Annotated in this window: 99 protein-coding genes, 1 pseudogene and 3 riboswitches (1 of these 103 only partly in view); of the genes and pseudogenes, 32 read left to right on the top strand and 68 right to left on the bottom strand. The window is 63.5% G+C overall.

Translation table 11 applies throughout. The annotated features are described in order from the left end of the window. From ACNFCJ_RS02865 to ACNFCJ_RS02855, 3 genes are all read left to right on the top strand, one after another. Nucleotides 1-1,277 carry the 3' portion of a DUF294 nucleotidyltransferase-like domain-containing protein gene (locus ACNFCJ_RS02865; protein WP_416769714.1) on the top strand. The gene continues 643 nt to the left of window position 1, outside the view, so only the last 1,277 of its 1,920 coding nucleotides appear in the window; the start codon falls outside the window, past its left edge; the stop codon is at nt 1,275-1,277. Then, nucleotides 1,274-1,981, top strand: a complete 708-nt coding sequence (locus ACNFCJ_RS02860; RefSeq protein ID WP_416769712.1) for a 3'-5' exonuclease — start codon at nt 1,274-1,276, stop codon at nt 1,979-1,981. The genes ACNFCJ_RS02865 and ACNFCJ_RS02860 overlap by 4 nt, the downstream gene beginning before the upstream one ends. Before the next feature lie 61 nt (nt 1,982-2,042). Next, nucleotides 2,043-2,204 (top strand): DUF2986 domain-containing protein, encoded by a 162-nt coding sequence (locus ACNFCJ_RS02855; RefSeq protein ID WP_003464802.1) that lies wholly within the window; start codon nt 2,043-2,045, stop codon nt 2,202-2,204. Between the two features lie 91 nt (nt 2,205-2,295). On the opposite strand, the gene ACNFCJ_RS02850 is transcribed toward ACNFCJ_RS02855, so the two are convergent. Then, nucleotides 2,296-3,198, bottom strand: coding sequence for a LysR family transcriptional regulator (locus tag ACNFCJ_RS02850; protein WP_099525121.1), 903 nt, complete (start codon nt 3,196-3,198; stop codon nt 2,296-2,298). A 183-nt stretch (nt 3,199-3,381) separates the two neighbouring features. Between ACNFCJ_RS02850 and ACNFCJ_RS02845 the strand changes: the two genes are divergently transcribed. Then, the gene (locus ACNFCJ_RS02845; RefSeq protein WP_416769710.1) at nt 3,382-4,770 is read left to right on the top strand and encodes an L-serine ammonia-lyase; all 1,389 of its coding nucleotides are present in this window, start codon (nt 3,382-3,384) and stop codon (nt 4,768-4,770) included. A gap of 257 nt (nt 4,771-5,027) precedes the next feature. On the opposite strand, the gene ACNFCJ_RS02840 is transcribed toward ACNFCJ_RS02845, so the two are convergent. After that, nucleotides 5,028-6,695, bottom strand: a complete 1,668-nt coding sequence (locus ACNFCJ_RS02840; RefSeq protein WP_416769708.1) for a BCCT family transporter — start codon at nt 6,693-6,695, stop codon at nt 5,028-5,030. A 282-nt stretch (nt 6,696-6,977) separates the two neighbouring features. Between ACNFCJ_RS02840 and cls the strand changes: the two genes are divergently transcribed. Together cls and ACNFCJ_RS02830 are read left to right on the top strand one after the other, a co-directional pair. Further along, a complete protein-coding gene (gene cls / locus ACNFCJ_RS02835; protein ID WP_416769707.1) occupies nt 6,978-8,423 on the top strand; it encodes a cardiolipin synthase in 1,446 nt (481 codons plus the stop codon). 58 nt (nt 8,424-8,481) lie between these two features. Continuing rightward, entirely contained in the window at nt 8,482-9,207 is a 726-nt protein-coding gene (locus ACNFCJ_RS02830) for a substrate-binding periplasmic protein (RefSeq protein WP_416769706.1), read from the top strand. Between the two features lie 3 nt (nt 9,208-9,210). On the opposite strand, the gene ACNFCJ_RS02825 is transcribed toward ACNFCJ_RS02830, so the two are convergent. The 14 genes from ACNFCJ_RS02825 to cbiE form a co-directional block, all read right to left on the bottom strand. After that, nucleotides 9,211-9,723 (bottom strand): DUF3617 domain-containing protein, encoded by a 513-nt coding sequence (locus ACNFCJ_RS02825; RefSeq protein ID WP_416769705.1) that lies wholly within the window; start codon nt 9,721-9,723, stop codon nt 9,211-9,213. 138 nt (nt 9,724-9,861) lie between these two features. Beyond that, nucleotides 9,862-10,269: a DUF1850 domain-containing protein gene (locus tag ACNFCJ_RS02820; RefSeq protein ID WP_416769704.1), complete on the bottom strand. Its 408-nt coding sequence runs from the start codon at nt 10,267-10,269 to the stop codon at nt 9,862-9,864. Continuing rightward, nucleotides 10,266-12,293 (bottom strand): TRAP transporter permease, encoded by a 2,028-nt coding sequence (locus tag ACNFCJ_RS02815; RefSeq protein ID WP_416769703.1) that lies wholly within the window; start codon nt 12,291-12,293, stop codon nt 10,266-10,268. Before ACNFCJ_RS02815 ends, ACNFCJ_RS02820 begins: the two co-directional genes overlap by 4 nt. Before the next feature lie 134 nt (nt 12,294-12,427). Then, complete coding sequence (locus ACNFCJ_RS02810) at nt 12,428-13,381, bottom strand: TAXI family TRAP transporter solute-binding subunit (RefSeq protein ID WP_416769702.1); 954 nt, start codon at nt 13,379-13,381, stop codon at nt 12,428-12,430. Nucleotides 13,382-13,855: 474 nt separating this feature from the next. After that, on the bottom strand, nt 13,856-15,196 hold the full coding sequence (locus ACNFCJ_RS02805; RefSeq protein WP_416769701.1) for a sigma-54-dependent transcriptional regulator: 1,341 nt from the start codon (nt 15,194-15,196) through the stop codon (nt 13,856-13,858). Between the two features lie 214 nt (nt 15,197-15,410). Then, on the bottom strand, nt 15,411-17,162 hold the full coding sequence (locus ACNFCJ_RS02800) for a sensor histidine kinase (protein WP_416769700.1): 1,752 nt from the start codon (nt 17,160-17,162) through the stop codon (nt 15,411-15,413). A gap of 40 nt (nt 17,163-17,202) precedes the next feature. Continuing rightward, the gene (gene cfaB / locus ACNFCJ_RS02795) at nt 17,203-18,387 is read right to left on the bottom strand and encodes a C17 cyclopropane fatty acid synthase CfaB (RefSeq protein WP_416769698.1); all 1,185 of its coding nucleotides are present in this window, start codon (nt 18,385-18,387) and stop codon (nt 17,203-17,205) included. A gap of 75 nt (nt 18,388-18,462) precedes the next feature. After that, a complete protein-coding gene (locus ACNFCJ_RS02790) occupies nt 18,463-19,470 on the bottom strand; it encodes a FecCD family ABC transporter permease (RefSeq protein WP_416769696.1) in 1,008 nt (335 codons plus the stop codon). Further along, a complete protein-coding gene (locus ACNFCJ_RS02785; protein ID WP_416769695.1) occupies nt 19,467-20,438 on the bottom strand; it encodes an ABC transporter substrate-binding protein in 972 nt (323 codons plus the stop codon). Before ACNFCJ_RS02785 ends, ACNFCJ_RS02790 begins: the two co-directional genes overlap by 4 nt. Continuing rightward, nucleotides 20,438-21,208, bottom strand: coding sequence for an ABC transporter ATP-binding protein (locus ACNFCJ_RS02780; protein ID WP_416769694.1), 771 nt, complete (start codon nt 21,206-21,208; stop codon nt 20,438-20,440). Before ACNFCJ_RS02780 ends, ACNFCJ_RS02785 begins: the two co-directional genes overlap by 1 nt. Continuing rightward, nucleotides 21,208-23,319 (bottom strand): TonB-dependent receptor, encoded by a 2,112-nt coding sequence (locus ACNFCJ_RS02775; protein WP_416769693.1) that lies wholly within the window; start codon nt 23,317-23,319, stop codon nt 21,208-21,210. The genes ACNFCJ_RS02780 and ACNFCJ_RS02775 overlap by 1 nt, the downstream gene beginning before the upstream one ends. A 109-nt stretch (nt 23,320-23,428) precedes the next feature. Continuing rightward, nucleotides 23,429-23,623, bottom strand: a riboswitch (cobalamin riboswitch). Between the two features lie 118 nt (nt 23,624-23,741). Then, nucleotides 23,742-24,434, bottom strand: coding sequence for a (2Fe-2S) ferredoxin domain-containing protein (locus tag ACNFCJ_RS02770; RefSeq protein ID WP_416769692.1), 693 nt, complete (start codon nt 24,432-24,434; stop codon nt 23,742-23,744). Between the two features lie 183 nt (nt 24,435-24,617). Next, nucleotides 24,618-25,337 (bottom strand): cobalt-precorrin-6A reductase, encoded by a 720-nt coding sequence (locus ACNFCJ_RS02765; RefSeq protein ID WP_416769691.1) that lies wholly within the window; start codon nt 25,335-25,337, stop codon nt 24,618-24,620. Further along, nucleotides 25,334-26,536 carry a precorrin-6y C5,15-methyltransferase (decarboxylating) subunit CbiE gene (gene cbiE, locus ACNFCJ_RS02760; protein ID WP_416769689.1) on the bottom strand — a complete coding sequence of 401 codons (1,203 nt, stop codon included), beginning with the start codon at nt 26,534-26,536 and terminating at the stop codon, nt 25,334-25,336. Before cbiE ends, ACNFCJ_RS02765 begins: the two co-directional genes overlap by 4 nt. A gap of 181 nt (nt 26,537-26,717) precedes the next feature. After that, nucleotides 26,718-27,043, top strand: a riboswitch (cobalamin riboswitch). Nucleotides 27,044-27,139: 96 nt separating this feature from the next. Between cbiE and cobG the strand changes: the two genes are divergently transcribed. The 4 genes from cobG to cobJ all read left to right on the top strand — a co-directional run bounded on the left by cobG (nt 27,140) and on the right by cobJ (nt 31,695). Continuing rightward, nucleotides 27,140-28,453 (top strand): precorrin-3B synthase, encoded by a 1,314-nt coding sequence (gene cobG / locus ACNFCJ_RS02755; protein WP_416769688.1) that lies wholly within the window; start codon nt 27,140-27,142, stop codon nt 28,451-28,453. Then, nucleotides 28,446-29,072 carry a precorrin-8X methylmutase gene (locus ACNFCJ_RS02750; protein ID WP_147810033.1) on the top strand — a complete coding sequence of 209 codons (627 nt, stop codon included), beginning with the start codon at nt 28,446-28,448 and terminating at the stop codon, nt 29,070-29,072. Before cobG ends, ACNFCJ_RS02750 begins: the two co-directional genes overlap by 8 nt. Next, nucleotides 29,069-29,812, top strand: a complete 744-nt coding sequence (locus tag ACNFCJ_RS02745; RefSeq protein WP_416769686.1) for a precorrin-2 C(20)-methyltransferase — start codon at nt 29,069-29,071, stop codon at nt 29,810-29,812. Before ACNFCJ_RS02750 ends, ACNFCJ_RS02745 begins: the two co-directional genes overlap by 4 nt. A gap of 227 nt (nt 29,813-30,039) precedes the next feature. Next, the gene (cobJ, locus tag ACNFCJ_RS02740; protein ID WP_416769685.1) at nt 30,040-31,695 is read left to right on the top strand and encodes a precorrin-3B C(17)-methyltransferase; all 1,656 of its coding nucleotides are present in this window, start codon (nt 30,040-30,042) and stop codon (nt 31,693-31,695) included. Nucleotides 31,696-31,793: 98 nt separating this feature from the next. On the opposite strand, the gene ACNFCJ_RS02735 is transcribed toward cobJ, so the two are convergent. Then, nucleotides 31,794-32,774, bottom strand: a complete 981-nt coding sequence (locus ACNFCJ_RS02735; RefSeq protein WP_416769683.1) for a GlxA family transcriptional regulator — start codon at nt 32,772-32,774, stop codon at nt 31,794-31,796. Nucleotides 32,775-32,867: 93 nt separating this feature from the next. Here ACNFCJ_RS02735 and ACNFCJ_RS02730 point away from each other — a divergent pair, with 93 nt between their 5' ends. Next, nucleotides 32,868-33,479, top strand: a complete 612-nt coding sequence (locus ACNFCJ_RS02730; protein ID WP_416769681.1) for a LysE family translocator — start codon at nt 32,868-32,870, stop codon at nt 33,477-33,479. A 12-nt stretch (nt 33,480-33,491) separates the two neighbouring features. Here ACNFCJ_RS02730 and ACNFCJ_RS02725 read toward each other — a convergent pair whose 3' ends face one another. Together ACNFCJ_RS02725 and ACNFCJ_RS02720 are read right to left on the bottom strand one after the other, a co-directional pair. Beyond that, nucleotides 33,492-34,061: a flavin reductase family protein gene (locus ACNFCJ_RS02725; protein WP_116620472.1), complete on the bottom strand. Its 570-nt coding sequence runs from the start codon at nt 34,059-34,061 to the stop codon at nt 33,492-33,494. Between the two features lie 83 nt (nt 34,062-34,144). Then, nucleotides 34,145-34,888, bottom strand: a complete 744-nt coding sequence (locus tag ACNFCJ_RS02720) for an SDR family oxidoreductase (protein ID WP_416769679.1) — start codon at nt 34,886-34,888, stop codon at nt 34,145-34,147. A 140-nt stretch (nt 34,889-35,028) separates the two neighbouring features. Here ACNFCJ_RS02720 and ACNFCJ_RS02715 point away from each other — a divergent pair, with 140 nt between their 5' ends. Then, a complete protein-coding gene (locus tag ACNFCJ_RS02715; protein WP_416769677.1) occupies nt 35,029-35,940 on the top strand; it encodes a LysR family transcriptional regulator in 912 nt (303 codons plus the stop codon). 101 nt (nt 35,941-36,041) lie between these two features. Further along, nucleotides 36,042-37,346: an MFS transporter gene (locus ACNFCJ_RS02710; RefSeq protein WP_416769676.1), complete on the top strand. Its 1,305-nt coding sequence runs from the start codon at nt 36,042-36,044 to the stop codon at nt 37,344-37,346. A gap of 4 nt (nt 37,347-37,350) precedes the next feature. Here the strand turns inward: ACNFCJ_RS02710 and ACNFCJ_RS02705 are convergent, their stop codons facing one another. The 3 genes from ACNFCJ_RS02705 to ACNFCJ_RS02695 are packed head-to-tail and all read right to left on the bottom strand — an operon-like array spanning nt 37,351 to nt 41,237. Then, on the bottom strand, nt 37,351-39,612 hold the full coding sequence (locus ACNFCJ_RS02705) for a TonB-dependent receptor (protein WP_177429662.1): 2,262 nt from the start codon (nt 39,610-39,612) through the stop codon (nt 37,351-37,353). Between the two features lie 22 nt (nt 39,613-39,634). Beyond that, nucleotides 39,635-40,864, bottom strand: a complete 1,230-nt coding sequence (locus tag ACNFCJ_RS02700) for an MFS transporter (protein ID WP_416769674.1) — start codon at nt 40,862-40,864, stop codon at nt 39,635-39,637. Beyond that, a complete protein-coding gene (locus tag ACNFCJ_RS02695) occupies nt 40,848-41,237 on the bottom strand; it encodes a hypothetical protein (protein WP_416769672.1) in 390 nt (129 codons plus the stop codon). The genes ACNFCJ_RS02700 and ACNFCJ_RS02695 overlap by 17 nt, the downstream gene beginning before the upstream one ends. A gap of 146 nt (nt 41,238-41,383) precedes the next feature. On the opposite strand from ACNFCJ_RS02695, the gene ACNFCJ_RS02690 reads away from it, so the two are divergent. From ACNFCJ_RS02690 to ACNFCJ_RS02680, 3 genes are all read left to right on the top strand, one after another. Next, entirely contained in the window at nt 41,384-42,337 is a 954-nt protein-coding gene (locus tag ACNFCJ_RS02690) for a helix-turn-helix transcriptional regulator (protein ID WP_416769670.1), read from the top strand. Between the two features lie 118 nt (nt 42,338-42,455). Further along, entirely contained in the window at nt 42,456-42,944 is a 489-nt protein-coding gene (locus ACNFCJ_RS02685) for a carboxymuconolactone decarboxylase family protein (RefSeq protein ID WP_416769669.1), read from the top strand. Nucleotides 42,945-43,123: 179 nt separating this feature from the next. Next, entirely contained in the window at nt 43,124-45,265 is a 2,142-nt protein-coding gene (locus tag ACNFCJ_RS02680) for a TonB-dependent receptor family protein (protein WP_416769668.1), read from the top strand. Nucleotides 45,266-45,312: 47 nt separating this feature from the next. Here ACNFCJ_RS02680 and ACNFCJ_RS02675 read toward each other — a convergent pair whose 3' ends face one another. The 3 genes from ACNFCJ_RS02675 to ACNFCJ_RS02665 form a co-directional block, all read right to left on the bottom strand. Further along, nucleotides 45,313-46,077 (bottom strand): sulfite exporter TauE/SafE family protein, encoded by a 765-nt coding sequence (locus ACNFCJ_RS02675; protein ID WP_416769667.1) that lies wholly within the window; start codon nt 46,075-46,077, stop codon nt 45,313-45,315. 199 nt (nt 46,078-46,276) lie between these two features. Next, nucleotides 46,277-47,140, bottom strand: coding sequence for an AraC family transcriptional regulator (locus ACNFCJ_RS02670; protein ID WP_416769666.1), 864 nt, complete (start codon nt 47,138-47,140; stop codon nt 46,277-46,279). Between the two features lie 129 nt (nt 47,141-47,269). Then, nucleotides 47,270-48,235: an XdhC family protein gene (locus ACNFCJ_RS02665; RefSeq protein WP_416769665.1), complete on the bottom strand. Its 966-nt coding sequence runs from the start codon at nt 48,233-48,235 to the stop codon at nt 47,270-47,272. Between the two features lie 76 nt (nt 48,236-48,311). Between ACNFCJ_RS02665 and ACNFCJ_RS02660 the strand changes: the two genes are divergently transcribed. Then, entirely contained in the window at nt 48,312-49,088 is a 777-nt protein-coding gene (locus ACNFCJ_RS02660) for an alpha/beta fold hydrolase (RefSeq protein WP_416769664.1), read from the top strand. 41 nt (nt 49,089-49,129) lie between these two features. On the opposite strand, the gene ACNFCJ_RS02655 is transcribed toward ACNFCJ_RS02660, so the two are convergent. From ACNFCJ_RS02655 to ACNFCJ_RS02640, 4 genes are all read right to left on the bottom strand, one after another. Next, on the bottom strand, nt 49,130-49,762 hold the full coding sequence (locus ACNFCJ_RS02655) for a UbiX family flavin prenyltransferase (protein ID WP_416769662.1): 633 nt from the start codon (nt 49,760-49,762) through the stop codon (nt 49,130-49,132). After that, nucleotides 49,749-50,699 carry a LysR family transcriptional regulator gene (locus ACNFCJ_RS02650; RefSeq protein ID WP_416769660.1) on the bottom strand — a complete coding sequence of 317 codons (951 nt, stop codon included), beginning with the start codon at nt 50,697-50,699 and terminating at the stop codon, nt 49,749-49,751. The genes ACNFCJ_RS02655 and ACNFCJ_RS02650 overlap by 14 nt, the downstream gene beginning before the upstream one ends. Nucleotides 50,700-50,719: 20 nt before the next feature. Next, entirely contained in the window at nt 50,720-52,162 is a 1,443-nt protein-coding gene (locus tag ACNFCJ_RS02645) for an aldehyde dehydrogenase family protein (RefSeq protein ID WP_312300983.1), read from the bottom strand. 234 nt (nt 52,163-52,396) lie between these two features. Continuing rightward, nucleotides 52,397-53,833: a UbiD family decarboxylase gene (locus ACNFCJ_RS02640; protein ID WP_416769659.1), complete on the bottom strand. Its 1,437-nt coding sequence runs from the start codon at nt 53,831-53,833 to the stop codon at nt 52,397-52,399. Between the two features lie 610 nt (nt 53,834-54,443). Between ACNFCJ_RS02640 and ACNFCJ_RS02635 the strand changes: the two genes are divergently transcribed. From ACNFCJ_RS02635 to ACNFCJ_RS02620, 4 genes are all read left to right on the top strand, one after another. Then, a complete protein-coding gene (locus tag ACNFCJ_RS02635; RefSeq protein ID WP_416769657.1) occupies nt 54,444-55,427 on the top strand; it encodes a TRAP transporter substrate-binding protein in 984 nt (327 codons plus the stop codon). Between the two features lie 63 nt (nt 55,428-55,490). Further along, the gene (locus ACNFCJ_RS02630) at nt 55,491-56,063 is read left to right on the top strand and encodes a TRAP transporter small permease (protein WP_416769655.1); all 573 of its coding nucleotides are present in this window, start codon (nt 55,491-55,493) and stop codon (nt 56,061-56,063) included. A gap of 4 nt (nt 56,064-56,067) precedes the next feature. Beyond that, nucleotides 56,068-57,330, top strand: coding sequence for a TRAP transporter large permease (locus ACNFCJ_RS02625; RefSeq protein WP_416769654.1), 1,263 nt, complete (start codon nt 56,068-56,070; stop codon nt 57,328-57,330). A gap of 62 nt (nt 57,331-57,392) precedes the next feature. Then, complete coding sequence (locus ACNFCJ_RS02620) at nt 57,393-58,151, top strand: SDR family NAD(P)-dependent oxidoreductase (protein ID WP_416769652.1); 759 nt, start codon at nt 57,393-57,395, stop codon at nt 58,149-58,151. Nucleotides 58,152-58,364: 213 nt separating this feature from the next. Here the strand turns inward: ACNFCJ_RS02620 and ACNFCJ_RS02615 are convergent, their stop codons facing one another. From ACNFCJ_RS02615 to cobW, 14 genes are all read right to left on the bottom strand, one after another. Next, on the bottom strand, nt 58,365-60,002 hold the full coding sequence (locus ACNFCJ_RS02615) for a thiamine pyrophosphate-binding protein (RefSeq protein WP_416769651.1): 1,638 nt from the start codon (nt 60,000-60,002) through the stop codon (nt 58,365-58,367). A 63-nt stretch (nt 60,003-60,065) separates the two neighbouring features. Beyond that, nucleotides 60,066-61,058: a TAXI family TRAP transporter solute-binding subunit gene (locus ACNFCJ_RS02610; RefSeq protein WP_416769650.1), complete on the bottom strand. Its 993-nt coding sequence runs from the start codon at nt 61,056-61,058 to the stop codon at nt 60,066-60,068. Between the two features lie 38 nt (nt 61,059-61,096). Next, nucleotides 61,097-63,055 (bottom strand): TRAP transporter fused permease subunit, encoded by a 1,959-nt coding sequence (locus ACNFCJ_RS02605; RefSeq protein ID WP_181563330.1) that lies wholly within the window; start codon nt 63,053-63,055, stop codon nt 61,097-61,099. Between the two features lie 365 nt (nt 63,056-63,420). Then, a complete protein-coding gene (locus ACNFCJ_RS02600; RefSeq protein ID WP_416769649.1) occupies nt 63,421-64,647 on the bottom strand; it encodes a benzoate/H(+) symporter BenE family transporter in 1,227 nt (408 codons plus the stop codon). A 102-nt stretch (nt 64,648-64,749) separates the two neighbouring features. Next, nucleotides 64,750-65,553 carry an enoyl-CoA hydratase/isomerase family protein gene (locus tag ACNFCJ_RS02595; protein ID WP_416769647.1) on the bottom strand — a complete coding sequence of 268 codons (804 nt, stop codon included), beginning with the start codon at nt 65,551-65,553 and terminating at the stop codon, nt 64,750-64,752. 24 nt (nt 65,554-65,577) lie between these two features. Further along, nucleotides 65,578-67,107, bottom strand: coding sequence for an AMP-binding protein (locus ACNFCJ_RS02590; protein WP_125834171.1), 1,530 nt, complete (start codon nt 67,105-67,107; stop codon nt 65,578-65,580). Further along, on the bottom strand, nt 67,100-67,624 hold the full coding sequence (locus ACNFCJ_RS02585) for a (2Fe-2S)-binding protein (RefSeq protein WP_296235658.1): 525 nt from the start codon (nt 67,622-67,624) through the stop codon (nt 67,100-67,102). Before ACNFCJ_RS02585 ends, ACNFCJ_RS02590 begins: the two co-directional genes overlap by 8 nt. After that, nucleotides 67,608-68,435 carry an FAD binding domain-containing protein gene (locus tag ACNFCJ_RS02580; protein ID WP_416769644.1) on the bottom strand — a complete coding sequence of 276 codons (828 nt, stop codon included), beginning with the start codon at nt 68,433-68,435 and terminating at the stop codon, nt 67,608-67,610. Before ACNFCJ_RS02580 ends, ACNFCJ_RS02585 begins: the two co-directional genes overlap by 17 nt. After that, nucleotides 68,432-71,407: a xanthine dehydrogenase family protein molybdopterin-binding subunit gene (locus tag ACNFCJ_RS02575; protein WP_416769643.1), complete on the bottom strand. Its 2,976-nt coding sequence runs from the start codon at nt 71,405-71,407 to the stop codon at nt 68,432-68,434. Before ACNFCJ_RS02575 ends, ACNFCJ_RS02580 begins: the two co-directional genes overlap by 4 nt. Before the next feature lie 221 nt (nt 71,408-71,628). Beyond that, complete coding sequence (gene cobF, locus ACNFCJ_RS02570) at nt 71,629-72,396, bottom strand: precorrin-6A synthase (deacetylating) (protein ID WP_416769641.1); 768 nt, start codon at nt 72,394-72,396, stop codon at nt 71,629-71,631. Further along, entirely contained in the window at nt 72,393-73,103 is a 711-nt protein-coding gene (locus tag ACNFCJ_RS02565) for a vWA domain-containing protein (RefSeq protein WP_416769823.1), read from the bottom strand. Before ACNFCJ_RS02565 ends, cobF begins: the two co-directional genes overlap by 4 nt. Beyond that, nucleotides 73,085-74,086, bottom strand: coding sequence for an ATP-binding protein (locus tag ACNFCJ_RS02560; RefSeq protein ID WP_416769640.1), 1,002 nt, complete (start codon nt 74,084-74,086; stop codon nt 73,085-73,087). The genes ACNFCJ_RS02565 and ACNFCJ_RS02560 overlap by 19 nt, the downstream gene beginning before the upstream one ends. A 283-nt stretch (nt 74,087-74,369) precedes the next feature. Further along, a complete protein-coding gene (gene cobN, locus ACNFCJ_RS02555) occupies nt 74,370-78,116 on the bottom strand; it encodes a cobaltochelatase subunit CobN (protein ID WP_416769639.1) in 3,747 nt (1,248 codons plus the stop codon). A gap of 144 nt (nt 78,117-78,260) precedes the next feature. Then, on the bottom strand, nt 78,261-79,310 hold the full coding sequence (cobW, locus tag ACNFCJ_RS02550) for a cobalamin biosynthesis protein CobW (RefSeq protein ID WP_416769637.1): 1,050 nt from the start codon (nt 79,308-79,310) through the stop codon (nt 78,261-78,263). 94 nt (nt 79,311-79,404) lie between these two features. Next, a riboswitch (cobalamin riboswitch) is annotated at nt 79,405-79,600 on the bottom strand. A gap of 86 nt (nt 79,601-79,686) precedes the next feature. Between cobW and ACNFCJ_RS02545 the strand changes: the two genes are divergently transcribed. Together ACNFCJ_RS02545 and cobM are read left to right on the top strand one after the other, a co-directional pair. Further along, nucleotides 79,687-80,124 (top strand): cobalamin biosynthesis protein, encoded by a 438-nt coding sequence (locus tag ACNFCJ_RS02545; RefSeq protein ID WP_416769636.1) that lies wholly within the window; start codon nt 79,687-79,689, stop codon nt 80,122-80,124. After that, nucleotides 80,121-80,876 (top strand): precorrin-4 C(11)-methyltransferase, encoded by a 756-nt coding sequence (gene cobM, locus ACNFCJ_RS02540; RefSeq protein WP_416769634.1) that lies wholly within the window; start codon nt 80,121-80,123, stop codon nt 80,874-80,876. Before ACNFCJ_RS02545 ends, cobM begins: the two co-directional genes overlap by 4 nt. A 222-nt stretch (nt 80,877-81,098) precedes the next feature. Here cobM and ACNFCJ_RS02535 read toward each other — a convergent pair whose 3' ends face one another. From ACNFCJ_RS02535 to rpmH, 23 genes are all read right to left on the bottom strand, one after another. Further along, on the bottom strand, nt 81,099-81,329 hold the full coding sequence (locus ACNFCJ_RS02535) for a hypothetical protein (RefSeq protein WP_104729428.1): 231 nt from the start codon (nt 81,327-81,329) through the stop codon (nt 81,099-81,101). Next, nucleotides 81,326-83,176: a glutamine--fructose-6-phosphate transaminase (isomerizing) gene (gene glmS, locus ACNFCJ_RS02530; RefSeq protein ID WP_416769632.1), complete on the bottom strand. Its 1,851-nt coding sequence runs from the start codon at nt 83,174-83,176 to the stop codon at nt 81,326-81,328. The genes ACNFCJ_RS02535 and glmS overlap by 4 nt, the downstream gene beginning before the upstream one ends. A 10-nt stretch (nt 83,177-83,186) precedes the next feature. Then, nucleotides 83,187-83,957 (bottom strand): DeoR/GlpR family DNA-binding transcription regulator, encoded by a 771-nt coding sequence (locus ACNFCJ_RS02525; RefSeq protein ID WP_416769630.1) that lies wholly within the window; start codon nt 83,955-83,957, stop codon nt 83,187-83,189. Between the two features lie 73 nt (nt 83,958-84,030). After that, nucleotides 84,031-84,642 (bottom strand): LysE family transporter, encoded by a 612-nt coding sequence (locus tag ACNFCJ_RS02520; protein ID WP_179574972.1) that lies wholly within the window; start codon nt 84,640-84,642, stop codon nt 84,031-84,033. Nucleotides 84,643-84,698: 56 nt separating this feature from the next. Beyond that, nucleotides 84,699-86,057 (bottom strand): bifunctional UDP-N-acetylglucosamine diphosphorylase/glucosamine-1-phosphate N-acetyltransferase GlmU, encoded by a 1,359-nt coding sequence (glmU, locus tag ACNFCJ_RS02515; RefSeq protein ID WP_416769628.1) that lies wholly within the window; start codon nt 86,055-86,057, stop codon nt 84,699-84,701. A 125-nt stretch (nt 86,058-86,182) separates the two neighbouring features. Continuing rightward, nucleotides 86,183-86,617: a F0F1 ATP synthase subunit epsilon gene (locus ACNFCJ_RS02510; protein WP_017676260.1), complete on the bottom strand. Its 435-nt coding sequence runs from the start codon at nt 86,615-86,617 to the stop codon at nt 86,183-86,185. Nucleotides 86,618-86,696: 79 nt separating this feature from the next. Next, the gene (gene atpD, locus ACNFCJ_RS02505) at nt 86,697-88,073 is read right to left on the bottom strand and encodes a F0F1 ATP synthase subunit beta (RefSeq protein WP_064493638.1); all 1,377 of its coding nucleotides are present in this window, start codon (nt 88,071-88,073) and stop codon (nt 86,697-86,699) included. 30 nt (nt 88,074-88,103) lie between these two features. Then, the gene (atpG, locus tag ACNFCJ_RS02500; RefSeq protein WP_072425164.1) at nt 88,104-88,967 is read right to left on the bottom strand and encodes a F0F1 ATP synthase subunit gamma; all 864 of its coding nucleotides are present in this window, start codon (nt 88,965-88,967) and stop codon (nt 88,104-88,106) included. A 48-nt stretch (nt 88,968-89,015) separates the two neighbouring features. Further along, nucleotides 89,016-90,560, bottom strand: coding sequence for a F0F1 ATP synthase subunit alpha (gene atpA, locus ACNFCJ_RS02495; protein WP_021487437.1), 1,545 nt, complete (start codon nt 90,558-90,560; stop codon nt 89,016-89,018). A gap of 15 nt (nt 90,561-90,575) precedes the next feature. After that, nucleotides 90,576-91,112 (bottom strand): F0F1 ATP synthase subunit delta, encoded by a 537-nt coding sequence (locus ACNFCJ_RS02490; RefSeq protein WP_099525061.1) that lies wholly within the window; start codon nt 91,110-91,112, stop codon nt 90,576-90,578. Between the two features lie 12 nt (nt 91,113-91,124). Continuing rightward, the gene (locus tag ACNFCJ_RS02485; protein ID WP_021487439.1) at nt 91,125-91,595 is read right to left on the bottom strand and encodes a F0F1 ATP synthase subunit B; all 471 of its coding nucleotides are present in this window, start codon (nt 91,593-91,595) and stop codon (nt 91,125-91,127) included. An 85-nt stretch (nt 91,596-91,680) separates the two neighbouring features. Continuing rightward, the gene (gene atpE, locus ACNFCJ_RS02480; RefSeq protein ID WP_003241387.1) at nt 91,681-91,908 is read right to left on the bottom strand and encodes a F0F1 ATP synthase subunit C; all 228 of its coding nucleotides are present in this window, start codon (nt 91,906-91,908) and stop codon (nt 91,681-91,683) included. A 66-nt stretch (nt 91,909-91,974) separates the two neighbouring features. Then, nucleotides 91,975-92,793, bottom strand: a complete 819-nt coding sequence (gene atpB, locus ACNFCJ_RS02475) for a F0F1 ATP synthase subunit A (RefSeq protein WP_179574975.1) — start codon at nt 92,791-92,793, stop codon at nt 91,975-91,977. A gap of 24 nt (nt 92,794-92,817) precedes the next feature. Further along, nucleotides 92,818-93,207 carry a F0F1 ATP synthase subunit I gene (locus ACNFCJ_RS02470; RefSeq protein WP_084341357.1) on the bottom strand — a complete coding sequence of 130 codons (390 nt, stop codon included), beginning with the start codon at nt 93,205-93,207 and terminating at the stop codon, nt 92,818-92,820. Nucleotides 93,208-93,337: 130 nt separating this feature from the next. Beyond that, nucleotides 93,338-94,207 (bottom strand): ParB/RepB/Spo0J family partition protein, encoded by an 870-nt coding sequence (locus ACNFCJ_RS02465; RefSeq protein ID WP_143505832.1) that lies wholly within the window; start codon nt 94,205-94,207, stop codon nt 93,338-93,340. 11 nt (nt 94,208-94,218) lie between these two features. Beyond that, nucleotides 94,219-95,007 carry a ParA family protein gene (locus ACNFCJ_RS02460; protein WP_108235089.1) on the bottom strand — a complete coding sequence of 263 codons (789 nt, stop codon included), beginning with the start codon at nt 95,005-95,007 and terminating at the stop codon, nt 94,219-94,221. A gap of 11 nt (nt 95,008-95,018) precedes the next feature. Continuing rightward, a complete protein-coding gene (rsmG, locus tag ACNFCJ_RS02455; RefSeq protein WP_256834277.1) occupies nt 95,019-95,666 on the bottom strand; it encodes a 16S rRNA (guanine(527)-N(7))-methyltransferase RsmG in 648 nt (215 codons plus the stop codon). Continuing rightward, nucleotides 95,663-97,555, bottom strand: coding sequence for a tRNA uridine-5-carboxymethylaminomethyl(34) synthesis enzyme MnmG (mnmG, locus tag ACNFCJ_RS02450; RefSeq protein ID WP_416769620.1), 1,893 nt, complete (start codon nt 97,553-97,555; stop codon nt 95,663-95,665). The genes rsmG and mnmG overlap by 4 nt, the downstream gene beginning before the upstream one ends. A 716-nt stretch (nt 97,556-98,271) precedes the next feature. Further along, nucleotides 98,272-99,639 (bottom strand): tRNA uridine-5-carboxymethylaminomethyl(34) synthesis GTPase MnmE, encoded by a 1,368-nt coding sequence (gene mnmE, locus ACNFCJ_RS02445; protein ID WP_416769618.1) that lies wholly within the window; start codon nt 99,637-99,639, stop codon nt 98,272-98,274. Nucleotides 99,640-99,796: 157 nt separating this feature from the next. Continuing rightward, entirely contained in the window at nt 99,797-101,542 is a 1,746-nt protein-coding gene (gene yidC, locus ACNFCJ_RS02440) for a membrane protein insertase YidC (protein ID WP_416769616.1), read from the bottom strand. A 2-nt stretch (nt 101,543-101,544) separates the two neighbouring features. Then, on the bottom strand, nt 101,545-101,790 hold the full coding sequence (gene yidD, locus ACNFCJ_RS02435) for a membrane protein insertion efficiency factor YidD (RefSeq protein ID WP_061238809.1): 246 nt from the start codon (nt 101,788-101,790) through the stop codon (nt 101,545-101,547). Then, complete coding sequence (gene rnpA / locus ACNFCJ_RS02430) at nt 101,783-102,187, bottom strand: ribonuclease P protein component (RefSeq protein ID WP_416769614.1); 405 nt, start codon at nt 102,185-102,187, stop codon at nt 101,783-101,785. The genes yidD and rnpA overlap by 8 nt, the downstream gene beginning before the upstream one ends. A 13-nt stretch (nt 102,188-102,200) precedes the next feature. Further along, nucleotides 102,201-102,335: a 50S ribosomal protein L34 gene (rpmH, locus tag ACNFCJ_RS02425; protein ID WP_002551315.1), complete on the bottom strand. Its 135-nt coding sequence runs from the start codon at nt 102,333-102,335 to the stop codon at nt 102,201-102,203. Between the two features lie 519 nt (nt 102,336-102,854). On the opposite strand from rpmH, the gene dnaA reads away from it, so the two are divergent. Genes dnaA through gyrB form a run of 4 tightly spaced genes read left to right on the top strand, consistent with a single transcriptional unit; the run spans nt 102,855 to nt 109,015 of the window. Beyond that, on the top strand, nt 102,855-104,345 hold the full coding sequence (gene dnaA / locus ACNFCJ_RS02420; protein ID WP_143505835.1) for a chromosomal replication initiator protein DnaA: 1,491 nt from the start codon (nt 102,855-102,857) through the stop codon (nt 104,343-104,345). Between the two features lie 38 nt (nt 104,346-104,383). Then, complete coding sequence (gene dnaN, locus ACNFCJ_RS02415) at nt 104,384-105,487, top strand: DNA polymerase III subunit beta (RefSeq protein WP_416769611.1); 1,104 nt, start codon at nt 104,384-104,386, stop codon at nt 105,485-105,487. Beyond that, entirely contained in the window at nt 105,487-106,590 is a 1,104-nt protein-coding gene (gene recF, locus ACNFCJ_RS02410) for a DNA replication/repair protein RecF (RefSeq protein WP_416769609.1), read from the top strand. Before dnaN ends, recF begins: the two co-directional genes overlap by 1 nt. A gap of 4 nt (nt 106,591-106,594) precedes the next feature. Then, on the top strand, nt 106,595-109,015 hold the full coding sequence (gene gyrB / locus ACNFCJ_RS02405) for a DNA topoisomerase (ATP-hydrolyzing) subunit B (RefSeq protein WP_416769607.1): 2,421 nt from the start codon (nt 106,595-106,597) through the stop codon (nt 109,013-109,015). Between the two features lie 122 nt (nt 109,016-109,137). On the opposite strand, the gene ACNFCJ_RS02400 is transcribed toward gyrB, so the two are convergent. Together ACNFCJ_RS02400 and ACNFCJ_RS02395 are read right to left on the bottom strand one after the other, a co-directional pair. Then, nucleotides 109,138-109,620: a hypothetical protein gene (locus ACNFCJ_RS02400; protein ID WP_416769605.1), complete on the bottom strand. Its 483-nt coding sequence runs from the start codon at nt 109,618-109,620 to the stop codon at nt 109,138-109,140. Then, entirely contained in the window at nt 109,581-110,210 is a 630-nt protein-coding gene (locus ACNFCJ_RS02395; protein ID WP_416769603.1) for a protein kinase domain-containing protein, read from the bottom strand. The genes ACNFCJ_RS02400 and ACNFCJ_RS02395 overlap by 40 nt, the downstream gene beginning before the upstream one ends. Nucleotides 110,211-110,391: 181 nt before the next feature. On the opposite strand from ACNFCJ_RS02395, the gene ACNFCJ_RS02390 reads away from it, so the two are divergent. The 5 genes and pseudogenes from ACNFCJ_RS02390 to tnpC all read left to right on the top strand — a co-directional run. Continuing rightward, entirely contained in the window at nt 110,392-110,631 is a 240-nt protein-coding gene (locus tag ACNFCJ_RS02390; protein ID WP_416769601.1) for a type II toxin-antitoxin system RelB/DinJ family antitoxin, read from the top strand. Next, on the top strand, nt 110,621-110,908 hold the full coding sequence (locus tag ACNFCJ_RS02385; RefSeq protein ID WP_003284885.1) for a type II toxin-antitoxin system RelE family toxin: 288 nt from the start codon (nt 110,621-110,623) through the stop codon (nt 110,906-110,908). Before ACNFCJ_RS02390 ends, ACNFCJ_RS02385 begins: the two co-directional genes overlap by 11 nt. Nucleotides 110,909-110,957: 49 nt before the next feature. Beyond that, nucleotides 110,958-112,853 (top strand): annotated as a pseudogene (locus ACNFCJ_RS02380) (TOTE conflict system archaeo-eukaryotic primase domain-containing protein); the annotation flags it as partial. Between the two features lie 82 nt (nt 112,854-112,935). After that, nucleotides 112,936-113,295, top strand: coding sequence for an IS66 family insertion sequence element accessory protein TnpB (tnpB, locus tag ACNFCJ_RS02375; protein ID WP_416769599.1), 360 nt, complete (start codon nt 112,936-112,938; stop codon nt 113,293-113,295). Nucleotides 113,296-113,314: 19 nt separating this feature from the next. Then, on the top strand, nt 113,315-114,222 hold a 908-nt coding region (gene tnpC / locus ACNFCJ_RS02370), incomplete at its 3' end, for an IS66 family transposase (protein WP_416769597.1).

Below are 114,222 nucleotides of genomic sequence, written 5' to 3'. Positions count from 1 at the left end.
CCGACCGCGACCTGCGCACCCGCGTGGTCGCCGCCGGCCTAGCCAGCGATACGCCGGTCAGCCAGATCATGACGCCCAACCCGATCACCCTGCAGGCCGACGACTCGGTGTTCGAGGCCATGCTGTGCATGCTGCGCAACAACATCCACCACCTGCCGGTGCTGCATCGCCGCCGCCCGGTGGGCGTGGTGGCGTTGGCCGACATCATCCGCTACGAGTCGCGCAGCAGCCTGTATCTGGTCAACGGCATCTTCAACAAGACCTCGGTGGAGGGGCTCAAGAGCCTGCTGCCGGACCTGCACGCCACCTTCGTACGGATGGTCGCCGACGACGCCAGCGCACACATGGTCGGCAGCGCCATGAGCGGCATCGGCCGCGCCTTCAGCCAGCGCCTGCTGGAGTTGGCCGAACAGAAGCTCGGCCCGCCGCCAGTGCCCTACTGCTTCATGGTCGCAGGCTCCATGGCCCGCGACGAGCAACTGCTGCTCACCGACCAGGACAACGCCCTGGTGCTCGACGATAGCTTCGATGCCGACGAACACGACGCCTACTTCGCCGAACTAGCGCAGTTCGTCAGCGACGGCCTGGCCGCCTGCGGCTACAGCTACTGCAAGGGCGGCATCATGGCCACCAACCCCAAGTGGCGGCAGCCACTGAAGGTCTGGCGGCAGTACTTCAGCGAATGGATCGAGCGGCCCAACCCGGAAACCCTGCTCAACGCCAGCATCTTCTTTGACCTCGACGGCCTCTACGGCGAAACCGAACTGGTGGAGAACCTCAAGGATCTGCTGGCACAGAAGGCCAGCGCCAGTCCCGCCTTCCTCGCCGCGCTGGCGCGTAACGCGCTCAACCGCACACCGCCGCTGGGCTTCTTCCGCACCTTCGTGATGGAAACCGACGGCCGCCACCGCAACATCATCAACCTCAAGGGCCGCGGCACCGCGCCACTCACCGACCTGATCCGCGTGCACGCCCTGGCCTGTGGCTCCAAGGCGCAGAACTCGCTGGATCGCCTCGATGCCCTCGCCGCCACCAAGCTGCTGCCCAAGGAAGCGCTGGAGCACCTGCGCTACGCCTTCGAGTTCCTCAGCCTGGTGCGTGTACGCCACCAGGCCCGCGAAGTCGAGGCCGGCAACGCGCCGAGCAACTACATCGAGCCGGAGCAGTTCAGCGCCAGCGAACGCCAGCACCTCAAGGAAGCCTTCCAGGTGATCAGCAACGCGCAGAAATTCCTGCGCTTTCGCTACCCGGCACAGCCAGCGAGCCGCCCGCGATGAGCGAGCGCGCAGCCCAGGACTGGCCGCAACTGTTCGCCAGCCTCGCCGAAAGCAGCCGCGACCCGCGCCTGCGCGCCTTCTACGGCGCCGGCTGCGTCGCGGCTGATACGCCGCTGGAGGATGTCCCGCTGGTGGCGCTGGACGTGGAAACCACCGGCCTCGACCAGCGTAAGCACGCCATCGTCAGCCTTGGCCTGGTGCCACTGAGCCTGCAACGCATCCGCTGCGCAGAAGCCCGTTATTGGGTGGTCAAACCCACCAGCGAGTTGAGTGCCGAATCAGTCACCTTCCACCACATCACCCACAGCGACATCCGCCACGCCCCACGCCTGGCCAGCGTGCTCGACGAACTGCTCGAAGCCCTGGCCGGCAAGGTGGTGGTGGCGCACTACCGCAATATCGAGCGCAGCTTCCTCGACCAGGCCGTGCGCCAGCACCTGGGCGAAGGGCTGATCTTCCCCATCATCGACACCATGGAACTGGAAGCGCGCCTGCACCCCAAGCGCACCGTAAGCTGGTGGGACCGCCTGCGCGGCCGCGAACCCGTTTCCATCCGCCTGGCCGACAGCCGCCTGCGCTACGGCCTGCCGCTGTACTCGGCGCACCATGCGCTGACCGATGCGTTGGCCTGTGGCGAGCTGCTACAGGCGCAGGTGGCGACGCACTATCCGGGGCGTACACTGATCAGCGCTCTATGGAGCTGAACCCCGGCTACCCGCACAACGCGTGGGTACTCTCGAATCAGAACAACACAAGCACAGGCCCATGAACCGCCGCAAAAAGATCAAACAACTGCTCGAAGCTCACGCCAAGAAGGCCAATGCCAAGCTCGCGCCTAAAAGCAATAAACCCAAGTACATCAGCAAAGCTGACAGGGCGAAGTTGGAGGCTGAAGCTGCTCAAGAGCTCGTCACGCCCGCTGAGTAAAAGTCGGATAAACGGATGATGCCCACGATGTGCGTCGGCCCCATCGAAAAGCCAAGAGCATCGCGGCTAAAGCCCCTCCCACACGAACGGGCTAACCCAGCACCTTGTCCGCCGTATAAACCGCCTCGTCGAGAAACACGTTAACCGCCGGGTGATCGCGCTCACCCTTGCGGTAGGCGAGGAACACACCGCGCTGGATAGCCGGCAGCAGCGGCACGGCGGTGACGCCGGGTAGCGTTCGCACCAGGCGCAGGCCGGAGACGATGGAGATGGAGTTGCCCGAGGCGACCATGGCCGCGACCATCTCGAAGCCGGCGCAGTGGGCATTGATGCGCGGCGCGTAGCCCGAGCGGCGACACAGGTTGGTGATGAATTCGCCGAACGAGCTGCCGGTGGAGTCCAGCGCCCAGGCTTCGTCGCGCAGCTCGGCGATGGTCAGGCTGTCGCGCCTGGCCAGGGCATGGTCGATGGGCAGCAGCACGTGCAGCTGGTCCTGGGTCAGAGGAATCAGCGCGTAGTTCTCGCGGTTCTCGTCGGGCTGCACGGCCAGGTCGTCGATCACCGCCACGTCGATCTGCCAGGCGCCGAGGGCGCTGAGGCTTTCCTGCGGTTCCAGCTCCAATACCACCACGTTCAGCCGAGGGTAGGCGCTGCGCAACGCGCGCACGGTTTCGGCGATCACCGCCACGGCAATCGAGGGGAAAGCCGCCACCCGTAGCTCACCGGCGATTTCGCCGCGCAGCAGCGCCAGCTCCGAGCGCGCTTCGTCGAGCACCATGAGAATGCGTTCGGCATGCGCCACCAGGCGCTCGCCGGCCGGGGTCAGCACCACGCCGCGCCCGCGCCGTTCGATCAGCGCCATGTCCGCTTCGCGTTCGAGCTGGGACACCTGCTGCGAAACCGCCGAAGGTGTCAGGTGCAGCGACTCGGCAGCGGCGGCCATGGTGCGGCAACGGGCCAGTTCACGCAGGGTGCGCAGGCGGGTGATGTCCATGACGCGATCTCAATAGTTAAGGGTCGCTAACGAATAGGTTAAAAATAAATCAGTATACATAATGATATGGCCGGCCTTAGATAGAGATATCCACACGCGCTGAACCGGGCGCGTGGTTCACCCACATGATGGCATCGCTGAAAACCGGGTTTTCAGACGTGCCCACAGAAGAAGAATCTCGCCATGGCTATCAGCGTTTTCGACCTGTTCAAAGTCGGTATCGGCCCCTCCAGCTCCCACACCGTCGGCCCGATGCGGGCGGCCGCGCTGTTCACTCACGCGCTGGAAAACCACGATCACATGCCGCAGGTGACCCGCGTCGCCGCCGAGCTGTACGGCTCGCTGGGCGCCACCGGCAAGGGCCACGGCAGTGACAAGGCGGTACTGCTCGGCCTCAGCGGTTACGAGCCGGATACCGTCGACGTGGACCAGGTGCCGGGCTACATCGAGACCATCCGCCGCGACAAGCGCATCGTCCTGGCCGGCAAGCACGCCGTCGCCTTCGACGAGAAGGCCGACCTGAAGATGTTCCGCAAGGCCCTGCCGCTGCATGCCAACGGCCTGCGCTTCGCCGCCTTCGATGCCGCCGGCATTCAGGTGCACGAGGCCACCTATTACTCGGTGGGTGGTGGCTTCGTGGTCAGCGAGGCGATCCTCGCCGACGGCTCCAAGCACAAGGTCATCGCCCCGGATGCCACCAGCCTGCCGCTGCCGTTCACCAGTGGTGCCGACCTGCTGCGCCTGGCGCGCGAGAACGGCATCGGCATTGCCGAGGTGATGCGCCGCAACGAACGTCACTGGCGCAGCGACGAAGAGACCGATGCCGGCCTGCTGGAAATCTGGAAGGTGATGCAGGCCTGCGTCGACCGTGGTTGCCGCACCGAGGGCATTCTGCCGGGCGGCTTCAAGGTACGTCGCCGTGCCGCGATCCTGGCGCGCAAGCTGGGCGGCTTCCAGCGCAGCTACCTGGAAGACCCGCTGCGCATGCTCGACTGGGTCAACCTCTGGGCCCTGGCGGTGAACGAGGAGAATGCCGCCGGTGGCCGCGTGGTGACAGCTCCAACCAACGGCGCCGCCGGCATCATCCCGGCCGTGCTGCACTACTACGCCAACGCCATTTCCGGCGCCAGCGAGCGCGGCATCATCGATTTCCTGCTGACCGCAGGCGCCATCGGCATCCTGTACAAGGAAAACGCCTCGATCAGCGGCGCCGAAGTCGGTTGCCAGGGTGAAGTCGGCGTGGCCTGTTCGATGGCGGCCGGTGCGCTGTGTGCTGTTCTGGGCGGCACCCCGGAGCAGGTCGAGAACGCGGCGGAAATCGGCATGGAGCACCACCTGGGCCTGACCTGCGACCCGGTCGGCGGCCTGGTGCAGATCCCCTGCATCGAGCGCAACGCCATCGCCTCGGTGAAGGCCATCAACGCCGCGCGCATGGCGCTGTACGGCGACGGCTCGCACTACGTGAGCCTGGACAAGGTGATCAAGACCATGCGCGAGACCGGCGCAGACATGCTGACCAAGTACAAGGAAACCGCCCGTGGCGGCCTGGCGGTAAATATCATCGAGTGCTGATACACGACCGCCAGATACGAAAACGCCGCGGACCCTGACAGATTCGCGGCGTTTTTGTTTGTGGCCGTGGGCGATGATGCGGCGTTGAAAGCGCCCTCTCGCCCAGCCCCTCTCCCATCAATCAATGGGAGAGGGGAACGAGCTGCGTAAACACTGAAAAAGCCGTCATGCCCGCGCAGGCGGGCATCCAGAACCTACGAATCATCTGGGCTCCCGCCTGCGCGGGAGTGACGATAAATAGCTTTTTCAGAACATCCCTAACGCGGCTCGCTCATCAAGCCTTTGACGATGGAAATACAGCCCACCAGCAGCACGATGGTGAACGGCAGGCCCGTCGACACAGCCATGGCCTGCAGCGCCACCAGACCGCCGCCGAGCAGCAGGGCGATGGCGATCACGCCTTCGATGCTGGCCCAGAACACGCGCTGCGGTACCGGTGCGTTAACCTTGCCGCCAGCGGTGATGGTGTCGATCACCAGGGAGCCCGAGTCCGACGAGGTGATGAAGAACACCACCACCAGCACGATGCCGATGAACGAGGTGATACCGGTCAGCGGCATTTCACCGAGCATGCTGAACAGCTTCAGTTCCAGGCCGGCTTCCTGCGCACCGGTGAAACCATCGACCAGCAGCTGGTTGATGGCGGTACCACCGAAGGCAGTCATCCACAGTACCGACACCAGCGACGGCACCAGCAGCACGGCGACGAGGAACTCACGCACGCTGCGACCACGGCTGACCCGTGCGATGAACATACCGACGAACGGCGACCAGCTGATCCACCAGGCCCAGTAGAAGGCGGTCCAGCCCTGGCTGAAGTTGACGTCCTCACGGCCGATCGGGTTGGCCAGCGCCGGCAGGTACTGCAGGTAGGCGCCGAGGTTCTTGAAGAAGTCGCTGAAGATCACCAGGGTCGGCCCAGCGATGATGATGAACAACAACAGGGCCATGGCCAGGCCCATGTTGATCTCCGACAAGCGCTTGACCCCCTTGTCGAGGCCGGCGACCACCGAAGCCAGCGCGATCAGGGTGATGGCGACGATCAGCAGCACCTTGGTGGTGTCCGTCGCCGGGATACCGAACAGGTACTCCACACCCGCAGCCGCCTGCTCCGCACCCAGCCCCAGCGAGGTGACCAGGCCGAACAGGGTGGCGAACACCGCGAGAATGTCGACGATATGCCCCGGCCAACCCCAGACGCGCTCACCGAGAATCGGGTAGAAGATCGAGCGGATCGACAGCGGCAGGCCCTTGTTGAACGAGAACAGCGCCAGCGCCAGGGCGACGATGGCGTAGATCGCCCAGGGGTGCAGACCCCAGTGGAAGATGGTCGCAGCCATGCCCAGACGCACGGCTTCTTCTGCGTTGCCGGCAGCGCCGCCAAGCGGAGCCCAGTCGGTACGCACGCCATCCTCACCGACGGTGATACCACCCATCGCCGCGCTGTAGTGCGACATGGGCTCGGACACGCCGTAGAACATCAGGCCGATGCCCATACCGGCGGCGAACAGCATGGAGAACCAGCCCATGTAGGTGTAGTCGGGCGTCGCGTCCTTGCCTCCGATGCGCACCTTGCCCAGCGGCGAGAGGATCAGGCCGAGACAGAGCAGGACGAAGACATTCGCGGCACCGATGAAGAACCAGGCCATGTGATGGGTGAGCCAGTCGCGCACACCGCTGAACAGCGGTTCGATCTGGTTCTGCAGAGCCAGGGCGAGGATCACGAAGATCACCGCGACCAGCGCGGAGATGGTGAAGACCTTGCCGTGGATGTCGAGGGCGAAGACGAACTGCCCTTTGATGTTGTCCTGACCGATGACGTAATCGGTGTCGATCAGATTGGCCTCACCGGACGGTGCCGGGATGCCTTCGTGGGTTTCCGCTGCGGATGGCGGGGTCGTGTCATGCGAAGGGACGTTTCCCATACGTGGCGTGCTCCTTGATGCGTTTGACTCGCTAGACGAGCGTGAACAGGACGGATGCCCTCCTCCAATTAAAGACGACCCACAGACGGGTCGAACCAGAAAGAGTAACACATGAATTCCGCTCACTCAGACTCACAGACACATGAGAGTCCCGAATAATTCCCTTGAAGGTGGCAATTTGCCCGGCACTGCCACACCAGGAAACAGCGTGGCAGGATGTACGCAGAACGCCCTGCAACCGCCGTAGTCAGTTACACACAGCCTGTGAAAGGAAGAGCCTGCATGCCTGCCGATTTCGGCATTCCCCATCTGTTCGCCTACCTGATCGCCACCATTCACGCCCTCGGCGTACTGGCCGCGATCCACGCCGTGCTCACCGTGCGCACCGCCCAGGGTGCGCTGGCCTGGGGGCTGTCGCTGTTCTTCATGCCCTACCTGACGCTGCTGCCGTACCTGGTGTTCGGCCGCAGCCGCTTCGATGCCTACGTCAAGGCGCGGCGTCAGGCCGACAAGGAAATGCACCACGCCATGGGCGAACAGGACTGGCGCCCCTGGGTCGAGGAAGCCAAGGCCGCGCACCTGTCGCCCGCCTACGACCGCCTGCGCGCGCTGCCACGCCTGTCGCATCTGCCTGGCCTGACCGGCAACCGCGTCGACTTGCTGATCAATGGCGAGGCCACCTTCACGGCGATCTTCAATGCCCTGGCCGGCGCCCAGCAGGTGATCCTGCTGCAGTTCTTCATCATTCGCGACGACCGCCTCGGCCGGCGCCTGCAAGACGTACTGCTGGAACGCGCCGCCGCTGGCGTACAGGTGCATGTACTGTATGACGGCGTCGGCAGCCATTCGTTATCCGCCGCCTTCATTGACCGCCTGCGCCGTGGTGGTGTGCAGATACACGCCTTCCCCACGCGCTCCGGGCTGCTCAATCGCTTTCAGCTGAATTTTCGCAACCACCGCAAGATCGTCGTGGTCGACGGTGAGATCGGCTATCTCGGCGGGCTCAACGTCGGCATCGAATACCTCGGGCAGAAGCCGCCGCTGGCGCCCTGGCGCGACACCCATATCGAGGTGCGCGGCCCGGTGGTGGCCAGCCTGCAGGAAGCTTTCGCCGAAGACTGGTACTGGGCCTGCAAACGCTTGCCACCGCTGCTGATGCCGAGCAAGCAGGATGAGCCCGGCCTGCTCTGCCAGGTGGTCGCCAGCGGCCCGGCCGACCCGCAGGAGACCTGCTCGCTGCTGTTCGTCGAGGCGATTCATGCGGCGCGCGAGCGGATCTGGCTGAGCAGCCCGTACTTCGTACCCGACGAGTCCCTTTTCGCCGCCCTGCGCCTGGCAGTGATGCGCGGCGTCGACGTGCGTCTGCTGCTGCCGTCACGCCCCGATCACCGCATTGTCTATGCCGCCTCCAGCCTCTACGCCTTCGAGGCGCTATGCGCCGGCGTGCGCATCTTCCGTTACCAACCGGGCTTCCTGCACCAGAAAGCTTTGCTGATCGATCACGATGTCAGCATGCTGGGCAGCGCCAACCTGGATAACCGCTCCTTCCGCCTGAATTTCGAGGTCAGCCTGCTCACCTTCGACGAGGGCTTCAATGCTCAGGTAGCGGCCATGCTGGAGGACGACTTCAGCCGCTCGCGCGAGCTGGTCAACGCCGACCGGCGCAACCTGCACCGCCTGCAACAGCTGGGCATGCGCGTAGCAAGGCTGATCTCGCCGATTCTCTAAGGCGCAGCTATGGTTAGGGTGCCAGCCGCTGTTAGCTGTCAGCGAGACCCTGCCTGCCATGACCAAGTGCTTTGCCCTGCTGCTCTGCCTTATCGCCCTGCCCGTCGCCGCGCAGGAGGACATTCGCGTCGGCGTCGAACTGCAGCCCTATCAACCGTATTCCGACGTGGAGAACGGTAAGTACCGCGGCTACGCCCGCGACCTGCTGGACGCCTTCGCCGCCGAGTATGGCTATCGCTTCGTCTACACGCCGCTGCCGGTCCGACGGCTACTCGGCGATTTCCTGTCCGGCCGGGTCGACCTCAAGTTCCCCGATCACCCGCAATGGAATGCCGACCAGAAAGCCGGCCACGACATCCACTACAGCCACCCGGCAGCGCCTTATGTCGACGGCATGCTGGTCAAGCCGCGTTACCTCGGTCAGGGCCAGCAACGCATCGAACTGCTCGGCACACAAAACGGCTTTACGCCCTGGCCCTACCTGGCGGACATTCGCGCCGGAAAAATCCGCCTGATCCAGGCCAACCAGATCGACTCGTTGCTGCGCATGGCCGCCAATGACCGCGTTGACGCGGTCTACCTCAACCCCAAGGTCGTGGCTCACCAACTCCGGCAGATGCGCATGGCGCCCGACAGCCTGGTGCTCGACCCGGAGCTGCCGCATGTGGAGGATCACTACTACCTGTCGAGCATCAACCATCCCGAGCTGATCGAGGCGTTCAACCGATTTCTCGAAGAACGGGCCGAGTTGGTGGGAGAAATCCGCCGGCGCCACGGGCTTTGAGCATTAGCGCTTAAGCGCCCCACAATCCGCCCCGATCCAGCGGGCTTGGCTCTCCATACTGCTCGGCTGGCCGTTGTAAGTGCCTTTGACCTGGGTGGTGAACTCCTTGTCGCTGACGAAGCGGGTTTCCCCCTCGCCTTGCGCATCCGGGCAGGTGAAGCGGAATTTCCACAGGTTGCCGCTGCGCTCGGTGATCTGCTGGTTACAACCAGAGTTGGGATCCTGCAGGGGAATGTCCTGCGACTTGATCTGCTCTTCGGTCAGGCAGATTTGCACCCCACCGGCCCCGAGTTTCACACCGCGCTCGGCCATCATGCCTTCCATCATCTGGCGCTGCGCCGGCGGCAGGTTCTGCATCTGCGCAAGGATCTGATCCATGCCCGGCATGGCCTGACCGCCGACTTGCATGTTGTGCGCGCTGACCTCCCAGACACCGGGCTGCAGCTCTACGGCGCTAGCCAGTACTGGGGCCAGAGCAAAGGTGAGAAACAAGGCGCAACGAGTGTGACGACGCATGGTGGTGCTCCAGTGCAATGGTCTGAAAAAGCTTAGACAGCATAAAGAACAAAACCCCCACAGGCTCACACCATGTGGGGGTTCTCTTCCTTTTCAGCCAACGCTTATGGCATCGGGAGCATGGGTCGAATAATCGACCTAACCCGCGTCAGCCGCGGGGGAGCTCAGCTCGCAGCTCCAGAGTTCCAACGCCGGCTGGCTCGCTTGTGGCGGGCCGAGCCAGTCGCTCATCGGGCGACAACGCTGGTCAATACACAGTTGGTAATCCCCGGCTTCGGGCGTACGCCCGACTCGCAGGGGTTGCAAAGGCGGTAGCTGACGCTGGTAGTGCCAGCTGCCATTGCGCAGTTCGGCGCCGTCGGGAATCTCCATGCCGGCACCGGAACCCTTGACCCGCGCCTCACCGAGCAGCAGCCCCTCGGCGGTGACACGGTAATCCTCTTCCCAGCGCACCTTCTCGATGGTGTGGGTCCAGGCCAGGGTGAAGGACGACGTGGGCAACTCTGCCCATACCGCGCCGGCCAACCCCAGGCAGAGGCCGATCACGCCGTCGCCGCCTCGGCACGACGAGCGCGCCACAGGTGCTGAGCGATGAAGATGGCACTGAGGGCAAAGCCGATTTCGTCACTGATCGGGGTGGCGAGAATCAGGCTGGCACCAGCGGCCAGGCCCAGGATGCGCTCCCACCAGGTCAGCTTGGCCTGCAGGAAGCCGGTGAACACCACACCCCAGATACCGATGGCCAGTGCCGCCTTGAACAGCACGTAGAAAGTCGCCAGCAGGCTGTCGCCCTGCAACATCAGCGCTGGCGAGTAGACCGCCATGAACGGCACGACGAAGCCAGCGATGGCGATACGCACTGCCCAGAAGCTGATCTTCAGACCACGCTCCTTGGCAATCGGCGCGGCGGCGAAGCAGGCCAGCGCCACCGGCGGCGTGAGGTCGGCCATGATGCCGAAGTAGAAGACGAACATGTGCGAGACGATCAGCGGCACGCCCAGTTCCAGCAGGGCCGGCGCGGCAATCGAGCTGGTGATGATGTAGTTGGGGATGGTCGGGATACCCATGCCCAGCACCAGGCAGGTGAGCATGGTCAGCACCAGCGACAGGAACAGGTTGTCCTGGCCGATGGCGAGGATGTAGCCGGCGAAGGTGGACGCCACCCCGGTCAGCGACACCACACCGATGATCACGCCGACCAGGGCACAGGCGATACCCACCGGTACGGCATGGCGCGCACCTTCGACCAGCGCGTGCAGGCACAGGGTCAGGGTTTCACGACCGCCCTTGACGAACCAGCAGACTGCCACCAGCGCGGCGATAACGCCAAACACCACGCCGATACCAAGCTGGAAGAAGCCGGCGCAGAGCACGCCCAGGGCGATCCAGAAGGCGAAGCGCATGGCCTTCGACGAGACCCGCAGAATGATCGCCGAGCCGAGGATGACCATGGCGGTCAGCGCCAGGCCGACGGTACCGGAGAACAGTGGGGTACGGCCGGAGAACAGCAGGTAGATGAGGATGAACAGCGGGATCAGCAGGAACCAGCGTTCGCGCACGGCCTTCCACGGGTTCGGGCATTCATCCTTGGGCAGGCCGCGTAGATTGGCGCGCTTGGCCTCCAGGTGGACCATCCAGAACACCGAGCCGAAGTACAGCAGCGCCGGGATCAGCGCGGCCTTGGCCACCTCGAAGAAGGGTACGTTGATGGTCTCGGCCATGATGAAGGCCACGGCGCCCATGATCGGCGGCATGATCTGGCTGCCCATCGACGATGTCGCCTCGACACCACCGGCGAAGGCCGGACGGTAACCGAAGCGCTTCATCAGCGGGATGGTGAACTGGCCGGTGGTGACCACGTTGGCCACGCCGGAACCGGTGATGGTGCCCATCAGTGCCGAGGACACGACCGATACCTTGGCCGGGCCGCCGACCTTGTGGCCGAACAGGCCCATGGCGAAGTCGGTGAACAGCTTGATCATCCCGGCCTGCTCGAGGAAAGCGCCGAACAGGATGAACAGGAAGATGTAGGTGGCCGAGACGTAGGTCGGCGTGCCGTACAGGCCTTCGGTGCCGAACGACAGCTGGTTGACGATCTGGTCGAGGCCGTAGCCGCGATGCATCAGATCACCCGGCAGGTACTGGCCGAGCAAACCATAGGCAAGGAAGCAGGCACAGATGACCGGCAGGGCGATGCCCATGACCCGCCGCGCGGCCTCGAACACCAGCACGATCAGGGTCAGGCCGACGATCATGTCGCTGGTGGTCATATCACCGGAGCGCTGGATCAGGTCCGCCTCGAAGTACCACTGGTAGATGGCCGTGGCCATGCCGGCCAGGCCCAGCAGCCAAGCCAGCGGCTGCCAGGGGCGCTTGGCGCCGAAAGCCGGGATGCTGATGAACACCAGCAGCAGCAGGAAGCCGACGTGCACCGCTCGCAGCACCTGGGTAGATACCGGATGGAAGGCCGCGGTGACGATCTGAAAGATGGAAAACAGCAGCGCGACGGCGAACAGCGCCTTCGGCCAGTCGGACGGGCTGGCGCCCATGCCCTGATTCTGCTCACTCATGGAGTGCAAACCTCATGACTACTTCGATTGCGGTGACAGAGTCGCCAACAAAACCTACCGTCCATGAACGCCGGTTTTATTCGCGATTCTGTGAAGAGCGGACCGCGGCGCAGGCGCCACGGTCCGGGCCGTCATTACAGTGCGCCGGCTTCCTTGTAGAAGCGTTCGGCACCCGGGTGCAGCGGGATCGGCAGGTTCTTGGTGGCGCTTTCCAGCTTGATGTCCTGAGCGGCGGAGTGGGCGGTGCCCAGACGGCCGAGGTTGTCGAACATCAGCTTGGTCATCTGATAGGCCACTTCGTCGGAAACGCCTTCGTGGGTGACCAGGATGTTGGTGATGGCGACGGTGGGTACGTCGGCGTCCTGGCCGTCGTAAGTGCCGGCCGGGATGGTGGCGGCCTCATAGGCGGCGTTGTCGATCTTCGCGGTCACTTCAGCCGGGATGGCGACGAAGCTGATCTTCATGGTCGAAGCCAGGTCACGAATGGCGGCCATACCCAGACCGGAGGACTGCAGAGTGGCGTCCAGCTGACGGTTCTTGATCAGCTCGACCGACTCGGCGTACGGCAGGAACTCGACCTTGCCCATGTCCTTGTAGGTCAGGCCAGCGGCTTCGAAGATGGCGCGGGCGTTGAGCTCGGTGCCGGACTTCGGTGCGCCGACGGAGATGCGCTTGCCCTTGAGGTCTTCCAGAGTCTTGATGCCGGATTCGGCGTTGGCAACGATCTGGATGTAGTTCGGGTAGGTACCGGCGATGGCGCGGATCTTCTTCAGAGGTGCCTTGAAGCCGGCGTCTTCAACGCCATTCCAGGCATCGGCGACCGAGTCACCGAGGGCGAAGGCCAGCTCACCGCGACCGGCCTGCAGCAGGTTGAGGTTTTCCACCGACGCCTTGGTCGCCTGCACCGAGGTCTTGGAGCCTTCGATGCCATTGCTGTACAGCTGCGAAAGAGCCACGCCAATCGGGTAGTACACACCGCTGGTACCGCCGGTGAGCACGTTGATGAAGGTCGGGGCAGCGAGCACTGCGGTGCTGGCAGTGATGGCCGCGGCAGCGGCGAACAGGCTGATTTTCTTGGTCAGTCGCATGGAAGTATCTCCGTCGTTGTTATGGCTTTATGCAGAGTTTCACTCTAGACGACGCCACCGAGGCGGCATCGGCGGTGCGCGATCAGCAGCGCAGGGTGCAACGTTGGACAAGAGCCGCGGCGAGCGCGGTAGGAAGACGGCCCATGCAAAGCAGCGAGTGCGGCATGGCGCGAGGGGCATGACAGTTCATGGGGCTGACCTCTTGTCGTTGTTATGGTCGCCGCGTCGGCAAGAAGCTGCGCGGCTACAACGGACATAGCAGATGCCGTGCCAGAGGCTGAAAAGCCCGATCTAGAGAGGTTTTATCCTGAGACCAGAGGGTCACTAAGCGGGAAACCGCTCACGCCCGCGCAGGCATAAGCAAGAATCCGCCTATCCGTAGCGCGGATGCAATCCGGGGAACGCAGGGGAAACCAGCCCGGGATTGCACCCGCGCTACGCCTGGCTTGGGCGCACCTTGGATGCCTACGCTGCCTACTCCGTCCCGCCCGGTAGGTAATCACCACGCGCCAGGCCGTGGCGCTGCATTTTCTCGTTGAGCGTACGGCGCGGCAGCTCGAGCATTTCCATCACCGCGGCGATATTGCCCTGGCATTGCAGCAGGGCGTTGTGCAGGCATTGCGCCTCGAAAGCTTCCATCTGCTGCGCCAGCGCCTGACCGGCGAAGCGCTCGGCCGGCGGCGGGCTGGACAACCCCAGGGCATGACGCTCGGCGGCGTTGATCAGCTCGCGAACGTTGCCCGGCCAGTCGTGGCCGAGCAGGCGCGCCAGCTCGCTGGGCGCCAGCGGTGGCGCCTCGCGGCCATGACGTTGCGCCGCTTCGTGGGCGAAATGCTCGAACAGCAGCGGAATGTCCTCGCGGCGCTCGCGCAGCGGCGGAATGTGCAGGGTGGCGACGTTCAGGCGGTACACCAGGTCCTCGCGGAAACGCCCGGCCTTGACCTCGTCGAGCAGGTCCGGCTTGGCCGCGCTGATCACCCGCAGATCGACCTGGATGCTCTTGTTCGAACCCAGGCGCTCCAGGGTCTTCTCCTGCAGCACGCGCAACAGTTTGACCTGCTGCGCCAGCGGCAGGCTCTCCACCTCGTCGAGAAACAGGGTGCCGCCGTCGGCATGCTCGATGCGGCCGATACGCCGCGCCTGGGCACCGGTAAAGGCGCCGCTCTCGTGGCCGAACAGCTCGCTTTCGAAAATGGTCTCGGGAATCGCCGCACAGTTCAGCGCGGCGAAGGCCTTGCTCGCGCGCGGGCTGAAGTCGTGCAGGCAGCGCGCCACGCGCTCCTTGCCGCTACCGGTCTCGCCGCGGATCAGTACGTTGACCGAGGTGCCGGCCAGTTCGAGGATCTGCCGGCGCAGGTTTTCCATCGGCCGGGAAATACCGATTAACTGGCTCTCGATACGCCCCTTGTCGGCCACTTGCTGGCGTAGCTGGCGGTTCTCACAGACCAAACGGCGCTTATCCAGGGCACGGCGCACGCTGTCGAGCAGACGCTCGGGGGTGAAGGGTTTCTCGATAAAGTCATAGGCGCCCTGACGCAGGGCCTGCACCGCCATGGGCACGTCGCCGTGGCCGGTGACCAGGATCACCGGCAGATCGCTGTCGATCTGCAGCAACTTGTCGAGCAGTTGCAGGCCATCGCTGCCGGGCATGCGCACATCGCTGACGATGATGCCGGGGAAGTCGCGGTCCACCACCGCCAGGGCTTCGGCCGCGCTGGCGCAGGCACGCACCTCGAAACCGGACAGCTCCAGCCACTGCTGCACCGCTTCGCGAATCGCCGCTTCGTCGTCGACCACTATGACCTGAGCGCTCATGGCACCTCCTCTTCAGAACGGCCGCAGTGTAGGGTGGGTTAGCGCCGCGAACCAACTATCTTCAACACACCCCTCCAGTGCTGCGGCGCGTAACCCACCGGGCGATCTTCCCGCGAGACGCCAATGGCGGGTTACGGCGCGGCATAAATTGCGGATTCATCGGTATGCGTGAAGTGCGCCTAACCCACTCTACGCAACCGACACTAACAGGCTGCTACGGCGCGGCCGGCAGCCTCATGGTGAATACCGCACCCAGTTCACCGTGGTGCGCCTCCAGGCTACCGCCGAGATCGCGCACGATACCGTAGGACACCGCCAGGCCAAGCCCCAGACCCTGCCCCACCGGCTTGGTGGTGAAAAAGGGTTCGAACACGCGGCCGAGGGTTTCTTCGGCGATGCCGCCACCGCTGTCCTCGACGCTGAGCAGGCAGCTGTCGTCTTCACGGGCGATGCGTACTAGGAGGATGCGCGTCTCGCTCTCGGCCATGGCATCGAGGGCGTTGTGCAGCAGATTGAGGATCACCTGTTCGATGCGGATGGCATCGCCAAGCACTTCGGCCTCGTCGTCTATCTGCGTGCGCAGCTCCACCTGCTCGCTGCGCATACGCGGCGCCAACAGCTGCAGGGCCTGCTCCAGCACATCACCGAGGCACAGGCGCTCGCTGAGGCCGGCCGGGGTCTTGCGGGCAAAGGTCTTGAGGTGGCCAGTCAGCGCCGCCATGCGCTGCAGCAGGCCATCGATACGCTGCAAACCGTCGCGCACCGCTTCCGGCCGACCACTGTCGAGCAGCAGGCGCAGGCTGCCGAGCTGCATCTGCAAGGCGGTCAGCGGCTGGTTGATCTCGTGCGCCAGGGCCGCCGACATCTGTCCCAGCGCGGCCATCTTGGCGGCATGCACCAGGCCATCCTGGGCTTCACGCAGTTCGGCAGTGCGCAGCGCCACCTCACGCTCCAGGCGTTCGCGGATGCCGGCCTGTAAGCGCTGGTTCTTGCGCCGCTGGAAGAGAAACAGCAACAGAAAGGCGAAGGTCATCCACACCCCGGCAGCCGCCAGACGGTAACTGCGCATACTGTCGGCCAGGCCCAGCGGCTCGCTGAGCAGGTGCAGGGTCCAGCCCTCCTCGGGCAGATGCAGGCGCTGCCAGAGATAATCCGCTGTACCGTCAGGGCCCTCGAAACCGGCCCAGTCGGCATCATCATCGACATGCCGGTGTACCTGATGCGCCAGCGGCTGCAGCGCCTGCTCGGCATAGCGGCGCACCTCCACCAGCTCGTCCCGCGCCTGCTCGTCGAGCGGCTGCAGGACGCGGAAACGCCAGGCCGGCTTGTTGCTGAGAATCACCACCTGATAGCTGTCGGCGACCAGCAGCACACCGGGTTGATCGACCCATTGGCGCTGCAGCTCTTCCAGCTCCAGCTTGACCACCAGCACGCCGAGCAGCTCGCCCTTGTCATCGCACACCACATGGGAAAGGAAGTAGCCGGGAATACCAGTGGTCACACCCACCGCGAAGTAGCGCGCACCGCCATCACGCACGGCGTTCTGGAAGTACGGGCGAAAGGCGTAGTTGTTGCCGACGAAGCTGCTCCAGTCACGCCAGTTGCTGGCCACCAGGGTTTCACCCTGGGCATCGAGCAGGTACAGCACGGTGGAGCCGGCCGCGGCGTTGAGGCGCTCCAGGCGTTGGTTGAGGGCCAGACGCAGCTGGCGATCATGCGGCGCACGCAACAGGCTGCGGATGTCGCTGTCCAGCGCCAGCACCTCGGGCACCGAGCTGAAGCGCTCGACCAGGGTACGGATGGATTGGGCATAGAGCTGCAGTTGCCCGCGCGCCTCGATGCTGCGCTCGTCCCAGGCGCGCTGCTCGGCATAGCGTCCACCCAGCCACAGGCTCAGCAGCAGGCCGGCAAGAATCGCCAGAACGGTGAACAGTACGCGGTAACGATGCTGTTGCGGCAAGGGCATGGGCGGCTCGCGGGATCAATACGAGCCGCATGTTACTCCATCACGAATACAGGTCAGCACGGGTCCACGGCAGATCATGACCACCGTCATCGCGCGGCTTCACCGCCAGGATCTGATGCAGGTTCATCCAGCCATGCTGGAAGCCGTACGCGCAGCCGGCCAGGTACAGGCGCCAGATACGCAGGGACTTTTCCGGCACCCACTGCGCCGCTTTCTGCAGTCGTCGCTCCAGGCCCTGGCTCCACAGATGCAGGGTGCGCGCGTAGTGCAGGCGCAGGCTCTCCACATCGACGATCTCCAACCCGGCCTCGCTAATCGCCTTGGTCATGGTCGCCAGGTGTGGCAACTCGCCCTGCGGGAACACGTAGCGGTCGATGAACTCACCCGCGCCACGGCCGACCGGACGACCATCGGTGAAACGCGAGGTGATGCCGTGATTCATCACCAGGCCGCCGGCCCTGACCGCAGCGAACAGCCGCTGACAATACAGCGGCAGGTTGGCGTGGCCGACATGCTCGAACATGCCGACGCTGACCACCTTGTCGAAGCGGCCGTCCTGCGGCAGGTCACGGTAATCCAGCAGCTCCAGAGTCACGCGATCCTCCAGCCCCTCCTCGGCCACCCGCTGCCGGCCCAACTCCAACTGCGCCTGACTGAGGGTGATGCCGTACACCTCGGCCTCGAATTCGCGCGCGGCGAAACGCGCCAGGCCGCCCCAGCCGCAGCCGACATCGAGCAGCCTGTCACCCGGCTGCAGACGCAGCTTGCGGCACAGGTGGCGCAGCTTGGCCTGCTGAGCCTGGTCGAGGCTCTCCTGACCGGTTTCGAAATAGGCGCAGGAGTAGACCATGTCGCGGTCCAGCCACAGACGGTAGAACTCGTTGGACAGGTCGTAGTGGTAGCTGATGGCCTCGGCATCGCTGCGCTTGTCGTGCGCGGCGTAAGGCTCGACAGGTGCGGATTCGTCACCGAGCAGAGCACTGCTCAGCGCATCGCCCACTTCGATGGCCTCTTCGATGGGGCCTTCCAGATCCACCCGGCCTTCGACGTAGGCAGCGCCCAGTGCGTCCAGGCTGGGATGGGCCAACTGGGTGACCAGGCTGGGGTCCTTGACCACCAGCGTCACCCGCGGCTTGGGCCCCAGATCGATCTGCTTGCCGTCCCACAGTTTAAGGCGCAGCGGTAGTCGTAGATCACGAAGTGCGGTGGGCAGTTGCGCGAGCATGGTCATTCCTCCGGCCAGGTGAATGAAGCCTAGAGCAGATGACCTGAGCGGCGCGGCCGGGTTCGATCCGGACGACTAGCGGCGCCTGAGCAGCGCGACGAAGAACACCCCGCCGATGGCGGCGGTGACGATGCCGATGGGCAGATCCTGCGGCGCTAGCCAGGTGCGCGCGGCGACATCGACCCAGACCAGGAACAGCGCCCCCAGCAGCGCCGCCACCGGTAGCAGGCGGCGATGCTCGGCGCCGACCAGAAAGCGCGCCACATGCGGCAGCATCAGGCCGACGAAGCCGATAGCGCCGGACAGCGACACCAGTACGCCGGTGAGCAACGAGGCCACCACGAATACCAGCAGGCGCACCCGGCGCGGGTCCAGCCCCAGGCTTACCGCACTCTGCTCACCGGCCATCAATGCGTTCAGCGCGCGGCCCAGGCCGAGCAGCACGACCATTGCCAGCGCCAGGCACAGCGCCGGTAGCCAGAGCAGTTCCCAGCGCGCCAGGCCCAGGCCGCCGAGCATCCAGAACAGCACCGAGCTGGCCGCATGCGGGTTGCCCAGATACAGCAGCAGGTTGCTTGCCGCCATCATCACGAACGACACCGCCACCCCGGCCAGCAGCAGGCGGTCGCTCTCCAGGCGCCCGCCGCGGCTGGCGATGGCCAGTACCAGCAGCATGCTCGCCAGGGCGCCGACGAAGGCTGCCAGCGGCAGGCTGAGCAGGCCGGCGAACTCGCCCAGGTAGAGCACCACGATCACCGCACCGAAGGCCGCACCGGAGCTGACGCCGAGCAGGTGCGGGTCGGCCAGCGGGTTGCGCGTCACCGCCTGCAGCACCGTGCCGACCAGCGCCAGCCCGGCGCCCACCAGCGCGCCAAGCAACACCCGTGGTGCGCGCAGTTGCCAGACGATGCTGTCCTGGCCGCTGTTGACCGGCACCTGCGGCGCGATGCCGAACAGGTGCTGGCCAAGGATCGCCCACACGCGCTCGAGCGGCACCTGCGCCGCGCCAAAGGCCAGCGACCAGGCACAGGACAGCGCCAGCAGCACGACCAACCCGAGCAGCAGCAGGCGATAACGACTCACTGGGCGAAGGCCTCGGGGTGCAGCGCAGCGGCCAGGGTTTCGATGGCGGCGGCGTTATCCAGGCTTGGCGTCACCGCCAGATAGGGCAGCACCACGAAGCGTTGTTCATGGATCGCCGTGACACCCTGCAGCGCCGGGTGCTGCAAGAGAAAGTCGCGCTTCTGCGCCGCTGATCGCTCGCCGTAGTCGACGATCAGGATGACTTCGGGATCTTCCTCGACCACCGACTCCCAGCCCACCTTGATCCAGCTGCCGGCCACGCCGTCCATCACGTTGCGCCCGCCGGCCGCCTCGATCAGCGGCTGCGGCATGCCCTGGCGCCCGGCGCTGAAAGGCAGGTCTTCGCCGCTGTCGTAGACGAACACCCGTGGCCGCGTCGGCTGCTCGCCCAGGCGCGCCTGCACTGCCGCCACCCGTGCCTGCATGCCCTGCACCAGCTTCTCGGCGCGCGCCTCGACGGCGAAGATGCGGCCGAGGTTGCGCAGGTCGGCGTAGACATCCTCGAGGCTGGCGACGCGGCCGGGCAGCACATGCGCGCAGGACTCGCTCAGCTCGTAAACCGGGATGCCGAAGCGCGCCAGGCTGGCCGGGGTGACCTCGCCGCCGATGCGCATGCCGTAGTTCCAGCCGGCGAAGACGAAATCGGTGCCGGCGCCGAGCAGGTTTTCCAGCGACGGGTAGCGCGCCGCCAGTTCCGGCAGGCCGTCGAGCTGCTCGCGCATGCTCGGATCGAGGGTCTTCCAGCCGCTGATGCCGGTATAGCCGGCCATGCGTTCCTTCAGGCCCAGGGCCAGGAGCATGGCGGTCATGTTGACGTCATGGCTCACGGCCCGCTGCGGTGGCTGGTCGATGGTCACCTGACGGTCGCAACTGGTCACGGTCACGGCCCAGGCGGGGCTGGCCAGCAGCAGCGTCGAGAGCACAAGCGTGGGTAGGAGCGGCTTCAGCCGCGAATGGCAAAGACTCATCAAACAATCCAGGTAATACGCGGATGCCCCGCCAGTGGATGGGTATCGACCAGCGCCCGCACGCCGAACACCTGCTGCAACAGCTCGGCGGTCAGCACCTCGGCGGGCGTGCCGACGGCCACCAGGCGGCCCTGCTCAATCACGCAGAGGCGGTCGCAGAAGGCCGCCGCCAGATTCAGATCATGGAAGCTGGCCAGGGTCGCCAGGCCCAGCGATTTGATCTGCCGCAGCAGTTCGAGCTGGTAGCGCGGGTCGAGGTGGTTGGTCGGCTCGTCGAGGATCAGCAGTTGCGGCTGCTGCACCAGGGCGCGGGCGAGCAGCACGCGCTGCTTCTCGCCACCCGAAAGGCAGGCAAAGGGCTGCTGCGCCAGGTCGTTCAGGCCGACACGGGCCAGCGCATCGCTGACCAGGCGCTGGTCGTCGCCATCGTCGCCATCAAACAGCCCCTTGTGCGGCGTGCGGCCCATGGCCGCCACCTCGTGCACGCGCAGGCCGAAGTCCTGCGGAAACTCCTGCAGCACCACGGCCACGCGCTGCGCGCTCCAGCGCGGCGAGTGCTGCCACAGCGCCTCGCCGTCCAGCTCGACGCTACCGGCGCTGGGTCGCTGGAAGCGATAGGCGCAGCGCAGCAGGCTGGTCTTGCCGCTGCCGTTAGGGCCGATCAGCCCCAGCAGCTCGCCGTCGCCGACGTGCAGGTCGATGTCTTCGAGCAGCGGGCGCTGGCCATCGGGCGACCAGGCCAGCGCCTTGATACGCAAACGCGGGGTCATCAGAAGCTGTAATCCGCCGTGACGAAGAACGAACGCGGCGCGCCCAGGTACCACTGCTCACCGTCGCTGTTGGCGCTGGTGGCGTACTGGCGGTCGAACAGGTTGTTCAGCTCAAGGCCCAGGCGCACATCCGGCAACGCCTGCCAGGCGATGTTGGCGTCGACCACGGTGTAGCCAGGCACCTTGGCGGTGTTGGCCGTATCGGCATAACGCGCATCGACATAACGCGCGCCGATGCCGGCCTCCACGCCGCCACCAAGCGCCTTGTTCAGCCACAGATTGGCGGTGCGCCGCGGCACGTCAGTCGGGCGATTGCCGCTGCGGTCGCCGCCGCCTTCGACGAAGTCGTCGTACTCGGCGCGTACGAAGGCCGCATTGGCCGACACCTGCCAGCCCCGACCCAGCGCCAGTTCCAGGGTGGCTTCCAGGCCATCGGACGACTGCTGGCCGATCTGCTCGGTGGGCGAGGTCGGGGTTGCGCGGCTGAGCAGCTTCTTCTTGACGATGTGATAGGCGGCCAGCGTCCACTCGCCCTGCCCGCCCCAGAACATCTGCTTGAGGCCGATTTCGCTCTGCCTGGCTTCGCTAAGGTCGAACTGCTGCTGAGTCGGGTTGAGGGTCAGCAGGTTGCTCACGCCCTCGGTGCTGGTGGCGTACTGGCCGTAAAGCGACAGATCGGGGGTCAGGGCGAAGACCAGGCCGGCGCGCCAGTTGTCGCCGCTCAGGCTGCGATCGGCGCTGCTGCCATTCACCAGGTTGTCGCGCTGGATATGCACCTGATCGCGGCGCACACCGGTGACCAGCGACAGACGCTCGGTCAGCTGGGTGCGGTTCTCGGCGAACAGCGAGAACTGCCGCGCCAGGTTGCGCTCGCGCGGGCCGTAGCCGAGCGGATCGGTACTCTGGTACTGCCCGCCGCCGGAGCCGGCCAGCGGCACGCTGTCGCTGAAGCTGCTGGCGAAATCGTGCTGGCGGGCGAAGTGGATGCGGTTGTAATCCACACCCACCACGGTACGACTGTCGAGCCCGAACAGGGCGTGATCGAGAGTGAAGGTCTGGCGGTCGCCGACCTGCTCCTGGGTGTGCTTGATCCGGTAGAACTCGCTGCGCTCGACCGTATCGCCCGGCTGCCAGCGATAGGCCTCGGCATTGCGCCAGTAGCGCTGGGTCTTGATGTAGTAGAGCTGGTTGCTGGCGCTGAGCGCGTTGCTGATGCGCCAGTCAGTCACCAGGCGGGTGATCTGGTCGTTGTAGCGGATATCCGCGTCGGCGACGTTGTAATTGCGCTCGCGGATGCTCTCGAGGTACTTGCCGGCCACCAGCGGCGTGCCGAGATAACGCATCGGGCTCTGATCGCCATGATCGTGGGACAGGGTGAAGCTCAGGTCGTCATTGGCGTCCCAGCGCAGGGCGGCGCTGAGCGCCAGGCTATCCGAATCACCCCGGTCGACCCAGCCATTGCTGGCCTGCTGATTGATGTTGAAGCGGTAGCTCAGTTCGTCACTCAGCGAACCGCCGCTATCCAGGGCAGCCTGACGGCGGTCGTCGCTGCCATAGCCGAGGCGCAGCTGGTTGCGGATCTCGCCGGCGAAGGGCTTCTTCGGCACCACATTGATCACCGCGCCGGTGGCGCCCTCGCCGTAGAGCACAGAGGCCGGGCCGCGCAGCACGTCGATGCGCGCCACCGACCAGGTGTCCACCGGGAAGGTCACGGTGCCGGCGCCGACGTACTGGCGAGTACCGTCGTATAGCTGCATGGTCGCCGAGTGACCGGTGAAGCCGCGCGCCGACAGCGCGGTGCCGCCATTGCCGGGCGAGCCGATGCTGCTGATACCCGGCGTGCGGGTCACGGCGTCCTGCACCGAGAGGTTGTTGCGCCCACGTACCTCGGCGCCGCTCAGGCTGCTGGTGCTGGCCGGGGTTTGCAGGGCCGAAAGCTCCAGACGCGATCCGGACGTGGTGGGCGTATGCAGGTCGCTCTCGCCCTCCTCCCCGGCTTGCGCCTGGACGGTGACGTCAGGCAGATCGACTGGAGAGACGCTGGCCATGGCTGAAGCAGCCAATAGCAACGCGAACAATGCACAGGGTTGGAACAGGGGATAGCGCGCCATATTGCTTCCATCGCAAAGAGAAAAGGCACGGCAATCCGATGGAAATGCGCAACAGCAGACAGGGGCACGGCGGCGCCCTACTGGAGTCAACGCCCGCCCACCGCGGGTTGCCAGACAAACGACTCCAGGCCGGTCTCCGGGCTTGCGAGGGTCATGAACGCATCGCCTTCCCATGCGCGTGGCGCACAGTGGCGTATCGATGCGGTCGCTCGCTTACCGTTGCGGGGGCAGCGTCGGACTTCAACCGACTTCCCGTTTCACCTCACGCGCGGCGGCGTAAGACACCTGAAGCGGGGCGGATATGACCACCCGCACCCGCTCAAGTCAAGGCGCGGGGGCAATTGTGGGAGGTGCTTTAGCGGCGATTGCCCTTCTGCAGGAGCGGCTGGCCGGCATTGCGCTTCAGCCGCGAGAGGGGGGCGTTAAGCCTGCTCGTCGATACGCAATTCCGGCAACGCCCTACCCGCCACCAGGCGCTCGTCGACCAGACGAATCACCGCCGCCTCGTCCTTGATGCCGTACCACTCGCCCTGTGGATAAAGGCTCGCAGTCGGGCCCAGATCGCAGGGGAACTGGCACTGGCTGCGGGTGATGTGCACGCCGCCTTCGCACTCCAGCTTGCCCGCTGCCTTGAGCCGCTGGCGCAGGGTTTTCCACAGGCCCAGCGCGCCCTTGCGCGTGCAGCGCGGGCCGTTGCACAGCAGCAGGCGCTGCGCATGCGGCGGGATCTGCGACCAGGCGTGGTGTTCCGGCACAGGCGGCACGTCGCTGCAGGAAAGATGCGCTTCGCGATGCCCCAACAGCGCGCTCAAGCCATCGAGCCAGGTATCTTCAAGCGCCGTGCAGACCACGAACACCTCAGATGCGTCGCCACGTTCGGCGATGCACTGGCGCAGCCAGTCGCGGTGCGCGACGTCGGCGCGTGGCTCCAGATCCACCACCAGCAGCGGTCGCGGCGCATCGATGATGGCCTGCCAGAAACCCTCCTGCTCGCTGTCATGCAGATGCGCCTCGTCCAGCAGCGCTTCGATACGTTGCTGCAGGCGCTCGGACGATGCTCCACGCCCCAGGCCGGGGCCGATAAACAGGATGCGGGCGTAAGGGGCTTGGCTCATGAGGGTCTCCAGAACGGGCCGGCAGTCTAGCAGCGCGTCGAGCTGTGAAGGCAATCCGGGTGGACGTCGCCTTTTACGTCCACCATAACGGTGGATCGATAAAACGCGATGCAACCGCCGCGACGATCGCAAGCGTAGGGCGGGCGCAACCCGCCAGGCCGGCGTTGGCGGGTTTCACCCGCACTACAGGGACAGCGCCTCGTAGAGAGCGTCCAACTCCGCAAACTCGCGCGTTACCGCCGGCAACTGCGGGCGACGCAACAGCAAAACCGGCAATCCAAGCTCACGGGCCACCTGCAGCTTGGGTTCGGTGGAGGCGCTGCCGCTGTTCTTGCTCACCAGCACGTCGCAGCGGATGCGCGCGAATAGCGCGCGTTCCTCGTCCAGCGCGAACGGCCCACGGGCGCCGATGATCTCGGCACGCGCCGGCGCCGGCTCGACCTGCAGGCAGCGCACCGTCCAGTGCTGGTGCGCGGGAATCTCGTGCAAATGCGCCAGCGGCTCGCGCCCGGAGGTGAAAAACGGCCGTTCGAAAGGCGCCAGCGCACGGGTCAGTTCATCCCAGCCTTCCACCTCGCGCCAGTCGTCACCCGGACCCGGTTGCCAGCCAGGGCGGCGCAATGCCCAGCATGGCACGCCCGCCAGCTCTGCAGCGCGGGCCGCGTTATGGCTGATCTGCGCCGCATAGGGGTGGGTCAGATCCAGCAGCAGCTCGATGCCTTCGCGGTCGATAAAGGCCGCCAGGCCTTCGGCACCGCCAAAGCCGCCGACGCGCACGCGGCAGGCCAGGTCATCCGGCACGCGACCAAGGCCGGCCAGGCTGTAGATGGTTTCCGACCCCAGTCGACGCGCCAGACGCAGGGCCTCGGTGGTGCCACCGAGCAGCAGGAGTCGCGCACTCACGGTTTGCGCACCGCCAGCAGGGTGATCGGCAGCGCCGCGCGCCAGGTGTCGAAGCCGCCCAGCGGCTGCGCCTGGGCCACGGCAAGACGCAGCAGCTCGCCGCCATTCTGTTCGCGGAAGGCGACCAGCGCCGCCTCGCTTTGAATGGTCACGGCATTGGCCAGCAGGCGTCCGCCGGGCTTGAGCGCGGCCCAGCAATCATCCAGTACACCGGGCACGGTGACGCCGCCGCCGATAAAGATGGCATCCGGCGCGGGCAACCCGGCCAGCGCCTCGGGCGCATGCCCGGCGACCAGTTGCAGCCCGGGTACACCGAGTGCATCGCGGTTATGGCGGATATGGGCCTGACGCCCTTCGTTGGCCTCGACGGCGATGGCGCGGCAGGCCGGGTGGGCGCGCATCCACTCGATGCCAATGGAGCCGCAACCAGCGCCAACATCCCACAGCAGCTCGCCAGGCAGCGGCGTCAGGCGCGCCAGGGTCACCGCGCGCACGTCACGCTTGGTCAGTTGGCCATCGTGACGGTAGGCCTCGTCCGGCAGGCCGCAGGTCGGCGGCAGCAGCTGCGCACCGGCGTCGGCCAGGCATTCAACGGCCAGCAGGTTGAGGTCGGCGCCGCGCGGCAGATTCCAGCTTTCGGCCAGACCATCGAGTCGGCGCTCCTCCGGCCCGCCCAGATGTTCCAGCAGGGTCAGACGACTGGCACCGAAACCGCGCGCACGCAGCACTTCGGCGACCTGCGCGGGGGTGTCGCCATCGGCGCTCAGCACCAGCAGGCGCACGCCGGGATACAACCGGGCGTTGAGCGTGGCCAGCGGCCGCCCGACCAGCGACACCACCTCCACCTCCTGCAGCGGCCAGCCCAGGCGCGCCGCCGCCAGCGACACCGAGGACGGCGCAGGCAACACCAGCAGCTCATCGGCCGGCAGCTGGCGCGCCAGGCTGGCGCCGACGCCGTAGAACATCGGGTCGCCGCTGGCCAGCACGCACACCGCCTCGCCACGCCGCGCCAGCAGTGGTTCAAGGTCGAAGGGGCTGGGCCAGGTTTCCCGCTCGCCACTGATGCACGGCGGCAGCAAGGCCAGCTGACGCGGCGCGCCAACGATGTGCGTAGCCGCCAGCAGTGCACGGCGCGCGGCCTTGCCCAGGCCGGGGTAGCCGTCTTCACCGATGCCGACCAGGGTCAACCAGGGTTTCATCCACCTTCCTCGCAAGTAGCCGACAGGGCGCGTGTCGCGACGCCGGGCAAAGCGGGCATAATAGCGCCTTCGTCGGTGCCCCATGAGTCGATACGACTCAGTAAAGGGCCTAAGGAAACTCTGAAATAGTCGTCATTCCCGCGCAGGCGGGAATCCAGAATCTCCGTAGTACCTGGGCTCCCGCCTTCGCGGGAGTGACGGTATACGGCTATTTCAGAGCGTCCCCAAGAGGGAACACGGTAAAACCGTGGCTGCCCCCGCAACTGTAAACAGCGAGTCCAACGCAATCGGCCACTGGAAACAGGCCGCTGAAAAACGTAAGCGAGGCAGGCAAGACAAGGCAAAAACGACCGAAAAAGCGCAGTTTACGTGTTGTAAATGAGCATTTTGAGGCCGTTTTTAACGCCGTATTGCCAACGCAGATAGTTTTTCAACGGCCTGTACCGGGAAGGCGCAGCGGATCAAGACCTGTCAGCCAGGAGACCTACCGACGAACGCTGGTCGCGAGTGCCAACATCGGGCGGGGTGTACCGATGCCATGGAATCCTCCCGTGGGCGGATTTCGCTGGTTTGGTCGCCGCGTCGTTATCCACAGGTGACCGCTTGTCCACATCCGTCCGCCCTTCCGCCTGCCCCGGCCTGCTACGCATCGTCCCCGCGCTGGATGGCGGCATCTGCCGCATCAAGCTGCCCGGCGGCGTGCTGCGCAGTGCCCAGGCGCGGGCGATTGCCGAGGCGGCCAGGCACTGTGCCAGTGGCGTGCTGGAGCTGACCAACCGCAGCAACCTGCAAATTCGCGGCGTGCTGCCGGGCCAGGAAAGCGCGCTGATCGACGCCCTGCTGAGCGCCGGCCTCGGCCCGCGCGTGGCCACCGCCGATGACGTGCGCAATCTGCTGCTCAGCCCCGCCGCCGGCCTCGACCCGCAGGTGCGGATGGACGTGCGCCCGCTGGCCAGCCAGTTGCTCGACCTGCTGCAGGACACTCCGGCGCTGCATGCGCTGTCGCCCAAGTTCGCCCTGCAACTGGACGGCGGTGAAACCCTGGCCATGCGCGAACACCCCCACGACCTGTGGCTGGCCGCCGAGGACGACCAGCACCTGCTGCTGGGTCTGGCCGGCGGCCCCATCGACACACCACTGGCGCGCATCGAAGCGTCGCAGGCAGTCGAGCTGGTGCGCCAGCTCCTGCTGCTGTTCCTCGAACTGGCCACACCCGAGCAGTCACGCATGCGCCAGTTACTGGCACAGATCCCGGCCAGCGAGCTGTTGCAACGCCTGCAAACGCGTCTGGACTTTCCCCTGCAGCCAGCACCAGCCAATTGGCAGCCTGCCGCCACCATCGAGCGCGCACCGGCGGGGATTTATCCACAGGCGCAGAGCGGCCTGTGTATGGTGGCCGCTGGCGCCCAGCTGGGCCGGTTGCACGCCGAACAACTGACCACGCTGGCCGAGCTGAGCGAGCGCCATGGCGATGGCGAGCTGCGCCTGACGCCCTGGCAAGGTCTGTTGTTGGGCAACGTCCCCGAAGCTCGCGCCCGCGAACTGCTGGCAGAGCTGGACCAGCTGGGCCTGCTGACCCAGGCCGACGAGCCGCTGCTCGGCCTGGTCGCCTGCACCGGCTCGGCGGCCTGCGCGCGCGGCCTGGCCGACAGCAAGCACCACGCCCTGCACCTGGCCGAACGCCTGCGTGCAAGCGGCGCCCGCCCGCAGGTGCACCTCAGCGCCTGCCCGCGCAGTTGCGCCAGCGCCCGCGTGCAGCCCTATACCCTTTTGGCCAGCTCGCCTGACCATTACCAGCTTTATCAACGCACGCCCGAGACGCCCGGTTTCGGCCGTCTGCTGGCGCCGGCCATGACTATCGACGAGGCCGGCGCCTGGTTCGCCCGCCAACACCCCGCAGGAACATCCGATGCTTGATTACATCCGCGACGGCCAGGAAATCTACCGCCGCTCCTTCGCCACCATCCGCGCCGAGGCCAACCTCGACGGCATCCCCGCCGATCTGGAAAAACTCGCCGTACGGGTGATTCATGCCTGCGGCATGGTCGACGTGGTGGAGGATCTGCGCTTCTCCCCCGGCGCGGGCGCTGCGGGTCGTGCCGCGCTGCTGGCCGGCGCGCCGATCCTCTGCGACGCACGCATGGTAGCCGAGGGCATCACCCGCCCGCGCCTGCCGGCGAACAACGAGGTGATCTGCACCCTGCACGATGCCGGCGTGCCGGAGCTGGCCCGCGAGTTGGGCAACACCCGCTCGGCGGTGGCCCTGGAGCACTGGCGCGAACACCTGGAAGGCAGCGTGGTGGTAATCGGCAACGCCCCCACGGCGCTGTTCTACCTGCTGGAAATGCTCGATGCCGGCGCACCGAAGCCGGCGCTGATCATCGGCATGCCGGTGGGCTTTATCGGTGCTGCGGAATCGAAAGATGCGCTGGCCGCAGACAGCCGTGGCGTGCCCTACGTGATCGTGCGTGGCCGCCGTGGCGGCAGCGCCATGGCGGTGGCCGCGGTCAACGCCCTCGCCTCGGAGGTGGAATGATGGCCGGTCGTCTGCTTGGCCTCGGCGTCGGCCCCGGCGACCCCGAACTGCTTACCCTCAAGGCGCTGCGCCTGCTGAAATCCGCCCCAGTGGTGGCCTACTTCGTGGCCAAGGCCAAGCACAACGCCGGCCACGGCGGTAACGCCTTCGGCATCATCGAGGAGCACCTGAGCGATGCCCAGCAGCGCCTGCCGCTGGTCTACCCGGTGACCACCGAGAAGCTCGCCCCGCCGCTCTCCTACGAAGATGTGATCGCCGACTTCTACGACACCTGCGCCGAGCAGATCGCCCAGTTGCTCGATGCCGGCCAGGACGTGGCGGTGATCTGCGAAGGCGACCCGTTCTTCTACGGCTCCTACATGTACCTGCATGACCGCCTGGCCGAGCGCTACGAAGTGGAAGTGGTGCCCGGCGTGTGCTCGATGCTCGGCTGCGCCTCGGTGCTCGGCACGCCGCTGGTGTACCGCAACCAGAGCCTGAGCGTGCTCTCCGGCGTGCTGCCGGAAGACGAACTGGAACAACGCCTGCGCGACGCCGAAGCGGCAGTGGTGATGAAGCTCGGGCGCAACTTCGACAAGGTGCGCCGCGTGCTGCGCAAGCTCGGCCTGGATGGCCGCGCCCATTACGTCGAACGTGCCACCATGGCCAGCCAGAAGATCGTGCCGCTGGATGAGGTGGAGCCTATGGATTCGCCGTATTTCTCCATGATTCTGGTGCCCGGCCAGAAATGGCGGGGGTGAACGAGCTGCTGCGCGCCGATTGTTGATGCCTGCGAGCTGATCTTGTAGGAGCCGCGCCACGCGGCGAAGACGGTCTAACTGGCGGCACACCTAATAAGCTTCGCCCCGGGGCGGGGCTCCTACAGGACAAGACCGGGTAAACCGCTTTCACATTCATTCGTTCGTAGCCCGGATGCAATCCGGGAAACCCATTCCCCGGATTGCATCCGGGCTACAGGATTTACCGCATGAACATCGTCATCCTCGGCGCCAGCGCGCTGGCCACTGCACAACGCCTCAAGGCGCTTTATCCACAGGCCGTGATCCATGGCCTGCGCGGCCGTGCCGACAGAGCAGAGCGCCACTACGACGACTTCGGCGAGCACCTGCGCGCCCTCTACCGCGCCGGCCAGCCGCTGCTGGTGCTGTGCGCCGCCGGCATCGTCATCCGCAGCCTTGCCGCGCTGCTGGCGGAAAAAGGCGCCGAGCCGCCGGTACTGGCCCTGGCCGAGGACGGCAGCGTCGTGGTGCCGCTGCTCGGCGGCCTGGCAGGGGTCAACCGCCTGGCCCGCGAGATCGCTGCATACCTGGGGGTAACGCCAGCCATCACCACCAGCGGCGAGCTGCGCTTCGGCACCTGTCTGCTGGAACCGCCAGCCGGTTATGCCCTGGCCGACCTGCAGCAGGGCAAACGCTTCGTCAGCGATCTGCTCGGCGGCGACAGCGTGCGTATCGAAGGCCAGGCGCCCTGGCTGGAAAGCGCGCAACTGCCTGTGGATAACGCCGCCAGCCGGGTTATCCATATCACCCCCGAGGCCCGCCCGGCGCAGCCCGATGAACTGCTGATCCACCCGCGCAGCGTCGCCGTGCTGATCGAGCAGCCCAGCGCCGACCTGCCGGCTCGACTGCAGCAAGCACTATGCACCACCAGCCTGGCGCCACAAGCGCTGGCCGTGCTGCTGGCGGACAAAAGCTGGATGGCCAACGCCGAACTGCACGCCACCGCCGCCGAGTTGAAGCTGCCACTGCGCTTTATCCACAGCACATCCGAGCTACCGCCCGAGCACCATGTCGGCGACGGCCTGCGCCTGCTGCTGAGTAAACAGCCGCTGGATATCGAGCGCCTCGGCCAACGCCGTGGCCGCCTCAGCGTGGTCGGCCTCGGCCCAGGCGCCGCCGAGCATATGACCCCCGCCGTGCGCCGCGCCCTGGACGAAGCCGAAGACCTGCTCGGCTACGACACCTACGTGAAGATGGCCGGCCCGCTGCGCGCCGATCAATGCCTGCACCCCAGCGACAACCGCGAGGAGCTGCAGCGCGCCGCCCACGCCTTCGAACTGGCCGCCATGGGCCGCCGGGTAGTGATGATCTCCTCGGGCGATCCCGGCGTTTTCGCCATGGCCGCCGCGGTGATGGAGGCGTTGGAAAGCCCGCAGAGCGAGGCCTGGCACGGCGTCGAGCTGGAAGTGCTGCCGGGCGTCTCCGCCGCCCTGGCCACGGCTGCCAAGGCCGGCGCGCCGCTGGGCCATGACTTCTGCCTGATTTCCCTGTCGGACAACCTCAAGCCCTGGGCGGTGATCGAAAAGCGCTTGGAACATGCCGCCATCGCCGACCTGGCCATGGCCTTCTACAACCCGATTTCCAAATCCCGCCCCTGGCAACTTGGCCGCGCGCTCGACTTGCTGCGCCAGCACCGCGCGCCGGAAACCCTGGTGGTACTTGGCCGTGATATCGGCCGCCCCGCCGAAGCCCTGCGCAGCCTCACTCTCGGCGAGCTGACGCCGGAGATGGTCGACATGCGCACCCTGGTGATCATCGGCTCCAGCCAGACCCGCCGCTTTCCCCGTGCCGATGGCGGTGAGTGGGTCTATACGCCGCGTTGGTACCCGGATATCGAGTCATGATCCTCTCTGCCGCTGTTATCCCTGTTCCGTAGGCGCGTCGCCCCGGCGCGAAGCAATTGCAGCCGGCTATTCGCCACATTCGCCGCGAGGCGCGGCTCCTACAACGCGCCACCCTGACGACGGAAGGCGCCAGGCGCCAAGCCAAAGCGCTGGCGAAACAACTTGCCCAGGTGGCTGGCATCGCTGACGCCGATCTCGTCGGCAAGCTGCGCCAGGCTGTGGCTGGAGTTGAGCAGGCGCCAGCGCACGTGCTGCAGGCGCAGTTCGTTCCAGTATTCGCGCGCACTCATGCCCTGGCTGGCCTGGAACAGACGATCGAGCTGACGGCGGCTGATGCCGACGCTGGCCGCCAGTTGCTCGATGCCGTCGGCACTGGCCAGGCCATGGCGCATCAGGGCGATGGCGCGGTCGACATGGCGCTCGCCACTCGGCGCCGTGTGCAGCGAACGCAGTGCATGCTGGCCGCTGCGCGTCTCGTCCACCAGCATATCGGCCAGGCCCTTGAGCGCCCGCGCCCGGCCACTGCCCTGGGCCAGCAGCTCCACCGCCAGGTCGATGGCCGCAGTACCGCCAGCGCAGGAAATCCGTGCGCCATCGAGGCAGTAGAGGCGCTCACGAGCCAGGCGCAGATGGGGAAAGCTGGCGCGAAATTCCGCCTCATGGCGCCAGTGCACCGCCACCTGATGGCCGTCGAGCAGGCCGCAGGCAGCGAGCAGGAAGCTGGCATTGTCGATCGCCACCAGCTTCACCCCGGCGCGGGCGGCACGCCGCAGCAAAGCCTGATAGGCCGGCGCCAGCGCGGCAGTGGCCTGCGCGTTACGCCCGCCGAACAGCACCAGGTAGTCGAAGTCGGCCAGATCGAGTTGTTCCGGCGTGGCCTCGATCCGCAGCGCCGCACCGCTGCTGGACGGCACATGCCCTGGCTGCAGGCCGAGAATCGTCCAGGCGCAGTAGCGCTGGCGGCTGTAGTCCTCGTCGTCGGCGCTGAAACGCAGCTTGTCGAGAAAGCCACCGAAGGGCAGCAGGGCGAACTCCGGCAGTGGCAGCAGGAGAAAACGCAGATCGGGGCGTTCGGCCATGGCAGTCCAGAATCAACCGTTAGATGACCAGAATCTACCTCAATCACGACACTGTCGCTGACTAGACTTGCCACGCATTCACAGGAGACCCGCATGGCCCTCGAACTCTGGCTCGTCTACTTCATCGCCACCCTCGGCCTGGCGCTGACGCCCGGCCCCAACAGCCTGCTGGCGCTGACCCACGGTGGGCTGTACGGCGCGCGCCTGGCGTTGGCCACCATCCTTGGCGGCGTGGTCGGCTTCAGCACCTTGATCGCCCTGGCCATGTTCGGCCTCAGCGCGCTGCTCAAGACCGCGCCCACCGCGCTGCTGGCGCTGAAGTGGATCGGCGGCGCCTACCTGATCTGGCTGGGCGTGCAGCTGTGGCGCTCGCCACCGATGAACCTGACCCTGGCAGACAGCGGCACCCGCCCCAGCGCCGTACGGCTGTTTCGCCAAGGCCTGCTGTCGGCACTGTCGAATCCCAAGGTGATCCTGTTCTACGGCGCCTTCCTGCCGCAGTTCGTCGATCCGCAACGCGGCCTGGCCGTGCAGTTCGTGGTGATGGCAGCGACCTTCGCCGTGGTCGAGTTCCTCGTCGAGCTGCTGCTGGCGTTGCTGGCCTTCCGCGTACGGCCCTGGCTGCAACGCGGCGGCCGCACCTTCAATCGCAGTTGCGGCGTGCTCTTCGTGCTGATCGGTGTAGCGCTACCGCTGGCGCGCTGAGCACGCCCGACATCAGGCCTTGAGCGCCTCGCCAATCGCGTAGTAGTGCCCGCCCGCGACGTGATGCAGGCTGCGCAGGCTCGGGTCGGCCGTTTCGAAATGCCAGCGGCCGTCGCGGAACACGCGCTCGTCCGCCCAGGCCGCGATCACCTCGCCGATGAACAGGTCGTAGGCCTGCTGGTTATGCGGCTCATCGATCAGCCGGCAGACCAGCCAGGCCGAGCAGCCGGCCACCAATGGCACATCGTGGCCTGCCATCTCGAACAACTCGACCCCGGCATGGGCCAGCTTCGCCGGATCATCGGCCAGGCTGGCGCTGCCCACCGCCTGGGTCAGTTGCAGCTGCGCCACGGTCGGCACCTGGATGGCGAACAGGCCGCTACCCTCGATCAGCGCGCGGGTGCGGGTGGCCTTGTCCAGCACCACGGTCAGCTTCGGCGGATCGAAATCCAGGGCGCAGCACCAGGCTGCCGCCATGACGTTATCCACAGTCTGATGACGCGCCGACACCAGCACGGTCGGCCCGTGGTTGAGCAGACGGTAGGCCTTGGCCAGGTCGACGGAATGAATGGACGCGCTCATGCAGACTCCTGAAAGCGAAAAAGGCGCCTGCATGCTGGCTCGGGTGAACCAGCATCGCAAGCGCCTGCAACAGCGGTTATGGATCAGAACTTCTGCGTGGTCGGACGCAGAACGATCTCGTTGATGTCGACGTCAGCCGGCTGCTCGATGGCGTAGGCAATGGCGCGTGCCACCGATTCCGCCGGAATCGCCTGCTTGTAGAAGTCGACGACGAAGTCGCGGCTCTGCTGGTGCGAGCTGCCGAACTTCAGCTCCGAATCCACCGCGCCCGGCTCGATGGTGGTGGTGCGGATGCTGCCGCCTACCTCGTGACGCAACCCTTCGGAGATGGCGCGTACGGCGAACTTGGTGCCGCTGTAGACGGTACCGCCCGGGCTGAACACCTTGATCCCGGCCACCGAGGCGATGTTGATGAAGTGCCCGGCGTTCTGCTGCTGGAACACTGGCAGCGCCGCGGCGATGCCGTACAGCACGCCCTTGATGTTGATGTCGATCATGCGCTCCCACTCCTCGACGCGCACATCGCTCATCGGTGCAATGGACATAAGGCCGGCGTTGTTGATCAGCACATCGACGCGGCCGAAGGTGTCCAGCGCGCCCTGGATCAGTGCCTTGACCTCATCGGCGCGGGTCACGTCGGTCTGGTAGGCCACGGCCTCGCCGCCAGCGGCAACCAGATCGCTGACCAGTTGCTCGAGACGCTCTTTGCGCCGTGCGGCCAGCACCACCTTGGCGCCCAACTTGCTCAGATGACGGGCGGTGGCTTCGCCCAGGCCGCTGCTGGCGCCGGTGATGACCACGACCTTGCCGGAAATGTTATTGCTCATGAGTAAGCCCTCTCTGGATTCATGGGAGTGTCCGCGCCATACGCCGGACATAGACTCACCTTAGAGACGATTTAAGTTTCAATGAATGGAAGAGTTTGGATTAGGCTATTCCAGTTTTTGGAATACAAAGGCGCCCCGACATGCTCAACCGCATGGAGATGATCCGCATTTTCTGCAGCGCGGCCGACTGCAGCAATTTCCGCGAGGCAGCGACTCGCCTGGGGGTTTCGCCGCAAACGGTGACCCGCGCGATCAAGGCGCTGGAAGAGGAGCTGGGCGAGATTCTGTTCCACCGCAACACCCGCCGGGTGCATATCACCGCCTTCGGCGAGGCCTACGCGCTACGCGCCCGGCAGATGCTGGAAGACTTCGACGCACTATTTCGCGGCCATCGCGCGGAAACCGAATCGGCCATCGCCGGGCGCATCGGCATCACCGCGCCGCAAGCCATCGGCAAGCGCTTTCTGGTGGGCTTCCTGCAACCCTTGCTCAAGCAGCATCCACAGCTGGTGCTGAACCTGCGCCTGGAGGACGAAATAACCGACGCAGTGGAAGCGCAGATCGACGTCGGCATCCGCGTCGGCTTCCTGCGCGACAGCCGCTACGTTGCCCGCGCGCTGGCACCGGTACCGTTGCTGGTGGTGGCCACGCCGGAACTGATTGCTGCCAGCGGCGCGCCGCGTGACCTCGACGAGTTGCAACAGCGGCCGCTGTCGGTGCTTATCGACCGCAAGAATGGCCGCCCCTGGCCATGGACCTTCGCCCATGGCCCCAGCCTGCATCCGCCTGCACCAGCACTGGTGAGCGACGACCCCGAAGCCGAGCTGGAGGCGGTGCTTGCCGGCCTGGCCTACGGCCAGTTGCCCGCCTACCTGGCGCAGCCCTATCTGCAGAGCGGCCACCTGCAGGCGGTGCTGACCGAGCAGGCACCCGATCCCTGGCAGCTGTTCATCTACCGCCCGCAGCAAGGCCCGGTGCCGCCAAGGGTGCGCCTGGTGTTCGATCACCTACACGCCTGCTTCTCCAACCCGGCGCAGTTTCCCCAGGGCTGAGGTCGCTCACGGCAACGCCGCTGTCGCCTGCGAAGCGCCCTCCCCGCCCATCGCTCCGTAACCTGCCTGAAGCCGTCTAAATCAGGGATCAGGAGCGTTGCATGAATGCCATCCATACGGGCCAGCAGGTCAGCCCGGCCACCTTGCACAAGGTGATTGCCGCCTCGGCCATCGGCAACTTCGTCGAGTGGTTCGACTTCGCGGTCTACGGCTTCCTCGCCGTGACCATCGCCTCGCTGTTCTTCCCACCGGGCAATCCGACCCTGGCGCTGCTGCAGACCTTCGCCGTGTTTGCCGTGTCGTTCGCCCTGCGCCCACTGGGCGGCATCGTGTTCGGCATTCTCGGTGATCGGATCGGACGTAAACGCGTGCTGTCGATCACCGTACTGCTGATGGCCGGCGCCACCACACTGATCGGCCTGCTGCCGACCTACGCCAGCATCGGTCTGTTCGCCCCGCTGCTGCTGGCCGTGGCGCGCTGCCTGCAAGGTTTCTCCGCCGGCGGCGAGTATGCCGGCGCCTGCGCCTTCGTCATGGAACACGCCCCCACCGAGCAGAAAGCGCGCTATGGCAGCTTCGTGCCGGTCTCGACCTTCATGGCATTCGCCTGCGCCGCCGGCCTGGTGTTCGGCATGGGTTTCTGGCTGGATGAAGCACAGATGCAGGCCTGGGGCTGGCGCGTGCCCTTCCTGATCGCCGCGCCGCTGGGTCTGGTCGGCCTGTACATGCGCCTGCGTCTGGACGAGTCACCGGCCTTCCAGGCCCTGGCTGCCCAGCCTCACCCTGAACATTCGCCGCTGCGCGAAACCCTGCGCGAGCATGGCGCCACCGTGCTGTGCCTGTCGGCGTTCATCTCGGCGACGGCACTGTCGTTCTATATGTTCACCACCTATCTCACCACCTACATGCAGGTGGTCGGCGGTACTGCGCGGCCGACCGCCTTGCTGGCCAGCCTGATCGCGCTGTTCTTCGCCGCCCTGCTGTGTCCCTTCGTCGGGCGCTATTCGGATCGCGTCGGGCGCCGCCGCACCATCCTCACCGCCGGAGTGGCGTTGATCATCGCGGTGTATCCGGCCTTCACCCTGGCCGCCTCGGGCACCCTGCTGGCTTCAGCCCTGGGCGCCATGCTGCTGGCAGTGGGTGCGGTGATCTGTGGCGTGGTGACGGCGGTGCTGCTCTCCGAGCAGTTCCCCACCCGAGTGCGCTACACCGCCTCGGCCTTCACCTACAACCTGGCCTACACCATCTTCGGCGGCACCGCGCCGCTGATCGCTACTTGGTTGATCGAGGCGACCGGCAACCGCATGTCGCCGGCCTACTACCTGATCGCCATCGCCCTACTGGCCCTGGCCGGCGGCCTAGCGCTGCCGGAGTCATCGAAGCGGCCGCTGAGCTACCAGCGCTGAACGATCAGTACTGCACCGAGTAGCTCAAGCCAAAGGTACGCCCCGCCGCCGGCAGGCTGGAGATGGCGCCGTAGGTGGCCTCGGCCTGCTGGCCGTAGACGGTCTTGTAGTCGCGGTTGGCCAGGTTATAGACACCGAAACCGACCTCGCCGCCCAGCCAGGGCGCATGGGCGATCAGGTCGACCACGGTATAGCCCTGGATCTTGGTCGCCGGGGTGGCGCGGATGGTTGGGCTGATCGCGGCGGACTGAGCGTCGTCATAAGCGCGGTCACTGCCGCCCACGGTGAGCGCCTGCAGGCGTACGCCATAGCCATCGAGGAAGCGCCAGTCACTGTAGACGGTGGCCTTCAGCGGCGAAACGCGGAAGGCATTCAGCTCGCGCCAGTTGCCGGCGGCGTCCTTGTACTGGCCACGGGTGTAGGCCAGGGTGCCGCCCAGCGTCCAGCCCTCGACCACCGGCACCTGCAGGTTGCCTTCGGCGCCCCACACGCGCTCATCGGTGTCGGCCACCGAGACGCTGAAATCGCGGTTGAACTGCACCACCTTGTCGGAGGTGTTGTAGAACGCGGTCACCCCGGCGTTCAGGCCGCTGGCATCACCCAGGCGCCAGCCCAGTTCGTAGTTGTTGACCTTGATCGAATCGATGCTGCTGCTATCGATGACGAAGCTGGCCGGCACGTCGCGCAGCATGCGCTGGGTGTCGGGCAGGCTGAAGCCCTGGGAGAAATTGGCGAACAGTTGTTGAGTGTCGGTCAGCTTGTACACCGCGCCGAGGTTGAACAGGGTCTCGCTGTGGCGCACGTTGCCGCCTTCCAGGGTGCGCGCCTGGTAGCCAGCTACGGTGGCGGCGGTGACCGCCTCGCCATAGGGGATGGAATCATCCACTTCGTTGCGGATGGTTTCGCGGCGCACCCCGGCCTGCAGGCTGAGGCGCTCGGTAAGCTGGTAGTCGCCCTGGAGGAACGCGCCGGTCTTGCTCACTTCCACGTCCGGGCCCATCGAGGAACTGTAGGTCTCGCGGTAGTTCAGGCCATTGCTGGTGAAGAAGCTGTTGAAGTCGTAGAACTGGCCGTCCTGACGATCCTGCTCGCGCTCATGATCGAGGCCATAGGTCAGTTGCAGATCGCGGCCGGCCAGCTCGAAGCCCTTCTGCAAGGCGGTGCGCACGCCCCAGACGTCGATGTCGGTGCTCGACTGCAGCACCACGTTGGCCACCCCACCGGGCAACGCGGCATTGGCCGCACGACTGGCGAACGGGAACCAGCGCGATTTTTCCTTGCGGTAGTAGGCTTCGGCGGTCAATTGCTGGCCACCCAGCAAATCGCGGTTGAGGTATTGCACATTGGCGCCGTAATGACGGGTGCGCGGCTGGTCGTCGAGCTGCAAACCGTCCACCGCGTTGTGGCTGGGCTGGTAGTTCGAGACCAGCAACGCCGACAGGTTGGGGCCGTAGTCCGGGCCGTAGTCGCTGTCCTGCTCGTCGTTGTAGTAGCGCACGCCGGCGCTCAGTTGCTGGTCGTCGTCCAAGTGCCAGGTCAGGCGGCCGTTGAAGTCGAAGCTGGTGGTGTCCTGGCGGTCGGTCTGGGAGATTTCCGGGCCGATGCGATCACCGTCGGCATCGCGAATCTCGCCCTGCTTGGTGAAGCTCAGGCCGGCGAAACCGCTGATCGCCCCATGGTGAAAGGCAGCGGTCTGCGAGGCCTCGTAGGCCATGGCGTCACGCGCCGCCTTGCCAGGAGTACGCAGGCCGATGCGGCTGCTGAAGTCACTGGTTTCGTCGTCGGCGTTACGCGTGATGATGTTGATCAGGCCGCCGGTGGCGCCAGCGCCGTAGATGCTGGTGGCACCGGAGATCACCTCGATGCGCTCGATCATCGCCGGGCTGATGCTGTTGAGCTGGCGCGAACCGTCACGAGAGCCGGTCAGCGGTACGCCGTCGATCATCACCTGGACGGTGCGCCCGCGCATGGTCATGCCGTAGTTGCTGGTGGTGCCGCTGCTCGGCGCCAGCGAGGGCACCAACTGGCCGAGGATATCGGCGGTGGAACGGCCGGCAGCGGCCTGCTCGGCAACCTGCTCGCGGTCGATGCTGTACACCGTGCCGGCGATCTCGGCGATGCTCTTGGCCGAACGGGTGGCGGTGACCACCATCGGGCCGAGTTCCTTGACCTGGCTGGTCGCGGTGTCATCGGCCTGCGCGTGGAGCGCGCCGCTTACCGCCAGGCTGAGCAAGGTGACCTGCATGGATGCCGAAAGATGCCTCATGGTTTCCCCCAGAGAAAGCGCGTCAATGATTGCCGGAGCCGGCCTGGATCGACCGGACGATAGGTTTGCAGAGCAGGACGCTGAGCACTGAAAGTGCGCCCAGCAGCAGGTAATAGGTTTCGTAGCCCAGGCCCTTGGCGAGGAAGCCCGACAGCGAACCGCCGACGAAGAACACCAGCAGCTCGAAGCACACCAGCACGGTGAAGTCGGTGCCGGCCTGCTGCCGCGAACAGAGCTGCATGAACAGGGCGTAGAGGCTGGTCATCGCCAGGTAGCGGATGGCCAGGAGCACCAGCACCATGGTGCCGAGCCACAGCGGTGAGCCGTCGGCCAGGCCGCTGAGCAGCAGCCCGGCGACCGCCAGGTAGGCCAGGCTGCGCAGCCAGCCGGCACGTAGCAGCAGGGTCGCCGCTCGTTGGCGCAGCAGCAGGCGCGCAGCCGCCACGGCGGCGAGCAGCCCGACGCTGGCGCCGGCCACCGACATCAGCAGGCCGATCTGCGTCAACGACCACTGCCGATCCACCAGCATCGGCGTGAGCATGGCCATGGCCGGCGCCTCGACCAGGCGATAGACCAGGATCAGCAGCAGCGCCCAGCGGATCTCCGGGCGCTTGAACGTGGCGATGAAACCCGGCTTGGCCGCCTCGGCCTGCGTCGGCAGGCGATCATCGACCCGCACCACCGCCAGCATGGTCAAGGCACTCAGGCCGGCCAGGGTCAGAAGCGCGCTCTGCCAGCCGACCACCTGGTACAACCACAGCACGCCGGCACCGCCGAACATGCTGCCCAGCGCCACGCCGATGCTTTGCGCCATGCTGCCCAGGCGATGATCCTCGCTGGCCAGCGACTCCACGGTGTAGCCGTCGATGGCGATGTCCTGGGTGGCGGCGAAGGTGGATATCCACAGGCTCACCAGCACGAACAACAACAAGCCGTGCTCCAGGCCGGTCAGCGCCAGCACCAAGATGCCGGCCACCAGCGCCGCCTGGGTCAGCCACAGCCAGGTACGGCGCCGGCCGAGGCTGTGCAGGTAATGCCGGTCGACCAGCGGCGCCCAGAGAAACTTGAACGCCCATGGGAGGTACAGCAGCGAGAGCATGCCGATCCAGCGCAGGTCGACACCCTGGCTACGCAGAATGGCCGGCATCGCCACGTTGAAGAAGTACAGCGGCAGCGCGTGGGCCAGGTACAGCACCACGATCACCGCCAGCGCCAGCCGGGTCACCGGCACCTGCTCAGACGGACGCTGCATGACTCACCATGCGCTCGGCGATCCAGCGATAGCCGTGCGTCCTGTCCAGGGTGACGAAATAAGGCACGCCCCAGGCGGCATGCAGCGCCGAGGTGTCGAGCCGGGCCTGCTCCTCGGCGTCAGCGGCGATGCGCACCAGCCCCTGGCAAATCTCGCGGAACGCCGCCTTGTGCTGCTTGTACCAGACGCCCTGGATGGCCCGGTAATCCTCGGCGAGGGTGCTGCCCTCGCGGGTACTGGAAATGAAGAAGAACGGCTGGCGGTCTTCGATCAGACGCTCGATGCCGTCCAGCCACTGGCGTATCTGCGCCGCGTCGACCTGGTCGTGAAAGACCGCCTCGACCACTGCCGTTTGCGTGAGGAGCAAACCCATCGCTGTGTGATTCCCATGATCGTTGGTGACGCAACCAAGACGGTTGCGACCTCATTGCACATGAGAATAATTCTGAACAATGTTGCGCGCTTAGGCGAAAAGAAGGAAAAATTAGCCGCAACGAAACTTCCATCGGTCAAGCCAGCATGACGATCCTCACCTGCGGTCAGCTCAGCGATGTCGCCCACACCCTGGGCGGCAACCTGTATTTCCAGCGCGAGCTGCCGGGCGAACAGCCAGTGCTCGACGGCGAACAACAAGTGCAAGTGCTGAGCGAAGGCCTGGTGCTGTACTTCAGCCACAGCCGCGATCTGGTCGACGCCAGCAGCGACAACCGCCTGACACCGGGTATCACCGCCGCCTTCCTGCTGCAGGGTGAAGCCGAAGTCAGCCTGCCGCGCCAGCGCCTGCACTTCGACGCCCGCCCCGGTGGCCAGCGCGCCATGCTGGTCAACCTCACCGATAGTGACCAGTTCCAGCGTCACTGGCGCAGCGGCCGCGAAGAAACCAAGGTGTGCCTGAGCATCACCCCGGATTGGCTGCAGCACTTTGCCCTCGGCAGCCAACTGCGCAGCGACGCCCTGCTGCGCTTCAGCCGCAGCCACTGGCACAACCTGCCCTGGCAACCCTCGGTGGACATCCTCCAACGTGCCCACCAGTTGCTCGAACGTGACGCGAGCCTGCCGCCGTTGATACAACGCCTGCAACGCGAGAGCTTCGCCCTGGATCTGGCCTGCGACATCCTGCGCGGCATCGACACGCCCCAGGAGAAACGCCTCGGCAGCCATCTCGAACGCTGCCTGGCGCGCCTCAAGGAATGGCTCGACAGCGGCGAGGCAGATGCCCTGAGCATCACCGACATGGCGCGCCAGCTCGGCACCAACCCGGTCGACCTGCAGAATGCCTTTCGCAGCCGCAACGGCACCACCATCGCCGCCTACCTGCGCCGCCAGCGCCTGGCCCGCGCTTATCAGGCCATGCGCCAGCAGGGCCTGTCAGTGGAGGATGCCGCCAATCTGGCCGGCTACGAGCACCTCAGCAGCTTCAGCGCCGCCTTCAAGCGCGAGTATGGTTTTCCGCCGTCGCAGGCACGGCGCTGAGCAAAGTGGATCAATCCGAATCTTCACAATTGGATCTATGTGGGTGGGCCACTGCTGCGTAGATTCATCGCTTCCGGGGCAGGCCGTCACGCCATCGCGCCCCTCAACGCGGATACGGATGATCACCATGAGCCAGCGCCTCGACTACTTCGCACTCTCCCCCAAGGCTTCCGGTAAATACGCCGAGTTCTCCATGCTGCTGACCCGCAGCCCCTTTCTTGCGTCGCTGGCCCACCTGGTCATGCTGCGCGCCTCGCAGATCAACGGCTGCGCCTTCTGCGTCGACATGCACGTGAAAGAAGCGAAGATCCATGGCGACCGCGAACTGCGCCTGCACCATGTCGCCGTGTGGCGTGAGTCGCCACTGTTCTCGGAGCAGGAGCGCGCCGCGCTGGAGTGGACGGAAGCCCTGACCCAGCTGTCGCCGCACGGCGTGTCCGACGCCATCTATGCCAGCGTGCGCGAGCAGTTCTCCGAGCAGGAACTGTCTGAGCTGACTTTCCTGGTAGTCGCCATCAACGGCTGGAATCGCCTCAACGTGGCCTTCCGCACCGTGCCCGGCTCGGCCGACAAGCAGTTCGGGCTGGACAAGGCCGGTCTGGCCTGAGGGTTATCCACAGGGGAGGTCGGCCTGTCGCGCGGCCGCCCTGCTTCTCCCTGAGCGGCCCGCTGCACTGTACGGGCAAAACCGGCATGATGTGCCCCCGCGCCAGCACCGCGCTGGCGTGACGAATTCTCGTCGGCCTCCATCAGACACTCTCGCCGCCCGCTCAACGGAGCCCTTGCATGCTGCCCCTGCCGTTTTCCCGCCAACCTGCCCATCTCACCCTGCTCGCCCTCGCCTGCCTGAGCGGCCACAGCGCCTTCGCCGAAGAGCCCGTGCAACTCGATTCACTGCAGGTCACCGGCGAACAGGTAAGTGAAGTAGAGGCCGCGCGCGAGGAGCTCAAGCGCGTCCCCGGGGCCACCAATGTGGTGGATATGGCCAAGGTCGAACAAGGCCGCGTGGTTGGCGTCGCCGATGTGCTGGCCTACCAGCCAGGCGTCTACGCGCAGTCCCCCGGCAACGAAGGCGTGAAGATCAGCGTGCGCGGCTCGGGCATCAACCGCGGCCCCGGCTCGCACGCCTCCGGCACCCATATCATGCTCGACGGCCTGCCGCTGACCGGCCCCGGCGGTACGCCCTACGAACTGCTGGAGCCGCTGTGGATAAGTCGCGCCGAAGTGCTGCGCGGCGCCAACGGTTTCGACCGGGGTTCGCTGGCCCTGGGCGGCGCCATCGACTACATCACCCACACCGGCTACACCGCGCCCAAGCTGCAACTGCGCTATGAAGCAGGCAGCCGTGGCTACCAGAAGCGCAGCATCGCCTCCGGCCAGGTGCTGGGCGATTTCGACTACTACTTCGCCCTCACCGACAGCGAAACCGACGGCTATCAGGATCATTCCTCAGGCAAGGGCAAAGGCGTCGCCGCCAACTTCGGCTATCGCCTCAACGAGAACCTGGAAACGCGCTTCTACCTGCGCTATCGCGAAACCGAGCATGAAACGCCCGGCCGCCTGACCAAGGCGCAACTCAAGGACGACCCGCGCCAGGCCGCTGCGGCCAACCGCAGCATCGACGCCCACCGCGATCAACCCGGCAGCACTTGGCTGGCCAACAAGACCACCTGGCAGATCGACGACGACGCCACCCTGGTCGCCGGCCTGGCCTACCACCACTACCCGATGGACTTCGCCGAGACGCCTTACCGCGACAGTGCCTATCGCATCCGTGTGGACTACAGCGACGTCAGCGCCACGCTGAACTACACCCGTCGGCATACCCTGTTCGGTCTGGACAGCACCACTTCCGTTGGTTTGCGTAGCACCACCAGCCTGCCAAGCAGCAAGTCCAGGGAAAACGCCACCCTGCCACTGACCGTGGATGGCAATAGCTATCCAGCCGGCACCCTGATGCGTGCCTACGAGCACCTGGGCTCGGACAATGTGCTGCACTTCAGCAACGAACTGGAGCTGGCACCCGACCTGTGGCTGACCAGCGGTTTGGCCCTGATCCATACCCGGCGTGAAGTCGAAGTGACCTGGCCGGTCAATGATTACAAGCTCAAGGAAAGCACCTGGGACTACGCACCCCGTATCGGCCTGCGCTACCAGCTCAACCCCGAAGTGCAGCTGTACGGCAATATCAGCCGCTCGGTAGAACCACCACATGCCTGGTCGATGATCTGGAGCTCCAACGACTACTTCCCGGCAGGCAATGGCCCGGCCACAGGCCGCTATCGTGCGCCGATCTCGCTGGATAATCAGACAGCCACCACGTTTGAAATAGGTGGCCGTGGCGACTCGATTCTTGGCCAGTGGGAGTTGGCCTATTACTACTCGCAGGTACGCCACGAACTGCTCAGCGTAGAAGTCGCCCCCGCGGTACAACGCGAGGTCAACGCCAGCCCCACCATCCACCAGGGCATCGAAGCCGGCCTGATCAGCCCACTCTGGCAAGGCGGCGCCGCCGGCGCCCTGAGCCTGCGCCAGGCTTACACCTTCAGCGACTTCCATTACCGCGACGATGACCGCTTCGGCGACAACCGCCTACCCGGCCTGCCGCGCCACTACTACCAGGCCGAACTGCGCTACGACCACCCGAGTGGCTTCTACGCCGGGCTCAACAGCCAGTACGCCTCCAAGGTCGCAGTGGACTACGCCAATTCCTACTACGCCGATGCCTACGCCACCTTCGGCGCCACCCTCGGCTACGCCTCACCCAAGGACGACTGGCAAGCCTGGCTCGACCTGCGCAACCTGACCAACAAACGCTACGCCGCCACCGTGACGCCGGGCTATAACGACAACGGCGCGGATGTGGCGCGCTCCACGCCAGGGGAAGGGTTTGGCGTGTATACCGGTGTTTCTTGGAGCTGGTTGTAAGTCGGACGGGAATGAGCGGGGGAGACCCAACCCCGCCCATAGCGACATCAGGCTGTTAGCGCACGCACGATCATTGCCAGACCAGTGGCCGATAGCACCGCCAGGGTGATGCCGCGAAACATCGCCTGTGACAGGCGCTCGCGAATGAACTCTCCCAGTGACATACCCAGCTGGGTGGGCAGCACGCACGCAAGCGAGAGCAACAGGTGCATGGGGGACGCAATGTCTTGCATCAGCAGACCCGCCCCCAGAATCACCGACCCCACCAGAAAAAAAAGGCTGCTTGCCAGGATAAATTCGGTACGCCCAAGCCCCAGAGCCAACAGCGCCTGCAACGCCGGAAAGCCATAGAAGGACGTCATCCCACCGAGAAGCCCGCTGCTTAACCCCGCGCCTATCAAAGCACCGAAGCGCCAGCGTGGCGGAATGAGCGGAGGATTGGGCGTCAACTGGGAGATCACGAAGACCTGGATCATCACCCCGATGATGATGGCCAGTACCTCCGGACGAAAACTGCCGAGCAACTGGACGGCCAGACCGAGCGACACTGCCAGGCTGATCAGCAGCGGCCAAACCAAGCCCAGCACGTGGTAGTGACGGCGGCAGTCATACCCCTGGCTGATATTGGAAATGATGATTGGCAGTAAGGAAAGAGCAACAGCCGTCGGTACAGGTGCGACCAGAGCAATGAGCGGTACGGTGACCAGCGGCATACCGAACCCGGATACCCCCTTGATCACCCCCCCCAGGACGAAGACGCCGAAGACATAAGCCAGAAGAACGGTGTCAATCGCATGCAGAGCAGACAGCATGGAGTATCAACCTTCTATGAGGAATCGATGGGGCGGATACTTCGCAGCGAGACAGCGCGCTAGCAGTGCTACAGGCGGCCTTCAGCGAGGGAATACGCTAAATCAGGAAGCATGACCTGAACCTGCCTCCGTAGTTACAGACCGCCAGGACAGATGCCTGCATCTGCCGCTGAAAAATGAGCTCATCACTGCATCGTCCTCACTCCCTGAGACTCGGATTGTAGCTATCGACTACCCGCCGATACTGGCTTGGGGATGCGCCGATATGCTGCCTGAAGAACCGCGTGAAGTGACCCTGCTCGGAAAATCCAAGGCTCTCGGCGAGCTGGCCAAGGGTGCCGCTTCGCTCGCGCTCCAACCAGAGGAAAGCGCGGCGCATACGCGCATCGTTGAGCATCAGAGCGGGCGTCATGCCGGTATCCTTGCGAAACAGCGTGAAGAAGTGCGCACGGGACAACCCCGCAGTCTGTGCCGCGTTGCCAATGCAATCGGGATCATCGAGATGACTTTGCAGATAGTCACAGGCGCGGCGAATACGCGTATCGCGAAAACCCTGGAACACCTGGGCGCCAAGACGGCGTAGCTGCCGCCATTGCGAGTAATCCTCGATCAGTTCGATAAGGAAATCGAACAGCAAGAACTCGATGCGTTCACGCGGCACCAGCCCGACACTGCAGGCCTCTGCGATCAACTGATCAGCCATTGCCCGGTTCTTGCTACTCAGCTCGATGCATGGCTGCACGAAAAAGCCCGGGTGTGCGCTCAATGCCAAGGATTGCTGCGCCTCGGCCAGCCAGGCAGGTTCAATATAGAGCGCGAGGATCTGTGTCTGCTCAGCGCCCGATTGAAAGTCGTAATAATGAGGTTGCCAGGCATTGACCAGCACCGCGCAGCGATCGGTCAAAGGCACCTGACGGCCATTGACGTTGAAGAAGGTATCCGCGCCGGATGCCTTTATCAGTACATGGCACTCATGATGTGAGTGAGTGACCAGAGGGCGATCCATGTCAAGCAGAGCGACCCGACCGAATTTGCCGTGAAAGACCCGCTGTGCGACAGACATTGCTAACTCCTTCCGACTCGATGGATCGACGGCGTGCTGGGTGACTCACAGTCACTCACATTAGCGATGCGGTGGTTATCCGTCTGGATACCGGCTGCAGCACTCACGGATCGACAAGGATCAATTGCTTCAGAGTTCATCGCGCGCCTTGCCATGGTATACCCGCAAGACATCGGCAATCACCGAGAGCGCGATCTCGGCCGGAGTCTTGCTGCCAAGGTCGAGACCTATAGGCATATGGATACGCGCAATCTGCTCCTCGTTCAAGCCACCCACCCGAGCCAGGCGTTCAGCACGACGGGCGGACGTCTGCCGCGAGCCCATGGCTCCGATATAGAACGCTGGCGTGCGTACCGCCTCCATCAGGGCCAGGTCATCGATACGCGGGTCATGAGTGAGGGCGACCACCGCGGTGGCTTCATGGCAATTCCCGGCGGCAATGAATTCTGATGGCATCCGCGGGTAGAACCGGGCGCCCTGGGGAGCATGCCCGCTCATCTCCTCCCGTGGGTCACAGGCGATCACCTCGCAGCCAATGGCGCGAGCGAAGCTGGCACAGTACTCGGCCACGGGCGACAGACCGGCCAGCACCAGGCGCAGTGCTGGGCCGACACGGACACGCACTTGTTCCGCGTGCACCTGAGTAGCTTCACCCCCCAGATCGAGCGCCAGTGAGAATTTACCGCTCGTGAGATCGAGCTCGCGAACCAGCCGACGCTGGCCAAGCAGAGCAGCACTGACATCCTGCAGATGATTAAGCCAGTGCTCGTCAGGCTGCCGATGTTCGACCAGAACCTGAAGGATGCCGCCGCACGGCAGTCGTAAGCGCTGACGCTCGTCGTCGCTCTCGCCATAGCGAACGATCTGTGCCGGCGCCTGCAGCTCACCGCGTGCCAGCGCTTCGAGAAAAGCCTCTTCGACGCAACCACCGGACAGCGAGCCGACGAACTGGCCGTCCGCGCGTGCCACCAACATCGCACCGGGCGCCCGTGGCGCCGAACCATAGGTGGAAAGCACCGTACACAACCAGAGCGGATGCCCATCGCGCGCCCACTGCAAGGCACTATCCATCACGTGAAGGTCAAGCTGGCGCATGTTCAACGCTCCCTCGCCGGACCCAGCGTGAAAATCGGTTAACCTTCGCCTCTTCAGTCAGACAGGCTTCCACGTAATGACGCATCGGCAGTTTCTCCAGACCCGCATATCCCGTCTTGAATACCAGCTTCTGCGGCCAGCAGATCAGGGACCTGTGCTCGTGTTGCTGCATGAGGGGCTTGGCAGTCTTGACCTGTGGAAAGACTTTCCAGCGCAACTGGCCGATGCCTGTGCCGCGCCAGTACTGGTCTACAGCCGGCAGGGCTATGGTCGCTCGAGCCCGGTGACGCTGCCGCGTCCACTCGACTACCTGAGCCAGGACGGGCCGCAGGAACTCGAACATGTGCTTGATGGCCTGGCACTCGATCAGGTGATTCTGGTCGGTCACAGCGACGGAGCCTCCATCGCCCTCGCCTACGCGGCTCGCCAGGACCCACGGGTGAAGGGCGTCGTGGTACTGGCACCGCATGTAGACGTCGAGCCTGCCAGCGTCGCTGGCGTGCGCCGCACGGTCCAGGCATACACCCGCGGCGACCTGCACGAACGTCTGCGTGCCTACCACGGCAGCAACCTCGAGGGCGCCTTCCACGGCTGGAGCGACACCTGGCTCAACCCGGACTTCGCCACCTGGAATCTCCACACGGCCCTGCCTCTCATTCAAGTGCCCGTACTCGCCATCCAGGGTGATAACGACGAATTCGCCACCCCGGCCCAGTTGCAAAACCTCGCGTCCATGGTAAGTGGCCCATGCCGCACGCTGCTGCTTGAACACTGCCGGCACTTTCCGCAGAACCAGGCCCGCGCTCGCGTGCTGGAGCTGATCGATGAGTTCCGGGCAACGCTGGATCGCTGAAGCACCCAACGCCTGACGAATGACCACGGCGCTCATGTTCATCAGCGCTCACAGGTGCTCGCCTCGACTTCGTCGAGGGTGGGCAGGTATTCCGGCGTTTCGCGCCAACGTTTGACCACGCCGAGCTCGATATCGAACATGTCGAGCACGCGGCCCAGCGTATGGTCGACCATCTCTGCCAGCGAAGCAGGTTTGGCGTAAAAAGCCGGCACAGGTGGAGCGATGATGGCGCCAAGCTCGGCCAGTTCGGTCATGGTGCGCAGATGATTTCGGTGTAGCGGCGTCTCGCGCACCATCAATACCAGGCGTCGACGCTCCTTGAGCACGACATCGGCGGCGCGCGTCAGCAAGGTGGAAGTGACGCCGCTGGCGATTTCCGACATCGAACGCACCGAGCAGGGCGCGACGATCATGCCCATGGTCTTGAACGAGCCGCTGGCGATGGCCGCGCCGATGTCCTGATTGGAGTAGCACACGGTGGCCATCGGCTTGAGCTGCGACCAGGTCAGCCCGGTTTCGTGGGACAGCGTGATCAGCGCCGACTTCGAGACTACCAGGTGGGTCTCGATTGGCGTGTCGCGCAGCAGCTCAAGCAGGCGCACCCCGTAGATTGCGCCGGACGCGCCGGAGATACCGATGACGAGTCGCTGCGGACGGGGGCTAGTTGAGATCATGGTCGGATTCCTGAATGGCGCCTTCCTTGTAGAAGTGGATGGCATTGAGTGCAGTGGCCAGCGTCTTGCTGATGATGTCGATGAACAGCGTCGCGGCAGGGGTCAGCGGGCGACGGCTGTCGTGCACGCAGACCATGCGTCGCGTGATCCCGGGGGCCGCCAGCGGATAGGCGCGCAAGGCGCCTTCTTCCAGACCGCGTTGCAGCACGGTGGCCGGCAGTACGCTGATCCAGTCGCTGCGGCGCAGAAAGCTCTCGATCACTGTGAGGTCGTCGAGCTCTAGGTGCGGCGTCAGCTCCAGGCTCTGCGCGGCAAGTGCCTGATCGATGACCATACGCAAACCATGACGGCGCGAAGGCAGCACCAGCTTGAGGCCACCCAGTGCGCTGAGCAGAATCGGCGTGGGCAGGCGCAGCCGGGTCGTGGCACCGGTCGCTACCAGCAGTTCCTCGTCGAGGATGTCGGTACGGTGCAAGTGCTCCTGCTGGAAGCTCTGGTTGATCACCGCGAAGTCCAGCGCGCCGGACAGCACGCGATCGATCAGATCCTGGCTGTAGCCGTAGCTGACCTGCAACTCGACATCCGGATGGTGCTCGACGAAATAGGCCAGGGTGCTGGCCAGCGCCTGGTTGGCCGCCGAGGCGATCAGCCCGGCATTGATCCGCCCGCCGATCTCGCCGCTGCGGTCGATCAGTGTCTGCCGGGCCTCCAGCAGCTCGCCGAGGATCGGCATAAACAGCCGATAGGCCTGCACGCCGGCCTCAGTGGGCGTCATGCCCTTGGGGGTGCGCTCGAACAGTGGTTGGCCGAGTTCCTCTTCCAGCTTGGCGATCTGCATCGACAGGGCGGGCTGAACGATATTCAGCCGCTGTGCGGCCTTGGTCACCGACCCCTCCTCGTACAGACAGGTGAAATACTTCAGCTGGCGTAGTTCCATTCCCAACCTCGTCGATCTGGCTATAAGAAGCCAACATTCTGATAGATGTGCTTGAGCTCCGTAAAATCCAGTAGCGCATCGTAGCCGTGCAGGCGGCCCAGCCCGCTCTTGCGGTAGCCGCCGGTTTCCGCCTCGGCGAACAGCTTGTTGTGATCGTTGATCCATACGGTGCCGTTGCGCAGGGCGCGGGCCAGGCGCATGGCCCGTGCACCGTCGCGGGTCCAGACGCTTGCCGAGAGGCCGAACTCGCTGTGGTTGGCCCGGCGCACAGCCTCTGCCTCATCTTCGAATGTTTCCAGCACCAGCAGAGGGCCGAATATTTCCTCTTGGCAGAAGAATGCGCCGCTATCCTGATGCGCGATCAGCGTTGGCGAGAGGAAAGCGCCGCGGCCCAGCGCATCGCCTGGTCGAGCGCCTGCCAGCAACACCTCGTCGCAGCAGTCCATCGACTCGCGAATGCGTTGCTCGACGAGATCGCGCGAACGCCAGTCGATCAGCGGGCCCATCTGTGTGGCCACCTCGAGCCCGTGGCCCAGGCGCACTTCGCCCAGCGCCGCGGCCAGCGCCTGCTTCATTTCCGCTGCGCGGCTGGCATGCACCAGCACACGGCGGGCGGCGGTGCACTGCTGCCCGGAGATGATGGTCGCAGCGGCAGCGAGCTTCGGCGCCACCGCGGCGATGTCCGCGTCCTCCAGCACCACACAACAGGATTTCCCACCCAGCTCAAGCGACAGTTTCTTCATGGTCGGCGCGGCGTCCTGCATGATCCGCGTTCCGGTGGCGGTGGACCCGGTGAAGCTGAGCACGTCGACCTTCGGCGTGGCGACCAGGTGGGCGGCGCCGGTGTGGCCGGTCTCGGCGAACAGGTTGACCACCCCGGGCGCGAGATCCGGCAGATCCAGCAGCGGGGCGAGGAAGGCGGCGTTGAACAGCGCGGTTTGCGGCGCCGGCTTGACCACGCAGGTGCAGCCTGCGGCGAGTGCCGGGGCCAGCGCGCGCACCAGCAGCACCGCCGGAGCGTTCCAGGGAATGATCAGTGCGGCGACGCCGGCCGGTTCGCGTAGCATCGTCGAGAATTCGCCGGGCGCGACTTCCAGCACGTGGCCGGGATTGTGGCGCGCCAGCCCGGCGTAATAGAGGATTTCCGAGATGGCGCCGCCGATCTCGCCGCGCGACTGCGCCAGCGCCTTGCCGTTCTCGCGGGTGAGCAGGCTCGCCAGTTCCTCCTGGCGACTCTTCAGCGCGGCCGCCCAGTCCAGCATCAGCTGCTGGCGCAGACGTGGATTCTGCGACCATTGCGGGTTCTCGAAGGCGCGCTCGGCAGCCTCCACGGCGGCGCGGGCCTGGACCTCGCCACCGTCAGCGAAGCGGCCAACTAGTTCGCCATTGGCGGGATCGAGGCTGTCGGCCCACCGGTCGTCGTCGCACCACTGTCCGTCGATGAAATGTCGTGCCTGCTGCATTTGAATCTCCTGTCCGGCGAAGTTGCTTATGTTTGTTTTTCAACCATCGGCGAGGGCGCCGCGTCCTGGCCAGTCTTGGCCTGGGCGCGTGACGTCCCGAACTGGCGCCTTGTGGGCCGGCCAGTTCGAGGACCGCCTTATCGCTTGAGCGTAGAGAGAATACGGGTGCCGGCCGGTGACGCCGGTGTCCGTTTGTGGGCGCGTGGCGCCAATGCGCCGCGCGCCCACCGCCGGTCAGCCGTTGTGCGGCTGGCCGAACAGTTGCTGCCAGTCGGCGTCGGCTGGCTGACTGACCTCGGCGAGATCAACCTCACTCTCTCCTGGCACGCGGATGCGCTTGAAGCGCATCGGCGGTGCGGCCAGCGGTACGGTGGCGTCGAAGCCCATCTTCGAGCCAACGCCGTCGCGAGTCGACGGGTCGAGCTTGGAACCCTGGGATTCGTGGATAAGCACCAGATCGAGGTCGGCCTGGAAACGCGTCGCCACTGCCCACTCGACTTCGGTGGGGTTGTGGATGTCGACATCGCTGTCGACCACCACCACATGCTTGATGTCATAGTGGCCCCCGAGCGCGCCGAGGATGACGTTCTTCGCCTCGCCCTCCGAGCGCTTGTCGATCTGCACGTACAGGTGATAGCGACACACGCCGCCGCGCGCCAGGTGGACGTCACGCACGCAAGGAAAACTGCGACGCAGGTGCGCGAGCATGGTCGCCTCCCGCGGGATGCCGCCCAGCAGCAGGTGCTCCAGGCCTCCGCCGACGATGGTATGGAACATCGGCGCCTGGCGATGGGTGACGGCATCGACCTCGATCACATGCCGCTCCGCGCGCTCGCCGTAGTATTGCGGGAACTCGCCGAACGGCCCTTCCTCTTCGCGCGTATTAGCCAGCAGGCGGCCCTCGACGACGATCTCGGCATCGGCCGGCACGCGAATGCGGTTGGTTACGCACTGCGCAACCGGCAGCGGACGGCCATGCAGCGCGCCGGCGATCTCAAGTTCGTCGTGGTCGATCGGTACGATGGCCTGCGAGGCCATCAGCGTCAGCGGGTCGCAACCGACCACCACCGCAACTTCCAAGTCCTCGTTCTCGCGCTCGGTCTCCTGGAAGAAGGCCAACGCGTGACGCGGCAACAGCAGCGCGCCGAGGCGGTTGCGACCGCTGACCTGCAGGCGGTGGATGGAGACATTCTGCACGCCGGTGCGCGGGTTGCGGGTGATCAGCAGGCCGGCGGTGATGTAGGGGCCGCTGTCGTGCTCGTTGTGCGTGGGGATGGGCAACTGGGCGAGCAGATCGACGTCGCGGTGCACCACCTGCTGGCAGGGCGCGTCGGCGATTTCCTGCCAGGGCAGGGGGTTAAGGCTGGCCTGCTCGAAGCGCGCCAGTACCTGGCTCGACTCGACGCCCATGGCCTCGGCCATCCACTGGCGGTCCGAGAGCAGACCGGAGATCACCGGGACTGTGTGGCCGCCCGGCTGTAGGAACAGCGATGCACTGTGGCCGTCCAGGCGGTTGGCGATGGCTGCAACGCCGAAGCGCAGCGCCGTGCCTGGGCGGATCACGCTCAGTCGCTGAGTGTTCTGCAGATGATCCAGCCAGCCGCGCAGGGTGGCACCGACAGGCAGAGCAGCGCTAGCGGGCTCGGCCGAGGAAGAGGGCATGGACGGCATGGCAAGTTCTCTCGTGGTTATTGTTTTGGCCATGCTAGGAGCGTCACGCAGGTCTGCCTATTAAGGTTTTCTGATGCGCGCCATCAGAACCAGCGATGTCCCGCGCTATTAATTGGAGATTCGTCGGCACCGGCTTTCATCGATTTCGGAGATCGTCTGCGCACCCCATAACGATCCGTGATTCTCTGCATCATTATTCCCTAATGGCTGAGATAGAGGCCTTGCGCTACGTTCATGCCCAGCAATTGGATAGCCGAGCCCGCAGTCGTCGAAGGTTGCCGGGCCGGCCACAAGAACAATAAATGAGGTCCGTGTATGAACCTTCGCCGAACGCCTGCAAACCTTTCATGTCACCGCGCGCATGCTTTTACCCGTTCTCGTCGCGGCTGCCAGGCCGCGCTCGTCAGTCGTATGCCCGCGATAAACATCCCTGCGTGAATAAAGCGTCATCCGTGCATCGCTTGATGCTCTGCTAAATACCGAGGTGGCAGACGAAGGCCATTCGTGGTTCGCGTATCGCAGGCGCCGCGTGAAAAAAACGCCTGTGCGTGACAGTGGTGCTGTCCGTTTCGCCCGGTCATTTGTTCGATAACAACAAGAAAGGTGAGTCATGAAGAAAACAACGAAATTGTTGTGTGCGCTATGTTCTGCCGCCGCCTTATTGCTCAGTGCCGGTGCGATGGCCAAGGACCTGCGGCTGGGGCTGGTCGTCCCTGGCACCCATGCCTGGTCGCAGGCGGCACAGGCCATGGGCGAGGAACTCAAGGAACGCTCCGGCGGCAAATACGATGTGGTGGTCTTTCCCGCCGGCCAGCTCGGCAGTGAGGCGCGCATGCTGCAGCAGTTGCAGACCGGTGCGCTGGACATGGCCTTTATGACCACCGCCGAAGTGGCGAACCGGGTGCCGGACTTCGGTGCCTTGTTCGCCCCCTATCTTGTGCATGACGTGGCGCAGGCCGGTCAGTTGCTCAATGGCAAGACCGCCCAGGGGATGCTTGATCAGCTACCGGCCAAGGCGGGTGTAGTCGGGCTCGGTTATGGCGTGGCCGGCATGCGGCTGATGCTCAATGCCTTCCCCACCGACGACGTCAAGGCGATCAATGGCCGCAAAATCCGTATCACGCCGTTCCCGCCGGTACAGGATTTTTATCGCCTTCTCGGCGCTGCCTCGACGCCGATGCCGGTTACAGACGTGTATGACGCCCTGGCCAACGGCCAGGTCGACGGCGTCGATGCCGATCTCGAGCTGATCTGGAAGCTGCGCCTCTACGAGCGTGCCAAAACGGTGTTGCAGAGCAATCACATGATGTTCCCGGTGATCGGACTGATGTCCGGGCGGGTCTGGGCGCAGTTGCCGCAAGAGGACCGCTCGATGATTCGCGAACTGACCCGCAAGCACCTCGACACACTGACGGCGCACTACGAAAAATCGGAGGCCGACACCCAGGCGAGCATCGAGCAGGCCGGCGTCAAGGTCACTCCGGTGGGGCCCGAATTCTTCGGCGATACGCTGCAGCAGTGGGAAGAAACCTGGCTGAAGAAGGCCCCGGCGCTGGCTGATCTGCGCCGGGAAGCGGCCGATCTCAAACCTTGATTCCGAGCCCCGTGGCGTGACAGGCGCGCGGGGCACCTGCATAAGTTGTTCGGGAGAATGCCTATGATCCGGGCGCTGAGTAACCTGATTGGTCGCAGCGAACGCGCCGCCTTGCGCGCGCTGGTGCTGATCCTGCCGTTGATGATCCTGGTCAATGTTGCCGGGCGCGCGCTGAAGGCGCCGATCTTCTGGCTGGACGAATTGGCGGTGCTGACCATGGTCTGGTTGGCGATGCTGGGCCTGTCGGTCACCTTGCAGACACGCGAAGCCGTCGCCGTGACCCTGCTCACCGACGCAGTGCCAGAGACTGCCTGCAAGATGCTGCGCTGCACCGCCGATCTGGTGGTGCTTGGCTTTGCCGTGGCGCTGCTGGTGCTTTGCTACCTGTGGTTCGACCCACTGTCGTTATGGCGCCACGGTTTCGACTTCGACGCGTTTGCCGCGCAGTCCTTCAATTTCATCTACCAGGAACCGACCTCAACGCTCGGCGTCGCCAAGTTCTGGTTCTGGCTGATTCTTCCGTTGGTGGCCTTCACCAGCTCCATCCATGCACTGGCCAACCTGCTCGATAGCCTGGGCGCGCCGCATCCGGCGCCGGGGGCCGGGCCTGCTGCCGCCACCGGCTCGGGGGAATAGCGCAATGATCATCGGACTCTTCACCGTGCTGCTCTTCATCGGCGTGCCGATCGCGCTGGTGCTGGCGGTCAGCGCCATGATCTACATTCAGTCCAGCGGCAATAGCGTGCTGTTTCTCTCCTACCCGCAGCAGTTCTTCGGCGGGCTGGACAACTACGGACTACTCGCCATCCCGCTGTTCATGCTGGTCGGTGAACTGATGAACGAGGGCGGCATCACCCGCCGCCTGGTCGCCTTCGCGTCGGTGTTTCTCGGTTCGGTCCGCGGCGGTCTGGCTTACATCAACATCCTCGCCAATATGATGTTGGCCTCGATCGTCGGTTCGGCCAACGCCCAGGTGGCGGTCATGTCCCAGGTGATGGTGCCGGAGATGCATCAGAAGGGCTACGACCGCAATTTCGCCACCGCGACCACGGCAGCCGGGGCGCTGCTGGCGCCGGTAATTCCGCCGTCGATGCTGTTCGTGATCTTTGGCGTGCTTGCGCAGATATCCATCGGCGACCTGTTCATCGCCGGCATCGTTCCCGGCCTGTTGATGGCCGGTGGCTTCATCCTGGTCATCGCATTGCTTGGCTTCTTTTACCAGTACCCCCCAAACGAGCGCCTGACCCGCGCGCAGATGGTGCGCAATGTGGTGCGGAGCGTACCGTCGCTCAGCGTGCCGGTAGTGATGATCGGTTCGATCATTGGCGGCATCGCGACGCCGACCGAGGCCGCTGCGGTGGGCGCGGCCATAGCGGTGCTGGTCGGTCGCTTCGCGCATGGCGAGATGAAGCTCGATCGCATGGGAGACATGCTACTGCGAGTGGGGATCAACAGCGGTGTGGTACTGGCGCTGGTCGCCGCGGCGGCGGTTTTCGGCTGGGTCATCGTCTACGAGCAAATCCCGCAGCAGCTCGGCGCGATCATGCAGGGAATGACGTCCGATCCCTTCATCTATCTGTTGTTGCTGATCGCACTCCTACTGGTGGTGGGCATGGTACTCGACGGCATCGCGGCGCTGATCCTGCTGGTGCCGATCGTGTTGCCGGTGGCCGAGTCGGTCTATGGCATCAACGCCTACCATCTAGGCGTGATCATGTGTATCAACCTGACCCTCGGCCTGCTCACCCCGCCGGTGGGCGCGGCGCTCTACGTCGCGTCCCGTGTCACCGGTTGCCGGCCGGGCGACATCATGCGGCCACTGTTGCCGTTCCTGCTGGTCACCCTGCTGGTGATGATTCTGATCGCCTGGCAGCCGGACCTGGTGACCGCGTTTATCTCATGAGGCCTGTGCAAGGTCGCTATTTACATCCCGGCCCCTGTGGCCGGGTCTGACTGGAGACGTCTATGAATCGCATGAAAGACAAGGTTGTTATCATCACCGGCGCAGCCCAGGGCATCGGGGCGACCTACGCCCGCGCTTTGGCGGCCGAGGGCGCGCGCATCGTCATCGCCGATGTGCTCGATGGCTCTTCGCTAGTGGCCGAACTTGAGGGCATGGGTGCCGAAGCCATTGCCTTGACGACCGACGTGACCGACGAGGCGTCGGCGGCAACCATGGCCACCGCGGCGATGGAGCGCTTCGGGCAGATCGACGTACTGGTAAACAATGCCGCGATCTACGCTTCGCTAAAGATGAAGAGCTTCGAGGACATCGACCTCGCTGAGTGGGACAAGGTCATGGCGGTGAACGTGCGCGGTCCGTTCATTTGCGCCCGTGCGGTGGCGCCCTACATGAAGCAGCGCGGTTACGGGCGGATCATCAACATCTCCTCCGGCACGCCGTTCAAGGGCACCCCGGGCTTGCTGCACTACGTAACCTCCAAGGGCGCTATTCTTGCGCTGACCCGCGCGCTGGCACGTGAGCTGGGCGATTACGGTATCTCGGTCAATACGCTGGCACCGGGCCTGGTGCTGAGCGAAGGTGTGGTAGCCAACGCCGAGATGCGCGAACGGCTGACCGCGCCGGTGATCGCCAGCCGCGCAATCAAGCGTGACCAGATGCCAGGCGACCTGATCGGCCCGCTGCTGTTCCTCGCCTGCGACGACAGCGCCTTCATGACTGGGGAAACCGTGGTTGTGGATGGCGGCTCGGTGATGCACTGAGCGGGCAGAGCTTACGGGCGGCTAGGCTCCGGATGTAGGAGCCTTGTTCGCGAATGGACTCGATACAGTGGAAGTCTCTGTGCGGTCGAGACCGCCCTCGGTTGGGGTAAGTGGCCAAGCCCACCTACACGCCAGTCGCCGCGAGGCGCGCTTCCCAGAAGTCGGGCACTGACGGTTTTGTGGGAGGCCAGGCCCGACCTCGAGGCGATTCGCTCAGGGCCGCAGGATTGCCGGGTCGATCATCAGCTCGATGAGAAAAGGTCGGTCACAGGCCAATGCCTGCTCAAAGACATCGGCAAATTGCTCGGTCCGCTCCACCCGTGCCGCAACGGCGCCATAGGCCTTGGCGAGGGTAACCATGTCCGGGTTGACCAGGTCGGTGCCATATCGCCGACCGGGGTAATGCTTATCCTGATGCATGCGGATCGAGCCGTAGGAGCCGTTGTTGACCACCACGATGATCACGTTGGCGCCATATTGCACCGCCGTGGCCAGCTCCTGGCAGGTCATCTGAAAACAGCCATCGCCAGCGAAGCACACGGCCGGCCGCATGGGCTGGGCGAGCTTGGCAGCGATTGCCGCCGGTAGACCGTACCCCATCGAACCCGACGTCGGCGCCAGTTGGCTGCCCCAGTCGCGAAAAGGGTAAAACCGATGGACCCAGAGGGTGTAGTTGCCCGCTCCATTGCTGATCACTGCATCGGCAGGGAGGCGATTGCCGAGCCAGGCGACGATCTCACCGAGTTGCAAAGGGCCCGGCAGCTGCGTAGGCTGCTGCCAGGCCTGACGGATTTCCTGGGCGCGGCTCAGCCAGGCACGGCGTTCGGCGGACAGTGCAGCCGGCGGTGATAGCTCAGCGGCAGCTTCAGCGAAGTTCGTCACCGAAGCACAGACAGCCAGCTCCGGCCAGTAGACCCGGCCAGGCTCCTGCGCATCGGGATGGACATGTACCAGCCGCTGGTGTGGCCGAGGTGCCTCGACCAATTCGTAGTGGCGAGTGGTGATATCGCCCAGGCGCGTACCGACCGCAACCAGCAGGTCAGCCTCCTGAATCATCTTGGCGAGCGCCGGGTTCATGCCCAGTCCAGCATCGCCAGCATAGTTCGGGTGACCGTTATCGAAGCGGTCCTGGCGGCGGAAGGCCGTGACCACCGGCAGCCCCTGGGCTTCGGCGAAGCCCTGCAGCGCCTGCCGGCATTCAGCATTCCAGCCGGAGCCGCCGAAGATAGCCAGCGGTCGCTGCGCCTCGCTCAACATCTGTTGCAGTTGCGCCATCGCCGCCGGCGCTGGATAACCCTGGTTGATCGGCGCCGCCTCTAGCGCCAACGGTGCAACGGTTTCGAACAGGAGATCTTCCGGAAGCCCCAGCACCACCGGCCCCTGGCGGCCGGAGCGAGCCGTGGTGAAAGCGCGCGAGAGATACTCGGGAAGGCGCGCGGCATCCTGAATATCCACGGCCCACTTGGCGACCGGGCCGAACAGCTCACCGACATCGACTTCCTGCCATGCCTCGCGCTGCTGAAAACCACGAGGCACCTGACCGACGAAGACCAGCAGCGGCGTGGAGTCCTGCGAGGCGACATGCAGCCCCGCCAGGGCATTGGCACTGCCTGGGCCACGGGTCACGAAGCAAACCCCCGGGCGCCCGGTGGTCTTGGCATAGGCCTCGGCCATCATCGACGCACCGCCTTCCTGGCGACACACCACCAGGGCGATGTCGGAAGCATCGTGCAGCGCGTCGAGAACCGGCAGGAAGCTTTCGCCAGGCACCGTGAACACCCTGTCCACACCATTGCGTCGGAGCAGTTCGACGATGGCCTGACCGCCATCGTATCGCTTGTCGACTGTCATCTGATCCTCTCTGAGATCGGGCGAAAAGAGCTACGCGGCACGCGCCGTAAGGCCAGGGTGGCGTTATTTCAGCAGGCCACTTTCACGGTAGAACCTCTCGGCGCCCGGATGCAGCGGCACGGCAAGGTTGGCTGGGTCGAAGGAACCCTCAGCGGTCCAGTCCTTCATCGAGCCAAACGAGCGCTGCAGCGCCTCACGGCCGTCCAGGACTGCCTTGGTGATGGCGTAGGCCGCTTCCTCGGAGACCTGATCGTTGGCGTACAGAGAGGTGACGAAGCCGACGCCCTCGACCGCCTTGTCCTGATGTTCGAACATGCCGGCAGGCATGGTGGTGCGAACGAAACCGTATTTCTCCAGGAAGCTGATGGCCTCGTCGCTCAGATCGAGGAAACGCTGGCCGGGGGTGATAGACAGCTGGGCGGTGTTGGGGTGGCCAGCGGTGGTGATGCCGATGATCATGTCGATTTTCCTGTCGCCGAACTGGTCCTGCAGGATGCTCAGGCTAGACTTGCTGATGCTGCCGCCGAAAGATTCGATCGCCTCGTAACTCAGGCCATTGGCCTCGAGGATCAGCTTGGCGATGTATTCATTTAGGCTGCCCTGCGGGCCGGTACCGATACGCACTGCCAGCTTTTTCTCGCGAATATCGGCGATGGACTGGATGGGGCTGTCGTTCTGCACGGTGATGCGTTGGTAGTACTGGTCGAGGCCGCCGACCAGGCCGCGAACGTTGTCGATCTTGCGCTCGAACGGACCGAACGGCTGCTGGGCCCAAGCGGCAACGGGCGGGAAGATCAGGCCGATGTCAGCTCGCCGGGCTGCCAGCAACTTGGTGTTGGCGATGGCCATGGGCGTGCCCTGAATGTCCACCGAGGAGCCTGCCGGCAGCCGTTGCAGCATCTCTCCGCGCAAAGCGCCAGCATAGGCGTACCAGGTCGTACCGGTCGGCCCGGCAGCGAACTTGACCTTTACCGGCTCGGCGGCGATCGCACTGCCGCATAGACCGATGATGCCAAGCAGCGCAACGGTCGCATGTTTTTTCAGTGCTTTGATCATATTGTTGTTCTCCTCGATTGATTTCGCAGTGCGGGCCATCAGGCGCCCGACCGGCTCAGCACACATTCGGTTTGCTGGGCCTTGGCCCGACGGCTCTGCCATGCCCAGATGCCGCAGAGCAGCACCAGTCCCGCCAGGGAGGCCTTGATCACCGGGGTGATCAACAGCGCCGCGGCGACGAACAGCAAGATGGTTTCCAGCAGCGTGTTGCGTGCGCGCAGGTAGCCCACCACGCAGCCGGCCAGGGCGTAACAACCGATCACTGCGGTGACCACCGCCGGAACGATTGCCTGCCAGTCGCCTTGCAGCAGCAGCGCGGGGCTGAAGACGAAAGCGAAGGCGACGAGGAAGCCGGCCAGGCTGTAGCGGAACGCCACCCAGCCGGTCTTCCACACGTTAGCCTTGGCGATCCCGCCAGCGACGAAGGCAGCCAGAGCTACCGGCGGCGTGACCATCGACAGCGCGGCGAAATAGAGCACGAAGAAATGTGCCGAGATGGCCGGCACGCCCAGCTTGTCCAACGCCGGAATAGCCAGGATGGCCCCCATGATGTAGGCGGCGGTGGTGGGCATGCCCATGCCCATCACGATGACCATGAACATCACCAGCAGCAGCGCGGGGATCAGCATGCCGCCGGACAGTGCGGTGACGAAGGTGCCGAAGGTCAGGCCAAGGTTGGTGATCGAGGCGATACCGACCACGATGCCGGCGCCGGCACAGGGAATGGCTACGGCAATGGCGCCGCGCGCACCGGAATCCAGTGCCTGCAACGAGTCACTGAACACCGAACCGGTAGCCTTCAGCACGCCGCGACCGCCCTCCGCACGCAAGCCCTCCCAGACGCGAGTGCAGAGGCCGAAAACCAGGGTGATCCAGATCGCCTGCAGGGTCGCCGAACTCAGCGCGCGGCCGGCCATGATCTGGTAGACCAGCACGAATACCGGAATCAGCAGATACAGGCGCTTGAGCACGCTGGCCCAGCCGGTGCTGATCTCCGCGCGCTTCAGTCCGGCCAGGCCTTTGCGGCGCGCCAGTAGGTCGACCACGAAATACAGCGCGACATAGAACAGCAGCGCTGGAATCAATGCGGCAATCGCCACCTCGGCATAAGGAATGCCCATGAACTGGGCGATGAGGAAGGCCGCAGCGCCCATCACCGGCGGCATGATCTGCCCACCGGTCGAGGAGGTCGCTTCCACCGCTGCGGCTTCTTCGGCACTCATGCCGGACTTTTTCATCGCCGGGATGGTGAACATGCCCATCACCGCGGCGTTGGCTGTGGCGCTGCCGCTCACCGAGCCGAACAGCGTAGAGGAGACGATCGAGACCTTGGCCATCCCGCCACGAAAACGGCCCACCAACAGCACCGAGAGATCCATGAACAGCTGACCGCCGCCGAACAGCTGGAGGAAGGCGCCGAACAGCAGGAAGTAGAAGACTTGATTGTAGGAGACGATACTGGGGATGCCGAACACGCCCTCGTTCTGCATCGTCTGCATGTCGAGGAAGGTCTCGAAGAACAGCCGGCTCGGCTCGCCGTCGTGCCCGATCAGGCCCAGCATCGGAATGTCGCGCAGCTGCGGGCCGCTGAACTGGTACACCAGGAAGGCCAGGATCACCACCGTCAGCCCCATGCCCAGGGCGCGGCGCACGGCCTCGATCACCAGCACGATGGTGGCGATGCCCACCACCATGTCTAACGTGGTCAGCGGGTCGACCATAGCGATGCGCATGTTCAGCATTTCGCCGCTCCGCAGATAGTGCAGGGCGATGGCCACGGCCACCGCGGCGAGCAGGTAGTCCGACAGGCGCGCGGCGGTGAAACGGTCGACGTCGCCTTTGCGCAGCGGATGGGTGATGAACGTCAGTACGACGCCGAACATGATGTGGATCGGTACTGCGACCATCAGATCCAGCGGGGTACCGTAGACCATGTAAATCTGGAAAGCCGCCCAGCAAAGCGCAACGACCGAGGCGGGGTTGGCGAGGTTTTTCATAATTATCTGCCGTAACGTGTGAGGACCAGGGCCAGAACCGAAACTGCCGCTCCACACGCTGTTCGTGTAGAGCTGGGCAATCAGGCGTCTTTGCTGGTGCGTCCGAACGTCAGGTGCAGAGACCTCGCCGCTATGGCTGAGGCCAGGCTGGAGATGGGCCCACAAGGCAGTTGATTGTTCATTGCTGTTCACCGTTTTTGTTTTTGTCGGTTGTATACGGTGCCGGTTCTACCGGCCCCGTCTAGTTCAGCAGCTTCATCTTATGGGCCGGGTAAAACCTCTGGCCATTAACGAATTTTGATACACGCCATCACGCGCAGCTCTAGCCTCTCTGGACCGCTCGCGAAGAAGAGCCGGGGTGCCGCTCAACGCTTCATCTCGCCGAGCAGCCACGACACCGCTACCCCCGACAGCAGCGCCCAGAACGGGGAACTGATGCCCAGCAGCGTGAATTGGCTCATAGCCACCGCCAGCGCCACGAAAGCCCCGATCTGGCAGGCTCCGCCCTTCTGGAAAGCCTGTTGCAGCGAGCCGAGCAGCACGCCGATCATCGCCAGGCCGGCAACCACAACGATCAGCGCCTTGGGAAAGGCGAGGATGAACGGGACCGCCAGGCCGGCGAACAACCCGAACAGAATAAACAGCACACCGTTGACCAACGCAGCACCGTAGCGCAGCCGAGGGTTATCGCCGGCCTGCTCGGACGAGCAGATGGCCGTCATCGGCCCGGCGATGTTGGCGTTATGCCCGCCCAGCACACTGGCCAGTACACCGCCGATGCCACTGACCACGGTCATCGTGTTGACTGGTGGGCTGTACCCCTCGGCCAACAGCACACCAGTGGCCTGGGCATTCTCCGCACCAATCACCAACGCAGTGAGCGGAATGGTGATGGCCAGAAAGGCATCGATGGAAAAGGTCGGCATGGTGAGTTCAGGCATCACCCAGGCAATGCTCACATCGGCTGGCTGCAACTGGCCAAAGGCGAAGGCCAGAACCAAGCCGACCAGCCCGGCGACCAACACCGGCGGAATGGATCGGAAGAACCGAGTCGTCAGGAAAAAGCTCAGCGCAGCGACGCCAGCGATTAGCGGGGCCGTGACGACAGCATCGACCGAACCAGTGGCGAAGCGGATCAGCGCCCCGGCGATCATCGCCATCACGATCGGCATCGGCAGCCAGCGCATCAAGCGCCCGATCAGCCCACTGGCGCCAAGCAGTAGCACCAGGACACCGCTCATGATGAAGGCACCGACCGCATCGCTGAACGGAATGACGGTTAGTGAGGCCGCCAGGATCGCCGCGCCCGGAATGCTGTAGGCGCCGCAGATCGGCTGGCGGTACCGCAATGCCAGAAACAGACTGATTAGCCCGCCCAATACATATATGCCGAACAGCCAGGCAACTGTCTGCGCATTGCTCAGGCGGCCCGCCTCGGCCGCGTTGATCACCACCAGAGCCGGACCGGTACAACCGAACAGGGCGGCGACCACCCCCGCACTGATGGACTTGGAGTTGAAAGCCCGGCTTAGAGTGGGCGCATTGTCGGCAACCGAGTCTTCGGTTGCGGGATGAAGCGGTTTCTGGATCATGGCAACGCCTTCGCTTGTTGTTGTGTGAGCGTTCGGTCGTTCTCCGGATGCCGCCCAGCAAGGACGGCACACGTGCTGGAGGCGGCTCGGCGGCCGCGCAGCTTATTCCCCGCGGAAGACGGCGGGCCGCTTGCCGTGAAATGCCTCGACACCTTCCTTGAAATCGGCCGAGCTGCGCAGGCGGCTGTAGCAGTGGCCCTCCATCTCGATGGCCACCTTCAGCGGTGCGTCCTCGTTGTCGTTGATCAGCTTCTTCGCGGTGCGCTGGGCCAGCGGTGAGAAGCGGCGCAGCTCGTCGACCAGCGCGTCGACCGTGCTTTCCAGCTCGGTGTCCGGTACGCATTCGGTGACGAAGCCCCAGTCATAGGCCTGCTGACCGCTGACACGTTTGGCACGCATGACCATGTGCTTGGTGCGGGTGATGCCGATCATCTTCTGCAGACGCGCCGAACCGCCGGAGCCCGGGATCTGCCCGAGATTCTGTTCCGGTAGCGCGTAGCGCGCGGTTTCCGAAGCGATGCGGAAGTCGCAGGCCAGCGACAACTCGAAGCCCACGCCAAAGGTGTAGCCACGGTTGGCAACGATCACCGGCTTGCTGCAGCGTTCTGGCGCGGCGACGTTCCAGGCCAGCTTGGAAACATGCTCCGGCGATGCTTCCAGGAAGCCCTTGATGTCGCCGCCACTGGAGAAATGCTCGCCCTGGGCGCGCAACACGATCACGCGAACGCCAGGATGCGCATCCAGCGCCTCGAATACCTGGCGCAGCGTTTCGCGCTGGCTCATGGCAATGACGTTGTACGGTGGGCGGCCGAGGATGATGTCGGCACGTTCACGAGCGGTGTCGACCTCAACGTTGAAGCCGTCGAATGGGTTGTTCAGGAACTGCTCAATCTCGGTGGTATTCATGGTCTTTCCTCTCGTCTAATGGGGTCAGCTGTCAGCCTTGAGCTCGCCGTACTGGGCGAGCAGTACGCGGCGCAGGATCTTGCCGACCGGGGATTTTGGAATCTGCTCGATGAATTCGTAGCGACGCGGGCGCTTGAAACGGGCCAGGCCGGAAGTGACGCAGTGGGTGTCTAGTTCTGCTTCGCTGACCGGGTGGCGCAACTTGATGAAAGCGGCGATCAGCTTGCCCCATTGCTCGTCGGGCAACCCGACCACCGCGACTTCCTCTACTGCTGGGTGCAGCGACAAGACGTTCTCGATTTCCGCCGGGCTGACGTTCTCGCCACCGGTGATGATCAGGTCATCAACACGACCGGTGACGAACAGGTCGCCTTCCTCATCGAAGAATCCGGTGTCACCGGTGAAGTACCAGCCGTCACGCAGCGACTTGTCATCCGCGTCGGGACGCTTCCAGTACCCTTCAAAGGCCTCGTCGCTGGCCAGGTCGGCGATGATCTGGCCCTCCTCGTTGGGCCTGGCGACCTCGTCTGGTGAGCGAGCGTCCAGACCGACCACGCGAATCCGCTGATTCAATGCGCAGCGGCCGGACGAACCTGGCTTGCGCGCCGCATTCTGGTCGATGGTGAATGTGTAAATCTCCGAGCTGCCGTAGTGATTGACGAACAGCTCCGGCTGAAACGCTGCCTCGACCCGACGCATCAGACCGTCGCTCATCGGCGCTCCCGCAAAGCCGATCTTGCGCACGCTGGCGACCCGTTGAGGGCTGAACTCCGGGTGCTCGATGAGCATGTGGTACAGCGTCGGTACCAGATAGAGGTTGCTGATTTTCTCGCGCTCGATGGCATCGAGCGTGGCCTGAACGTCGAACTTCGGTACGCAGACGAAGTGGCCATCGATCAGCGTCATGGACAACAGCGAGCGCACACCCATGGTGTGGTACAGCGGCATCACCCCCAGCGTGCACTCCTCGTGGCCGTAGAGGTTCTGCGCCACATGCGCCACGGCTGCCGCACGTTCGACACGGTGCCGACGCGGTACGCCCTTGGGCCGGCTGGTGGTGCCTGAGGTATAGAGCATCAGCGACCAGTCTTCCGGGCTGGCGCGCAGAATGGTCTGCGCCGGCGCCTCGGCGCATAGCTGTTCGAAACTCAGGGCGCTCTCGTCTGCCAGTTCGCCAACGCTGACGCAGGGAATTCGCAGCTGGCCAGCGCCACGTACAGCCTCGACCGAGGAATCGTCGTGGATCAGTGCCCGGGCATCGGCATCCTCCAGACACCAGCTCAGATCATCCGCCGTGCAACGCCAGTTCAGCGGCGTCATGACGATGCCACTGAACTGGCAGGCCCAGTGCAACGTCGCCATCTGCCAGTTGTTCTGCATCACTGCCACCAGACGATCGCCCTTGGCGAGCCCGAGACGCTGCAGCCCGTGGGCGGCACGCTGAATGTCGGCAAACCATTGTTCGTAGGTTTTTCTCAACGCGCCGTCGCTGATCGCAATCGCACCCGGGCGGCGCTCGACTGCGGCAAGAAAGCTGCGTCCTAAATCAAACATGGGTGTTCTCCAAGGCTTCTTGTTGTTGTAAGGCCTGGCGCTGCAGCGCCACCTCCAGCACGGCCTGAACCATTCCCGTGTAACCGGTACAGCGGCACAGGTGGCCGGACAGCATGTCGCGTACTTGAGCCTCATCGGGCTGGGGCACGCGTTCGAGGAACTCCACGCAGGACATCAAGATGCCGCTGGTGCAGAAACCACACTGCAGCGCGTGGTGGCGGCTGAATGCCTGCTGCAGATCGCTCATCACCTCATCGCGCGCCAGCGACTCGACAGTGTCGATGCTCCGTTCGTGCGCCTGCACCGCAAGCATCAGGCAGGAGCGCGAGGCAACGCCGTCGACCAGCACCGTGCATGCACCGCAAACACCGTGTTCGCAGCCGACATGCACGCCGGTGGCGCCGAGCTCGTGGCGGAGGAAATCGCACAACTGCATGCGCGGCTCGGCATGCCCCTGGCGCATACGCCCGTTGAGTTGCAGGCGAACGGGAAAACGTTGATCAACTGGCGCGCGCATGGTCCTGTTCCTCGATGAGTTGGCGGCCGAGCTCGCGTACCAGATGACGTCGATACGCCGCGCTGGCATGTACGTCGTCCTGTGCGCCGAGCGACCAGGCGAAGGCGTTGAGTGCCTCCGGCAATTGCGCACCGCGCGGCAGGTGGCGCAGCACCGGGCGGTCGGAAACACCCCCGACGCCAAGCTCGACGCTGTCTTCGCGGATGCACGCGGCCAGGGCCACCAGGGCGAAGTCGCCATGACGCATGGCCACTTCACGGAAGCGATAGCGCACTTGCGGATCGGCCAGCGGGAAGCGCACCTCGCTGACCAACTCGTCCGCACGCCGCGCGGTGGTCAGCACGCCCTGGAAGAATTCTGCCGCCGGTATTTCGCGGCGCTTACCCTTGAGCGATTCGAGCACCACAAGGCCGCCGAGGGTGACCAGGCACAGCGGGATCTCGGCGCTGGGGTCGGCATGCGCCACGGAGCCGCACACGGTGCCACGGTTACGGGTCTGGAAATGGCCGATCCAGGGCAGAGCGCGGGCCAGCAGTGGCACCTCGTCGGCCAGGCTGGCGCGATCCATCAGCTCGACCTGGCGCACCGCAGCACCGACGCACAGGTGGCTGCGCTCGACGTTGAGGTGGTGCAGGTCAGCGGCGTGGTTGATGTCGACCAGCACTTTGGGCTGCGCCAGGCGCATGTTGAGTACCGCCATCAACGACTGGCCGCCGGCGATGATTCGGGCCTGCTCACCATGCTCGGCAAGGATTTCCAGGGCTTCGCGCTTACTGGCAACGCGAACGTATTCGAATGCGGCCGGCTTCATTGCCCACCTCCTTTGCCGAACAGCTGGAGCAGGCGCTGCCATAGCCCAAGGCGCATCGGCGCTCCGCTGAGGCGTTGTGCCAGGCGAGTGAAGATTTGCCCGATGATGACTTTCGAGGCGCTCTGCAACATGCGCCCACCGACCGCGGCGACCTTGCCACTGACCGCCGCCTCGTATGCGTATTCGAGACGGGTATGGCCATTGTCCAGTTCGATGAAGCGTACCTTCGCACTGCCGGTGGCCGAGCCCATCGGGCTATTGCCGGAGCCGGACAGCTTCAGCGAATGCGGCGGATCGAGATCGGTCAGCCCGACTTTCGCGGCAAAGCGCGCGCGGATCATGCCGACGCCCACGGTAACGTCGGCGCGGTAGTGGTTCTCTCCTTCCACCTCCAAGGCGTGACAGCCGGGAATGATCGACTTCAAGGTGTCCGGGTCGAGCAGCGCGTCGTACACCTCTTGTGGCGAGGCGGGAATTTCCACCGAATCCTCGGCCTGCAGCGTCGAGCCGCCGGCCACTTTCGGCGTATCCAGCGTCATTCCCTCGGGTGCAGCCGGCTCGTCGATGTCGATCATGCTGCGCACCCGTGACGGCGTGAGCGGCAGGCGGATATCGGAACGGCCGAGCGCATCCGCCACCGCGTTGGCGATGCATACCGGGGTGCTCATGTTGTTGCCTTCACCGACACCCTTGGCACCCAGCGGGGTGAACGGCGATGGTGTCTCCATGTGCAGGATCACGGGCTCCACCGCTTCGGGAGCCGTGGGCACCAGATAATCGGCGAAGGTACCGGAGAGGAAGCTGCCGTCACTGGCGTAGGCGAATTCCTCCATCAGCGCGACGCCCAGAGCCTGGGTGAAGCCGCCACGGATCTGGCCATCGACCAGCATCGGATTGAGAATGCGCCCGGCATCGTGGCAGGTCACGTAGCGGTCTATGTGGACCTCACCGGTGATGCGATCGATCTCCACCGCGCAGATGTCGAAGATGAAGCCGTAGCACAACGAGCTGTTGATGCAGTCCTCATCACTCGGCGCAGTCAGCTGAGGCGGGCTCCAGAATGCCGTCTCGCGCAAGCCACCACGCTCACCCTCGGGCAGCAGGCCGGGAGACCAGTGGGTAGCGCCCGCAATACGATGGAATGCCTGGCTCGGCCCACCCTCGACGAATACCTTGCCACCGGCGAAACGCACATCCTCGGCTTGCACCTGCCACATCGATGCCGCGATGCCTGCCATCCGCTCGCGAATACGCATCGCGGCGTTGTAAACCGAACCGGCGACGGCACCAGCGAAGCGGCTCGAATAATTGCCAGAAGCGATCGACCAGGCATCCTTGCCAGTGTCCAGCTCCACGTTGACACTGATGCCCTCGAGCGCCACACCCAGTACTTCAGCGACGATCTGCGCGACAACGGTCTGGTGCCCCTGCCCCTGCGGCGTCGAAGACACGTGTACGGAGACATCACCGAGCGGACCAACACTGACCGTGGCCGTGCTCACCGCGCCGTTCTTCGGGCCCGCCTTGCGCCGCTCCTCGGGCGTCATCGCCGTGGTGATATAGCCCATATTGGAGATCGACGGCTCCACGGCCGCGGTATAACCGATGCCGTAGATGCGCCCCTCGGCGCGCGCCTGGTCACGACGGCGCAACAGCTCATCCAGCCCACCGTCGCGCACGGCAAGATCGACTGCTGCCGGATAGTCGCCGGAATCGAGCAATGCCCCGGCGGCAGCGCGATAGGGAAAGGCGTCAGCCGGCACCAGGTTGCGCCGGATAACATCGAGCGGGTCGAGCTCCAGTTCGACGGCAATCTGGTGCATCACACGCTCAAGCGAAAAATACACCTGGCCACCGCCGAAGCCGCGGTTCAGGCCACTCGGCACCTTATTGGTCAGCACCACGCGATTGCGTACCAGCAGATTGCGGATCGCATAGGCTCCCGTCAGGTTGCCGTGCATGCGATAGAACGTGGCCGGCTCCGGCGCGCGCAGGTAACCACCGCAGTCGTCGATCTGATCGTACTTGAGCGCCAGCACGCGACCGTCAGCCTCTACCGCTGCCTCGATCTCGCAGACCCGGTTGGTGGCGCTGGAGGAGGCCTGCAGATGCTCGAGGCGATCTTCGACCCACTTCACCGGAGCGCCTACCTTGCGCGCCGCCAGCCCCATGAGCACGACGTAGGGAAATACACCCTGCTTGATGCCAAAACTGCCGCCCGAGTCCGGCGGAGTACGCATACGCAGACGATTGCCGGGCACGTTCAACGCGCGCGCCATCACCGAGTGCAGGGCATAAGGCCCCTGGAAATTGGAGAGCACGTCGTAGGTGCCGGTCGCTGGCTGGTACTGCCCAAGAACGACATAACACTCGATTGGCGTGCAGGAGTTACGCGGAAAATGAACCTTGATCGAAACCCGCCGCGCGGCCTTGGCGAAGGCTTCCTCGGGCTCGCCGTAGCGGAAGTGCCGCTCGTTGACCACGTTGCTGCCGACCGCCTCGTGCAGCACCGGCGCGTCCTCGGCGGTGGCCGCTTCCGGATCGACGATCGCCGGCAGCGGCTCGTATTCCACCTGCACCGCGTCCAGCGCGTCCTCGGCCAGGTAGCGGTCTTCGGCGATCACCACGCAGACCGGCTCGCCGACGTAGCGAACCTTGTCCACGGCCAGACACCAATGCTCCATGGGCGCACGCACGCCAACCGGAAACGGGTTGGCCCAACGCTTGACGTCCTCGCCCGTCAGCACGCCGTGCACACCGGGCATGCTCAAGGCTGCCGAAGCATCGACCGAAAGCACTCGGGCGTGGGCATGAGGCGAACGAACGATAGCGGCGTGCAGCGTACCTGGCGGCGTCGCCATATCGTCGGCATAGCGACCCAGACCACGCAGCAGGGCAGCATCTTCGACGCGGGTCTGACTGCGTCCGATATGGCCGGTGACGGGTTCGGCGTCGCTCTGGTGCATGTTCATGGGCAAGCTCTTGTTCTTATGTGTGAAGCGATTACCCTCGATTCTCTGCAAGCGCCCCGCGAAGCGCCTTGCCCAGCGCTACTCGTTTATGCGTTTGAGTCGGAAAATTTGCCTTTGAGTCTGATTGAAAGCTCAACCGAGATGATTTCGGCCATGAACAAGAAACGTCGAAACAAGCATGCAGGGCGGACAGGATTCCTCTTGCCTACAGCCCCAACGCTTCATTGCCCCGCTGACCCTTCCTTGCGTAGCAGATAGCTATCCATGATCCAGCCATTGCGCTCGCGCGCCTCGGCGCGAGTGGTGACGATGCGCTCAGCCACCTCATCCAACAGCCCGGCGATCAGGATTTCATCGGCAGTGCCGACGTAGGCGCCCCAGTAGATATGCAGGCCCTGACCGACGAAGCGGCGGTAGGTGTCCTTGGCGTCGAGCATCACCGCCACGCTGTCTACGCCTTGCGGCCAGCCTTCGGCGAGCAGGCGGCCGGTGGTGATTTCCACGGCGCGGCCAATGCTGTTGAGCGGGATGCGGTGACGCGCAGTCAGCGCCTGCAGGCTAGTGATGCCGGGGATCACGTCATAAACGAAGTCGCTGCGCCGCGCCGCCATGGCCTCGATGATGCGGATGCTGCTGTCGTACAGCGACGGGTCGCCCCAGACCATAAAGGCCGCCGTCTCGCCATCAGCCATCTGCTCGTCAATCAGTTGCTCGAACACCGCCTGCTTGTCGCGGTTGAGCTCGTCGACGCTGGCGCGGTAGTCGGCCGCCTCGCGTTCGCGCTCCGGCTGCAGGCCTTCGGCGAAGCGCGGCGTGTGGCCGCCCAAAAAGCGCGCGCAGATTTCACGGCGTAGGGCGTTGAGCTTGTGCTTGGCCGCGCCCTTGTCCATCAGAAATATCACGTCGCTGCGGCGCAGCGCCTTGATCGCCTGGTAGGTGATGTAGTCCGGGTCGCCGGCGCCGATGCCGACCAGCAGCAGGGTTTTCATGGGGTTCTCCAGGTGCGCCCTGGCACGCCGGGCGCCAGGTCGTCGATATGGTGGTAGTCGGCCTGCAGCGCCTGCGCCAACTGGCGGGCGCGGCCCAGGCGGATGGGCGTGCGCTCGGTATCGAGCAGCAGGGTTGGGCATGGCAAGGGCGCCATTGGCGGCAGATCACGCAGGCGGCCATCGGTGAGAATCAGCAGGCGCTGGCGTTCGCTCGGCTTCGCTCGTTGCCGACGCAACAGCCAGTCACCCGCCTGATTCAGCGCATCGAGCAGCGGCGTACCGCCACCGGCGCCCAGTTCCTGCAACCAGCGGTGCAGCTCGGCACTGGCCTTGCGCCCCTGCCACAGCCATTGCGCTTCGCGGCCACCGGCTTGCAATACGGCCAGGCGCGCACGCTGGCGGTAGGCGCTGTCGAAGACTTCGGCGAGCACGCCTTTGGCTCGGCTCAAGGCACCGTGGCGACGGGTCGAGGCGGAGGCATCCACCAGCACCAGCCACAGCGCGTCGGCCTGCTGGCTGCGCGGGCGCAACACCAGCTCTTCGCGGCGTTGCGGTAGGCCCTGGCGCAGAGTCGCCGCCCAGTCGATACGACCGGCCACGCCGCTACGTACGGCGCCACGCAGTCCACCGCCGAGTCGTCCAGGCCGGTTACGGGCATCCGCGCCTGTGGCTGTGCGCGGGCGGATGCTCAGGGCTTTTTTGGCCAGCGCGGCGGTACGCGTCGCTCACCCATGGCCTGTGGCTGCGCCGGCAGCTCACCCCACTGACCTTCGCCCTGGCTCTGTTCCTGCGCCTGCTGCGGCGTCTGGCCCTGCTCGGACGGCGTGGCAGCCGGCTGTTGCTGCTGACGGCGACGGTGACGCAGTACGAAGTCTTCCACCGCCTCGATATCCACAGGCTCGATACCCGTCGCGCCACGCCAGGCCGCATGGGCACGGGCGGCGCGCAGCCAGACTAGGTCGGCACGCAGGCCATCGACGCCGGCGGCGAAGCAGCGCTGGCTGATCTCACCCAGCGCCGCATCATCCAGTGGGATATCGGCCAGGCACTGGCGGGCATTCTGGCAACGGGCCGCGAGGGCAGCCTGCTCGGTTTGCCAGCGCTGCAGGAAGGCAGCAGGGTCGGCATCGAACGCCAGGCGGCGACGGACAATCTCGGCACGTTCGGTCGGTAGCGGCTGACCCTCGAGGGCCAGGTTGAGGCCGAAGCGGTCGAGCAGTTGCGGGCGCAGCTCGCCCTCCTCGGCGTTCATAGTGCCGATCAGCACGAAGCGTGCGGCATGCCGATGGGAGATGCCATCACGCTCGACATGGTTGACGCCGCTGGCAGCGGCATCGAGCAGCAGATCGACCAGATGATCCGGCAGCAGATTGACCTCATCGACATACAGCACGCCGCCATCGGCACGGGCCAGCAGGCCGGGGGAAAACTGCGCCCGGCCCTCACCCAGCGCCGCGTCCAGATCCAGGGTACCGACGATGCGCTCCTCGCTCGCCCCCAGCGGCAGAGTGACGAAGCACCCGCCATCGAGCAGGTCGGCCAGACCACGCGCCAGTGTCGACTTGGCCATACCGCGCGGCCCCTCGATCAACACACCGCCGATGGCCGGATCGATGGCCGCCAGGCACAGCGCCAGCTTCAGCGAATCGGCGCCGACCACGGCGGCGAGGGGGAAGTGATGTTCGGTCATGGCTGTGATCCGTGGAGGTGAAGGGTCGCACCAGGCTGTTGTGGGAGGCGCTTTAGCCGCGAGCCTGTCGCCGCTAAAGCGCCTCCCACAGTGAGTGCATCGCAACCGGGTGGGTTAGCGGCGCAGAACGTTGATCGTGCAGCCACGTAGGAGCGTAGCGCGCCGCGTAACCCACCAGGCGATATATCGCGTGGCATCACTGGTGGGTTACGCCGCACCCGCTTCGGAGAGAAACCTATGCATTGCAACAGGCGGCTAACCCACCCTACGGGTGCGCGTCGTTTCATGATTCTTCGCTATCGAGCAGCAGATTTTCCAGCGCCTCTCGGTATTCGCCAGGATTCTCCCACAGGCCGCGCTGCTGGGCTTCCAGCAGGCGTTCGAGGATATCGTTGAGCGCGCCAGGGTTGTGTTGCTGAATAAAGTCGCGGGTGTCTTTGTCGAGCAGGTAGGCATCAGTGAGCAGCGCGTACTGGTGGTCGTCGACCAGCTCGCTGGTGGCGTCGAAGGCGAACAGGTAGTCGATGGTTGCGGCCAGCTCGAAGGCGCCCTTGTAGCCGTGGCGCTTCATGCCCTCGATCCATTTGGGGTTGGCGGCGCGGGCACGCACCACGCGATTGAGTTCTTCCTTGAGGCTGCGGATGCGCGGCGTATCCGGCTGGCTGTTGTCGCCGAAGTAGCTGGCCACCTTGAGCCCGCGCAGGGTTTCCACCGCCGCCAGCATGCCGCCCTGGAACTGGTAATAGTCGTTGGAATCAAGAATGTCGTGCTCGCGGTTGTCCTGGTTGTGCAGCACCGCCTGCATCTGCTCCAGGCGCTCGACGAAGCGCTGCCGCGCGGGTGCGCCCTCGGCGCCGCTGCCGTAGGCATAGCCGCCCCAGTTCAGATACACCTCGGCCAGATCCGCGCGGCTCTGCCACAGGCGCTCCTCGATGGCGTTCTGCACCCCGGCGCCATAGGCGCCCGGTTTGGCGCCGAACACCCGCCAGCCGGCCTGACGCCGCGCTTCGGCTTCATCCAGGCCGCTGTCCTTGAGCGCCAGCGACTCGCGCCAGACCCGCGCCGACAGCGGGTTCATGTCTTCCGGTTCGTCCAGTTCGATCACCGCCTGCACGGCCTCGTCGAACAGGCGGATCAGGTTGCTGAAAGCATCGCGGAAGAAGCCCGACACGCGCAGGGTGACGTCGACCCGTGGGCGACCGAGGTGTTCCAGCGGCAACACCTCGAAACGCTCGACGCGCTGACTGCCCGGCTGCCATACCGGTCGCACGCCCATCAGTGCCAGGGCCTGGGCGATATCGTCACCGCTGGTGCGCATGGTCGCCGTGCCCCACACCGACAAGCCGAGCTGGCGCAGGTGGTCGCCTTCGTCCTGCAGATGGCGCTCCAGCAGGCGATCCGCCGCCTGCACGCCGAGGCGCCAGGCAGTCGGCGTGGGCAGGTGGCGCACGTCGACGGTGAAAAAGTTGCGCCCTGTGGGCAGCACATCGAGGCGCCCGCGACTGGGTGCGCCGCTCGGCCCGGCGGGCACGAAACGCCCCTCCAACGCCGCCAGCAGGCCGCCCATTTCGGCGTCGCCGCAGGCATCGAGCAGCGGTGCGATATGCTCGGCCAAGCCGTCGAGGATCAACGCCACCTCGGCGCCAAAAGCGTCGATACGCTCGCCCGCCAGACGCTGCTCGATCAATCTCAATGCCAGCAGCTCCAGGCGCTCGCGGGTATCACCCACGGTGCGCCACAGGCTGTTATCCACAGCCTGAAGCGCCTGTGGACGCAGCCCATCCCAGGGTTGGCCCATGTCGCAGTCGAGCGGGTCGAGGCCCAGCGCCAGGCCATGGGCCAGCGCCCGCAGCAAGCTGGCATTGGCGCCCTGGCCATCACCACGGGGAATGCGCAGCAGCGCCAGCAGGGTATCGCGGCGCAGTTGCCCAGCCGGCGACTCGCCGAACACATGCAGGCCATCGCGGATCTGCGATTCCTTGAGGTCGCACAGGTAGGCGTCGAGCTGCGGCAACCAACTGTCGTCGTCATCATTGAGTTGCAGGCCCAGCTCGCGGTCGAGGCTGGCCTCGCGCACCTTGCTCAGAATCTCACCGCGCAGCTCCACGGCGCGGCGCAGGTCGAGCTGGCTGGCGTCATAGTATTCGTCAGCCAGACGCTCCAGATCGCGCAGCGGGCCGTAGCTTTCGGCACGAGTCAGTGGCGGCATCAGGTGGTCGATGATCACTGCCTGGGTGCGACGCTTGGCCTGCGCGCCCTCGCCCGGATCGTTGACGATAAACGGGTAGACGTTAGGCAGCGGGCCGATCAGCGCCTGCGGCCAGCAGCCCTCGGACAGGCCAACGCTCTTGCCCGGCAGCCATTCCAGATTGCCGTGCTTGCCGACGTGGATCAGCGCATCGGCGGCGAAGACCGTGCGTAGCCAGGCGTAGAAGGCGATATAGCCGTGCGGCGGCACCAGATCCGGGTCGTGGTACACCGCCGCCGGGTCGAGCTGATAACCGCGTGCCGGCTGGATGCCGACGAAGGTCAGGCCGAAACGCAGGCCGGCGACCATCATCCGCCCACTGCGGAACATCGGGTCGTCCTGCGGCTCGCCCCAGCGCTCGCGCACCGCCTGCTGATTGGCCGCCGGCAGGCTGTGGAAAAACGCCAGATAGTCATCCAGTGCCAGGCTCTGCGCACAGGGCCGTGTATCCAGCCCATCGAGATCGTTGGTGACGCCACCGAGCAGGCTGTGGACAAGTTCGGTACCGCTCTCCGGCAGGTTATCCACCGGATAGCCCTGCTGTTGCAGCGCCTGCAGGATATTCAGCGCGGCGGCCGGTGTATCCAGGCCGACGCCGTTGCCGATGCGGCCATCACGGGTCGGGTAGTTGGCCAGAATCAGGCCGATTCGCTTCTGATCGTTGCTTTTGATCGCCAACTGACACCAGTTACCCGCCAATTCGGCGACATAGGCCATACCCGGCTCGTGCGCCTGGTAGCACACCACATCGCTCTGGCTGCGCTCGCTGCGCCAGGCCAGGCCCTTGAAGCTGATGGCAGTGCCGATCAGCCGGCCATCCAGCTCGGGCAACACCACATGCATGGCCAGGTCACGCGAACCCAGACCTTGGGCGCTGGCCTGCCACTGCGCCTGGTTATCCAGCGAACAGATGGCCTGTACAACCGGGATGTCACGGCGGAACACCCGCGCCTGCGGCGCCTCGGGGTTGGACAGAGCAAAGCCGGTGGTATTGATGATCAGCGCGGCGCTGGTTTCGTCCAGCCAGGCCTGCACCTGATCCAGGCAGGCTGATTCCTTGAGGCTGGCCACCGCAATCGGCAGCGGGTTTAGGCCCCGGGCGATCAGGTGCGTGCAGAAGGTATCGACGAAGGCGGTGTTCGCCGACTGTACGTGGTTGCGGTAGAACAGCAGCGCCACCACGGGCGCATCCGGTTGCCACTGCGCCTGCCAGTCAGCCAGCGCCGCCGGGCTACGCTGCGGATGATAGAGGCCAACGCGCGGCAGCGGTTGCGGCTCCTGCCAGGCATCGTCGCGCCCCAGCCAGCGGCTACCGATGCAGTGGAACAACTGGCGGGCGTTGTCCAGCCCGCCCTGACGCAGGTACTGCCAGAGGCGCTGGCTGTCTTCCTCGGCGACGTTGCCGAGGGCATTCAGCTCCGGGTCGGGTTTGTCGTCGCCCGGCACCATGATCACCGTGGCACCACGCGCGCCCAGTTCCACCAGGCGCTCCACCCCATAGCGCCAGTAGCTCACCCCGCCATGCACGGAGATCAGGATGACCTTGGCATGCTGCAGCACCTGCTCGACGTAATAATCCACCGAGGCGTTGTTGCTCAGTTGCGCCGGGCTGGCCAGGCGCAGGCTGGGGTAGTCGTCCGGCAGTTGCCGGGCGGCTTCAGCCAGCAACGACAGATGCGAATCCCCCGTGCACAGCAGCACCAGCTCGGCAGGCGTCTGGCCAAGGTCGGCGATGCTGTCGGCCGGCAGTTGGGCGCCGGGTTGGGTGCGCAGTAAATGCATATTCGTTCTGTGGGAGGGGCTTTAGCCGCGATTGGTCTTAGCGCCGTAGGGTGTACTCGCGAAGCAGTACACCAATGTTATCCGGCGGACTGTTCGCTTCGCTCCTGAGTCCGCCCTACGATCGAGTACGCCCTACGCTCTTTATCAGGCCAGCGCGGCTTTCAGTTCGGCCTCGATGGCCGCGCGGTCGAGCTGCTGGCCGATCACCACCAGGCGGCTCAGGCGCGGCTCGTCGGCCTGCCAGGCGCGGTCGAAGTGGCGGTCGAAACGCTGACCGACGCCCTGCACCAGCAAGCGCATAGGTTTTCCAGGGATCGCTGCGAAGCCTTTCACGCGCAGGATGCCGTACTTGGCCACAGCGTCTTTCAGTGCGGCGAGCAGGCGCGGCTCCTCTGTTTCCGGTAGTTCCACGTGGAACGAGTCGAATTCCTCGTGATCGTGGTCGTCGTCTTCATCGTCGTGATGGGTGCGGCGATTTTCGATATGCAGCTCGGTTTCGCTGTTCAGGCCCAGCAGCACGTCCAGCGGCAGTTCGCCGCCGTGCGCCTCGATCACTTTGACCGCTGGTGGCAATTCCTCGGCCACTTCGGCGCGCACCGCGGCCAGCGCCTCGGCGTCGAGCAGGTCGGCCTTGTTGAGGATTACCAGGTCGGCGCTGGCCAGCTGGTCGGCGAACAGCTCGTGCAGCGGCGATTCGTGGTCGAGGTTGGGGTCGAGCTTGCGCTGTTCATCCACCTGATCGGGGAAGGCAGCGAAGGTGCCGGCGATCACTGCCGGGCTGTCGACCACGGTGATTACCGCATCGACCGTGCAGGCATTGCGGATTTCCGGCCAGTTGAAGGCCTGCACCAGCGGCTTGGGCAGCGCCAGGCCACTGGTCTCGATGAGGATATGCTCGAGATCGCCACGGCGCGCTACCAACTCGCGCATCACCGGGAAGAACTCCTCCTGCACGGTGCAGCACAGGCAGCCGTTGGCCAGCTCGAAAACGCGGCCGTTGGCTTCTTCCTCGCTGCAGCCGATGGAGCATTGCTTGAGGATTTCGCCATCGATGCCAAGCTCGCCGAACTCGTTGACGATCACCGCGATACGACGACCGCCAGCGTTGGCCAGCAGATGGCGCAGCAGCGTGGTTTTGCCGGCACCGAGAAAACCGGTGACGATGGTGACAGGCAGTTTGGCGAGGGTTTTCATGGAGGGCCCCGTGGCGTCATTAAGTTCGGCGGACGGGTACGCGCAGGCGAGCACGCAAGGGCGTGCTGGCCGCGTCGGATCACCCCGTCCGAGCAAGTGGCTAGTCAGTCGAGGCAGGTCTCCTGGCTCACGGCTTGCGCTACGCGCATCCCTTCACCTTCCCGCCGGTTGGCAGTGGTCTAACGAAGGGCATAACCGTTTACAGTTGCGGGGGCAGCCAGGGCATCGACCCTGTTCCCTCTTAGCTCCCCGGCGCCATGCCGGGAAGAACCTCGAAAGCGAGAAGGCTACGCAGGCCGCAGCGGCCGGTCAATCGCGGTTGACCGTTGGCAGGCGCCATGATGAGCTACGCCACCGCACAGCCCGAACATCACTCATGTTGCCGCCCCCCTCAGATCGCCTATCCGCCTCAACGACACTGGTCGTCGCCGGGTTGGGGTGCCGCCGTGGCTGCAGCCAGGACGAGCTGCTCGACCTGCTTATCCACAGCCTGGCTTTGCATGAGTTGACGGTGAACAACCTCGCCGCCCTGGCCAGCATCGCTCACAAGCGCGACGAAGCCGGCCTGCACGGCCTGGCCGAGCACCTAGCTCTGGAGCTGGTGTTCTTCGCACCCGAGCAACTGAGCATCTATCAAGCCATGACCACCGGCAGTGCATTGACTCAAGCAGCCACAGGCAGTCCCGCCGTAGCGGAGCCTTGTGCCTTGGCATTGGCAGCGCGCCTGGGCACATCGCCCTGCCTGCTCGTAGAGAAAACCCGCAGCGCCAGCGCTACCTGTGCACTGGCCACCTTCGATAGAGAACCTGCATGACCGTCTACTTTATCGGCGCCGGCCCCGGCGATCCTGAACTGATCACCGTCAAGGGCCAGCGACTTATCCACAGCTGCCCGGTGATTCTCTATGCCGGCTCGCTGGTGCCCGAAGCCGTGCTGCAGGGTCACAGCGCCGAGCAGGTAGTCAACACCGCCGAGCTGCACCTGGGCGAAATCATCACACTGCTGCAGGAGGCCCATAAGCGCGGCCTGGACGTGGCCCGCGTGCACTCGGGCGACCCGTCGCTATACGGCGCCATTGGCGAACAGATTCGCGAACTGCGCACGCTCGGCATTCCCTTCGAGATCATTCCCGGCGTTACCGCCACCGCTGCCTGTGCGGCGTTGCTGGGATCCGAGCTGACCCTACCCGGCATTGCTCAGACGGTGATCCTCACCCGCTACGGCACCACCTCGCCGATGCCCGAGGGCGAGCAACTGCACGACCTGGCGCGACACCGCGCAACCCTGGCCATCCACCTCGGTGTGCGCCATCTACCGGCCATCGTCGAAGAACTACTGCCGCACTATGGCGCCGACTGCCCCATCGCGGTTATCCACAGAGCGAGCTGGCCGGATCAGGACTGGGTGCTGGGCACACTGAGCGATATCGAAGAGAGGGTCGCCGCCAAGGACTTCCGCCGCACTGCGCTGATCCTGGTCGGCCGCGTGCTCGATCCAGGCGCCTTCGCGGAATCTGCGCTGTATGACGCAGCGCATCGGCACCTCTACCGCCCCGGCAGTGCCTGAACCCTGGCGATAAACCGTACAAAGCGCTGAAAGCCTTTCTGCGTGAGGCTTTCAGAGCCTTATCAACAGGATAGGAAGCGACTTATCCAATCACCCTGTGGATAGTGGGCAAGCTGGCGAGCACTTTCTGTACAACTGGCTGTAGAGCCCTATTTTCAAGGGCTTCAGCCAACTGTCACGAGGATATCCACAGATTGATCCACGCCAACTGTGAGCAACTGCTCAGAGCTGTACTTCCACCCGTTTGATACCCAAGCCACGCAGCTCAACCATCAACGCATCCAGACTGGTAAAGGTCTGCACCTGCTCGGCAGCGTCCACCAGAAAGAAGCTGCGCCCCGCATCCTTGTTGAAGAACACGATCCATTCGCTGGTATTGGCCGGGTTGACCATGACCTGGGTGTGGAACACCACGCCATCGGCCAACCGCTTGATCACGTCCTCACGCTTCATTCGACTGTCACGCTCTTGGCCAAATTACGCGGCTGGTCGACGTCGGTGCCCTTGAGCACGGCGACGTAGTACGACAGCAGTTGCAGCGGCACGGTGTAGAGGATCGGCGCTAGCAGGTCATGGATATGCGGCATTGCCACCACATGAGTGCCCTCGCCGTTGCTCATGCCAGCCTGCTGGTCGGCGAAGACGATCAGCTCGCCACCACGCGCACGCACTTCCTGCAGGTTGGATTTGAGCTTTTCCAGCAGCTCGTTGTTAGGCGCCACGGTCACCACCGGCATATCGGCGTCGACCAACGCCAGCGGGCCGTGCTTGAGCTCACCAGCCGGGTACGCCTCGGCGTGGATGTAGGAGATTTCCTTGAGCTTGAGTGCCCCTTCCATGGCCACCGGATATTGCGCGCCACGGCCGAGGAACAGGCTGTGGTGCTTCTCGGCGAACAGTTCGGAGATTTTCTCCACGGTCTTGTCCATGGCCAGGGCTTCGCCCAGACGGGTCGGCAGGCGACGCAGTTCGTCTACCAGTTGCGCTTCCAGCGCCTTGTCCAGGGTGCCGTGCACCTGGCCGAGGGACAGGGTCAGCAGCATCAGGCCGACCAGCTGGGTAGTGAAGGCCTTGGTCGAAGCCACGCCGATTTCCGGGCCGGCCTGGGTCAGCAGGCACAGGTCGGATTCGCGTACCAGCGAGCTGGTGCCGACGTTACAGATCACCAGGCTGGCCAGGTAGCCGCCCTGCCCCGGCGCCTTCTCCTTGGCATTACGCAACGCGGCCAAAGTGTCGGCGGTTTCGCCGGACTGCGAGACGCTGACGAACAGGGTGTCCGGCTGCACTACCACCTTGCGGTAACGGAATTCGCTGGCCACCTCGACCTGGCAGGGAATGCCAGCCAGCTCTTCCAACCAGTAACGGGCGACCATACCAGCGTGGTAGCTGGTACCGCAGGCGACGATCTGCACGTTCTTGACCTTGGCAAACAGCTCGGCCGCCTGCGGGCCGAAGGCCTGCACCAGCACGTGGTCGCTGCCCAGTCGGCCTTCCAGGGTGCGTTGCACCACCTTCGGTTGCTCGTGGATTTCCTTGAGCATGAAGTGGCGGTACTCGCCCTTGTCGGCGGCTTCGGCACCTTCGTGGTACTGCACGGCTTCGCGCTGCACCGGATTGCCACTCGCGTCCCAGATCTGCACGCCGTCGCGGCGGATTTCGGCGATATCGCCTTCTTCCAGGTACATGAAACGGTCAGTGACCTGGCGCAGGGCCAACTGGTCGGAGGCGAGGAAGTTTTCCCCCAGACCGATACCGATCACCAGCGGGCTGCCACTGCGCGCAGCGAGCAGACGATCCGGCTGTTTGGCACTGATCACGGCCAGGCCGTAAGCGCCGTGCAGTTCCGGGATGGCAGCCTTGAGCGCGGCCGCGAGGTCGCCGAACTGCTGCAGCTTGTGATCGAGCAGGTGGACGATGGTTTCGGTGTCGGTGTCTGAGCTGAAGACGTAGCCCAGGCCCTTGAGACGCTCACGCAGCGCTTCGTGGTTCTCGATGATGCCGTTGTGCACCACGGCCAGATCCTGGCCGGAGAAGTGTGGGTGAGCATTACGCTCGCTCGGCGCACCGTGGGTGGCCCAGCGAGTGTGGGCGATGCCAAGACGCCCGGCCAGCGGCTCGGCGTCCAGCGCGGCCTGCAGTTCGCTGACCTTGCCGACCCGGCGACGGCGATCCAGTCCACCCTGCTCGGTCAGCAGCGCTACACCGGCGCTGTCGTAACCGCGGTATTCCAGGCGCTTGAGGCCTTCGACCAGTACAGGGGTGATATTGCGCTCGGCGATGGCGCCTACGATTCCACACATGGGGCTCTCCTTAGTTTTCCAGCGGCGCGAGGATCAGCTGGATGCCACGCGCGCGTATCTGTTCGGCGGCCTGGGTATCCAGGCGCTCGTCGGTAATCAGGGTGTGGAGGCTGCTCCAGGGCAGTTCCAGATTGGGAATGCGCCGGCCGATCTTGTCACTCTCGACCATGACGATGACTTCGCGAGCCACCTCAGCCATGACTCGCGACAGACCGAGCAGCTCGTTGAAGGTGGTGGTACCACGCTCCAGGTCGATGCCGTCGGCGCCGATGAACAACTGGTCGAAGTCATAGGAACGCAGCACCTGCTCGGCCACCTGGCCCTGAAAGGACTCCGAGTGCGGATCCCAGGTGCCGCCGGTCATCAGCAGCACCGGCTCGTGTTCGAGTTCGCGCAGGGCGTTGGCCACATTCAGCGAGTTGGTCATCACCACCAGTCCGGGCTTGTAGCCAAGCTGCGGGATCATCGCCGCCGTGGTGGTGCCGCTGTCGATGATGATCCGTGCGTGCTCGCGAATACGTGCCACCCCAGCGCGGGCAATCGCCTGTTTGTGCGGGGAAACGAACTGCGTCGGCTCGCTGATCAGTTCCTGCGGCACCGGCACCGCACCGCCATAGCGACGCAACAACAGACCGTTTGTTTCCAGGGCGGCAAGGTCCTTGCGAATGGTCACTTCGCTGGTGGCGAAGTGCTGAGCCAGGGCATCCACCGACACCTCGCCCTGCTCGGCGAGCAAGGCAAGAATGGTGTGACGACGTTGCGGCGTATTGCGCTTCGACATGCTTAAGTTTCGATTCGAAAGATAACGGCGCGAATCAAAACATATGATCGAAAAGCCCGCAAGCGTCCGCCGGTCAGTTCAGCGTCAGCTTGACCCCGAAGCCGACCAGGCACAGCCCCGCCAACTTCTCGAGACCACGGGCGATACGCGGGTTGGCGCGCATACGCTCGGCGAGAAAGTGTGTCAGCAGCACGATAAGAAGGCCGTAGAGAAAGGTCAGCGCCATGATGGTCACGGCCATGAAAGCGAACGTAGTCAGTCCCTGATGCCGCTGCGGGTCGATGAACAGCGGGAAGAAGGCCATATAGAAAATGATGGCCTTGGGGTTGAAGACCGTGATCACCAGGGTTTGCCAGAGGTACTGGCGCGGCTTGATCTCCAGTGTCGGCGCCGCCCCCGGCTTGGCCAGAATCATGCGCAGGCCGAGGTAGACCAGGTAGGCCGCACCGAGCCATTGCACGACATGGAAGGCCGCCGGATAGGCCTTCAGCAGCGCAGCAACACCGGCCACCGCCAACCACAGCAGCACCTGGTCGCCGAAGATGATACCGAAGGTCGAAGCCAGCCCGCCACGAATCCCGCCCTTGCCGGTGGAGAGGATCAACGCCAGGTTACCCGGCCCGGGAATGGCCAGCAGGATGATGAAGGCCACCACGAAGGCGGCATAATCCGTCACGCCGAGCATACAGAGCTGCCTCCGACAGGTTATACACAGGCCCGGTCACCCAGGCCCGATCAGGTTCACTTCTTGGTGGGGCGCTTCCAGCCTTCGATATTGCGCTGCTTGGCACGCCCGACAGCTAGCATATCGGCCGGCACATCGCTGGTCACTACCGAGCCGGCGCCCGTGGTGGCGCGGTCGCCCAGGTTCACCGGCGCCACCAGCGCGCTGTTGGAGCCGATGAACACATCCTCGCCCATGACCGTGCGGAATTTGTTGGCACCGTCGTAGTTGCAGGTGATGGTGCCGGCACCGATATTGGTCCGCGCGCCGATCTCGGCATCACCCAGGTAGCTCAGGTGACCGGCCTTGGCGCCTTCACCCAACACTGCGTTCTTCAGTTCGACGAAGTTACCCACATGGGCCTTGGCACCCAGTTTGGTCCCCGGACGCAGGCGAGCGAACGGACCGCAATCGGCGCCCTCGCCCATCTCGGCGCCGTCCAGGTGGCTGTTGGCCTTGACGATGGCGCCCTTGCGCAGCACCGAGTCCTTGATCACGCAGTTCGGGCCGATCTGCACATCGTCCTCGATGATCACCTTGCCTTCTAGGATGACGTTGATGTCGATGGTCACGTCGCGGCCAACGCTGACGTCACCACGCACGTCGAAGCGATGCGGGTCGCGCAGGGTGACGCCCTGGGCCATCAGGCGACGGGCCATTCGCTGCTGGTAATGGCATTCAAGCTGGGACAACTGGATACGGTCGTTGGCGCCGAGCACTTCCATCTCGTCGGCAGCGCGCTCGGTGGCCACGGTCAGGCCATCGGCAACAGCCATGGCGATCACGTCGGTCAGGTAGTACTCACCCTGGGCATTGCTGTTGGATAGGCGCCCCAGCCAGTCAGCCAGGCGCTTGCCCGGAACGGCGAGGATGCCGGTGTTGCCCTCACGAATCTGCCGCTGCGCCGCGCTGGCGTCCTTGTGTTCGACGATAGACTGCACCACACCGCTGCCATCGCGCACGATACGGCCATAGCCGGTCGGATCGGCCAGCTCGACGGTGAGCAGGCCCAGTTGATCGTCACTGACCAGCGCCAGCAGACGCTGCAAGGTAGCGGTTTCGATCAACGGCACATCGCCATAGAGGATCAGCACGGTATCAGCGCTAAGCTGCGGCAGGGCCTGGGCCACGGCATGGCCGGTGCCGAGCTGCTCGGCCTGGATGACGAAATTCAGGTCGTCGGCGGCCAGGCGCTCGCGCACCTTGTCAGCGCCATGGCCGATCACCACCTGGATACTCTGCGGCTGCAAGCTGCGTGCAGTATCGATGACATGCCCGAGCATGGGCTTGTCGGCGACCGGATGCAGCACCTTCGGCAGCGCCGAACGCATGCGCGTGCCCTGGCCGGCGGCCAGAATGACGATATCCAGACTCATAGAAAGCTCCTTGCTGGGCAAAATTAGGCGGCGGCGGGAAAGAGCCGCAGACGAAAAGCATTATTTTGCCAGAAACGCAAAGGGGCGACATAAGTCGCCCCTTTGCGTGATACCGCGATACGCGATCAGCGGCTGCGGCCGCCAAACTTCTTGCGCATCTCTTCGATGGTGCGCAGCTGGGCAGCAGCTTCGGCCAGGCGTGCCGAAGCACTGCCGTAGTCGAACTCGGTGCCCTTTTCGCTCAGCGCCTTCTCGGCAGCCTTGCGTGCCTCGATGGCAGCGGCTTCATCCAGGTCGCCAGCGCGAACAGCGGTGTCGGCAAGAACCTTCACCATGCTCGGCTGAACTTCCAGGAAGCCACCGGAGATGTAAAACACCTCCTCGGTGCCACCCTGCTTGATCACTCGCACCGGACCCGGCTTGAGATCGGTCAGCAGCGGGGTGTGGCCCGGCAGGATACCCAGGTCACCGAGGTGACCGTGGGCGATGACCATTTCCACCAGCCCCGAGAACAGCTCTTCTTCCGCACTGACGATATCGCAGTGGACTGACATAGCCATAACAATGCCTCGGTTGAGAGGCCGGATCAGGCTGCTGCCCGCTCCGGCCCGGACGCCCTCTGGAGGGCGCACCCGTTACTTACAGTTTCTTGGCTTTCTCGATGGCTTCGTCGATGCCGCCTACCATGTAGAACGCTTGTTCCGGCAGGTGGTCGTAGTCGCCTTTGAGAATGCCGCTGAAGCCGGCAATGGTGTCCTTCAGGGACACGTACTTGCCCGGGGCACCGGTGAAGACCTCAGCCACGAAGAACGGCTGGGACAGGAAGCGCTGGATCTTACGAGCGCGAGATACCAGCTGCTTGTCGTCTTCGGACAGCTCGTCCATACCCAGGATCGCAATGATGTCCTTCAGCTCTTTGTAGCGCTGCAGAACATACTGAACGCCACGAGCGGTCTCGTAGTGTTCCTGGCCGATCACGTTAGGATCCAGCTGACGGCTGGTGGAGTCCAGCGGGTCAACGGCCGGGTAGATACCCAGGGAAGCGATGTCACGGCTCAGTACGACGGTGGCGTCCAAGTGGGCGAAGGTGGTCGCCGGGCTCGGGTCGGTCAGGTCGTCCGCAGGTACGTATACGGCCTGGATCGAGGTGATCGAGCCTTTCTTGGTGGAGGTAATACGCTCCTGCAGAACGCCCATCTCCTCGGCCAGAGTCGGCTGGTAACCTACTGCCGACGGCATACGGCCGAGCAGTGCGGATACTTCGGTACCGGCGAGGGTGTAACGGTAGATGTTGTCGACGAACAGCAGAACGTCACGACCTTCGTCACGGAACTTCTCGGCCATGGTCAGGCCGGTCAGTGCTACGCGCAGACGGTTGCCTGGTGGCTCGTTCATCTGACCGTAAACCAGGGCTACCTTGTCGAGAACGTTGGAGTCCTTCATCTCGTGGTAGAAGTCGTTACCCTCACGAGTACGCTCACCCACACCGGCGAACACGGAATAACCGCTGTGCTCGATGGCGATGTTACGGATCAGTTCCATCATGTTCACTGTCTTGCCGACACCGGCACCACCGAACAGACCGACTTTACCGCCCTTGGCGAACGGGCAGACCAGGTCGATAACCTTGATGCCGGTTTCCAGCAGCTCGTTGGAGCCAGCCTGTTCGGCATAGCTCGGCGCAGGGCGGTGGATTTCCCACTGCTCTTCTTCACCGATGGGGCCGGCTTCGTCGATCGGGTTGCCCAGCACGTCCATGATCCGGCCCAGGGTCGCTTTACCGACCGGTACGGAGATGGCCTTGCCAGAGCTGTTGACGTCCAGGCCACGCTTGAGGCCTTCGGTCGAACCCATCGCAATGGTACGTACCACGCCGTCGCCCAGCTGCTGCTGAACTTCCAGGGTGGTTTCGGCGCCAACTACTTTCAGCGCTTCATAAACACTCGGCACCTTGTCACGCGGAAATTCCACGTCGATGACGGCGCCGATGATTTGAACGATACGTCCGCTACTCATCTTTGGTTCCTCTGAATATTTGAACCGTTCTTAAACCGCGGCAGCGCCGCCGACGATTTCCGAAATTTCCTGGGTGATCGCTGCCTGACGTGCCTTGTTGTAAACCAGCTGCAGGTCTTTGATGAGCTCACCGGCGTTGTCGGTTGCGTTCTTCATCGCGATCATCCGCGCAGCCTGTTCGCACGCGCTGTTCTCGACCACGGACTGATAGACCTGCGACTCGACGTAGCGTACCAGCAGCGCATCCAGCAATTGCTGGGCGTCCGGCTCGTACACGTAGTCCCACAGACCTTTCTGCACGCCTTGTGCATCGCTCGCGGCCAGCGGCAGCAGCTGCTGCACTTCCGGCTTCTGCGTCATGGTGTTGACGAACTTGTTCGACACCAGATACAGACGATCGATACGGCCCTCGGCATAGGCATCCAGCACGACCTTGACGCTACCGATCAGGTCGTTGATGGACGGCTCTTCACCCAGCTTGCTGATAGCGGCAACCACGTTGCCCCCGTTGCTGCGGAAGAAGCTCGCGCCCTTGCTGCCCACCACGCAGAAATCAGCCTCGACCTTCTGGTCGCGCCATTCCTTCAGGCTTCTGAGCAGCGCCTTGAACAGGTTGATGTTCAAGCCACCACACAGCCCACGGTCCGAGGTCACCACGATATAACCGACGCGCTTTACATCACGCTCCACCATGAACGAGTGGCGGTATTCCGGGTTCGCCTTGGCCAGGTGACCAATCACCTGACGAATACGCTCAGCATAGGGACGACCGGCAGCCATGCGCTGTTGAGCCTTGCGCATTTTGCTGACCGCCACTTTTTCCATGGCGCTGGTGATCTTTTGCGTGCTTTTGATGCTCGCAATCTTGCTGCGAATCTCTTTTGCGCCTGCCATTTCACACCTTTTGGTTCAAGCAGGCGGGGGCCAAAGCCCCCGCTGCGGTTACCAGGTTTGGGTGGCCTTGAACTTCTCGATACCGGCTTTCAGGCCAGCGTCGATTTCGTCGTTGAAGTCACCCTTCTCGTTGATCTTCGCCATCAGGTCGGCGTGATCACGCTTGAAGAAGGCGATCAGGGCCTGCTCGAAGCTGATGATCTTGGCGACTTCGACGTCCTGCAGGAAGCCACGCTCGGCTGCGTACAGGGACACCGACATTTCGGCAATGGACATCGGCGCATACTGCTTCTGCTTCATCAGCTCGGTTACGCGCTGACCATGCTCGAGCTGCTTGCGGGTGGCTTCGTCCAGGTCAGAAGCGAACTGGGCGAATGCCGCCAGTTCACGGTACTGAGCCAGAGCGGTACGGATACCACCGGAGAGCTTCTTGATGATCTTGGTCTGAGCCGCGCCACCGACACGGGATACCGAGATACCGGCGTTGACGGCCGGACGGATACCCGAGTTGAACATGGCCGATTCCAGGAAGATCTGACCGTCGGTGATCGAGATCACGTTGGTCGGAACGAACGCGGAAACGTCACCCGCCTGGGTTTCGATGATCGGCAGGGCGGTCAGCGAGCCAGTCTTGCCCTTCACGGCGCCATTGGTGAACTTCTCGACGTACTCTTCGGAAACGCGCGAAGCACGCTCCAGCAGACGGCTGTGGAGATAGAACACGTCGCCCGGGTAGGCTTCACGGCCTGGCGGACGGCGCAGCAGCAGGGAGATCTGACGGTAGGCAACGGCCTGCTTGGACAGGTCGTCGTACACGATCAGGGCATCTTCACCGCGGTCGCGGAAGTATTCACCCATGGTGCAACCGGAGTACGGCGCGAGGAACTGCAGGGCAGCCGATTCGGAAGCCGAAGCAGCAACCACAATGGTGTTGGCCAGAGCGCCAGCTTCTTCCAGCTTGCGCACCACGTTGGCGATGGTCGATTGCTTCTGACCAATGGCGACGTAGACGCAACGGATGCCGCTGTCTTTCTGGTTGATGATGGCGTCGACGGCCAGAGCAGTCTTACCGATCTGACGGTCACCGATGATCAGCTCGCGCTGGCCACGGCCTACCGGGATCATGGCATCGACCGACTTGTAACCGGTCTGCACCGGCTGGTCGACCGACTTACGCCAGATCACGCCCGGCGCAACCTTTTCAACGGCGTCAGTAGCGGCGGCGTTGATCGGGCCTTTGCCATCGATCGGGTTGCCCAGTGCGTCAACGACGCGACCCAGCAGCTCCGGACCAACCGGAACTTCCAGGATGCGACCGGTGCACTTGGCGCTCATGCCTTCGGCGAGGGTCAGGTAACCACCCAGTACTACGGCACCTACGGAGTCTTGCTCCAGGTTCAGGGCCATGCCGTACACGCCACCAGGGAATTCGATCATCTCACCGTACATGACGTCGGCGAGGCCGTAGATGCGCACGATACCGTCGGAAACGCTGACGATGGTGCCTTCATTACGGGCTTGAGCGGATACATCAAGCGACTCAATGCGCTGCTTGATGATTTCGCTAATTTCGGAAGGATTCAATTGCTGCATGCCAGTTCCCTCAAATCAGGATTTCAACGCTTCGGCCAGCTTGTTCAGCTTGCCGCGGACCGAACCGTCGATGACCAGGTCACCTGCACGAATGACAACGCCGCCGATCAGGGCGGGATTGACCACGGGCGTGGGCTGGACGGTGCGATCGAGCCGCTTGGAAAGGGCGGCAGCCAGAGTTTGCAATTGCTCAGCACTGAGCTCGAACGCCGACTCGACTTCGACATCGAGGGCGCGTTCGGCTTCAGCCTTCAGCACAGCGAATTGTTCGAGTACTACCGGCAGCAGCGACAGTCGGTCGTTGCTACCCAGCGAGTGCAGGAAGTTGCTGAACGAAGCGTCGATGTGACCGGCACAGAGCTGCGCCAGCACATTGACTTTCTGCTCATCGGTCAACGCCGGGTTGACCAACTGCTGAGCCATGGCCGGCGCTTGAACCGCAGCAGCGGACAGCGACAGCATGTTCAGCCAGGCATCGGCCTGCTGTGCAGCACTGGCAAACTCAAACGCAGCTTTCGCGTAGGGCCGAGCGAGCGTGTTGGTATTGATCATCGCGAGCCTCGCTTAGAGTTGAGAGGCCAGTTTTGCGACCAGATCGTTGTGCGCAGCGCCGTCCACGGAGGACTGCAGGATCTGCTCGGCGCCGGTGACAGCCAGAGCTGCTACCTGTGCACGCAGTTGTTCCTTGGCACGGTTCACTTCCAGATCGATTTCGGCTTTTGCGCCAACAATCAGCTTTTCACCTTCGGAGCGGGCCTGGGCCTTGGCTTCTTCGACGATTGCGTTGGCGGTCTTGTTCGCCCGGTCGAGAATCTCGGCAGCTTGCTCTTTGGTTTCACGAAGCATCTGGGCAGCGCGTTCCTGGGCCAACTGCAGATCGCGCTCAGCGCGCCCGGCAGCATCCAGACCTTCTGCGATTTTCTTCTGGCGTTCCTGCATGGCCAGCGTCAGCGGCGGCCATACGAACTTCATGCAGAACCAGACGAAAATAGCGAAGGCAATCGTTTGACCGAACAGGGTCAGGTTAATGTTCACAGCGATTTACCTCGTGCTATCTCGTGTTCAGGGAAGAAAAGCCTGAAGAGGCAGCACTCATCATGCTGCCTCGACTCAGGAACTCTTAACCCGCGACAACGAAGATCAGGTACATCGCGATACCAACACCGATCATCGGAACGGCGTCGAGCAGACCGGCCATCAGGAAGGTCTTGGTTTGCAGCTGCGGGCCCAGCTCAGGCTGGCGAGCGGTGGATTCCAGCAGCTTGCCGCCCAGCAGGGCGAAGCCGATACCGGTACCCAGGGCACCCAGACCGATCATGATGGCAGCGGCGATGTAGACGAGTTCCATAGTTAGCTCCAGAGTTTTTAGAGGTTAAGGTTACGAGTTAGGGGTTTTCGGGTTTTTCGATGCCGATCAGTGGTGATCTTCGTGCGCAGCACTCAGATAAACCACGGTCAGCACCATGAAAATGAACGCCTGCAGCGGAATGACCAGGATGTGGAAGATAGCCCATGGCACGTTGAGACCCCACTGAACGTAGAAGGGCAGCAGCGCGATCAGGATAAACACCACTTCACCGGCATACATGTTGCCGAACAGACGTAGGGCCAGGCTCAGCGGCTTGGTCAGCAGGCCGATGATTTCCAGGAACAGGTTGAAAGGAATCAGCGCCCAGTGATTGAACGGGGTGAACGACAGTTCCTTGGTAAAACCACCGATGCCCTTGACCTTGATGCTGTAGAAGATGATCAGCAGGAACACGCCCAGGGAGATACCGAAGGTACCGTTAGGGTCGGCGGTGGGGACGATCTTGAAGTACGGCAGGCCCATGGCATGCGCCAGGCCAGGAATGTAGTCGACCGGGATCCACTTCAGGCTGTTCATCAGGAACACCCAGACGAAGATGGTCAGGGCCAGCGGCGCAACCAGTGGGTTCTTGCCGTGGAAGGTGTCCTTGACGATGCCCTCAACGAACTCGATGCACATCTCGGCCATGTTCTGCAGGCCCGTCGGTACGCCGGTAACGGCACGCTTGGCAGCAATGCGGAACAGCGTGACGAAGATCAGGCCCATGAACAGCGACCAGCCCAGGGTGTCCACATGGACAGCCCAGAAACCCATGGCTTTCACTTCTTCCGGGGTCTGGGCAATGATCCAGCCCTTGTCCGGATGAGCGCCGTAGACCAGGTTCTGCAGGTGATGCTGGATATATTCTGCTGGGGTATCAGCCATAAACGCCTCAAACGGTCCAATGCTTCAGAAAACTTTCATGAGTAGGGGCGCACAAGCTGCTGCCAACAGGGCCAGCAGATAACCGATGAACAGCTGCATCGGTGCAAGTGGTTCAACCCCTACGAACGCCAGTGCAAACAGCACTGCCGTGATAATCCATTTACCCATGGCCCCGGCCCAGATCGACTGGACGATGGCTCGGGCCGAACGCGCGCCAAAATAACGAAAGGCCTTGAATGCAAAATACGCGTTGGCCAGCAGGGCAATCAGCCCACCCAGCAATGCTGAATAGGCCGCAACCCATCCACCACTGATGGCAAAAACCACTGCAATTGCAGCCGTCACGATGGCCTGAAAAATCAGGATCGGAAAACCTGGCTGACGATGAAACGGGGCCTTACTCGGGATGCCCATCGACCTCTCCCATAAAGCCGCCGAATCTCGGCTCATAGCCGACAAAATTGCGCGGGGAGTATATGGGCCTGCCTACGCCTGATCAACCATGCTGTAGTAGCAGTGGACCAGGACTACAGGCTGAATTGTTTCAACGAATGTGCGCCAGTACGCCCTGCAATTCGTCGAGTGAACTGTAACGGATCACCAGTTGCCCTTTGCCCTTGCTACCGTGCTTGATCTGTACCGGCGAGCCCAGACGCTCTGCGAGCTTCTGTTCCAGGCGGCTGATGTCCGGATCGGCCTTGGCCTTGGCCGGGGCCGGTTTGGCACTCAGCCACTGGCGCACCAGCGCCTCGGTCTGACGAACGGTGAGGCCGCGTGCGACAACGTGTCGCGCCGCTTCGACCTGCTGTTCCAGGGGCAAACCGAGCAGCGCACGAGCATGGCCCATTTCCAGATCGCCATGAGCGAGCAGAGTCTTGATCTCTTCGGGCAGGGCGATCAGACGCAGCAGGTTGGTGATGGTGACGCGGGATTTACCGACGGCATCGGCGACCTGTTGCTGGGTCAGCTCGAATTCCTGCTGCAGGCGCTGCAGGGCCACGGCTTCCTCGATCGGATTGAGATCCTCGCGCTGGATGTTCTCGATCAGCGCCATGGCGATGGCGGCCTCGTCGGGCAGCTCGCGCACCATGGCCGGGATCTTGTCCTGACCAGCCAGTTGGCTGGCCCGCCAACGGCGTTCACCGGCAACGATCTCGAAACGGCCGTTACCGATGGGACGCAGCACGATGGGTTGCATCACGCCCTGGGCGCGGATGGAGGCGGCGAGTTCTTCCAGCGCAGTCTGGTCCATGTCACGACGCGGCTGGTACTTGCCGCGCTGGATCAACTCCAGCGGCACGTATTGCAGCTCACGGGTGTCGACCTGGGCGGCTTCTTCCTGCAGTGCGCTGACGGTGTTGCCGCCAAGCAGGGCGTCCAGACCTCGACCCAGACCTCGTTTCTTCGCAGCCATGCGGATGTTCCTTAAGCGGTAGCGGTTTTCGCGGCGGCGCGCTGACGGCGCACCAGCTCGCCGGCCAAAGCCAGGTAGGCAATGGCCCCACGGGATTGTTTGTCGTAGACCAGCGCCGGCATGCCGAAGCTCGGCGCCTCGGCCAGGCGCACATTGCGCGGAATCACGGCGTCATACAGCTTGTCGCCGAAGTGTTCCTTGAGCTGAGCGGTGACGTCGTTGGTCAGGCTGATACGCGGGTCGTACATGGTGCGCAGCAGACCTTCGATCTGCAGCTTGGGATTGAGCAACTGGGCGATGCGCTGGATGCTGTTGACCAGATCGGACAAGCCCTCGAGCGCGTAATACTCGCACTGCATGGGGATGATCACGCCATCGGCGGCGACCAGGGCGTTGATGGTCAGCATGTTCAGCGACGGCGGGCAGTCGATGAGGATGTAATCGTAGTTCTCGCGGATCGGCGCCAGGGCATAACGCAGGCGGCTCTCCTTCATCTTCATTTCCAGCAGTGCCACTTCCGCAGCGGTCAGATCGCGGTTGGCCGGCAGCAACTGGTAGCCGCCGTGCTCGGAAAACTGCATGGCCTGGCTCAGGTCGCATTCGCCGATCAGCACGTCGTAGATCGAGTGCTCGAGGGCGTGCTTGTCGATGCCGCTGCCCATGGTCGCGTTGCCCTGCGGGTCGAGGTCGATCAGCAGCACGCGGCGCTTGGTCGCTACCAGTGAAGCAGCCAGGTTGATGCACGTCGTGGTTTTGCCCACGCCGCCTTTCTGATTGGCGATCGCGAATACCTTGGCCATCTTCTTTCCCCTTAGACCGAGCGACGCAGTATCAACAGATGGCGTTGGCCTTGGCAACCGGGAACCCGCAACACGTGCGTGGCACTGAGACGGAAGTCCGTCGGCAGCGCCTGCAGCTCGTCATCCGGGTGCACGCCCTTCATCGCAAGCCAGTGCGTGTCGGCGTTGCCAAGGTGGCGCGTCCAGTTGCTGAAATCTTCCAGGCTGCTGAAAGCCCGCGAGCTGATGCCGTCGAAAGGCTGCTCCGGTCGATACGCTTCGACCCGGTTGTGGACAACCTCGAGGTTGGCGAGTTTCAGCTCCAGCTTCACCTGCACCAGAAAACGAGTCTTCTTGCCGTTGGAGTCGAGCAGGGTGAAGCGGCGCTCGGGGAACATGATCGCCAGCGGTACACCGGGCATGCCGCCGCCGCTGCCGACGTCAAGCCAGTTATCCCCACGTTCGGCCACGAAGGGGACTACCGACAGGCTGTCGAGCAGATGGCGCGAGACCATCTCGTTGGGGTCGCGCACCGCGGTAAGGTTGTAGGCCTTGTTCCACTTGATCAGCAGGCCCAGGTAGGCGAGCAGTTGTTCCTGTTGCAACGCGCTGAGCTCGATACCCAGTTCGCGTGCGCCTTGGAGCAGTTCTTCGGCGTGACGTTGAGTGACCGACATCAGGCGCTCTGCTCCAGTTTCTGCCCAGCGCTGCGCTTCTTCAGATGAATCAGCAACAGCGAGATGGCTGCCGGGGTAACGCCGGGGATGCGCCCAGCCTGACCAAGGGTGGCGGGGCGGGTATTGCCGAGCTTGAACTGGATCTCCTTGGACAACCCGGAGATGCTGCTGTAGTCCAGGTCTTCCGGCAGCTTGGTGTCCTCACTGGCGCGCAGCTTGGCGATCTCTTCCTGCTGACGGTCGATGTAACCGGCGTACTTGGTCTTGATCTCGACCTGTTCGGCCACCAGGTTATCCACAGCCGGTGCCTCGGTCAGTTCGACCAAGGTGGCGTAGTCGATCTCCGGGCGAGCCAACAGGTTGAGCAGGTTGTATTCGTGGGCCAGCGGCGTACCGAAGCGCGCGGCAATCGCATCACCCTGAGGCGTGCCCGGGCGTACCCAGGTGCTCTTCAGGCGCTGCTCTTCCTGCGCAATACCTTCACGCTTGGCCTCGAAGGCAGCCCAGCGCTCGTCGTCGATCAGCCCCAGCTCGCGGCCTTTTTCGGTCAGGCGCAGGTCAGCGTTGTCCTCACGCAGAATCAGCCGGTACTCGGCACGCGAGGTGAACATGCGGTACGGCTCCTGGGTGCCCAGGGTAATCAGGTCGTCGACCAGTACGCCGATGTAGGCCTCGTCGCGACGCGGGCACCAGGCCTCTTTGCCTTGTGCGCGTAGTGCGGCGTTGCAGCCCGCCAGCAGGCCCTGCGCACCGGCCTCTTCGTAGCCGGTGGTGCCGTTGATCTGCCCGGCGAAGAACAGACCGCCGATAACCTTGGTTTCCAGGCTGTACTTCAGGTCGCGCGGATCGAAGTAGTCGTACTCGATGGCATAGCCAGGGCGCACGATATGGGCGTTTTCCATACCACGGATGCTGCGCACGACCTCCAATTGCACGTCGAATGGCAGCGAGGTGGAGATGCCGTTGGGATACAGCTCGTGAGTGGTCAGGCCTTCCGGCTCGATGAACACCTGGTGGCTGTCCTTGTCGGCGAAGCGGTGGATCTTGTCCTCGATCGACGGGCAGTAGCGTGGGCCGACACCTTCGATCACGCCGGAGTACATCGGCGAACGGTCGAGGTTGGCGGCAATGATCTCGTGGGTACGGGCGTTGGTATGGGTGATCCAGCAGCTGATCTGCTTGGGCTGATGCTCACGCTTGCCGAGGAAGGACATCAGCGGCGTGGGGGTGTCGCCTGGCTGTTCAGTCATCACCGAGAAATCAACCGAACGTCCATCAATGCGCGGCGGTGTACCGGTTTTCAGGCGGCCGACGCGCAGCGGCAGCTCGCGCAGGCGATGTGCCAGGGCGATGGAGGGTGGATCTCCCGCACGACCACCGGAATAGTTCTGCAGGCCAATGTGGATAAGTCCGCCGAGGAATGTGCCTGTGGTCAACACCACGGAATCCGCATGGAACCTGAGGCCCATCTGGGTGATCACGCCTTTGACCTCAGCGTTTTCCACAATCAGATCATCGGCTGCCTGTTGAAAGATCCACAGGTTGGCCTGGTTTTCCAGAATCTCGCGCACCGCAGCCTTGTACAGCACGCGGTCAGCCTGCGCGCGGGTAGCACGAACGGCTGGGCCCTTGCGGCTGTTGAGGATACGGAACTGGATGCCACCCTTGTCGGTAGCAGTGGCCATGGCACCACCAAGTGCATCGATTTCCTTGACCAGGTGGCTCTTGCCGATCCCACCGATGGCCGGGTTGCAGCTCATCTGGCCAAGGGTCTCGACATTGTGGGTGAGCAGCAGGGTCTTCACGCCCATGCGTGCTGCAGCCAGGGCTGCTTCGGTACCGGCATGACCGCCACCGATCACGATCACGTCAAAACGGGAAGGGAAATCCACCACGCACCTCGTGCCTGTTGAGAAGGGGTCTGAAAGAAAGGCGGCAAGTATAGGGACTTAAGCCTGCTGAATGAAGCCTTCTGCACAAAAAATAGCCAACCGGATAGCGCGGGCCTTTCCCATCGACCTGCTTACCTGATCACCCTCTGACCCGTGAGAAATACGCGCAGGCTTATAAAGAATAGAAAGAGAGAATTTTTATAAAGCTTGTTCTTTATGTTTATGTATAGAGCAAGCCCTTTCTGTGGATAACCCTCTGTAACCCTTGCTGTTAGAGGTGTATAGCGAATGATAAGCCTGTGTCGATCCTGCTCGCTTCCACTGAGAAAGCTGCTGAACCACTGTGGATGGAAGTGCCAGTTACCCACAGGGGTGGTTACGCCCAGCTTTGTCATAGGGTTATGGGCAGGGTTCAGGGGCGGTTTTCCACAGGGTTTATTTGGGCCTGAATAACTCAGTAGATGCGCAGCAGCAGCCCGTTCATTGGTGATCCAGCAAGCTCGTTTGTGGGGAAATCTGCCCGGCGCGTAAGTCCAGTCAGATGTGTGAAGGAGTGGATGCCCCGCCGCGAATCAAGACGACGCGCAAGGGTTCTTAACCCGGGTGAAAGCCCGGGAATGACAAGGAGGGGAAAGATTGATGGCGGGCACGCATGCGCTTTCGCGGATAAATCCGCTCCTACAAGAGCCCTGTAGGCAAGAGCATGGAGGAAGGTTTCACTTGCCGATGCAGAAGCTGGAGAAGATCCGCCCCAGCAGGTCGTCGCTGCTGAAGGAGCCCGTGATCTCGCCCAATGCCTGCTGGGCCATGCGTAGATCCTCGGCCAGCAGTTCGCCGGCGCCCATCAGGGTGAGCTGGTTGCGGCCGTGTTCGAGGTACTGCTCGGCCTGGTGCAGCGCTTCCAGGTGGCGGCGGCGGGCGCTGAAGCCGCTTTCTGCAGTCTGTTGATAACCCATGCTGGCTTTCAGGTGCTCGCGCAGCAGCTCGAGGCCTTCGGCGGACTTGGCCGACAGGCTGAGGGTGACGTGGCCATCGGCGCTGGTTTCCAGCGCGACTGCTTCGCCGGAGAGGTCGGCCTTGTTGCGGATCAGGGTGACCCGTGCTGGATCCGGACGCTGCTCCAGAAACTCTGGCCAGAGAGCAAAGGGATCGGCGGCTTCCGGCGCAGTGGAGTCCACTACCAGCAACACACGGTCAGCCTCACCGATGGCCTTGAGTGCGCGCTCTACACCGATGCGCTCCACCTGATCGTCGGTATCACGCAGGCCGGCGGTGTCGACCACATGCAGCGGCATGCCGTCGATGTGGATATGTTCGCGCAACACGTCGCGGGTGGTGCCGGCGATATCGGTGACGATAGCGGCTTCACGCCCGGCCAGGGCATTGAGCAGGCTGGACTTGCCGGCATTGGGTCGGCCGGCGATGACTACAGTCATACCGTCGCGCAGCAATGCGCCCTGGCCAGCCTCGCGCAGTACTGTGGATAAGTCTGTACGCACGCCGTCCAGTTGGTTCAGTACATGGCCATCGGCGAGGAAGTCGATTTCCTCCTCGGGGAAGTCGATGGCGGCTTCGACGTAGATGCGCAGTTGGATCAGCGATTCGGTCAACGCATGCACGCGTTTGGAGAACTCGCCCTGCAGGGAACGCAGCGCATTGCGAGCGGCCTGCTCGGAGCTGGCCTCGATCAGGTCGGCAATGGCTTCGGCCTGGGCCAGGTCGAGCTTGTCATTGAGGAAGGCGCGTTCGCTGAACTCACCAGGACGCGCCAGGCGTGCCCCCAACGCCATGCAGCGGCGCAGCAGCAGATCGAGCACCACCGGGCCGCCGTGGCCCTGAAGCTCCAGTACGTCTTCACCAGTGAAGGAGTTGGGGCCGGGAAAATAGATGGCCAGCCCCTCATCCAGCGTCAGCTCGCTCTCGCCATAGAACGGACCGTGATGAGCGAAGCGCGGCTTCAGCTCGCGACGGCAGATGGCCTGAGCCAAATCGCCGGCCAGTGGACCGGATACCCGCACGATGCCCACGCCACCACGACCCTGGGCGGTAGCGACGGCGGCGATAGTGTCTCGGGCGTGGTTCATGGCGGTTTACTCGATGTTTATGGGGCTAGTAGGCGCGCGGAAGAAGAACTGTGGATAACAGCGATTCGCGAGCAGAGCTCGCTCCTACGTTAAATGCTCGGATAGCAAAACGCCCCAATCATGGGGCGTTTGCTTGATGCTTGGAAGCCTTGGCGAATCAGGCGTTGGCCGCTTTCGTTGCTGCTTCGATCCGGCGGGTAATGTACCACTGCTGGGCGATGGACAGGCAGTTGTTGACTACCCAGTACAGCACCAGACCTGCAGGGAACCACAGGAAGAAGAAGGTGAAGATGATCGGCATCAGCTTCAGCACGCGGGCTTGCATGGGGTCCGGCGGCGTCGGGTTGAGCTGCTGCTGGATGAACATGGTCGCGCCCATGATGATCGGCAGGATGAAGAACGGATCCTTGATCGACAGGTCGGTGATCCAGAACATCCACGGGGCCTGACGCATTTCGACCGATTCCAGCAGCACCCAGTACAGGGCGAGGAATACCGGCATCTGCACCAGGATCGGCAGGCAGCCGCCCAACGGGTTGATCTTCTCTTTCTTGTACAGCTCCATCATCGCCTGGGACATCTTTTGGCGATCATCACCGTGCTGCTCTTTCAACGCCTGCAGTTTCGGCGATACGGCACGCATGCGTGCCATCGAGCGGTAGCTGGCAGCAGACAGCGGGAAGAAGATCAGCTTGATGATGATGGTCAGGACGATGATCGACCAACCCCAGTTACCGAGTACGCCGTGGATCACTTCCAGCAGCCAGAAGATCGGCTGGGCGAGGAACCACAGGAAGCCGTAGTCCACGGTGAGCTCCAGGCCCGGTGACAGGGTGCCGAGGTGCTCCTGCAGCTTGGGACCAGCGTAGAGGATCGCACCAGTCTCGCCCTGCGCGCCGGCAGCAACCTGCACGGACGGGCCGGTGAAGCCGACGATGTAGTTACCCTGGCTGTCCTTGCGGGTTTGAATCAGGTTGGTGCTGTCCTTGCTCGGCACCCAGGCGGTCACGAAGTAGTGCTGCAGCCAGGCAACCCAGCCGCCTTGCACGGTTTCCTTGAAGGACTGCTTGTCGATGTCCTTCATCGACACCTTTTTGTACGGCTCGTCGGTGGTCCACAGAGCGGCGCCAAGGTAGGTGGCGGTGCCGGTAGCGGTGGTCGAGGACGGGTCGCCGCTGTTGTCGCGCTTGAGCTGGGCAAACAGGTTGCCGCTCCAGGCTTGCTCGCTCTGGTTGTCGATCAGGTAACGCACGTCGACCTGATAGGCGGACGGATCGATGCAGCCAGGCTTCTTCAGTTCCTGCTCACGCGCGGAGCATTGCGGGTTGAGGCCGCGCTTGAAGCTGTAGCGCTTGATGTAGTTTACGCCGTTCTCGCTGAACGTGAGATCGACCACCAGGCTGTCCTGGCCTTCGGCCAGTTCGTAGCTCTGCTTCTCGCTGCTCCACAGGGAACGACCGCTGGATTTGTCCGGAGCGTTCTGGCCGATCAGGCCGCTCTGCGCGAGATAGGTGCGCTCGTTGCCGTTGTCGAACAGCTGGAACGGAACGTCGGGGCGGTCCTGACGGCGCGGGTACTGCGGCAAACGCAGTTGCACGACATCACCACCACGCGGGTCGATGGCCAGGTCCAGCACATCGGTCTTGACGCGAATCAGCTCATCGCTGGTAGCGGCAGTAGGCGCGACAGCAGCTGCAGTAGGCTCGGCCACGGCAGTTGGAATGTCGTCGCCGCCAGTGTTGGCGGTTACAGCAGGTGTGTCGGGCAGGGCAGGCGTCGCCGCGGTCGAGGTACTAACCTCGGCTGGCATAGCAGCCTGGCCATAGTCCTCGTTCCATTGCAGGACCATGAGGTAGGACACGACTGCCAGGGCGACGATCAGGATCGAACGTTGGATATCCATGATTATTCGGCCATCGAAGGAGAACGGGATGTTTTAACGGGGGGAACCGGATCGAAACCGCCGGCATTCCATGGGTGACAGCGACCGAGACGGCGCGCCGTCAGCCAGCCACCACGCAGGAAGCCATGTTGTTCGATGGCTTCGTAGGCATAGCAGGAGCAGCTGGGGTAGAAACGACAATGACTGGCCATCAGCGGGCTGATGGCGTAGCGATAAACCTGGATACAGGCTAGAGCCGCTTTACGCATGGGGATTGTCGCTTGTCCCGGGGGATAAGTCTGCGTCGCGACTGGGCCGGCTTCGGGCCAAGCGTTTCCAGAGTTTGCCGAACTGCTGGGCAAGTTCGCCATTCTCCAGATCACCTAGCCCTTTGCGGGCGACCACCACGATGTCCCAGCCTGTCAGGCTGACCTGATTGAGGCGAAAGGACTCGCGGATTTGACGCTTGATGCGGTTGCGCTCGACGGCGAGCTTGACGCTCTTCTTGCCGATCACCAGACCTAGGCGGGGATGATCAAGCTGGTTATCGCGCGCTAGCAACAGGACACTTTTGCCCGGAGCTTTACCGCTTGGGGAGTCGAAGACTGCCTTGAATTGCCGGGGAGTCAGCAGTCGCTTTTCCCGGCCGAAGCCTCGACTCACCACCTGTCTGGATTAATTAGACAGCAAGACGCTTGCGGCCCTTGGCGCGACGACGCGACAGGACGGCACGGCCGTTCTTGGTGGCCATGCGGGCACGGAAACCGTGGGTGCGAGCGCGCTTGATGGTGCTGGGTTGGAAAGTGCGTTTCATGGTGCGTTACCTGGGTGATCGACTAGGGTCGGTATGACCCCGGTTTTAAGAGACCGGCAATTCTAGAGAAAGCCGCGCGGTAGGTCAATTTCCAACCAACCTTATTCGCTAGATAGAAATAGAAAGAAGGAAAAGGGTTTAAAGCTCTTTTTCTATGTTTATGTTGAATGGTGCTGCCCACACCTGTGGAAAACCCGCTGGCTGCCCCATTCCAACTGCTCATGCGGTGATGATAAGTCTGTCCAAAAGGCGTGGTTGATCTGTGCGTGTCCTGCATACAGCCTGAGGATAGAAAACAGAGTTACCCACAATGCAGTTATCCGCCCGTTCATCCCCAGAGTTTTGCAGAAGGTTATTGGGCGCTTATCCACAAGTCTCATGGGCTGCTGATAAGTCTGATGAATATAAGTAAGGCTTTGATTTTACTTGGCCATCTAATCCCTGCTGTGTGGATAACTCGGTCGTTGGCCGTTACAATGGCGGCTGTTTTTGCATCGCCGCCTGGATAGGGGATAGTCAGTGTCAGTGGAACTATGGCAGCAATGCGTCGAGCTTTTGCGCGACGAGTTGCCGGCCCAGCAATTCAACACCTGGATACGTCCTCTGCAGGTCGAAGCCGAAGGCGACGAGCTGCGTGTATATGCGCCGAATCGTTTCGTACTCGATTGGGTCAACGAGAAGTACATGAGCCGTTTGCTCGAGCTTCTGAGTGAGCGCGCCGGCGGTCTGGTCCCTGCGCTTTCCTTATTAATAGGGAGCAAACGTGCAGCGACTGCCCGTGTCGCGCCAACGGCCCCGTTGCCTGCCGCTGCACGTGCAGCTCAGGTTCAGGCCGCCGCTGTCGTCAGCAAGCCGGTTCCGCCGCCTGCGCAGCAAGAGCCGTCGCGTGCCAGCTTCGATTCCATGGGGGGGGCCGCGCCGCAACCGCCAACTCCTGCCGTGGCGCCACGCACCGAACGTACTGTACAGGTCGAAGGTGGCCTCAAGCACACCAGCTACCTCAATCGCACCTTTACCTTCGATAACTTCGTCGAGGGCAAGTCCAACCAGTTGGCGCGCGCTGCAGCCTGGCAGGTGGCGGACAACCCCAAGCATGGTTACAACCCGCTGTTCCTGTATGGCGGCGTCGGCTTGGGCAAGACTCACCTGATGCATGCTGTGGGTAATCACCTGTTGGCGAAGAATCCCAACGCCAAGGTGGTCTACCTACACTCCGAGCGCTTCGTCGCTGACATGGTCAAGGCGTTGCAGCTCAACGCCATCAACGAGTTCAAACGTTTCTACCGTTCGGTGGATGCGTTGCTGATCGATGACATCCAGTTCTTCGCCAAGAAGGAGCGCTCCCAGGAGGAGTTCTTCCATACCTTCAACGCGCTGCTTGAAGGGGGTCAGCAGGTGATTCTCACCAGCGACCGCTACCCGAAGGAGATCGAAGGCCTGGAAGAACGCCTGAAGTCGCGTTTCGGCTGGGGGTTGACGGTGGCAGTCGAGCCGCCGGAACTGGAAACCCGCGTGGCGATCCTGATGAAGAAGGCCGACCAGGCCAAGGTCGATCTGCCGCACGATGCTGCGTTCTTCATCGCTCAGCGCATTCGCTCCAACGTGCGTGAACTGGAAGGCGCGTTGAAGCGGGTGATCGCTCACTCGCACTTCATGGGCCGAGATATCACCATTGAGCTGATTCGTGAGTCGCTCAAGGATCTGCTGGCCCTGCAGGACAAGCTGGTCAGCATCGACAATATTCAGCGCACCACCGCTGAGTACTACAAGATCAAGATCACCGATCTGCTATCCAAGCGTCGTTCGCGCTCGATCGCCCGACCACGTCAGGTGGCCATGGCATTGTCGAAGGAACTGACCAATCACAGCCTGCCGGAAATCGGTGTTGCCTTCGGCGGTCGTGATCACACCACGGTGTTGCACGCTTGCCGTAAGATTGCTGAACTTAGGGGATCCGACGCGGACATCCGCGAGGACTATAAGAACCTGCTGCGCACCCTGACTACCTGATCAAATCAATGCAGCTCCACGAGGCAAGGGACTAGACCATGCATTTCACTATTCAACGCGAAGCCCTGTTGAAACCCCTGCAACTGGTCGCCGGTGTCGTGGAACGACGCCAGACGCTGCCGGTTCTGTCCAACGTCCTGCTGGTGGTCGAAGGCCAGCAGCTCTCGCTCACCGGTACCGACCTCGAGGTCGAGCTGGTTGGTCGCGTCACGCTGGAAGACGCCGCCGAACCCGGTGAAATCACCGTGCCGGCGCGCAAGCTGATGGACATCTGCAAGAGCCTGCCAAGCGATGCGATGATCGACATTCGTGTCGATGACCAGAAGTTGCTGGTCAAGGCCGGTCGCAGTCGCTTCACCCTGTCGACGCTGCCTGCCAACGATTTCCCCACCGTCGAGGAAGGTCCAGGTTCGCTGACCTTCAACTTGCCGCAAGCCAAGCTGCGCCGCCTGGTCGAACGGACCAGCTTCGCCATGGCCCAGCAGGATGTGCGCTACTACCTCAACGGCATGCTCCTGGAAGTGCAGAGCGGCCTGCTGCGTGCTGTCGCTACCGACGGTCATCGTCTGGCCATGTGCTCGATGGAGGCTGCCATCCAGCAGGAAGGCAAGCATCAGGTCATCGTGCCGCGCAAAGGTATTCTCGAGCTGGCTCGCCTGCTGACCGAGCAAGACGCCGAAGTCGCCATTGTTCTTGGGCAGCACCACATCCGTGCCAACACCGGTGAGTTCACTTTCACTTCGAAGCTGGTGGACGGCAAATTCCCGGATTACGAGCGTGTGCTGCCGCGCGGTGGCGACAAGCTGGTGCTGGCGGATCGTCAGGGCCTGCGCGAAGCCTTCAGCCGCACCGCGATTCTGTCCAATGAGAAGTACCGCGGTATTCGCCTGACCCTGGCTTCCGGTCTGCTGAAAATTCAGGCCAACAACCCGGAGCAGGAAGAGGCCGAGGAAGAGATCGTTGTCGACTACAACGGCAGTGGTCTGGAGATCGGTTTCAACGTCAGCTATCTGCTGGATGTGTTGGGCGTGATGGGCACCGAGCAGGTGCGCCTGATTCTCTCCGACTCCAACAGCAGTGCCCTGCTGCAGGAAGCCGACAACGACGATTCTGCCTACGTTGTCATGCCGATGCGTCTTTAATGTCCCTAAGCCGTATCACGGTCACCGCGGTGCGCAATCTGCACCCGGTGACCCTCTCCCCCTCCTCCCGCATTAACATCCTTCACGGCGCCAACGGCAGCGGCAAGACCAGCCTGCTCGAGGCGATCCATCTGCTCGGCCTCGCCCGTTCCTTCCGCAGCACACGCCTGCAGCCTGTCATCCATTATGAGCAACCCGCCTGTACCATTTTCGGTCAGGTGCAGTTGGCCGAGGGCGGCTCCAGCAATCTGGGCATTTCTCGTGATCGTCAGGGTGAATTGCAGATTCGCATTGATGGTCAGAACGCACGCAGCGCTGCGCAGTTGGCCGATCTGTTGCCACTGCAACTGATCAACCCAGACAGCTTTCGTCTGCTGGAAGGTGCGCCGAAGATTCGCCGGCAGTTTCTCGATTGGGGTGTGTTCCACGTGGAACATCGCTTTCTAGGCGCCTGGCAGCGCTTGCAGAAAGCCCTGCGGCAGCGGAACTCGTGGCTGCGCCATGGTACACTTGACGGTGCTTCGCAGGCCGCGTGGGACCGCGAATTATGCAGTGCCAGCGTGGAGATCGACACCTATCGCAGAGCCTATATTCAGGCGCTGAAACCGGTGTTCGAGCAGACCTTGGCCGAGCTGCTGGAGTTGGACGGGCTGACCCTGAGTTACTACCGTGGGTGGGACAAGGATCGTGAGCTGAGTGAAGTGCTCGCCACATCCCTCCTCCGTGACCAACAGCTCGGGCATACGCAGGCAGGCCCCCAGCGGGCTGATTTGCGGCTGCGGCTTGCGGGGCATAACGCGGCAGAGATTCTATCGCGAGGACAACAGAAATTGGTGGTTTGCGCGTTGCGTATTGCCCAGGGTCACCTGGTCAATGAAGCCAAGCGTGGCCAATGTATCTATCTGGTGGACGACCTACCGTCGGAACTGGATGAGCAGCATCGCCAGGCATTGTGCCGGTTGCTGGAAGATTTGCGCTGCCAGGTGTTCATCACCTGTGTGGATCATGAATTGTTGAGGGAAGACTGGCAGACGGATACGCCGGTTGCCATGTTCCACGTGGAACATGGCCGTATCACCCAGACCCAAGACCATCGGGAGTGAAGGCATGAGCGAGAACCAAACGTACGACTCCTCCAGCATCAAGGTGCTGAAAGGACTAGACGCCGTACGCAAACGTCCCGGGATGTACATCGGTGACACTGACGATGGTAGTGGTCTGCACCACATGGTGTTCGAGGTGGTCGATAACTCCATCGACGAAGCGCTGGCAGGCTATTGCAGCGAAATCACCATCACCATCCACCCGGATGAGTCGATCAGCGTGCGTGACAACGGGCGTGGTATTCCGGTCGACATTCACAAGGAAGAAGGCGTCTCGGCGGCCGAGGTCATCATGACCGTGCTGCACGCCGGCGGTAAGTTCGACGACAACAGCTACAAGGTATCCGGCGGCCTGCACGGTGTGGGTGTCTCGGTGGTCAATGCCCTCTCCAAGGAGCTGGTACTGACCATCCGTCGTAGCGGCAAGATCTGGGAACAGACTTACGTGCATGGCGTACCGCAAGCGCCTCTGACCGCTGTTGGCGATACCGACAGTACCGGTACGCAGATCCACTTCAAACCCTCCGAAGAGACCTTCGCCAACATTCACTTCAGCTGGGACATCCTGGCCAAGCGTCTGCGTGAGCTGTCCTTCCTCAACTCCGGCGTAGGCATCCTGCTGCGTGATGAGCGCACCGGCAAGGAAGAGCTGTTCAAGTACGAGGGCGGCCTGAAAGCTTTCGTTGAGTACCTGAACACCAACAAGACCGTGGTCAACCAGGTGTTCCACTTCAATATCCAACGCGAAGAAGACGGTGTTGGTGTCGAAGTCGCCCTGCAGTGGAACGACAGCTTCAACGAGAACCTGCTCTGCTTCACCAACAACATTCCGCAGCGCGACGGTGGTACTCACCTGGCGGGCTTCCGCTCTGCCCTCACTCGCCACCTGAACAACTACATCGAGTCCGAAGGCCTGGCGAAGAAGTTCAAGGTGTCGACCACCGGTGATGACGCCCGCGAAGGCCTGACTGCGATCATCTCGGTCAAGGTGCCGGACCCGAAATTCAGCTCGCAGACCAAAGACAAACTGGTATCGAGTGAGGTGAAAACCGCAGTCGAGCAGGAGATGGGCAAGTACTTCTCCGACTTCCTGCTGGAGAACCCCAACGAAGCCAAGGCCGTGGTCGGCAAGATGATCGATGCTGCACGTGCCCGCGAAGCGGCTCGTAAAGCCCGTGAAATGACTCGCCGTAAAGGTGCGCTGGACATCGCCGGCCTGCCCGGCAAGCTGGCCGACTGCCAGGAAAAAGACCCGGCGCTGTCCGAACTCTACATCGTGGAGGGTGACTCCGCGGGCGGTTCTGCCAAGCAGGGCCGTAACCGCAAGACCCAGGCTATCCTGCCGCTCAAGGGCAAGATCCTCAACGTCGAACGTGCTCGCTTCGATCGCATGATTTCCTCGCAGGAAGTCGGCACCCTGATCACTGCGCTCGGTTGCGGTATCGGTCGTGAGGAGTACAACATCGACAAGCTGCGTTACCACAACATCATCATCATGACCGATGCTGACGTCGACGGTTCGCACATCCGTACCCTGCTGCTGACCTTCTTCTTCCGTCAGCTGCCGGAGCTGGTCGAGCGTGGCTACATCTATATCGCTCAGCCGCCGCTGTACAAGGTGAAGAAAGGCAAGCAGGAGCAGTACATCAAGGACGACGAGGCCATGGAGGAATACATGACCCAGTCGGCCCTAGAGGACGCCAGCCTGCACGTCAACGAGAACGCCCCGGGCCTGTCCGGTGGCGCACTGGAGAAACTGGTCGGCGAATACCGTGGTGTGATGAAGACCCTGGATCGCCTGTCACGCGTGTACCCCAAGGACATCACCGAACACTTTGTCTACCTGCCGCGCATCGCCGTCGAGCAACTGGCTGACCAGGCGTTCATGCAGAACTGGCTGGAAGGCTTTGCGGCACGTCTGAAGACTACCGAGAAGTCTGGCCAGACCTACAGTGCCAGCCTGCGCGAAGACCGCGAGCGCCACCTGTGGCTGCCGGAGGTCGAGGTCAAATCGCACGGTCTCGCCAGCTACACCACCTTCAACCGCGACTTCTTCGCCAGCAATGACTATAAGACCGTCACTACCCTGGGCGAGCAACTGAACAACCTGTTGGAAGAAGGCGCCTTTGTTCAGCGTGGTGAGCGCAAGAAACCGGTCAGCACCTTCAAGGAAGCGCTGGACTGGCTGATGGCCGAAAGTACCAAGCGTCACAGCATCCAGCGATACAAAGGTCTCGGTGAGATGAACCCGGATCAGCTGTGGGAAACCACCATGGACCCGGAAGTGCGCCGCATGCTCAAGGTGACCATCGAGGACGCCATCGCCGCCGACCAGATCTTTAACACCCTGATGGGCGATGCCGTGGAGCCGCGCCGCGACTTCATCGAGTCGAATGCCCTGGCGGTATCGAATCTGGACTTCTGATGTGGTGGAGGCGGACAAAGTTATTTGCCCTTTCGGCCAAAGTTAAGCGGTTCGCCAAAGTAATTTGCCAGTAGCTTGAAAGTAAAAGCCCCTGCTGACGCGAGTCCACAGGGGCTTTTTGCTTAGCTGAGGTCTGCGTTCCAGTCGGCCAAGAAGGCATCAGTCAGGCGATGCTTGGTCTTGTACTCCTCAACGATCCCGGCTGATTTCATTCTGCTGAAGGTCGCATTCAAAGAGGCTTTGTTGGTTTTGTTTCCTGGTATGTGCCTGGTTCTCAAGGCATCAATAACCCATTGGCTGCGAATGCGGGGTCGTTGATCGTTCAGCATGTCTACAACCAAGAACGTCATGTAGCCCTTGCTGATGCCCCATTTTCTGGCAAACGCGTCGGGTAGATCTTTGGTCTGCTGGGCAGTGATGTCCAGACCAAACCATTCAACGTAGTCATCAGAATGGAACGCAGTGCCTTCGTGCATCAGCTTCGCTACTTTGGCTTTCAGACCATCATTAAGCGCGGGGTGAGTGACTTGCTGTATCGCCCGCTCAAGATTGCCCCCTGCTTGCTTCAATACGCCGGGTTGTAGGCCACCAGCAATGAAGCCCAAAGCGCGTACAAATCTGCAAAAGCAGACCAGCCATGTTCGATAACACCTGGAAATTTGTATCGAAGATCACCCACTCGACGATCTTCGGCTGGCAGGGAACTCATGCCGACCAAGGTAGCTCTGACGCCGTCCACGAGGATGTTGAGCGGAGTTATGTTCCTATGGGTGAACCCCAGTCTGTGTAGATAGCCAAGCCCCGCGAGTAGTTGCTCAAGCCAGTTTCGGAACGCCTCAGCACTGATAGAGGCTTGGTCAAACAGCGTCTCACCAATCGCCCATGCTCGACTGATGAAGTAAGCATCGCTGTTCGGGATTCGAGCAAGATCGAATACCCGCTCCAGTGAAGGATGGTAGATCTGAGCGAGCCGATGATACTGATCAGACACCAGCTCCCAAACTTCATCAGCATCGTCATAAATCTGAACCGCGCAATCGAAGCGTCCAGCGACGTGGCGAGACCGCCAGATGCTTGAGAAAGCATCCTCATCGACCTGCTCGACCAATTCATAACGATTGTCGAGAACTGCTCCTGGCTCAGCCTCAAAAGGAGCGTCTGATGAGGCAAGTGCAGTTGAAGCTCCCTCGCTCATAAGGCTAGCTATCAAGTGTGATAAGCGTTCTGAGTGATGTGGCTACCGGGCACCTTGGGTCTGGCACCGCAGTCATGGGGCACTTGGTCGGTGTGCTACTGGCGGGGTCGCCAACCCGCTTGCCAAACTACGGCTACCCTGTCACTGTAAATACGAATGTCATTACAGTGAGGGTCGCATCATGGCGTCCATCAATATCCGTATCGACGACGAGCTTAAAGCCCGTGCTTACCAGGAGCTGGAAAAGCTTGGCGTCACCCCCTCTGAACTGATGCGCCAGGCTTTGCAGTATGTGGCCGAGCGCGGACAGCTGCCATTTCGCCCGGTGCTGATGAGCGAGGAAGATGAAGCGTTAATCGCCACGGTTCGTGAGCGCCTAGTCACTCCCCAGCGCGTGAAGGTTGCGCTGGATGACCTATAGCCTTGAGTTTGATGCGCGGGCACTGAAGGAATGGCAAAAGCTGGGTGATACCGTTCGCCAGCAGCTTAAGAAAAAGCTCGCTGAGGTGTTGCTGAATCCGCGAATTGAAGCCAACCGGCTCCATTCGCTGCCGGATTGCTACAAGATCAAGCTGCGTAGCAGTGGTTATCGCCTGGTGTATCAGGTGATCGACCATGAGGTGGTGGTGTTTGTGGTCGCGGTTGATCGCCGTGAGCGCGAGCAGGCGTACCGCAAGGCAGCCGAGCGCCTTAAATAGCTGGCTGGGTCAGCTGTTCCCCTCTGACTGAAAAGGTGGTCTAGGCACGATGGATGGTGGTGATCTGCTTGAGCATTTACGGGCCGAAAATGCTCGCCTGATCGCTCTGCTGGAAAGTCATGGCATCGAGTGGCGCTTGCCTGATGAGCCGCCGCTAGTCGAACCGACTAGCCCGCCTCCACTGATAAGTTCGAGTCTCGACACGGATGCCAAGTTGGCGCTGTTCAGGCGACTGTTTCGTGGCCGTGCCGATGTGTTTCCCATGCGCTGGGAAAGCAAGGCCGGTAAATCGGGCTACTCACCGGCGTGCGCCAATGAATGGCGACCCGGTGTGTGTGAGAAGCCACGGATCAAGTGCGGAGATTGCTCGTTCCGCCAACTCCTGCCGCTGACCGATCAGGTGCTCTACAAGCATCTGGCCGGAGATATTGTCATCGGCGTTTACCCGTTGCTGCCAGACGACACCTGCTACTTCCTGGCGGTGGATTTTGACGAGGCCGATTGGCGCGAGGATGTCACGGCGTTCGCTCAGTCTTGCCGTGAGTTGGGTGTGCCGGTGGCACTGGAGATTTCTCGCTCCGGTAACGGGGCGCATGCCTGGATATTCTTCGAGCACAGTGTCCCTGCGTCTGAAGCACGCCTGCTCGGCTCCGCAATCATCAGCCATACCTGCGAGCGTACCCGGCAACTGACGCTGGGCTCGTATGACCGACTGTTTCCAAATCAGGACAGCATGCCCAAAGGTGGCTTTGGCAACTTGATTGCCCTGCCCTTGCAGAAGCGAGCCCGCGCGCTTGGCGGCAGTGTTTTTGTCGATGAGACGCTGACGCCCTATTCTGATCAGTGGGCATTTCTGGCCAGCATTCAGCCTATGCCCGTGCAGGATATTTCGCCGAAAACCCTGCTGGCCACTGGGGGTCGCCATCCGTTGGATGTCGCCGCAGTAGCGGATGACGACGAGCCAAAACCCTGGCAGCGCACAGCGGAAAAGACTCAGAAGTTGGCTTGTCCGTTACCCGAGTCAGTGAATGTTACCCTGGCCAACCAGATCTATTTCAACAAGTCGGAATTGCCGCAGCCATTGGTCAACAAGCTCATCCGCTTGGCGGCCTTTCAGAACCCCGAATTCTACAAGGCACAGGCCATGCGTCTGCCTGTGTGGAACAAGCACCGGATCATTGGCTGCGCGGAAAACTTTCCCCAGCATATTGCCTTGCCCCGTGGCTGCCTGGATGACGTGCGAGCATTGCTACATGACAACGGGATTGAGCTGGTGCGGCACGATGAGCGCTTCGCTGGAGAGCTCATCGATGTCTACTTTGCGGGCACGCTACGCCCGGATCAAGAGGCTGCTCTCGAAGGCATGTTGGCGCAAGACACCGGCGTCCTCTGTGCGCCCACTGCTTTTGGGAAAACCGTCACGGCTGCCGCGCTGATTGCCCAGCGCGGTGTGAACACGCTGGTGCTGGTGCACCGGACGGAGTTGCTCCAGCAGTGGAAGGAGCGTTTGCAGGCGTTTCTGGGGGCAGACAAAACGAAGATCGGCACCATCGGTGGTGGTAAGGCCAAGCCGACAGGCATCATCGACATTGCCGTAATGCAGTCCTTGTCGCGGCAGGGCGAAGTCAGCGAGCAGGTGAAAAACTACGGGCAAATCATCGTAGATGAGTGCCACCACCTGTCAGCCTTTTCGTTCGAGGCCCTCCTCAAGGCTGCTGGGGCTAAATATGTGGTGGGGCTGACCGCTACACCCATACGTCGTGATGGCCAGCAGCCGATTATCTTCATGCAGTGCGGGCCCATTCGGCATACAGCGAGTAGGCCTGAGAGTGCTCCAGCTGATCTGGCCGTGACGCCGCAGTGGCTTTCTCGACCGATAGTCATGCCCGAAGGGACAGGCATCCAAGATGTCTTCTTGCAGGTGTGCAGCGACACAGAACGAACGTATGCGCTCCATAGACCCCATCTTCAACTGACCTCTCCGTATCCCGGATGCTGGGCTCCCTATTTTCCCGTGGAGTTCCGTCATGATGCGTCCCGACGCCAAAGTGCAGAAGGTCTATCTCTACCCAAAGCCCGTCGACTTCCGCAAATCCATCAACGGACTGGCCGCGCTGGTCGAGCTGGACATCAAGGTGGAGGTGTTCAACCCGGTGCTGTTCGTGTTCTTCAATCGCACGCGCAGCCAGGTCAAGATTCTCTACTGGGAGCGCAATGGCTTCTGCCTGTGGCTCAAGCGTCTGGAAGCCGAGCGCTTCAAGACCAAACCCGATGCGGGTGACGAAGCCATCGAACTGACGGTCGACGAACTGAACTGGCTGCTCGACGGCATCGACCTGTGGCGTAACCGTCCGCATCAGGTTCTGACGCCGCGTTACGTGGCCTGAGCCGGTATAATCCGGCGCTATGAAATGCGCCCCTGATAACCTTCCCGACGATCCCGTCCTGCTCAAGCAGATGCTGCTGTTGGCTCAGGGAAAGGTGGCGCAACTCCAGGAACAAGTCGCCTTGCTGCGCCACAAGCTGTTCTCGCCCAAGTCTGAGCGCAGCCCTGAAGACGCCGACTCACCGCAGTTGGCCATGTTCAACGAGGTCGAAGAGCTGATCGCAGCGCCGGCCGCCGAGCCAGCCGAAGCCGAAGCCGAAGCCGAAGCCGAAGCCGAAGAAGTCGTTGCGCCGGTCAAGCGCCGTGGCAAACGCAAGCCGCTGCCGGCCAACCTGCCGCGTGTGGAGGTCATCCATGAGCTGCCCGAGCACGAGCTGACCTGCGCCTGCGGCGCCTGCAAGCAGGTGATCGGCGAGGAGACCAGCGAGCAGCTGGAGATCATCCCGATGCAGGTGCGGGTCATCCGCCACATCCGCAAGACCTATGCCTGCAAGGCCTGTGAAACCGCCCCGGTCACCGCCGACAAGCCGGCACAACTGATCGAGAAGAGCTTGGCCAGCCCCAGCGTATTGGCGATGCTGCTGGCCACCAAGTACGCCGACGGTATTCCGCTGTACCGCTTCGAAAAGATGCTCAGCCGCCACGGCGTCGACATCCCACGGCAGACCCTGGCGCGTTGGGTGATCCAAAGTGGCGAGCAACTGCAACCGCTGCTCAACCTGATGCGCGACAAACTGTTCGAATACCCCGTGCTGCACTGCGACGAAACGCGCTTGCAGGTGCTGCATGAACCGGGACGCGACCCCTCGGCACAATCCTGGATGTGGGTGCAAAGCGGTGGGCCGCCGGACAAGCCGGTGATCCTTTTCGACTACACAGCCAGCCGCGCGCAGGAGGTGCCGCTACGCCTGCTCGATGGCTACCGCGG

Source organism: Pseudomonas sp. NY15364 (genome assembly GCF_048068235.1).
GTDB lineage: Bacteria > Pseudomonadota > Gammaproteobacteria > Pseudomonadales > Pseudomonadaceae > Aquipseudomonas > Aquipseudomonas mendocina_D.
This window is presented reverse-complemented; position numbering and strand designations above follow the sequence as displayed.

Bases quoted from the DNA above. Each gene is read 5' to 3' on its own strand.
- ACNFCJ_RS02860 (WP_416769712.1), top strand. From the start codon at position 1,274: ATGAGCGAGCGCGCAGCCCAGGACTGGCCGCAACTGTTCGCCAGCCTC.
- ACNFCJ_RS02855 (WP_003464802.1), top strand. From the start codon at position 2,043: ATGAACCGCCGCAAAAAGATCAAACAACTGCTCGAAGCTCACGCCAAG.
- ACNFCJ_RS02850 (WP_099525121.1), bottom strand. From the start codon at position 3,198: ATGGACATCACCCGCCTGCGCACCCTGCGTGAACTGGCCCGTTGCCGC.
- ACNFCJ_RS02845 (WP_416769710.1), top strand. From the start codon at position 3,382: ATGGCTATCAGCGTTTTCGACCTGTTCAAAGTCGGTATCGGCCCCTCC.
- ACNFCJ_RS02840 (WP_416769708.1), bottom strand. From the start codon at position 6,695: ATGGGAAACGTCCCTTCGCATGACACGACCCCGCCATCCGCAGCGGAA.
- cls (WP_416769707.1), top strand. From the start codon at position 6,978: ATGCCTGCCGATTTCGGCATTCCCCATCTGTTCGCCTACCTGATCGCC.
- ACNFCJ_RS02830 (WP_416769706.1), top strand. From the start codon at position 8,482: ATGACCAAGTGCTTTGCCCTGCTGCTCTGCCTTATCGCCCTGCCCGTC.
- ACNFCJ_RS02825 (WP_416769705.1), bottom strand. From the start codon at position 9,723: ATGCGTCGTCACACTCGTTGCGCCTTGTTTCTCACCTTTGCTCTGGCC.
- ACNFCJ_RS02815 (WP_416769703.1), bottom strand. From the start codon at position 12,293: ATGAGTGAGCAGAATCAGGGCATGGGCGCCAGCCCGTCCGACTGGCCG.
- ACNFCJ_RS02810 (WP_416769702.1), bottom strand. From the start codon at position 13,381: ATGCGACTGACCAAGAAAATCAGCCTGTTCGCCGCTGCCGCGGCCATC.
- ACNFCJ_RS02805 (WP_416769701.1), bottom strand. From the start codon at position 15,196: ATGAGCGCTCAGGTCATAGTGGTCGACGACGAAGCGGCGATTCGCGAA.
- ACNFCJ_RS02800 (WP_416769700.1), bottom strand. From the start codon at position 17,162: ATGCCCTTGCCGCAACAGCATCGTTACCGCGTACTGTTCACCGTTCTG.
- cfaB (WP_416769698.1), bottom strand. From the start codon at position 18,387: ATGCTCGCGCAACTGCCCACCGCACTTCGTGATCTACGACTACCGCTG.
- ACNFCJ_RS02785 (WP_416769695.1), bottom strand. From the start codon at position 20,438: ATGAGTCTTTGCCATTCGCGGCTGAAGCCGCTCCTACCCACGCTTGTG.
- ACNFCJ_RS02780 (WP_416769694.1), bottom strand. From the start codon at position 21,208: ATGACCCCGCGTTTGCGTATCAAGGCGCTGGCCTGGTCGCCCGATGGC.
- ACNFCJ_RS02775 (WP_416769693.1), bottom strand. From the start codon at position 23,319: ATGGCGCGCTATCCCCTGTTCCAACCCTGTGCATTGTTCGCGTTGCTA.
- ACNFCJ_RS02770 (WP_416769692.1), bottom strand. From the start codon at position 24,434: ATGAGCCAAGCCCCTTACGCCCGCATCCTGTTTATCGGCCCCGGCCTG.
- cbiE (WP_416769689.1), bottom strand. From the start codon at position 26,536: ATGAAACCCTGGTTGACCCTGGTCGGCATCGGTGAAGACGGCTACCCC.
- ACNFCJ_RS02750 (WP_147810033.1), top strand. From the start codon at position 28,446: ATGCTTGATTACATCCGCGACGGCCAGGAAATCTACCGCCGCTCCTTC.
- ACNFCJ_RS02745 (WP_416769686.1), top strand. From the start codon at position 29,069: ATGATGGCCGGTCGTCTGCTTGGCCTCGGCGTCGGCCCCGGCGACCCC.
- cobJ (WP_416769685.1), top strand. From the start codon at position 30,040: ATGAACATCGTCATCCTCGGCGCCAGCGCGCTGGCCACTGCACAACGC.
- ACNFCJ_RS02735 (WP_416769683.1), bottom strand. From the start codon at position 32,774: ATGGCCGAACGCCCCGATCTGCGTTTTCTCCTGCTGCCACTGCCGGAG.
- ACNFCJ_RS02730 (WP_416769681.1), top strand. From the start codon at position 32,868: ATGGCCCTCGAACTCTGGCTCGTCTACTTCATCGCCACCCTCGGCCTG.
- ACNFCJ_RS02725 (WP_116620472.1), bottom strand. From the start codon at position 34,061: ATGAGCGCGTCCATTCATTCCGTCGACCTGGCCAAGGCCTACCGTCTG.
- ACNFCJ_RS02720 (WP_416769679.1), bottom strand. From the start codon at position 34,888: ATGAGCAATAACATTTCCGGCAAGGTCGTGGTCATCACCGGCGCCAGC.
- ACNFCJ_RS02715 (WP_416769677.1), top strand. From the start codon at position 35,029: ATGCTCAACCGCATGGAGATGATCCGCATTTTCTGCAGCGCGGCCGAC.
- ACNFCJ_RS02710 (WP_416769676.1), top strand. From the start codon at position 36,042: ATGAATGCCATCCATACGGGCCAGCAGGTCAGCCCGGCCACCTTGCAC.
- ACNFCJ_RS02705 (WP_177429662.1), bottom strand. From the start codon at position 39,612: ATGAGGCATCTTTCGGCATCCATGCAGGTCACCTTGCTCAGCCTGGCG.
- ACNFCJ_RS02700 (WP_416769674.1), bottom strand. From the start codon at position 40,864: ATGCAGCGTCCGTCTGAGCAGGTGCCGGTGACCCGGCTGGCGCTGGCG.
- ACNFCJ_RS02695 (WP_416769672.1), bottom strand. From the start codon at position 41,237: ATGGGTTTGCTCCTCACGCAAACGGCAGTGGTCGAGGCGGTCTTTCAC.
- ACNFCJ_RS02690 (WP_416769670.1), top strand. From the start codon at position 41,384: ATGACGATCCTCACCTGCGGTCAGCTCAGCGATGTCGCCCACACCCTG.
- ACNFCJ_RS02685 (WP_416769669.1), top strand. From the start codon at position 42,456: ATGATCACCATGAGCCAGCGCCTCGACTACTTCGCACTCTCCCCCAAG.
- ACNFCJ_RS02680 (WP_416769668.1), top strand. From the start codon at position 43,124: ATGCTGCCCCTGCCGTTTTCCCGCCAACCTGCCCATCTCACCCTGCTC.
- ACNFCJ_RS02675 (WP_416769667.1), bottom strand. From the start codon at position 46,077: ATGCTGTCTGCTCTGCATGCGATTGACACCGTTCTTCTGGCTTATGTC.
- ACNFCJ_RS02670 (WP_416769666.1), bottom strand. From the start codon at position 47,140: ATGTCTGTCGCACAGCGGGTCTTTCACGGCAAATTCGGTCGGGTCGCT.
- ACNFCJ_RS02665 (WP_416769665.1), bottom strand. From the start codon at position 48,235: ATGCGCCAGCTTGACCTTCACGTGATGGATAGTGCCTTGCAGTGGGCG.
- ACNFCJ_RS02660 (WP_416769664.1), top strand. From the start codon at position 48,312: ATGACGCATCGGCAGTTTCTCCAGACCCGCATATCCCGTCTTGAATAC.
- ACNFCJ_RS02655 (WP_416769662.1), bottom strand. From the start codon at position 49,762: ATGATCTCAACTAGCCCCCGTCCGCAGCGACTCGTCATCGGTATCTCC.
- ACNFCJ_RS02650 (WP_416769660.1), bottom strand. From the start codon at position 50,699: ATGGAACTACGCCAGCTGAAGTATTTCACCTGTCTGTACGAGGAGGGG.
- ACNFCJ_RS02645 (WP_312300983.1), bottom strand. From the start codon at position 52,162: ATGCAGCAGGCACGACATTTCATCGACGGACAGTGGTGCGACGACGAC.
- ACNFCJ_RS02640 (WP_416769659.1), bottom strand. From the start codon at position 53,833: ATGCCGTCCATGCCCTCTTCCTCGGCCGAGCCCGCTAGCGCTGCTCTG.
- ACNFCJ_RS02635 (WP_416769657.1), top strand. From the start codon at position 54,444: ATGAAGAAAACAACGAAATTGTTGTGTGCGCTATGTTCTGCCGCCGCC.
- ACNFCJ_RS02630 (WP_416769655.1), top strand. From the start codon at position 55,491: ATGATCCGGGCGCTGAGTAACCTGATTGGTCGCAGCGAACGCGCCGCC.
- ACNFCJ_RS02625 (WP_416769654.1), top strand. From the start codon at position 56,068: ATGATCATCGGACTCTTCACCGTGCTGCTCTTCATCGGCGTGCCGATC.
- ACNFCJ_RS02620 (WP_416769652.1), top strand. From the start codon at position 57,393: ATGAATCGCATGAAAGACAAGGTTGTTATCATCACCGGCGCAGCCCAG.
- ACNFCJ_RS02615 (WP_416769651.1), bottom strand. From the start codon at position 60,002: ATGACAGTCGACAAGCGATACGATGGCGGTCAGGCCATCGTCGAACTG.
- ACNFCJ_RS02610 (WP_416769650.1), bottom strand. From the start codon at position 61,058: ATGATCAAAGCACTGAAAAAACATGCGACCGTTGCGCTGCTTGGCATC.
- ACNFCJ_RS02605 (WP_181563330.1), bottom strand. From the start codon at position 63,055: ATGAAAAACCTCGCCAACCCCGCCTCGGTCGTTGCGCTTTGCTGGGCG.
- ACNFCJ_RS02600 (WP_416769649.1), bottom strand. From the start codon at position 64,647: ATGATCCAGAAACCGCTTCATCCCGCAACCGAAGACTCGGTTGCCGAC.
- ACNFCJ_RS02595 (WP_416769647.1), bottom strand. From the start codon at position 65,553: ATGAATACCACCGAGATTGAGCAGTTCCTGAACAACCCATTCGACGGC.
- ACNFCJ_RS02590 (WP_125834171.1), bottom strand. From the start codon at position 67,107: ATGTTTGATTTAGGACGCAGCTTTCTTGCCGCAGTCGAGCGCCGCCCG.
- ACNFCJ_RS02585 (WP_296235658.1), bottom strand. From the start codon at position 67,624: ATGCGCGCGCCAGTTGATCAACGTTTTCCCGTTCGCCTGCAACTCAAC.
- ACNFCJ_RS02580 (WP_416769644.1), bottom strand. From the start codon at position 68,435: ATGAAGCCGGCCGCATTCGAATACGTTCGCGTTGCCAGTAAGCGCGAA.
- ACNFCJ_RS02575 (WP_416769643.1), bottom strand. From the start codon at position 71,407: ATGAACATGCACCAGAGCGACGCCGAACCCGTCACCGGCCATATCGGA.
- cobF (WP_416769641.1), bottom strand. From the start codon at position 72,396: ATGAAAACCCTGCTGCTGGTCGGCATCGGCGCCGGCGACCCGGACTAC.
- ACNFCJ_RS02560 (WP_416769640.1), bottom strand. From the start codon at position 74,086: ATGACCGAACATCACTTCCCCCTCGCCGCCGTGGTCGGCGCCGATTCG.
- cobN (WP_416769639.1), bottom strand. From the start codon at position 78,116: ATGCATTTACTGCGCACCCAACCCGGCGCCCAACTGCCGGCCGACAGC.
- cobW (WP_416769637.1), bottom strand. From the start codon at position 79,310: ATGAAAACCCTCGCCAAACTGCCTGTCACCATCGTCACCGGTTTTCTC.
- ACNFCJ_RS02545 (WP_416769636.1), top strand. From the start codon at position 79,687: ATGTTGCCGCCCCCCTCAGATCGCCTATCCGCCTCAACGACACTGGTC.
- cobM (WP_416769634.1), top strand. From the start codon at position 80,121: ATGACCGTCTACTTTATCGGCGCCGGCCCCGGCGATCCTGAACTGATC.
- ACNFCJ_RS02535 (WP_104729428.1), bottom strand. From the start codon at position 81,329: ATGAAGCGTGAGGACGTGATCAAGCGGTTGGCCGATGGCGTGGTGTTC.
- glmS (WP_416769632.1), bottom strand. From the start codon at position 83,176: ATGTGTGGAATCGTAGGCGCCATCGCCGAGCGCAATATCACCCCTGTA.
- ACNFCJ_RS02525 (WP_416769630.1), bottom strand. From the start codon at position 83,957: ATGTCGAAGCGCAATACGCCGCAACGTCGTCACACCATTCTTGCCTTG.
- ACNFCJ_RS02520 (WP_179574972.1), bottom strand. From the start codon at position 84,642: ATGCTCGGCGTGACGGATTATGCCGCCTTCGTGGTGGCCTTCATCATC.
- glmU (WP_416769628.1), bottom strand. From the start codon at position 86,057: ATGAGTCTGGATATCGTCATTCTGGCCGCCGGCCAGGGCACGCGCATG.
- ACNFCJ_RS02510 (WP_017676260.1), bottom strand. From the start codon at position 86,617: ATGGCTATGTCAGTCCACTGCGATATCGTCAGTGCGGAAGAAGAGCTG.
- atpD (WP_064493638.1), bottom strand. From the start codon at position 88,073: ATGAGTAGCGGACGTATCGTTCAAATCATCGGCGCCGTCATCGACGTG.
- atpG (WP_072425164.1), bottom strand. From the start codon at position 88,967: ATGGCAGGCGCAAAAGAGATTCGCAGCAAGATTGCGAGCATCAAAAGC.
- atpA (WP_021487437.1), bottom strand. From the start codon at position 90,560: ATGCAGCAATTGAATCCTTCCGAAATTAGCGAAATCATCAAGCAGCGC.
- ACNFCJ_RS02490 (WP_099525061.1), bottom strand. From the start codon at position 91,112: ATGATCAATACCAACACGCTCGCTCGGCCCTACGCGAAAGCTGCGTTT.
- atpE (WP_003241387.1), bottom strand. From the start codon at position 91,908: ATGGAACTCGTCTACATCGCCGCTGCCATCATGATCGGTCTGGGTGCC.
- atpB (WP_179574975.1), bottom strand. From the start codon at position 92,793: ATGGCTGATACCCCAGCAGAATATATCCAGCATCACCTGCAGAACCTG.
- ACNFCJ_RS02470 (WP_084341357.1), bottom strand. From the start codon at position 93,207: ATGGGCATCCCGAGTAAGGCCCCGTTTCATCGTCAGCCAGGTTTTCCG.
- ACNFCJ_RS02465 (WP_143505832.1), bottom strand. From the start codon at position 94,207: ATGGCTGCGAAGAAACGAGGTCTGGGTCGAGGTCTGGACGCCCTGCTT.
- ACNFCJ_RS02460 (WP_108235089.1), bottom strand. From the start codon at position 95,007: ATGGCCAAGGTATTCGCGATCGCCAATCAGAAAGGCGGCGTGGGCAAA.
- mnmE (WP_416769618.1), bottom strand. From the start codon at position 99,639: ATGAACCACGCCCGAGACACTATCGCCGCCGTCGCTACCGCCCAGGGT.
- yidC (WP_416769616.1), bottom strand. From the start codon at position 101,542: ATGGATATCCAACGTTCGATCCTGATCGTCGCCCTGGCAGTCGTGTCC.
- yidD (WP_061238809.1), bottom strand. From the start codon at position 101,790: ATGCGTAAAGCGGCTCTAGCCTGTATCCAGGTTTATCGCTACGCCATC.
- rpmH (WP_002551315.1), bottom strand. From the start codon at position 102,335: ATGAAACGCACTTTCCAACCCAGCACCATCAAGCGCGCTCGCACCCAC.
- dnaN (WP_416769611.1), top strand. From the start codon at position 104,384: ATGCATTTCACTATTCAACGCGAAGCCCTGTTGAAACCCCTGCAACTG.
- recF (WP_416769609.1), top strand. From the start codon at position 105,487: ATGTCCCTAAGCCGTATCACGGTCACCGCGGTGCGCAATCTGCACCCG.
- gyrB (WP_416769607.1), top strand. From the start codon at position 106,595: ATGAGCGAGAACCAAACGTACGACTCCTCCAGCATCAAGGTGCTGAAA.
- ACNFCJ_RS02395 (WP_416769603.1), bottom strand. From the start codon at position 110,210: ATGAGCGAGGGAGCTTCAACTGCACTTGCCTCATCAGACGCTCCTTTT.
- ACNFCJ_RS02390 (WP_416769601.1), top strand. From the start codon at position 110,392: ATGGCGTCCATCAATATCCGTATCGACGACGAGCTTAAAGCCCGTGCT.
- ACNFCJ_RS02385 (WP_003284885.1), top strand. From the start codon at position 110,621: ATGACCTATAGCCTTGAGTTTGATGCGCGGGCACTGAAGGAATGGCAA.
- tnpB (WP_416769599.1), top strand. From the start codon at position 112,936: ATGATGCGTCCCGACGCCAAAGTGCAGAAGGTCTATCTCTACCCAAAG.